This window comes from Inconstantimicrobium porci, from assembly GCF_009696465.1.
Classification (GTDB): Bacteria; Bacillota; Clostridia; order Clostridiales; family Clostridiaceae; genus Inconstantimicrobium; species Inconstantimicrobium porci.
In genome coordinates this window covers 230,685-346,027 of record NZ_VULX01000001.1, presented here as the reverse complement: position 1 = coordinate 346,027, position 115,343 = coordinate 230,685, and the positions used below count along the sequence as shown (strand labels likewise).

Below are 115,343 nucleotides of genomic sequence, written 5' to 3'. Positions count from 1 at the left end.
AATTAGGATTAGATTTAGTAGATACTTTTAATACTTCCATTAATTTTTCCCCCTAGCATATTTTTAGATATCGTTTACATTAGAATGACTATACCTATCATTAATCCAACATATATTATATTCTACATTATTATTTAAATTCCTTTAAATTAAAAAATACATTTTGCAAATTATTGCAAAATGTATTTTTTAAAATTATTTGGCGTATTCAACGGCACGAGTTTCTCTTATAATGTTAACCTTTATCTGTCCAGGATATTCTAATTGCTGCTCTATAGTCTTAACCATATCTCTAGCCATTTCTACAGCACCTGCATCATCAACATGATCAGGTTTTACCATTATTCTTATTTCTCTACCCGCTTGAATTGCATAAGATTTATCTACACCATCATAAGAATTAGCTATTTCCTCAAGTTTTTCTAATCTCTTAATATAAGCTTCAAGAGTTTCTCTTCTTGCACCAGGTCTTGCCGCTGATATTGCATCAGCTGCTTGAACAAGTACAGCTTCTAAAGAGATCATTTCGACATCACCGTGATGTGCTGCAATAGCATTAACTATTACAGCTGATTCTCTATATTTCTTAGCTAAATCCCCACCAATTATAGCATGAGGACCTTCATATTCCTGATCTACAACTTTGCCTATATCATGTAGTAAGCCTGCTCTTTTAGCCGTATTTACATCTAAACCCAATTCTGAAGCCATTAATCCAGCTAAATATGAAACTTCTATTGAATGTTTTAAAACATTTTGACCATAACTTGTTCTATACTTTAATCTTCCTAATAATTTTATAAGTTCAGGATGTAAACCATGTACTCCAGTTTCAAAAGTAGCTTGTTCTCCTTCTTCCTTAATGTCATCATCTACTTCTTTTTTTGCTCTTTCAACCATTTCTTCTATACGTGCTGGATGTATTCTACCATCAACAATTAGTTTTTCAAGTGCAATTTTTGCGATTTCTCGACGTATTGGATCAAAGCTTGATAGAATTACTGCTTCAGGTGTATCGTCAATTATTAAATCTACACCAGTCAGTGTTTCTAAAGTACGAATATTTCTACCTTCTCTACCGATAATTCTTCCCTTCATCTCGTCATTTGGAAGATTTACTACATGCACTGTTGTTTCTGATACATGATCAGCAGCACATCTTTGAATTGCAGTTGTGATTATTTCTCTAGAACGTTTATCAGCTTCTTCTTTTGCTTTTGTTTCAACCTCTTTAATCATAACGGCTACATCATGCTTGATTTCTTTATTTACCTCATCAAGAAGTAATTGTTTAGCTTCTTCACATGACATGTTAGATATTCTTTCTAGTTCAGCTTTTTGATTATCGTAAAGTTCCTGAACCTGATTTTTAATTTTTTCAACTTCGTCCATCTTCTCGTTGATTTCAGTATCTTTTCGTTCAAGAATATCACTTTTTTTGTCTATTGATTCTTCTCTTTGAATTAATCTTCTTTCTAACCTTTGGACTTCGTTTCTTCTTTCTCTTAGTTCTCGATCACAATCACTTCGTAATTTGTGAACTTCTTCTTTTGCTTCTAAAATTGATTCTTTTTTTAAAGACTCTGATTCTTTTCTTGCTGCTTCAAGTGTTGATTTTGCTTGATTTTCTAAATCATTTATTTTCTTTTTTGAAGCATTTTTTATTATTATAACTTCAGCTACTGCAATCATGATAAATGCAATAATTGCAATTATATAATAAATTGGATTCATTAATTACACCTCCTCACATCAATTTAGGCCGTATATCATCTAGTAAATAGAAAGCTCGGAAAGGTGCTAATTTATTTTACTGTTCTTTGAATATGTTAAACCAGTATTTGTTATTATTTTATATTAAAAATAATATATTGTCAATGCCTTTAAAAACCATTGATAATATTTTATTTAGGAGTAAATACTCAGCTAGTTCCTCATTTAAAACTTATGCTTTGAGAGTGAGCATGTGAAGAGCTTTTACAGACCCGTTATAAGAGTTAGGTGAGGTTTATGGAATCAATAGGTGCTTCTGTCTTAAAAAGCATAATAAAAGCCACCCGCTAGCGGGTGGCTTTTCACTTAAAAGATTGTATATTATTACTTTTCTTCTTTAATATTTTTTGCATCATCTTTTTTTGTTGATTCTTTTGTTTCAACATCATTGTTAACTGCAGATGATACTGGTGGAAGATCATTTTTAACTCTGATCTTGTTTTCAATATCTAGAGCTAAATCAGGATTATCTTTTAAGTACTGTTTCGCGTTTTCTCTACCCTGTCCAAGTCTTATATCTCCACAGTAGAACCAAGCTCCACTCTTTTGAACTATTTCTTCTTTAACTCCGACATCAATTATATTACCAACTCTTGATATCCCTTCGTTATACATAATATCAAATTCAGCCTGCTTAAATGGTGGAGCAACTTTATTCTTAGTAATCTTTACTCTTGTTCTGTTACCAATTATCTGATCGCCCTGTTTTATTGAGTCGATTCTTCTAACATCAAGTCTTACTGATGAATAGAACTTTAATGCTCTACCACCTGGAGTAGTTTCAGGATTACCAAACATAATACCAACCTTTTCTCTTAATTGATTGATAAATACAACGATACATTTTGATTTATTTATAGTACCTGTAAGTTTTCTTAATGCCTGAGACATTAATCTTGCTTGAAGACCTACATGACTGTCTCCCATTTCACCTTCTATTTCGGCTTTTGGAACTAATGCTGCAACTGAATCGACTACAACAACATCTATTGCTCCGGATCTAACTAAAGCTTCAGTTATTTCAAGTGCTTGTTCTCCAGTGTCAGGCTGTGATACGATAAGATTTTCTATATCAACACCAAGATTTTTTGCATATGCAGGATCTAATGCATGTTCTGCATCGATAAATGCAACAGCTCCTCCTATCTTTTGAGCTTCTGCTGATATATGTAATGCAACAGTAGTTTTACCTGAAGATTCAGGCCCATATATTTCTATAATTCTTCCTCTTGGAACTCCACCAATTCCTAATGCGATATCTAAGTCTAGACATCCAGTAGAAATTGCATCAACATTTAATACGCTATGTTCTCCAAGCTTCATTACAGAGCCTTTTCCAAATTGTTTTTCTATCTGCCCCATGGCAGCATCTATTGCTTTTAGCTTTTCAGCATCTATACTCATAAAAACACTCCCTTTCGATTTATAAAAGACAGAACATTTGTTCTTGCAAATTATTATAATTATTTTTTAGTAAATTGTCAACTAATTTAAAAGTCCCACTATATAATAATGGAACTTTTATTATAAGTATTGACTATATAAATTATTTTAATCATTATTCATTAGTATTTATAACATGTTTATTCTTAACAAAATACTCGATTCCAGATACTAATGTTGCTAATGCTGCAACATATACCAAGATTGTAGTTCCATATGTAAAGAAGCCATTCAAAGCAGAATTACTATATACATAATTTTTTAATGGAGCATATGTTGATATATTTAATTTAAATAATAATGAAATAACAGCTATAATCTGAAAAACAGTCTTAATTTTTCCCCACCAGCTTGCAGCAAGTACCAAACCGTCTGAGGCAGCTAGTGTTCTAAGACCTGATACTGCAAATTCTCTTGCAGTTATTATTATTACAACCCATGCTGGTACCAGATTGTATTGAGCAAGTAAAATTAACGCTGAAACAACAAGTAATTTATCAGCTAGCGGATCCATGAACTTTCCAAAGTTAGTAACTTGATTTCTGCTTCTTGCAATATAGCCATCTAATTTATCTGTTATTGATGCAAGTATGAAAATTAATGTTGCTATAAAAGTTCCATACGGTATATTAGCACAAGAGATAAATACAACGAACACTGGAACTAGTATGATTCTAATTACTGTTAATTTGTTAGCTAGGTTCATTAAAAACAACTCCTATTAAATCATATTCTCTTCGATCGGTAATTTGGACTTTAATAAAATCTCCAACATTTAATTTATCGGCATTCTTTATTAGTATTGTTCCATCTACATCTGGAGCCATTCCAAAACTTCTACCAATATATTCTCTTCCATTATACCCTTCAATAAGTACATTGTAAATATTACCTACTTTTAAATTGTTTATTTCTTCTGCAACTTCGTGCTGAACCTGCATTATTTCATTTCTTCTTCTTTCTTTTACTTCCTCTTCAACTTGGTTATCCATCTTTGCAGCTGGAGTTCCCTCTTCTTGTGAGTAAGTAAATACACCAAGATTATCAAGTTTTATTTCTTCAACAAAGTTCTTTAATTCAATAAAATTCTCTTCTGTTTCACCAGGGAATCCAACTATTAAAGAAGTTCTTAAAACAATCTCTGGAATTTCTTTTCTAAGAAGCTTTATTTTATCCATAATATCCTGCTTTGTTGTTTTTCTAGCCATTTTTCTTAATATAGAATTGCTTATATGCTGTATAGGAAGATCTACATATTTACATATCTTATCGTTGTTTTTCATTTCTTCAATCATTTCAGAATATATTTCTTCTGGATAGCAGTATAAAACTCTTATCCACTCGATACCTTCTATTTCTGCTATATCATGCATTAACTCATGAAGTTTCTTTTCGCCATATATATCAGTTCCATATCTTGTTGTATCCTGGGCTATTAAGATAACTTCTTTAATTCCTTGATCAGCTAATTCTTTAGCTTCCTTAACAATGCTTTCTTTAGTTCTGCTTCTATACTTTCCTCTTATCTTAGGGATAATGCAGTAAGTACAGCAGTTATTGCATCCTTCTGCTATTCTTAAGTATGCAGTAGCTTTACCTGTACTAATTATTCTATTTCCTTGATTTATATTTTCATCGCTATAATCAACCTTAGCTATTTTCTTATGATCTTTTATAAATTGTTCAATGTATATATTCATTTTAAAATAGTCATTAACACCTAGAATTATGTCTAGTTCAGGCATAAGTTCAAGAAGTTCGCTGCCATAACGCTGAGTTAAGCATCCTGTAGCTATAAGCAGTTTACAGTTATGTTTTTTCTTATATTCAGCCATTTCTAATATAGTGTTTATAGATTCTTCTTTTGCTTTTTCAATGAATCCGCAAGTATTAACGATTATTATATCAGCTTCTATCGGATCATTTGTTATTTCATAATTTTCAGACATAGATCCAAGCATTATTTCTGAATCAATTCTATTTTTGTCACACCCAAGACTTACAAGTCCTACTTTGTATTTTTTCAAGTTTTATTCCTCCTGATGTTTTAATTCATATATATTTTAAAACTGTTTAAATACTTTAACAAGTTTTTTTATTATAAATATGAATTTTATTGATTTTCTATATCATTGTTTGATATTAATACCTGTCTTGGCTTATTGCCTTCACGTGGTCCAATTATCTTCATATTTTCTAATTGTTCTATTATTCTTGCTGCTCTGTTAAAGCCAATTTTTAACTTTCTCTGTAGGAATGAAGTTGATACTTGATTTGACTCAACTACTATTCGTATAGCTTCATCAAGCAGTTCATCTCTTTCATCCTCTTCAGTTGAAGATTCGGTACTTACTTCGTTATTAATGTGTTCTAGAATATCTTCCTTATACTCTACAGATTCATCATTGTCCTTAATAAAATTAACTACTTTTTCAACTTCGCTTTCTGATATAAAGCAACCCTGAATTCTTAAAGGTTTTGATACTCCTGATGGATAATAAAGCATATCACCTTTACCAAGAAGTTTTTCAGCACCACTTGAATCAAGTATTGTTCTTGAATCTATCTGTGAAGAAACTGCAAAAGATATTCTTGAAGGTATATTAGCTTTTATTACACCTGTAATAACATCAACAGATGGACGCTGAGTAGCAATTACTAGATGCATACCCGCAGCTCTTGCCATTTGTGCAAGTCTGCATATATAATCTTCAACATCCTTAGGACATGCCATCATTAAATCAGCAAGCTCGTCTACAATGATAACTATAGATGGGAGTTTCTCATCTATTATCCCCTTATTAATAAGTTCATTATAACTTTCGATATTTCTTACTCCTGTATCTGCAAATAGTTTATATCTTCTAGTCATTTCATTAACAGCCCAATTTAGTGCAGCTGCAGCTTTCTTTGGATCTGTTACTACTGGTATAAGAAGCTGTGGTATGCCGTTATATACATTAAGCTCAACTACCTTAGGATCAATCATTAGAAGTTTTACATCTTCAGGAGAGTACTTATAAAGCAAACTTACGATAAGTGTGTTTATACATACACTCTTTCCTGACCCTGTAGCTCCAGCTATCAGAATGTGAGGCATTTTGCTTAAGTCTCCTACAACACATTTACCTGAAATATCTTTACCTAGTGCAAAGGCTAATTTCTTATTAGACTTAATAAACTCATCTGAATCTATTACTTCCCTTATACATACAGGAGAGAGTTCTCTATTTGGAACTTCTATACCAACAGCAGACTTTCCCGGGATAGGAGCTTCTATTCTTACACCATTTGCCGCCAAGCTTAAAGCTATATCATCTGCAAGATTTACTATTTTGCTTACCTTTACTCCTGCACTAGGCTGAAGTTCATACCTTGTTACAGAAGGACCTTTAGTAACCTGCAGTATGCTTGCATCTACACCAAAAGAATTTAATGTTTCTTCAAGCTTATTTGCATTGCTAAGCAGTTCTTTTTTATCTTCTTTATTCATGATGGATTTATTGTTATTATTTAGGAATTCAACCAAAGGATAAGTATATTCTTTCTGACTGCCATTTTCTAAAATTCTATCATTTAATTCTTTATTAATTGATTCCTTTACATCATTATCAAGTTTATCCTCTGAACTGTTATTTTTTTTAGTCTCTTCATAAGTATCAATCTTTGGAGTACTTTCAACTCTGATATTATCAACTGCAGCTTCATCTTTCATTGAATCAAGGATTCTTATCTTACTACTTATGCCTTTGACAGCTTCATTATTATCCCTTATCTCTGGAGCTACATGAGACTTTTCTATCGTGTTAGCTTTAGAATTCTTAGAAGCTTTTTTATTTCTTGGCTTAACATTAAGGCTGTCTAGAGTAATATTGAATTCTAAGATAAGACATATGACATATGCAAAGAAATTGACTATATATGTCCCTACACTACCGATAAACTTTACTAACGGAAAAGTTACAAGTAATCCTATAATACCAGCATGCATATTACTGTTTGCATCTATTATTGCTTCAATGCTCATAAGTAGGCTGCCATCCTTTGGATTATAATAAGTATAGAAATTCATAGCCTGTACAAGTATTAATGTGTTAACTACAATTACAGTTGTTAAAATGAAATTTCTATTCAGGATTATCCTGCCTTTATTCTTAATATATATAATAGATAGATACATAATATATATTGGAATGAGAAACGCTCCTAGTCCAAATAGAGATATTAGCAATTTCTGAGCTATATATGAAAAGTATCCAACAGCATTAGTATATAAACCCAACATTATTATAATTGAACATGCAATTCCGATTATTCCATTAATGTCAGAAGTATTGTTTGCTTTTTTATTGTTTTTTGTATTCTTTGTGTTTTTTCTTTTAGCCAACGGTACATCTCCCCCTTTCAAACTCTCATACAATTATAAAATAAATTGAGAATAAAATAAAGCATAAAGGAATTATAGAATAACTATAATTCCTTTTCTGCAATAAGTTCTTTTAACTTTTTTAAAGCATCCTTAATTCCGCCCACTTCATTAATTAATCCTATATTAACTGCTTCTTTACCTATCAGAATAGTTCCCATATCATTTAAAAGATCATCTGTTCTCATCATTAAGTTTTCAAGAGTTGCATTATCTATCTTAGATGTCCTTGTGATAAATGAATTAATTCGCTGCTGCATCTTTTGAAAATAATTAAATGTCTGTGGTACTCCTATTACAAGCCCATTCATTCTTATAGGATGAATAATCATAGTAGCTGATGGAGATATAAAAGAATAATTTGAAGCTGTAGCAAGTGGAACGCCAATTGAATGTCCGCCTCCAATAACTAGAGAAACAGTAGGTTTGCTTAAACTTGTAATAAGTTCTGCCATTGCAAGACCAGCTTCAACATCTCCTCCAACAGTATTTAATATAAACAAAACTCCTTTAACTTCTGGATTTTCTTCTATATCTACAAGCTGTGGAATCATATGTTCATATTTTGTTGTTTTAGTTTGTGGTGATAGTATTGCGTGTCCTTCAATCTGTCCTATTATACTTAAAACTTGAATACTTTTATCTCTTTTAAGTTCATTTGTGTTACCAAGTTCTTTAATATCACTTACCTCTTTTGTTACTCTAACATCTTTATTTTCTTCCATAAAAAAACCTCCCTTTTATGATAGTTTAATCATAGAAGAAAGGTTTTATACTATAAAAAGATATCATGAAGAATTTGAATTGCTTCATTTACATTATCTTCTTTTATTAAGCACCAGATAGTTGTATGTGAATCTGCAGTTTGCAACACATCTATATTTTTTTCTTCAAGTGCATCTACTATCTTGGCAACAATACCTGGAATACCACGTATCATTGAACCGATTATTGATATCTTGCAACACTTTTCAATCATAGTATAATTCATATTCATAGATGTTAATATGTTAAGAATGTTATCTTTATCTTTTTCATCTATTGTGAATATCTTTTCGTTAGGGAATATATTGATTAAATCAAGGCTTATATTATTATCACCAAGAATCTTTAATATATGTTTATAGTTTTCTTTAGTATTATCACGTAACCTTATACTTATCTGAACTCTTCCAGCTACATGTGTAATTCCTGTAATCAGCTTTTTAGAATCTCTGTATCCCATGCTATTGATTATTGTTCCTTCGGAATCAGTCATTGTATTCTTTATTACAAGAGGTATATTACCCTTCATGGCAGTTTCAACTGCTCTTGGGTGAATTACCTTTGCTCCTTGTTCAGCAAACTGAAATGTTTCATTATAGCTCATTGCTGGAATACGCTCAGCTGAATGTACTATTCTTGGATCTGCAGTCATAATACCATCTACATCAGTATAAATTTGTATTTCCTTTGCTTTAAGCATTACACCTAGTATTGCTGCAGAAGTATCACTTCCGCCTCTTCCAAGTGTAGTTAAGATACCATCTTTATTTATTCCTTGAAAACCTGCAACTACAGGCACTATATCTTTTGCAAGTATTGACTCAATTAAGTCAGGCTTTGTATCAGTTAATTCTGCTGAATTATAATTATCATCGGTAATTATACCAGCCTGCCCTCCTGTAAGAGGGACGCTCTTTATTCCTGCATTATTAAGTTCATTACACATTACTACTGTGCTTATAAACTCTCCACAGCATAAAAGCAAATCTACTGCCTGTCTATTATCTGCTTTAAAATTATCATCTACTAAAGACAATAATGTATCGGTAGCATATGGCGCACCTTTTCTACCCATAGCACTTACAACAACAACCGGTTTAAAGCCATCAGCTAATGCTTTCTTTACTTTGCTTACAACCTGCTTACGTCTGCTATTTGAAGATACAGAAGTACCTCCAAATTTTTGTATTAATATATTCAAAGCAATGTCACTCCTTTACAGCTTAGATTTAGTAATCACATCGTCGTCTGCATCTAACAATACTGTTTTGGTTCCTATCTTTTTTACTGTAGACCATGGTATTTCAAGAAATTCATTTTTGTTAAAAAAACTAATTTTTCCTGAACCCAGGTTTACAATTAAAAACTTCAAATATCCATTTTCATCAATAATTATATCATTATTGATGATTGTATTATATTTTTCGCCATCATTTACATTAATTATTTCGCACTTTGTTATATCGCTTAATAATCTTATATTATCATCCATAATCAAACCCTCCCTAAGATAAGATTATGTAATGATATCAATATATATTCTTACTTCTTATTTCAAATAAAAAGAAAAGGCAATATTACTTGCCCTTTATTTCTTAGTTATCAGTGTTTTTATCAGATTCTGCTATAGCATCTTTTCTTGATAAATTAATTCTGCCCTGGTTATCTATTTCAGTAACCTTAACAAGTATCTGGTCTCCGACTGAAACGATATCTTCAACTTTGTTTACTCTGTTTATATCTAGTTTAGATATATGAACTAAACCTTCTTTGTTAGGTAAAATTTCAACAAAAGCACCAAAAGTTGCTATCTTGGTTACTTTACCTAAATAAACTTCTCCAACTTGAACTTCTTTAGTAAGTCCTTCTATTATTCCTACTGCAGTATCAACTGCCTTATGATCTGGTGATGATACAAAAACTCTTCCATCTTCTTTTATATCAATCTTAACACCAGTATCAGCAATAATCTTATTAATTACCTTACCACCTGCACCGATAACATCTCTGATTTTATCAGGGTTAATTGTTATAGTAGATGTCTTAGGAGCATACATTGACACTTCGCTTCTTGGAGCTGGTATGCAGTCATGTATCTTTTCAAGGATTTCCATTCTAGCCTTCTTTGCACCATAAATTGCGTCATGTATGCATTGTTTTGATAAACCAGCTATCTTAGTATCTACCTGAATTGATGTGATACCTTTTTCAGTACCTGCAACCTTAAAGTCCATATCTCCGAAGAAATCTTCTATTCCCTGGATATCAGTAATAACTTCTTCTTTAGATAAATCTTCTGATGTAATAAGTCCCATTGCTATACCAGCAGCAGGTCTCTTTATTGGAACACCAGCATCTAATAGTGCTAAAGTTGATCCACATACAGATGCCTGTGATGTAGAACCATTTGAACTTAAAACTTCTGATACAAGTCTTATTGTGTATGGAAATTCTTCTTCTGATGGTATTAATGGTTCAAGAGCTCTTTCAGTTAATGCACCATGACCGATTTCTCTTCTTCCTGGTCCTCTTAGTGGCTTAACTTCACCAACACTATATCCAGGGAAATTGTAATGATGAATATATCTCTTAGATTCTTCTTCACCAATTCCATCAAGAATTTGTATATCTCCAATTGAACCTAAAGTAGCAACAGTCATTACCTGAGTTAATCCTCTAGAGAATAAACCTGTACCATGGGTTCTAGGTAATACATCAACTTCACATGAAATAGGTCTTATTTCATCAAATCTTCTTCCATCAGGTCTTCTATGATTATTTAAAAGCATATCTCTAACGATTTCTTTTTGAATCTTATAAACAATTTCATTTATATCTGATGCTGAATCAGGATAAGTTTCTAAAAACTTATCATTGATAGCAGTTTTTATTTCATCCATCTTAGCATTTCTTTCATCTCTGTCAGTGATGTACATTGCATCTTTAATGTTGTCGAAAGAAAAATCATTAATTTCGCGCTTTAAGTTTTCATCAGCTTCGTGAATTAATGGTTCTTTCTTTTCCTTACCAAAGCTCCTCATAGCTTCTTCTTGGAATGCAACGATTTTCTGACATTCATTGAATCCGAAATCTATAGCGTTAATCATAGTATCTTCAGGGATTTCATTACCGCCTGCTTCTACCATCATTACTCTTTCTTTAGTTGCGCATACTGTAAGTGATAAGTCACTTACCTTTCTTTCTTCTGTTGTAGGATTTAAAATATACTTACCATCAATTAATCCAACCTGAACAGCTGCAACTGGTGTAGTAAATGGTATTGATGATAAACATAATGCAGTTGAAGCAGCATTTATTGCTAAAATTTCAGGAAGGTTATCATTTTCTACAGAAACTACTGTACAAACGATTTGAACGTCATTTCTATATCCCTTTGGGAATAATGGTCTTAAAGGTCTGTCTATTGCTCTTCCGTGAAGAATAGCTTTATCAGTAGGCTTACCTTCTCTTTTTAGGAAACCTCCAGGTATTTTTCCAACAGAATATAATCTTTCTTCATATTCAACACTTAATGGAAAGAAGTCGATTCCATCTCTTGGCTGGTCAGAAGCATTAGCGTTAGTTAAAATAACTGTATCTCCATAACTCATTAAAATAGCTGAATCTGATAACATTCCTATTCTACCAGATTCTACTTTCATAGTTCTTCCAGCAACTTCTATTTGATGTGTATGTGTCATTTAATATCCTCCTTTCAGGATTTTAATAATTTAAAATAATAGAGCGGGTTAACCCGCTCTAAATAGAAATTAGCCTCTGATGCCTAATTCTTTCTTTATACTTCTATATCTTTCTATATCTTGTTCATATAGATAATTTAATAAGCCTTTTCTCTGTCCAACCATTATGAAAAGACCTCTTCTTGAATGATGATCTTTCTTGTGAGTCTTTAAATGCTCAGTTAAAGATTTAATTCTTTCTGATAGTAATGCAATTTGAACTTCTGGAGAACCAGTATCTCCTTCATGTCTTGCATATTTTTCGATTATTTCTTGTTTTCTTGCCTTATCCATAAGTAAAACACCTCCGCGTAATTATCCCCTAATGCCAAGAAGTAAGTTGGCAGTTCTTAAATCATAGCCTTAGGTTCTCGACAGTTATTATAGCATAAACATAAATACTTGTAAATGAGTTTTATATGTTAAAAGGCTGAGATTTTGCAAAATTTTTATCTTTTTTTAATTGAGCCTTTAATGCATCTAAAGAATCGAACTTTTTTTCATCTCTAATTTTTTTTATAAAGAACAAAGTAATATGTTTATCATATAAATTGCCTGAAAAATCAAGAATGTAAGTTTCAATAGTAAGTTTATTTCCAGATACAGTAGGATTATTTCCTACTGAAGTAATTGCTCTATATAATTTTTCGTTATATTCCACATTAGTATAATATACACCTATCGCAGGAATTACAAAATCCTTATCATATTTTAAATTTGCTGTAGGGAAATCAATTTGTCTACCGATTTGCCTTCCCTGTACAACGATTCCTTCTAAGCTATATTTTCTGTTCAACATTATATTAGCTTCTTCTAAATTTCCGCTAGATATAAGGTTCCTAATCTTTGTACTGCTTACTATCTGATTATTAACTTTACATGGAGGCATAACTTTTAACATAAAATTATACTTTGTGCTTAGCTTTTCTAATAAGTCAATAGTACCCATATTCTTATATCCAAATCGATAATTAAAACCAACTATAATTCCTTCGATATTATATTCACTGATAAGATTTAAAATAAAATCTTCAGGACTAGTCTTCATTAATGTTTCATCAAAATTAACCAGTTTAATGATATCAACTGACTTTTTCTGAAGTGTTTTAACTTTATTTGTATTAGTCATTAATAATTTAGGTGCTATATCTTTATTTATTAGTTTTAGAGGATGATTTTTGAAGGAATAAAGCATACAATAACAGTTATTTTCTATTGAAAGCTTAACTGCTTCATCAATTAGACTCATATGCCCAATATGAAGTCCATCAAAATTACCAAGTACAACATATATACCTTTATTTTTATTATAAATATTATAGTTCATAACATATCCTTCTATTTTATAATAATAACTTATCCATTTTAAAAGCTCCGTTTTTATAAAGTCCAATACCTATAAAATCACTAGATTCATTGTATACTCTATAGAAAACATCTTCTTTAAGTTTTTCTTTAGTAATTTTGGGGTTATTAACTTTTACTCCATTCATCAGAAGCTTTGAAAAATAATTATCAACATAAATTGCTGGAAATACGTTGAGTGCTTCATCCATAGAAATTATATAATCATTTATATTTTCCGAAGTCAAATCGTTCATGCATATTCCATCTTTAATATTAAACTTACCATTAGCAGTTCTTTTAAGATCTGTCATTGTTGCACCAATACCTAAGTCTTCACCGATATCATAACATAAACTTCTTATATAAGTACCTTTTGAACAATTAACTTTCATAGTAACATAAGGTATATCTATGTTAATATCAGAAATAGAGTATATCTTTATGTCTCTTGCAGGTCTTTCAATTTCTATGCCCTGTCTTGCTAATTCATATAATCTGACACCATTCTTTTTAAGTGCTGAATACATAGGAGGAACCTGTTTAATATCACCTACAAATTTATTAATTGAATTCATTATCATTTGTTCAGTGATATTAGAATAATCATATTCCTTTAAAACACTGCCTTCAAGGTCATATGTATCAGTTACTACTCCTAATTTAAAACGAACTTCGTATTCTTTATTGTTAGTCATAATAAAGTCAATTATTTTAGTTGCTTTACCAACACATATTGGCAGAACACCTTCAGCTTCAGGATCAAGTGTTCCTGTATGTCCTACCTTTTTTATGCCAGTAATCTTTTTAATGTATGAAACACATTTAAATGAAGAAATTCCTTTAGGTTTTATTAAGTTAATTATGCCATTCATCTATTAATCCAACTCTTTCGCAAATTCATTTAATATTTTATCTTTTACCTCAGAGAGAGTACAATCATTAAATGTAATTCCTGAGGCTTTGATATGGCCGCCACCGCCAAACTTTTCAGCAATATTTCTGACATCAAATTCATTTTTAGATCTAAGACTTACCTTTACTCCGCAATCTGTTTCTTTTAGAAGAACAGAAACTTCTGTATTTTCAACCTGTAAGCCATAAGATACTAAATCGCCTGTATCCATATTGTCTATATTTAATTCATTAAGCATTTGTTTTGTTACATATAAAAGAATTAATTTACCATTAAAAAGAAGTTTGCAATCATCAAGTACTCTACCAATTAGTTTCAGTTTTGAAAATGGTTTATTATCAAATAAAGCACTATGAATTTTTGTATGATTTATATTATAATTTAGCAGATTAGATACAACCCTATGTGTGCTGCTTGTTGTATTTGAATGTCTGAAAGAACCTGTATCAGTTAAAATACCAGTATATAAACATTTAGCTATTGATGTATCAAGTTCAATATCAAGTTCATTTAGAAGAGAATAAATGATTTCGGATGTTGCAGATGATGAAGAATCAACATAATTAAAACGACCATACATATCATTTGTTATATGATGATCAACGTTTATTATCATACCTGTAAAGTCAGATATATCGCATGATAATCTTTCTTCATTTCCACAGTCAAGTGCAATTAATATATCAGAATTATTCTTAGGTTTTGTATTGTGTCCAGCTATCTCCATAGATAAAGGAAGGAAACCTAAATTATCAGGAGTTAAATCCCTGCTAATAATATAAGCTTCCTTACCTAATTTTCTTAATCCTTGAACAAGAGCCATAACACTACCACAAGCATCACCATCTGGTGAAACGTGATAAGTTACACCAAATGAATGATTAGCTTTTATAATGTCTGCAATTTCGGATAAAGAATTCATATTATTTATTTATTTTCTCCAATAAAGAATCAATGTGCATTCCATGTTCTATGGAATTATCAAGTTCAAAAATTATTTCTGGAGCATACCTAAGATTAACTCTATGACCAACTTCTCTTCTAATAAATCCACAAGCATTCTTTAATGCTTCAAATGATGCATTTTTTTCTTCATCACTATTAGCAAAAATACTTATATATACCTTTGCATATCTTAAATCTTTAGTTACATTTACATCAACAACACTAATCATTGCTGTTAAACGTGGATCTTTAATTTCAGTTCTAATTATATCGCTTATTTCCTTCTTGACTTCTTCATTAATTCTACCAGCTCTATATTTTGCCATAGACTATCACCTTCTTTGTCTAAAGTTCTTTTCTTACTATTTCCTGCATAGTGTATGATTCAATCACATCACCAATTTTTATATCATTAAATTTCTCAATAGTAAGTCCGCATTCATATCCTGCATTTACTTCTTTAACATCATCTTTAAATCTCTTTAATGATGATAACTTACCTTCAAGAATAACAATACCATCTCTTATTACACGGATATCATTATTTCTGTTTATCTTACCGTCTAGTACATAACAACCAGCAATTGTACCAACGCTTGATATCTTATAAGTTTCTCTAACTTCTGCTTTACCAACTATAACTTCTTTATATTCTGGTTCAAGCATACCAATCATAGCAGATTTTATATCTTCTATAGCTTCGTAGATTACTCTGTAAGTCTTAATGTCTACGCCTTCTTTATCAGCTGCAGATACTGCTTTACTGTCAGGTCTAACATTAAATCCTATGATAACTGCATTAGATGCTGTAGCTAAAGTAACATCAGTTTCTGTAATAGCTCCAACAGCTCCATGGATTACTCTTACCTTTACATCATCTGTAGAAAGCTTTTCTAATGAAGATTTTATAGCTTCAACTGAACCTTGAACATCAGCTTTAACTATAATAGTTAATTCTTTTACAGTACCTTCTCTTATCTGATTATAGAAGTCTTCAAGTGAAACTCTATGTGAAGAATTTAAGTTATCTTCTCTAACCTTTTGTTTTCTAGCTTCAGCCATTTGCCTAGCTGTCTTTTCATCCTTAACAACATGGAATCTATCTCCAGCTTCAGGAACTTCTGATAATCCCAAAATTTCTACTGGTATAGATGGACCAGCATTTTTGATTTTTTTATGAGAATCGCTAAACATAGCTCTTATTCTTCCATAAGTACTTCCAACAATTATAGAATCTCCAGAATGAAGAGTACCATTCTGCACTAATAATGTTGCAACTGCTCCTCTGCCTTTATCAAGTTGAGCTTCTACAACTGTACCATTAGCTTTTCTGCTAGGATTAGCTTTTAATTCTAGCATTTCAGCAGTAAGTAAAACCATTTCTAGTAAGTTATCTATACCTTCATGTGTTTTTGCTGAAACAGGAACACATATAGTATCTCCACCCCAGTCTTCAGCAACAAGGCCATATTCAGTTAATTCCTGCTTAACTCTGTCTATGTTAGCACCTGGTCTATCAATTTTGTTGATAGCAACTATTACAGGAACATTAGCAGCCTTACAGTGGTTGATAGCTTCTACTGTCTGTGGCATTATACCATCATCAGCAGCAACAACAAGTATAACTATATCTGTTATCTGTGCTCCACGAGCTCTCATTGCTGTAAAAGCTTCATGTCCTGGTGTATCAAGGAATGTAATCTTTTCATCGTTTAATCTTACAGTGTAAGCACCGATATGCTGTGTTATACCACCGGCTTCTGAGCTTGTTACTCTTGATTTTCTTATAGCATCAAGTAAAGATGTCTTACCATGGTCAACGTGCCCCATTACTGTTATAATAGGAGGTCTCTTAACCTTGTTAGCATCATCATCCTCTTCATGTTCCTGAGCTTCTTCTGCTAACCTATCATCTAAGTCTTCTTCTTTTTTAACTAGTTCAACATTGTATTTTTGTGCTACCTTTTCAGCAATTTCAAAATTGATTTCTTGATTGATAGCAGCCATAACACCACTTAACATTAAGTTCTTAATTACGTCAGCTATTGGCTGATGCAATTTAGACGCCAAATCACTTACAGTTATAGTTTCATCAACTTCTATAATATCACTAACTTCATCACTATTTAATGAAATATTATCTTTATTAGCTTTATTTGATTTGTTGTCTGTATTTTTCTTCTTCTTATTCTTTTTAGCTAAGTTTACAACTTCTTCTTCAGCAATCTTTTCATATTCATCAACAATGTTTTCACATTCTTTTTCATTATCATCTTTTGATGAATCCTGTAGTAATTCCTTTATAAGTTCGGCATCCTCATCTTCAATAACACTCATATGATTTTTAACTACAACATCAAATTCATCCTTTAATAGTGCTATTAACTTTTTGCTTGATATGCCTAATTCCTTTGCTAACTCATATACTCTAATTTTAGACAATCTATTCACCCCCGATTGTTTTTTGCGACATAACAGAATTGAAATTTTCCTGTAGCTTCTTTGCCATATTGTTATCTGTTATCGCCATAACGTTTATTTCAGCTCTTCCAAGTGCTGTACCAAGTTCTTCTTTCGAATAATACTGAATATAAGGTATATTGTTTTTATCACATAAAAACATGAAATTTTTTTTGCTTTTTATAGATATATCATTAGAGAAAATCACCAAATAGATTCTTTTCTTATACTTAAAAGCTTCTTCACATTTGTTATACCCTTCCACGACATTACCTGTCTTTTTAACCAGACCTAAAAAAGCTAAAAACTTATTCTGCATCCAGTACCTCATCTCTCAGCTTATTATATATTTCATCACTAATAGCTGTATTTAAACTTTTATTAAGTTTTTTTGTTTTGAATGACTTTTCCAAGCATTCTTTGTTTCTGCATATATATGCACCTCTACCAGACTGCTTACCAGTAGTATCAACTACTACATTACCATCAGGAGTTTTAACTATTCTGATAAGCTCCTTTTTTGGTTTCATTTCCAAACAGCCAGTGCACATTCTCATAGGTATCTTCTTTTTTTTCAAAATCATCACACCTCTGCTTTAAAAATTTATTCACTTAAAGTTTCTTCAGTTGATGGTTCTTCACTTACTTGAGATTTGCTTTTGATATCAATTTTCCAGCCTGTTAGCTTTGCTGCAAGTCTAACATTCTGACCTTCCTTACCTATAGCAAGTGATAATTGATTATCATCAACTACTACTTTTGCAGATTTATTTTCTTCATTTACTTCAACATCAAGAACTTTAGCAGGGCTTAAAGAATTAGCTATGAACTCTTCTGAAACCTTACTCCATTTAATAATGTCTATCTTTTCATTTTTAAGTTCATTTACTATGTTTTGAACTCTACTGCCTTTTGCACCTACACATGCACCCATAGCATCAACATTTTCATCATTTGAGTATACAGCTATCTTTGTTCTTGAACCTGCTTCTCTAGCTATGTTCTTTATTTCAACTATACCGTCAAATATTTCTGGAACTTCTAATTCAAATAATCTTTTAACAAGACCAGGGTGTGTTCTTGATACTACAACCTGAGCGCCCTTGTTTCCGTTTTTAACTTCAACTATATATAACTTATACTTTTCATTAAAGTTATATTCATCAGTGCACATCTGTTCAGATGGAGTGATAATACCTTCAAGCTTTCCCAAATCAACATAAACGTTACCTTTTTCTTTTCTAGTAACAGTTCCTGTGATTATATCATATTCTTTTTCGACGTATTCATTGTATACGATATTTCTTTCAGCTTCTTTAATTCTTTGAACAACTACCTGTTTGGCAAGCTGTGCAGCAACTCTTCCAAAATTCTTTGGTGTTACTTCAATATCAGCTATATCGCCTATCTGGTATTTAGAATTTAATTCTTTTGCTTCTTCGATGCTAATTTCTACAACATCATCAAATACAGTTTCTACAACTTCTTTCTGTGCAAACACATGAAATTCACCAGTTTCTCTATTCATATAGACTTTTACATTCTGAGCCTGGTTTCCTGTATTTGAATAATTCTTTTTATAAGCTGCAACTAGTGCGTCATCGATAGTGTTAAATATCAGATCTTCACTAATACCTTTTTCTTTTACTATTTCTTTTAATGCACTTATAAATTCCTCATTCATTATGATACCCCTCCTTATGTCTATAAATCCCCTTCTAAGTTAATAGACTTTATTTTTTCTCTTGATAGTTCAATATCTTCACCATCAACATTTAATGTAACAGCATCATCAGAAAAATCTTTTAATATTCCTTTAAGATGCTTTTTGTTATCTATAGCTTTAGATAATTTTACTTTTACATCGCTTCCAGTATATTTTTTCATATGTTCATCAGTAAACAGCTGTCTGAATATTCCTGGAGATGATACTTCAAGATGATATGAATCTTTTATAGGATCTTTTTCATCAAGTAAATCACTAACTAATCTACTTACTTTCTCACAATCAGTTAATGTGATACCTTCTGGTTTATCTATATATATTCTAAGATAGTAATCATTGTGGTCTTTAACGTATTCAATGTAATATAATTCATATCCTAACTGTATAACTATAGGTTCAACCATTTTTGTTATATCAGAAACTAAGTTGTCTTTTAACATATTCAGAATCTACCTCCTCATTTATTTATATTATTAGTATAACCAAACAATTTAATGAGTAATAATTTTAACATATTAAAAATTACTCAAACAAATAGAAAGAGCGGGCTTATATTCCCACTCCTCACCTTAACTATTAGTAACACTTTATAATCTTATATTAACATAGTAATATTATTAATACAAGAAGAATTTGTCTAATAGCATCATATTAGTCAACTTTTACATGTTTTCTACTTCTTTAATTAATTCGTCAACTAATTCACTTTCTTTGACCTTTTTTATTATTTCGCCTTTTTTAAATATTAATCCTACGCCATTTCCGCCGGCTATACCTATATCTGCCTCTTTAGCTTCTCCTGGTCCATTTACAACGCATCCCATAACTGCAATTGTAATATTTTTTTTGCAGTCTGCAAGTCTCTTTTCAACTTCTTTTGCAATATTAATTAAATTAATCTGTGTTCTGCCGCATGTAGGGCATGAAATAAATTGTATACTATCTTCTTTATAACCAAAAGACTTAAGAAGTTCTTTTCCTACCTTTATCTCTTCTATAGGATCATCTGTAAGTGAAACTCTTATTGTATCGCCTATACCCTCTGCTAATAAAGTTCCAATACCAATACTTGATTTGATTGTTCCTCTAAATGCAGTTCCTGCTTCAGTAACTCCTAAATGAAGAGGATACTTTATTGTTTCAGAAGCCAATCTGTAAGCTTCAATCATTCTTACTACATTGGCTGATTTAATTGAAACAACTATATCATGAAAATCAAATTTTTCTAATATACGAACGTGTCTTAACGCACTTTCAACTAATGCTTCAGGTGTTGGAGAACCAAATTTTTCAAGAATATCTTTTTCTAATGAACCTGAATTAACACCAATTCTTATAGGAATATTTTTTGCTTTAGCTGCATCAACAACACATTTTATTCTTTCTTCTGAACCAATATTGCCAGGATTTATTCTTACAGCTGAAATTCCGTTTTTAATACATTCAAGTGCTAATTTATAGTCAAAATGAATATCAGCAACTACTGGAATAGGTGAACCTTTCACAATTTCCTTTATTGCTTTAGCTGCTTCCATATCAGGAACAGCACACCTTATAATATCACAGCCAGCATCAGCAAGCTGCTTAATCTGGTTTAATGTTTTTTCCACATCTCTTGTATCTGTATTTGTCATAGATTGTAATGTAACTTTTGAACCTCCGCCAACTGCAACATTACCTACCATTACTTTTCTCGTATGTTTTCTATTCATCTAATCACCTACTATAACTTAATTGGAAATAAAATATCTTTAATCATAACAAACACCATAAAGGCCATTAATATCATGAAACCTATAGTATTAATAAGTTCAACAGCTTTTTCAGGAAGTTTCTTACGTGAAATAAGTTCAAATAAAATCATTAATATCCATCCTCCGTCTAATGCAGGAAATGGAAGTAAATTCATTATTGCAAGCTGAATTGTTATAAATCCAGTAAAGTATATAAGATTCCATATACCTGATTTTACAACTTCATTTGATACTCTGACAATTGTAACAGGACCACCAATATCTGTTTTAACATTACCTTTGCCTGTAAGCAGCCTTCCAAGAGTATGATATGTCTCCACTATTGAAGAAATACTCTTATTAAAACTATGCTTTATACTTGTAAGCACTGAAGGATTTCTATTTGTGTTAAAAGCTATTCCTATAAGATATTGTTTATCTTTAAGAACAGGAGTTACTATAGTACTATATTTTTTATCATTTCTTACATAACCAATATTTATTTGAGAGGATTTATTTGCTGAAATATTCATTATTATATCATCAGTAGTAAACACCTTCTTATTGTTTACTGATACGATTTTATCTCCACTCTTTAAACCTGCACTATATGCAGGCATATTCTCCTGAACACTATTAATACTAGTTTTGCTGAATCCAAAATTAAATGAAATAATAGAAAATAAAAATATACCAAACAAATAACTCATTAGTGGACCTGCAGCTACAATTAATAATCTCTGAATCGGTTTTTTTCTTGGGAGTGAATTTTCATTATTAATATCTTCACTCATTTGTACGCTACCACCAAAAGGTAGTATCTTTATGTTATAATCTGTGCCATTGTGCTTAATGCCACATAATCTTGAACCAAATCCAAAGGAAAATTGTTCAACATCTACTTTGTTTATCTTAGCCAAAACAAAATGGCCTAATTCATGTACAAAAATCAACAAACTAAACATAAGTATTATCAATAAAATATTTACTACATTCAACTGAATGCCTCCTTTAATAAGAATTTCATTATGTTGTTTAATTATTCTATTGTATAATATTGAGAATTTATTTGCAACCATACAAACAATCACTATTATGTATATTTACTTAACATAAAAATATACAAAAAATCTCGCTTAAAATAAGCGAGACTTAATATTAAAGCATAACAATAAATTTTAAATAAATAAATATTACTACAGCTGAATATAGTATACTATCAAATCTATCTAGTATTCCGCCATGACCTGGAATTAAATTGCTATAGTCTTTTACATCAGAATGTCTCTTAATCGATGATGCCACTAAATCACCAAATTGAGAGAAGACTCCACATACAGCACCAATTATAAAGTAATGTATCAATGCAACATCAGTTACATTAAACTTATTTATCAGTACAAGACCGTAAATACCACAAGCAATACTTGCTCCAATAAGTCCTCCGACAGAACCTTCTATAGTCTTCTTTGCACTTACTTCAGGATTTAGTTTATGTTTTCCGAATAATCTTCCTGTATAATATGCCGTAGTATCACATAACCATGATGATATAAATATTAACCATACGAGAAAATTACCATCTTTCATATTATTAACTAAGTATATAAAACTGAAGAACACTCCAACATATATAAAACCTAAAATAGTAACTGAAACATCAATATATGTTATGTCGTGCTTTAAAACTGGAATGCACATCATAAAGAATGTAGCCAAAATCAGTATATAAGCTAATATTTCAAAATTATTATTGCTTAAATAAAATAATAACAATAATGCATAACCAAATATATCGAGTGTTTTTACCTTTGAAATTTTTGCAACTTTATAAAATTCATATAAACCTGCAACTGAAAGAACTATTGTAAAACCTTTAAGATATAGTCCTCCTAAAAAAACAAAGATAATGAAAGGTGCAAGCATTGCAGCTCCTATATATCGTTTATTAATTTTCATCCTATATTCCTCGATTTTCTACTTTTTTATTCCGCCAAATCTTCTATCACGATGCTGATAATCATAAATTGCCATCTCTAAATCTTTTTCTGTAAAATCAGGCCAATTAATATCAGAATACCAGAATTCAGAATAGGCGCATTGCCATAACAGAAAATTACTTAATCTCTGTTCTCCGCTTGGTCTTATTATAATATCAGGATCGGGCATTTCTGCAGTATACAAATAGTTATTAAACAAATCTTTATCTATATCATCTATGTTCATACCTTTTTCTGATATATCTTTATATAGTCTCTTAACTGCATAAATAATTTCATCTCTACCACCATAGTTGATAGCTAGAGTTAAAACAAGACCAGTATTATTTTTAGTCTTTTCATATGCATCTATTAATTCCTTCTGACATATTTCAGGCAGTTTGCTTATATCACCAATATGATTAATAACAACATTATTACTATTTAGTTCATCAAATTCACTTTTTAAATATTGTGCTAACAACTTCATTAGTGAATTAATTTCATCTTTAGGTCTTTTCCAATTTTCTGTCGAGAACATATAAAGTGTTAAGTATTTAACTCCAAGCGAGTTACACTTCTTAACAACAGTTCTTACAGTTTCTACACCTGCTTTATGTCCCATTACTCTAGGAAGTTTTCTTGCCTGTGCCCATCTTCCATTACCGTCCATTATTATAGCAATGTGCTTTGGAATTTTTTCAAAATCTAATGTTATATCCTCATTTTCTGTTTTATTGGAAGAAAATAAATTTAGCATATACAAAACCTCCCTAATAATAAAAAAATGATATAACTAAATAGTCATTATTTCCTTTTCTTTATCAGCTAATGCAGTGTCAATCTGCTTGATATAATTATCAGTTATCTTCTGCATGTTATCTTCACCTTTTTTAATTTCATCTTCTGATAAATCTGATTCTTTCTTTAGAGCTTTAATTTTATCATTAGCATCTCTTCTGATTGATCTTATAGCTATTTTAGCATCTTCACCTGTTTTCTTTACAGTTTTAACTAATTTCTTTCTAGTTTCTTCAGTTAATTCAGGAACTACAAGTCTTATAATAGTACCATCATTAGAAGGATTTATTCCCAAATCTGATTTTAATATAGCTCTTTCGATTTCCTGTAACATTGGTTTTTCCCAAGGTGATATAACGATCATTCTTGGTTCTGGTGCAGATACATTTGCAACCTGGCTTATAGGACAAGGACTTCCGTAATAATCAACCTGAATTCTATCAAGCATACTTGGGTTAGCTCTTCCAGCCTTCATAGTAGAAAGATCTGAATGTAAAACTTTAAGTGTTTTTGTCATCTTTTCTTCTGCTGTTTTAATAATGTCTTTAATCATAAAAATCCTCCTTTTATTTGCTTGAAACTAATGTTCCAATTTTTTCTCCTTTAATGGCTCTTAATATGTTTCCTGGTTCATCTAAACCAAAAACTAATATTGGAATATTATTATCCATACATAAAGATGTAGCAGTAGAATCCATTACCTGTAACCCTTTTTCTAATACTTCTAAATGAGTTAAAGTGTCAAACTTCTTAGCATCGTCAAACTTATGTGGATCCTTATCATATACACCATCAACTTTTTTAGCTAATAAGATTACATCTGCTTCGATTTCAGCTGCTCTTAATGCTGCAGTTGTATCAGTTGAGAAATATGGGTTACCAGTTCCAGCAGCAAAAATTACTACTCTGCCTTTTTCCAGGTGTCTCATTGCTCTTCTTCTAATGAATGGTTCTGCTATTTCCTTCATTTCTATAGCTGTTTGTACTCTAGTCTTAACACCTAAAGATTCAAGCGAATCCTGTAATGCTAATGCATTAATACATGTAGCAAGCATACCCATATAATCAGCAGTAGTTCTATCCATACCTTCACCACTTCTGCCTCTCCATATGTTACCGCCACCAACAACAGCTCCTACTTCAACTCCAAGATCAACAAGCTGTTTTACTTCTTGAGCAATTCTCTTAGCTACGTTAAAATCTATACCAAATCCATTTTCACCTGCTAATGCTTCTCCAGATAATTTTAGTATAACTCTATTATATTTACAAGATTCCATTTTTAATTTCCTCCCTACATTTTATGTATTATTTTATTTAGAGCACCGTCCTATACTCTAAAAAAAGAGAACACGTAGTGTCCTCTTAATATATTACTTTCCTTTAACCTGATTTGCAACTTCAGTAGCAAAGTCAACTTCTTCTTTTTCTATTCCTTCGCCTCTTTCGAATCTTACGAATCTATTAACAACAATTGGAGAACCAAGTTCTTTTGACTTTTCATCTACGAATTTAGCAATGTTCTTGTCGCTATCTTTAACCCATGGCTGATCCATTAAGCATACTTCTTTATAGTATTTCTTAATTCTTCCTGCAACCATTTTTTCAACTATATTTTCAGGTTTTCCTTCATTTAGAGCTTGAACTCTGAATATTTCTTTTTCTTTTTCTAATGATGTTGCATCAACTTCATTTTCATTTAGGAATAATGGGTTTGCAGCAGCAACCTGCATTGCAAGGTCCTTAGCAACTTCTTCCACTATTTCGTTTACTTTGTCAGAAGAAACTTCTACAAGAACACCAATTCTTCCACCACCATGGATGTAGCTGTGAACCATTCCATTTTCTACTGAGAATTTCTTGAATCTTCTAATGTTCATGTTTTCTCCAAGCTTAGCGATTAAAGCAGTTAAAGCTTCTTTAACTGTTTGAGTTTCATTGAACATTTCTCCTTCGAATTCTTCAACTGTAGTAGCACTTGTCTTAGCAACCATTTCAGCTATCTTATCAGCAAAATTCATGAAATCTTCGTTAGCAGCAACGAAATCAGTCTCACAGTTTAATTCTAAGATTGCACCTGTCTTCTTATCTTCAGATACATAAGTCTTAACAATACCTTCAGCAGCAACTCTGCCAGCTTTTTTAGCAGCTGCAGCTAATCCCTTTTCTCTTAATATCTCTATGGCTTTTTCCATATCACCATTTGATTCTGTTAAAGCCTTTTTACAAGCCATCATTCCGGCTCCAGTTCTTTCTCTTAATTCTTTAACTAATTGTGCAGTTACCATTGATAATTCCTCCTTAAATTGTTTTATAAAAGGTAAATGAAAATTACTTCATTTACCTTAAATGAAAACTATTCAGCTAATTGTTCGCCTTGTCTTCCTTCAATAATAGCATCAGCCATTTTAGCAGTTATTAATTTTACAGCTCTAATAGCATCATCATTTCCTGGAATAACATAATCAACGTCATCTGGATCACAGTTAGTATCTACGATAGCTACTACTGGTATTCCTAAAATCTTAGCTTCAAGAATAGTATTTCTTTCTTTTCTTGGATCAACAATGAATATAGCTCCTATGTTATTAGCATCAAGATTCTTAATACCGCCAAGGTTCTTTTCAAGCTTTTCCATATCATTCTTAAGCTTTATTACTTCTTTCTTTGGAAGAACTTCGAAAGTTCCATCTTCTTCCATCTTGTGTAATTCAGCAAGCTTCTTTATTCTACCTTTGATAGTCTTGAAGTTTGTAAGCATACCACCTAACCATCTGTTGTTAACGAAGTGCATGTTTGATCTTACAGCTTCTTCTTGGATAGCTTCTTGAGCTTGTTTCTTAGTTCCTACAAAAAGTATATCCTTACCTTCTGCTGATACTTCTTTGATGAAGTCATATGCTTCTTCAACTTTTTTTACTGTTTTTTGAAGATCTATTATATATATTCCGTTTCTTTCTGTGAATATATATGGAGCCATCTTAGGGTTCCATCTTCTTGTTTGATGTCCAAAATGAACACCTGCTTCTAATAATTGTTTCATTGAAATTACTGACATTTTGTACCCTCCTAATTTTGGTTAGTCCTCCACTATCCATAAATCTTATTGAATACCAAGCCGTTGTACTTGCTATGGCACCTATCAATAAGCAAGATAATGTGTGTATTTTATTACCTTAAAAAGCATATCACAATATTTATAAGTAATCAACATATTTTATTTTATTTTTTTTAATTCATCTATAAGTTTTTCATTTAGTATTTTGATGTGAGTTCCCTTCATTCCAAGACTTCTGGATTCAATAACTCCCGCACTTTCAAACTTTCTTAAAGCATTAACAATAACTGAACGTGTTATTCCAACTTTATCAGCAACCTTTGAGGCAACAAGAAGTCCTTCATTCTTACCATCTAGTTCCTCAAAAACATGCTCAATTGCTTCAAGTTCTGAATAAGATAAAGTGCCTATTGCTAGCTGAACAACTTCTTTCTTTCTGATATCTTCTTCTAGTTCATCTTTTTTTGCTCTTAATATTTCCATCCCTACAATTGTAGCTGAATATTCTGAAAGAACTAAATCGTCATCATCAAATAATGTGCCGAACCTTGCAAGAATCAATGTTCCTAATCTTTCCCCATTACCCAATATAGGTACTATTGTAGAAACCTTTCCGTTTCTATCGCATATGCCCATGTTTTCAAAAACACAATCACCTTCGCTCTTAATGTTAGCTTTTGTTTCTGAAATATCTAATAATTGATTATTATAGCTTGTGGGAAAATATTTATCCTGAGTAACCTGTTTTTTCATAATTTTACACTCAAAACCTTGTGAAAAGTTAAACCCGATTACTTTCCCTTTTCTGCTGGCTATATATACATTACAAACAAGAATATCACTTAAAAGTTTACATATATCATCAAACGCAAGTTTTTCACTTCCTGTTTTCTGTAATATCTTATTTAGTCTTCGAGTCTTATCTAATAAAGTTGACATGCTTTTCCTCCCGACACATTTAATGTGATAGTATTATTTACTGAATTTTTAAAATATTCTTAAAACAATACTATCATATAAAATGAGCTTTTTCAATTAAATAGTATATCGTTCGACATTTACTCTTGAACATCTTTCTGCTCTTTTACTTCCCTATGTTTACATTCGCTGTTAGTGCATTCAACATAATTTCCTAAAGATTTTGAATATTTCTTCACCATATAAGAACCACATTCTGGACATTTATCTTTAACAGGTTCATTCCAGCTTACAAAATCACACTTAGGATAGTTTGAACAGCCAAAGAACTTTTTACCCCTCTTACTTCTTTTCACAACAACCTTTCCACCACATTTTGGACATGGGGCTTCAGCTTCAATTACTATTGCCTTTGTATTCTGACAGTCTGGGTATCCTGGACATGCAAGGAAATCACCAAATCTTCCATGTTTAATTACCATCATTCTGCCGCATTTATCACAAGGTACATCGGATACTTTATCTTCTATAATTATCTTGCTCATCTCTTTTTCAGCTATATCGATGTCTTTCTTTAATGGGGTGAAGAAATCATGAACTATTTTAGTCCATTCTTCTTTTCCTTCTTCTTCGATAGAATCAAGTTTTCCTTCCATTGATGCTGTAAAATCTATATCAACAATCTGTTTGAAGAATTTGCTGACTATATCATTTACTATGTTTCCAAGTTCAGTAACAAGAAGATTCTTTCTATCTCTTTCAATATATCTTCTATCTAGCAGTGTAGATATTGTAGGAACATAAGTGCTTGGTCTTCCTATGCCCTTTTCTTCTAGAAGTTTTACAAAAGATGCTTCAGTGTATCTTGCAGGTGGCTGTGTAAAATGCTGTTTTGGTTCAATATCAATGCATTTTAATACTTCATTTTCATTTATAACTGGAAGTAATCCATGCTGTTCTTCTCCATCTGCTACATATTCATACACCTTCATGAAACCTTCAAATTTTATAGTAGATCCACTAGCTTTTAATTTGTAATCACCATTTGTAATCTCAATTGAATTTGTATTTAAAATACAATTGCTCATCTGGCATGCTACAAATCTATTCCAGATAAGAGTATATAATTTAAGTTGGTCTCTGCTTAATGTTTCCTTTGCTACTTCTGGTGTAATGTCGATATAAGTTGGTCTAATTGCTTCATGAGCATCCTGAATATTTTTCTTTCCTTTGAATACTCTAGCATTCTGAACAGCATAATCATCACCATATTTACCCCTAATGAATTCTAAAACACTTGAAGAAGCTTCATCAGAAATTCTGACAGAATCAGTTCTCATATATGTTATAAGACCTACTATACCATGTCCTTTAATATCAATACCTTCATATAACTGTTGTGCCAGTGACATTGTCTTTTTAGTTGTGAAATTTAACTTTTTGCTGGCTTCCTGTTGCAATGTAGAAGTTGTAAAAGGTGGCAATGGGCTCTTAGATTTTTCAGCTGTCTTAGTCTTAGTTACTATAAAATCGTTGTTTCTTAGTGCTTCTACAATTTCATTAGTAGTTTTTTCATCGTTTATCACTACTTTTTTACCTTTGTAAGCAGTAAGTTTTGTTGTGATTTTTTTATTGCTTTTACTTAATATACAATCAATTGTCCAATATTCCTCTGGAACAAACTTTTTTATTTCCTCTTCCCTATCGCATATAAGCTTCAATGCAGCAGATTGTACTCTACCAGCACTAAGTCCCCATTTTATGTTTCTCCATAATAATGGACTAATTTCATATCCAACTAATCTATCAAGAATTCTTCTTGCCTGTTGAGCATTCACTAAATTTTTGTTCACTGTACGTGGATTTTTAATGGAATTCTTTACTGCATTTTTAGTTACTTCATTAAATTCAATTCTGCATTTATCATCTTCATCAATTTTAAGAATATTTGCTAAATGCCATGAAATTGCTTCTCCTTCACGATCGGGGTCGGTAGCCAGATAAACTTTATCGCTTTTTTTGGCTAATTTCTTCAACTTATCAAGTAGATCTCCCTTACCTCTAATTGTTATATACTTAGGATTAAAATTATCTTCAACATCAACACCAAGCTGACTTTTTGGAAGGTCTCTTACATGTCCCATTGAAGCTTCTACAATATAATTCTTGCCTAGGTACTTTCCTATTGTTTTAGCTTTTGCAGGAGATTCTACTATAACTAATTTTTTGCCTGTTTTCTTTGCTGTTTTTGCTTCCATATTATTCCCTCAAAATATTAAAATATTTCGAAGCTTTCACCCCCTAATATTATTAATCTATTTTAGCGTAATAATTACCACTTAATAAAACTATTTCATTTTCAATTTGCAATTCAAATAATAACTCATAAATTATTGATATGTCAATATCGCTATTTCTTATTATTTGGTTTATGCTAAGAGGTCCTCTATCAAGGAGTTGCAAAATTCTTTTTTTTACACTACTAGTATATTCATTTTTTACTTTTTTACGTTTGATTTTTAATTTTTCTATTATGTCATTAAAATTGCATATAGGAACTGCTCCATCATAAATCAATCGATTAGTTCCTGTACTCTTTGGAGAAAATATAGATCCAGGGAAAGCATATATATCTTTTCCCTGATTAAGTGCGTAATCTACAGTAATAGATGTGCCACTTTTTTCACCGCCTTCAACTACAATTAATTTATCGCATAAACCAGATATAATCCTGTTTCTTCTTGGAAAATTATAAGGTTTAGGTTGTTGATTAGGAAGAAATTCGCTGATAATACACCCTTTTTTCTCAATTTCTTTAAACACTTCTTTATTATTTGGGGGATAGCATACAGATAAACCATTCCCCAGAACACTTATTGTAATGCCATCATACTTTAGAGTATTTTTATGTACAAGTGAGTCAATACCTCTTGCACCACCACTTATTGTATTAACATACCCATTGCTAAGCTTCTGACATAGAACTTCTGTTATTCTTCTACCATAATCTGTGCAATCTCTTGAACCTATTATTGATATATTATCATTGCCATTAGTAAGAACATTAATATTTCCTTTATAAAATAAAAAAGCTGGAGGATCATCAATATACCTTAAAACCTTTGGATAATCATCGTCATATATACTTGTAAATTTAATGTTTTCATTCTGCATAATATCGTATAGTTTAGCTACTTCATCATCTTTAATTTTTCTAATCTTATTTATTATTTTCAAATCATATATATTATCAGTTAAGTTTTTATCTACTGCTATATTTCTATACATACTTATCCTTGTTCTATTGTTCACTGCACAGATTGCTACCTGTAATTTTTTATATAATTCTATATTCACTTATATTACCTCTCCATCGATAAATCTTCTATAGTTTACAGCTTCAATCACATGCTTTTTTTCAACGTTTTCACATTGATCAAGATCTGCTATAGTTCTTGCTACACGAAGTATTTTATCTATACCTCTTGTACTAAGATTATATTTTGAATAGATTGTATCCGTAAAATCTGCAAGCGAACTATCTTTTAATATATCATTTATAATTTGTTTATGGGTCATCTCCGAATTGCTATTAATATTATTATTTTTATATCGTGACTTCTGCATATATAATGCCCCTTCAACTTTCTTTTTCATTTGTGCAGAAGTTATATTGTTATCTTTCTTAAGCTCATCAAATTTTATATTAGGAACAAATATAAACATATCTATTCTATCAAGTACAGCTTTTGAAATCCTGTTTATATAATTATGACGCTGTCTTTCTGTACATGTACACATATCAGATTCACTACCATTCATATATTTACCACATGGACACAAATTCATAGCTGCAAGTAGAATAAAATCAGCTGGATACGTTATGCTCCCTTTAACTCTTGATATAGTGATGTTCTTATTCTCTAATGGTTCTCTTAATGCATCAAGACGTTCCCTTCCAAACTCAGGAAGTTCATCTAGAAAAAGCACACCATCATGTGCTAGTGTAACTTCTCCTGGTATAAGCTCACTTCCTCCTCCAATTAGTCTACTCAGCGTAGTTGTATGATGAGGGCTCCTAAATGGTCTACTGTATATAACTGGATTATCAGAATTAAGCAGTCCAGAAGAACTATATATTCTTGTTACGTCTATATATTCTTTCTCACTGAGATCAGATAGTATTGTGGGGATTCTCTTAGCAAGCATGCTTTTACCACATCCAGGAGGACCATATAATATCAGATTATGATTTCCAGCAGCACATATTTCTAAAGCACGTTTTGCCTGTTCCTGACCGAATACATCACCATAATCGACAACTTCATTCTTTCTGATATTTATAACTTTTCCGAAGGTTTCTGCTGGCTTCATATCCTGATTAATTAAGAATTCACATACTTGTTTTAATGTATAAAATGGATATATATCTGCATTATCAACAAGAGTACCTTCTTTACAATTTTGCTGTGGTATAATAAATGAATTTATATCATTATTTACACCGTTGATTACTACAGGAAGAACACCCTTAACTTTTCTCAATGTCCCATCTAGAGACAGTTCACCGAGAAAAATATATTTTTCAATATTATCTGATTTTATCTGGCCACTCTCTAAAAGTATTCCAATTGCTATTGGCAAATCTATAAGTGAACCGACTTTCTTAATATCTGCAGGAGCTAGATTAACAACAATTCTCCCTAAAGGGAATATAAATCCAGAATTAATTATAGCAGCTCTTACTCTTTCTTTAGATTCTTTAACTGTAGTACTTGCCAGACCTACAATTGTGAAGTTAGGCAATCCTGTACTTATATTAACTTCAACATTTATTTTCACACCCTCACAGCCTCTAAGAGTTGAACTCATTATAACAGTTGACATTATAACACCTCCTAATAGGATTATTGACCATATTATGAATAATATAACATAAAAAGATGCATAATATTAATGGTGATTTATGTGAAAAAATATAACAAAGATATAGGTAATTACGGTGAAATAATCGCAAAAAATTTTCTAATAAGGCACCATTATAAGATACTATGTTGTAATTATAGATGCCCATTTGGAGAAATTGATATAATCTGTCTAAAAGACAATATCATAAGTTTTGTAGAGGTAAAATCAAGATGTTATTTAAAATTTGGCAATCCTTTTGATGCTATTACAAACAGCAAAAAGAACAGAATCAGAAATATATGTAGATGGTATATATCAAAGAACATGATTAAAAATTATAATTTTAGATTTGACGTCATCTCTATAATATTTTTAGACGATAATACTTACGATATTAAGTTTCTTGAAAATGCATTTTAATCAAACAGCCCTGCTTATATAAATTTCTAAGCAGGGCTGTTTTTTACTTCAATATATTTCGTAAAAATGATAATCTATGTATTTTACATGGTCCAAACTTTTTAATAGCATTAACGTGTTTAGATGTACCATATCCTACATTATCAACAAAATCGTAATTTGGATACTTTTCATCATATTCCTTCATTATATTATCTCTGAATACTTTAGCAATAATTGAAGCACATGCAATAGATGCACTTTTTGTATCACCTTTTATAACAGCTTCGTTGTAAATATCTAAATTACGTACAAGATATCCATCTGATAACACAACACTAGGAGTAACTTTTTTAAGTGTTTTAACCGAATTAAGGAAAACAAGATTATTGCAAACACCTATGCCTTTTTCATCTATTTCATTATGATCACATAACGAAATAGAATAATCTATTGCATTTCTCTTGATTATTTCGGCAAGTTCCTCACGCTTATGATCAGTTAACTTCTTAGAATCGTTAATTTCTAAAATAATATTTTCTAACGAATCAAGATCTAATACTACTGCTGCAGCCACTATTGGACCGGCCAAAGGACCTCTTCCTACTTCATCAACACCAGCTAGATACTCTCCTGGCTTTACACGCTGCTTATCAAATTCATATAACAATTTGACACGTTCAACTTCTTTATTGTACTTTTCCAGAGATTTTTCATACTTTATTCCGATAGAAATAACATTTTTCCTTTTGTCGGACTTAAGTACTTCAATTAATTCTTTAGCAGTCTCTATATTATCCTTATTAACTTCAAAATCAGATAATGCTTTTTTTATATCAGCAAATTTATGACTGCTTATGCTATTTCTTAAATCTTCTACAATATTATTCATATATATCTCCTATTCTGGCAGTTCAAGAGTAATATTTCCTATTTTCCCACCTCTGAATTCATCTAATAGAATTACTGAAATTCTATTGTAGTCAATTCTTCCACCAGACATTAAACAGCCTCTTTTTCTTGCAATATTATCAAGTGTTTCAAGTGGATCTTCGCTTATTTCATCAATTTTATATCTGCTTTTTAATAACTCTGGAGATACGCTAGAAAGTCTTTCTACAAGCTTATATGCAAGCTCTTCTGTATCCATTATTTCATCTTTTATAGCTCCTGTGAATGCTAAATTTAAAGCTACATCTTCATCCTCAAATTTAGGCCATAATATTCCCGGAGTATCTAAAAGTTCAATACCAATAGATGTCTTTATCCATTGTTTAGTTCTTGTTACACCTGGTCTGTCACCAGTTTTGGCTATATTATTTCTAGCCATCTTATTTATAAATGTAGATTTTCCTACGTTAGGGATACCAACAACCATAACTCTTGTTACTATATTAACTAATCCCTTAGCTTTTAGCCTCTCATGCTTTTCTTTAAGAAGATCAAGTAAAATTGGTTTAATAGAGTTAATACCAATACCATTAAGACTATTAATTTCAAGTACTCTTACATTTGACTTTGTAAGATGATTAATCCATTTTTTTGTGCTGGCTTTATCACTTAAATCAGACTTATTAAGCAGTATTAATCTAGGTTTATTTCCACAAAGACTATCAATTTCAGGATTAGCGCTAGACTTTGGTATTCTGGCATCTCTTATTTCAATTACAGCATCTACTAATGACAAGTTTTCCTTTATAGCTCTTTTCGTTTTAACCATATGTCCTGGGAACCAATTTATTGCCATAAAACCACTTCCTTTTTTAAATAATTTTATAAAAAAAGGGACTATTAAAGTCCCTTTAATGTTGCTATCTCATTAATTCTTTAACTTTAGCAGCCTTACCTACTCTGTCTCTTAAGTAGAATAATTTAGCTCTTCTAACTTTACCTTTTCTAACTACTTCTAATTTATCGATTATTGGTGAGTTAACTGGGAAAGTTCTTTCAACTCCTGTACCGTAAGCAACTCTTCTTACAGTAAATGTTTCTCTTATACCACCGTTTTGTCTCTTGATAACAGTTCCTTCAAACATCTGAACTCTTTCTCTATTACCTTCTTTAATCTTTACGAATACTTTAACAGTATCTCCAACGTTAAATTGTGGTAAATCAGTTCTGATTTGTTCTTGTTCAATTGCTCTTAATATTTCGTTCATGTGTATTCCCTCCTAAATCTTATTGATGTTCATAACAAATACATGAAAGCGGAACATCACCTTAAATAACACAGATTATATTCTAACATAAAATATATCAATATGCAAACAATCTTTTAATCTTTCAGAAGCTTTCTATCTTCCTTAGTAAGCTCATATTTTTCAAATAAATCTGGTCTTTTCTGCTTTGTAATCATAAGAGACTGTTTCTTTCTCCAAAGCCTTATCTTTTCATGATTTCCAGAAAGCAGAATTGCTGGTACAGCTTTATCGTTATAAACAGGAGGCCTTGTATACTGAGGATATTCTAAAAGACCATTGGAGAAAGATTCTTCTTCAAAGCTTTCATTTTTATTTAATACTCCAGGAATAAGTCTGCAAACGCTGTCTATTATTGGTATTGCAGCCATCTCACCACCTGTCAGTATGAAATCACCAATTGAATATTCCTCATCAATATATTCATAAGCTCTTTCATCAATACCTTCATAGTGACCACATATGAATATTAATTCTTGCTCCTTCGCTAATTTTTTAGCACATTGATGATTGAATTTCTTGCCTCTAGGCCCTAAGAAAATAACTTTACCTTTATTATTCTTTTTTACATGCGTAATAGTATCTATTATAGGCTGAGGAGCCATAACCATACCAGCACCACCACCATAAGGATAATCATCAACTTTTTTATGCTTATCTAAAGTATAATCTCTTATATTTATAGCCGTTATCTCTAATATACCTTTTTCCTTTGCTCTACCTATAATACTGTGATTGAAAATATCAAACATACCTGGAAAAAGTGTTAAAATATCAATCTTCATCCTGCCACTCTCCTGACGGTCTTATTGTAATAACACCCTCATCAACATTAATATCTGTAACAATTTCTTTCAAAACAGGAATTAATATTTCCTTTTTACCTTTAACCCAGTATACATCATTATTTTTTGTCTGTATAACATCAAAGACCTTGCCATACTCAAACTCATCAGTATCTATTACTCTACATCCTATAATGTCAGATATAAAATAAGTATCATCAGGAAGTTCAACAACATCCTTACGTTCTATTTCAATATATTTATTTCTAATCTTTGCAGTCTCTTCTATTGAATCAATACCTTCTAGCTTCAATATAACTCTATCTTTCTGATACTTACGATTTTCGATTATGTAGTTCTTGCCACCAATGCTGACTTCATTTAAATCATCAAATCTCTTCATATCATCAGTTAAAGGAAGTACTTTTACTTCTCCTCTAACTCCATGAGTATTAACTATTTTTCCGATATTGAATATCTCTTTTTTCATGCTCAGACCACCTTTCATAAAATATGTAGAAAAAGAGCTAGGAAAAACCTAACTCTTTTTAAATGATTTCTACTACAACTCTTTTGTTTTCCTTTAAGGCAGCAGCTTTGACAACTGTTCTAATAGCGTTAGCTATTCTACCCTGTTTGCCAATCACTTTACCCATATCATCTGGTGATACATTTAATTTTTCGATTAAAGTATCACCTTCAGTTTCTTCTGTTACATTAACAGATGATGGATTATCAACAAGTGCCCTTGCTATAATTTCAACTAATTCCTTCATAGCCTTCTGCACCTAGAAACCTAGAGCAGAAATCACCTCCCAAGTAAAATTACTTGTTTATACCTGCTTTAACGAATAACTTCTTAACAACTTCAGTTGGTTGAGCTCCGTTAGAAAGCCATTTTTCAGCCTTTTCAGCATCAATCTTAACTTCAGCTTCTGGCTTTGCAATTGGATTGTAATATCCTAATTCATCGATGAATCTACCATCTCTTGGACTTCTTGAGTCCGCAACTATTACTCTGTAGAAAGGAGCTTTCTTAGCACCCATTCTTCTTAGTCTTATCTTAACTGCCATATTAATTCACCTCCTTTTTAGAATTAAAAAATTTATTTCATAAATGGCAATTTGCCAAATAATCCTTTTTTAGCATTCTTCTGAAGACCTTTAATCATCTTCATATTTTTTCTCATCCCTTCAAAGCCTTTAACAAGTCTGTTTACTTCTTGAATTGAAGTTCCAGAACCTTTTGCTATTCTCTTCTTTCTTGATGTAGAAGAATAAACAAGTGAAGGATTTTTTCTTTCCTTTGCTGTCATAGAATAAATTATTGACTTAGTTTTTTCAAGCTGTTTTTCACCTTCATCAAAATCTATGCCTTGAAGCTCCTTACTATTAGCACCAGGAATCATTTCCATTAATTTGCTAAGTGGTCCAAGCTTTTTCATTTGTTCCATTGCTGACAAATAATCATCAAAGTTCAAATCGTTGTTAAACATCTTGTCTGTAAGGTGCTTAGCTTCTTTTTCATCAATTGACTGCTGAGCTTTTTCAATAAGTGATAAAACATCACCCATTCCGAGTATTCTTGATGCCATTCTATCTGGATGGAACACTTCAAGATCACTCATTTTTTCACCCATACCAATAAACTTTATAGGCTTATTAGTAACCTGTCTTATTGATAATGCAGCTCCACCTCTTGTATCACCATCAAGTTTTGTTAAAACAACACCTGTAATATTAAGTTCCTTATCAAAAGTTTCAGCTACATTCACAGCATCCTGACCAGTCATAGAATCTACTACAAGAAGAATTTCAGAAGGATTAACTTCTTCCTTTATATCTTTAAGTTCTTCCATTAACGCTTCATCTATCTGAAGTCTACCAGCTGTATCTATGATTACAAAATTGAATCCATTTTCCTTTGCATGTTTAACACCAGCTTTAGCAATATTTACAGCACTTATCTTATTCCCCATTGTAAAAACAGGAATATCAATTTGCTTACCAACCACTTCAAGTTGTTTTATTGCAGCGGGCCTATATATATCACATGCAACTAATAATGGCTTTTTATTTTTCTTTCTCATACTTAGCGCAAGTTTACCACTCATTGTAGTTTTACCAGCACCTTGAAGTCCAGCCATCATTACAACAGTTACTCCACTATCAGAAAAATTAATCTTGCTTTCTGTTGTTCCCATTAAGTTTGTTAATTCTTCATTAACTATCTTTATTACCTGCTGACCAGGAGTAAGACTTTCAAGCACATTAGCACCTAAAGACTTTTCTTTCACATTATTAATGAATGATTTTACAACTTTATAGTTAACATCTGCTTCAAGAAGCGCAAGCTTAACTTCTCTCATGGCTTCTTTTAAGTCTTTTTCGTTAATTTTACCTTTACCTTTTAACTTTTTAAAAGTTTCCTGCAACTTGGTAGATAAGTTCTCAAAAGCCATGATAAACCTCCTATTAATCAGATATTTATAATTTCTTCAATACTCTTATTTATTTGTTCAATTAGTTCATTACTTAAATTATCTGTATTATTCTTTTTCAAGTTTTTAATGAAGTTTTCTTTCAGGCTTTCTCTTTTGAAATATTTTTCTTTCAACCTGAGCTTATCTTCATGACTTCTTAGTTGTTTATAACACCGCTTTATAGAGTCATGAATTGCCTGTCTGCTAGTATGATTTAATTCTGCAATTTCAGCCAGAGATAAATCGTCATTAAAATACATATTCATTATATTTAATTGTTTTTCAGTAAGCAATGGTGCATAAAAATCCATCAACTCTGAAATTTCAAATCTATCTTCCAAATAAATCACCAACTCACAGATAGTATAATATCAGATAATAATATAAGTGTCAAGTATTTTTACTTAACACTTATATTATTTAAAATAAGGCTTCCACATATGACTGAGCATCAAATTCCTGAAGGTCATCAATACCTTCTCCAACGCCTATATAACGTACCGGAATATTTAATGTATCCTTTATAGAAATTACTACTCCGCCTTTAGCTGTACCATCCAGTTTTGTTAATATAATACCATCTATTTTACATGCTTCCATAAACTGTTTAGCTTGAACAACTGCATTCTGTCCTGTTGTTCCATCAAGCACCAACAGAGTTTCGATTTCAGAATCATCGTATTCTCTTTTAATTACTCTGTCTATCTTTGATAGCTCATTCATCAGATTCTTTTTATTATGGAGTCTTCCTGCAGTGTCACATATCAAAAGATCTGCATTTCTAGATTTTGATGCCTGAACAGCATCAAATACTACTGCTGCTGGATCTGATCCCTCCTGATGCTTTATTAAATCTACACCTGCTCTGTTGCTCCATATTTCAAGCTGATCTATTGCAGCAGCTCTGAATGTATCTGCAGCAGCTAAGATTACTTTCTTTCCATCATTCTTGTTTTTTGAAGCTAGCTTACCAATTGATGTTGTCTTCCCAACACCGTTAACACCAATAATTAACATTACCTTTTTCTTATCATTACTTTCAGTTGTTCCATTTAATAGAATTTCTTTTATCACTTCTTTAAGACAAGGCTTAACATCAGCCGGATCTTTAATCTTATCATCCTTTATTTTCTTCTTAAGGTTGTCAATAATTTTCATTGTTGTATCCATGCCTATATCTGAAGTTATTAAGATTTCCTCAAGTTCTTCATACATATCCTCATCAATGGTTACAGATAAATTTAATACCTCAGTTATTTTGTCAGTAAATGTTTCTTTTGTCTTACTAAGACCACTTTTTAATTTGTCAAATAATCCTCCAAACATACAATCCTCCTACTAATAATTATTATTTATTTAAATCTACTGATACTACTTTAGAAATACCTTTTTCCTGCATAGTTACACCATACATTATATCAGCTGCTTCCATAGTACCTTTTCTGTGTGTTATTACAATAAATTGTACATTATCAGAAAATTGCTTTAAGAAATCAGCATATCTATCAACATTTGCATCATCAAGAGCTGCCTCTATTTCATCCAGTATACAGAAAGGTGTAGGCTTCATCTTTAAGATTGCAAAAACAAGAGCTATAGCTGAAAGAACTTTTTCACCACCTGACATAAGGTTAATATTTTGTACTTTTTTACCTGGAGGTTCAACATTTATTTCTATACTTGAAGTTAAAGCATCATCACTGGCAAGTTTTAATTCTGCACTTCCGCCCTTAAATAATTCTCTAAATGTTTCATTGAAGTACTTATTTAAAATTTTAAAATTCTCAACAAAGATTTCCTTCATCTTTTCTGTAAGCTGTTCTATTACTGCAGTAAGTTCGTCCTTAGTTTTAGTAAGGTCTTCTCTCTGTTCAGACATAAAAGTATATTTCTCCATTAAGTCTTTATATTCTTCAATTGCAGCAACATTTACAGTACCTAAAACATGAATTTTCTTTTTCAAACTACTAATTATAGCAACAACTTTTTCGATGTCCACTGTTCTGTCAATAGTTTCAACTGCTTCAGCATATGTCATTTCATAGTCTTCGTTAAGCTGTACAAGAAGTGCTTTATTTTCTTGCTCTTTTCTAGCTTTATTTATATCTATTTTATGAATTTTCTCCTGGAGATTTTTCATTTCAAGGAACTTGGATTCCATTAAAGAGTTTTTATACTTATACTGCTCCTTAATTTTTTCCCTTTCAACTTCTCTACTGCTAAGCTTAAGTTCCATATCTTTTATGTCTTTAGATGCTGTTTCTATTTTCTTATTATTTTCTTCTATTTTTTCTTTCCATAAAGTTTTATTGTTAATATTTTTCTTCATTTCTTCATCAAATGTTATAATATTGTTTTTACTTTTTTCTATTTCATTAGTTAATCTAGTTAACTCTGCACTATAGCTGTTTACAAGTTCTTGAGCAGATGCTTTTTTTATCTTTTCATTTGTAAAACTTTCATTTAATTCATTAAGTTCATTGTAAAGACTTGTTCTCTTATCTTCTAAAATGGCAATAAGTTTATCATTATCTTCCGAACTCTTCTTTATATTTTTAAGTTCTTCTATTCTCTGTTCTTTAGCAGCTATCATATTTGAAATTTGTGCATTTGTTTCTTCAGTTTTCTTTGAACTTAAATTAAGTTCATTCTGAAGCTTAGCAGCTTCTCTACTTAAATTTGATATTTCATTATCTAGTCTACTAATATCTATAAGATTTACATTGATTTCTTCTTTACATTCAATAAAAGCTTCATCTTTTTCCTGTATTTCTTTTTTCAATTTAGATATTTCCTCAGACATAGATTTCAGCTTAATATCTATTTCTACTTCTTTTTTTTCAAGTTCTTCAATTTCTCGTTTTCTTGTAATAATGCTTGTATGTTTATTATATATAGAACCTCCTGTTAGTGCTCCACCTGGATTGACAATCTGTCCATCAATAGTAACTATCTTAAATGAATAGTTTAAAACCTTAGCAATCTTCAGTGCACATTCCATATTTGCAGAAACAAGAACCCTGCCTAATGTATAATCAATAGCATTATTGTATTTTTTATCTTTTTTTACAAGATCACTGGCAATACCAATAAATCCATCCATATTTAACACAGAAGATGCAATTTCAGCCCTTCTTCCCTTAATAATATTTAAAGGCAGAAAAGTAGCTCTTCCAAGTTTTTCGTTTTTTAACAGTGCAATAAGCTTCTGAGCAGTAACATCATTATCAGTGATAATATTCGATATTGCTCCGCCAAGAGCTATTTCGATTGCAAGTTCATATTTCTTTTCAACATTGATTACTTCTCCTAAAACCGCACAAGAATCGCTTTTAATATTGATATTATTATTATTTATATATTCAAAAAGATTTTTAACTGATTTATTATAACCTTCATATTGTTTTTCTAACCTTGATAAAACATCTTTATTCGCCTGAACACTGTTCTTCTCATTAGATAATCTTCTAAACTTTTCTTCGTTTCTTGTGATAGAAGAATTAATGACAGCCATATTTTTTTTAAGTTCTTTGACTTTATCCTCCAGTGTATCATTCTGCTTCTTCAACTCTTCTGATTGTTCTTTAAGTTTTAATTTTGTTGAATAATTAATACTAATTAAATTTTTAGAATTCTCTTCATTTAAACCTAGCTGCTGAGCAGAAGATTTTAAATTCTTTATTTGTTCTTCTTTTAAATTAATATCATTATTCTTATCTGAATATTCCTTTAATAATTCAATCTGCTTTTTCTTAGCTGAAGACTGTTCACTTTCACAACTGTTCACAGACTGGTTAATAATCTTAATCCTCTCATTGATTTCATTTACCTTTAATTCTATATGCTCAATATCAGCTTTCTTTATATTATAATCATTCTCAGATTTAATTTTTAGTTCATTAAGCTTTTGAATATCTTTAGCTGCTGTTTCTTTATCATACCTGCTTTTATTAATAATATCATCTATATTATTAAGTCTTTCATTTAAAACATTAATTTCAGCTTCTAGTGCAGATTTTTCTTCCTTGCACTTATAAAAATCTCTTCTCTGCTCTAAATCAGTAGAATCTAGTTCTTCAATCTTCTTGTTTATTTCTTCAATTGCATTTTTAGAATTCTCATATTCAGTTCTACAAGAAACTTCAGAATCAGTTAAAGATTTAAGTTCACTGTTTATTTTATTTATATCATCATTGAACTTTTCTATATTATTAATTAATAATGTTATTTCATTGCTCTTAAGTTCTTTCGATAATTTTATAAATTGATCAGCTTTCTCACTTTCTATCCTTAATGGTTCTATTCTATCTTCATATGTTGATAAAATATCATCAATTCTCACTAAGTTCTGATTTGTTGAATCAAGTTTTTTCTCTGATTCTTCCTTACGAGCCTTATATTTCACGATACCTGAAGCTTCTTCTAAAAGAGCTCTTCTATCTTCAGGCTTTCCATTAAGAATCGCATCTATCTTACCCTGCCCGATTAATGAGTAACCTTCTTTACCGATACCTGTATCCATGAACAGGCCTACTATATCTTTCAATCTACACTGTCTATTATTTATTAAGTATTCACTCTCACCTGAACGATAGATACGTCTTGTAACTACAACTTCACTATATTCTATAGGAAGTCCTCCATCACTATTGTCCAAGAATAACGATACCTGGGCAAGCCCAACAGGCTTTCTAAACTGAGTTCCAGCAAAAATAACATCATCCATTTTGCCTCCACGAAGAGTTCGTGCACTCTGTTCGCCAAGCACCCATCTTACAGCGTCCGATATATTACTTTTTCCACTTCCATTGGGTCCAACTACTGCTGTAATACCTTTTCTAAAATCAAGTTTAGTTTTATCAGCAAAAGACTTGAACCCCCTAATTTCTATTGACTTTAAAAACATTCACACCAATCCTAACTATATTATAAAAAAATGGTTGGTAATAATCCTGCAATTATCATTATTGCAAGTATAATCACTAATACCCTAATCATCTTTTCTCTTGTTTTCTTTTTCATCAAATCACTCCTGTTCTTTTCTTATTTTATAGTAAAAAATATAAAAGTTCAACAAGGATATATTGATTGAACAAAGCTATAATTGTTATAAAAATGCAGTGCGTTTTTATATATCTCAATACGCACTGCACTTAATTAACATTTTATATATTCAGTTTTATCAGCAGTCTTAACTGCAATAGTATTAGCTTTCATACTATTATCTATAGTGACAGACTTAAGACGCTTTCCCAATTTGTTCTTAACTTTACTAAAATATTTTTTCTTATCAGAATACAATTTCGATATTGTACGATTATTAACAGTCAACTCTATATCACCGTCATTTTCTGCTGCTATCCTCATGATACCATCATTTAATATTGAAGAATCAACAAGTTCTCTAAATGCAGGATGAAACGGCCCTGCTATGACATCTCCGTCAGTATTAATGTTTTCTGTAGGCTGAAGACCAATTCTTATAACATCAACATTATTATCACAATACATCTTATATATTATTTTTGAAATATGTATTGCTTCTTCTAATGTATATGGCTTATAAATACCCATTTCAAACATCTTTGCCATAGGTGTATCACGAATTACAAGGGCAGGATAAATTCTGCATATTTCCGGCTTCATTTCGATAGATTTTCTTACTGTATCTATATCCTTATCAAAAGTGTCTGCAGGAAGGCCTAACATTATCTGGTGCCCTAATGTGATACCATAACTTTTTATAAGTTCAGAAGCTTTTCTTACATCTTCTTCAGAATGGCCTCTGCCTGACATTTTAAGCACATCTTTATCCAAAGACTGTACTCCTAGCTCTATTATATCAACATCAAATCTTTTGAGATTTGAAAGAATGCCATCATCAATATAGTCAGGTCTTGTAGACATTCTAATCTTATCAATAAAACCTTTGTCTTTATATTCTTTAGCTACTGTAAGCAGTTCATTCTGCTTACTTACAGGAATTCCTGTAAATGTGCCCCCAAAGAATGATACTTCAATTGTACTTCCTAATCTTTTTATTGTTTCAAGATAACTATCAATTGTTTCTCTTACAAAAGATGCATCAACATTATCCTCACTAGCTGTAATCTTATCTTGATTACAGAATACACACTTATGAGGACAGCCTTCCTGAGGCACAAATATCGGTATAATATAATAATTTTTACTCATGATACTCATTTATAGCAATAAGCGCATTTTTAGCAGCGTTCTGCTCAGCTTCTTTCTTGCTATAACCTTCTCCTTGTCCTTTAATATTTCCATCCACTAAAACATTAGTATAGAACTTTCTTCTATGTGGTGGTCCTTCAAACTTTACAAGTTCGTATTCAATTTCAACTTCGCCATTTTTTTGAAGTATTTCCTGTAGTTTTGTCTTAAAATCTAAAACAATCATATTGTTTAATGCTTTTTCTATTATTTCAGAAAATTTATCAAGAATAAAATCGTTAGCTACCTTTATTCCCTTGTCTAAGTATATCGCTGCTATAACAGCTTCTACACTGTCAGCCTGAATAGAAGTTCTTTCTCTTCCACCAGTAAGTTCTTCTCCTTTGCTAAGTCTTATAAGCTCACCAAATCCTAATTTCTTAGAAACTTCTAAAAGAGAATTTTCACATACAATTAAAGATCTGTTACGAGTAAGCTCACCTTCACTCTTATCTTTATAATGATTGTATAAATATTGCGTAATGCTAAGCTGAAGCACAGCATCCCCTAAAAATTCTAGTCTTTCATTATATTCTACATTTTTAAATTGGTTTGCATAAGAGCTGTGCGTAAGTGCTGTTTCAAGCAGGTCCTTGTTATCAAAGACTATGCCTATCCTCTCTTCTGCCTTTTTAATATTTACTTTATACAAAACCTTCAACTCCTTAAGGTTTATTCTTCAATTTGCCATAAAGTAAATTCAAGAATAAACTTAATTCTAAAATAAAATCCCGCCCTAAGCGGGATATAACTCTATTCGCCTTTATGTTCCTTTATATATTCTACTACATCGCCAACAGTAACAAATTTTTCAGCATCTTCATCAGCTATTTCCATATCAAGTTCATCTTCTAAAGCCATAATAAGTTCAACTATATCTAATGAATCTGCATTTAAATCATCTATGAATGCTGTTTCCATTGTAATTTCATCTTCATTTACACTTAGTTTATCAGCTATGATAGCTCTAATTTTCTCAAACATTTTATGTCACCTCCAAAAATCACTAATTTAATTAGATAATATTATATATTTACAATATAGTCAATATAGGTCATATATTATTAATCACAATTTTCAAATTCTTCTTTAATTTTTTGTATTGTATTATTTTCTTTAAGAGTAACTGCCTGTCTGATAGCATTTTTAAATGCCTTCATATCAGAACTTCCATGTGCTTTAACGCATATGCCATCAACACCAAGGAAAGGTGCACCACCATATTCCTTATAATCAAATCTCTTTTTCATACCTTTAACTGCAGGTTTAATCATTAAACCTCCAATCATTCCTCGCTTTGTAGACATAATCTCTTCTTTCAAAGTTGATAGCAACGTAGATGCAACACCTTCATACATCTTTAAAACAGTGTTTCCTACAAATCCATCACAGACTAAAACCTGTACATCTCCATTTGGAATATCTCTTGGCTCAACATTCCCACAGAAATTTGCTTCATTTTCTTTTAGAAGTACATATGCAGTTTTAGTAAGTTCATTACCTTTAGCTTCTTCTTCACCAATATTTATCAAACCAACTTTAGGATTTTTTTCGTTTAAGATAGTTTCGCAGTATACTTTTCCCATCTTACCAAATTGTAAAAGATAATTAGGTTTACAATCTACGTTAGCTCCAGAATCAATAACCATAAATGGTCCATTCTTTCCTGGCATGATAGGTCCAAGTGCTGGTCTTTCGATTCCCTTTATTCTACCTACAATAAGCGTACATCCGGCTAAAAATGCTCCTGTACTGCCTGCCGAAATTACAGCATCATATTCTTTGTTCTTAACCAGGTTTAGTGCAACAACTAATGAAGAGTCTTTTTTTCTTCTAAGAGCTTTCACAGGATGCTCATTAGTAGATATAACTTCAGTAGTATTTAAAACTTTTATCCTTGATTTATCAAAATCATATTTACTAAGTTCTTCATTTATTTTATCTTCAGGTCCTGTTAAGCAAATCTCAAGATCATTATATATTTTTAGGGCTTCAACGCTACCTGCTACTGGGGCCATAGGTGCGTTATCTCCTCCCATTCCATCAATTACTATTCTCATATTTTTACTCCCTTTTATTTTTATATATAAAAATAAAAGAAAGTCATAAGACTTTCTTTTATTCTGCAGAAGCAACTACTTCTTTACCGTTATAATATCCACAGTTCTTGCATACTCTGTGCGCAAGTTTTTCTTCATGACATTGTGGGCATTCTACTATTCCAGGCATGCTAACCTTAGAATTCTGAGCTCTTCTAGCATCTCTTCTAGCTTTACTACTTTTTCTTGCTTGTGGCATTGTTACACCTCCTTAATTTCCAAATAGATCTTTCAACTTCAACATTCTGATATCAATATCATCCTTGTTACAGTCACAAGTACTTCTATTTAGATTAGTTCCACAGTGTTGACAAAGACCTTTACAGTTTTCACTGCAAAGCTTCTTAATTGGTAATGCTGACAATATACTATCGACAACAATTTCAGTGATATCTATTTTACCACCATCAAGAGGAATGATTTCTTCATCCTCTATAGATCTATTATTTGTAAACTTCTCATGCATATCAATATCAACTAAATGCATGTAAGTTTCAAGGCATCTTGAACATGTCAATTTAAGGTTAGCCTTAACATTAACATTTAAAGAAATAATATCATCTACTATAGATGCAGTTCCATTAACCTTAACAGGTCCCTCAAAAATAATATTATCACCATCAAAGACAACATCTTCAAGATTTTCGATTAAAAACTCAATATGTTTTTCATGTTTTGTTTTATTAATAATATCTGTAAAATCTAAAATCATAAACTTATGCTTAATATTATTAAGCACTCCACACTCCTTGACATATTATTTCTTATAACAACAATAACAATTATATAAAGTCACAATTTAAAAGTCAAGATTTTTTTATTTTGACAATATCTCTAAAGTTTCCTCGGCTATCATTAACTCTTCATTAGTAGGTATTGCGAATATTTTAACTTTTGAATCATCAGCACTTACCTCTGCTAAAACTCCTCTTACTTTATCCTTTACAAGATCAATCTTAATCCCAAGACATTCAAGTCCTTCACAGATTCCTTCTCTTGTTTCATAAGCATTTTCTCCTATTCCAGCAGTAAATACAAGACAATCAAGTCCACCCATTATGGCAAAATATGCTCCAATATATTTTTTAATTGAATAATAATATACATCTAAGGAAAGCTGTGCTTGATGATTTCCTTCTGCCGCAGCAGCTCTTATATCTCTAAAATCACTACTAATTCCACTTAATCCTAAGATTCCAGATTTTTTGTTAAGAAGTTCATTAACTTCTTCTGCAGTATAACCAAGTTCTTCAATTAAATAAGTTACAATTGCGGGATCAAGGTTTCCTGATCTTGTGCCCATTATTATACCTTCAAGTGGTGTGAATCCCATAGATGTATCTACTGATTTACCATTCTTTATAGCACTTACACTGCCACCATTACCAAGATGACAAGTAATAATCTTTAAGTCTTTAATATTCTTATGCATGCATTCAGCTGCAATTTTTGATACATACTTATGTGATGTTCCGTGGAAACCATATCTTCTTATATGATCTTTTTGATATAGCTCGTAAGGTATTCCATAAAGAAATGCTTTTTCTGGCATTGTCTGATGAAATGCTGTGTCAAATACTGCAACCATAGGTGTATTAGGCATAAACTGCTTACAAGCTTTTATTCCTATAATATTGGGTGGATTGTGAAGCGGTGCGAGTTTTACACACTCATTAAGATATTTCATAACATCATCATCAATAAGCACAGAATTTGAATACCTTTCTCCTCCATGAACAACTCTATGTCCTACTGCTCCAATTTCATCCATTGACTTTATAACACCATGCTCCTTATCAATAAGCGCTTCAAGAACTATTTTCATAGCATCGTCATGATTCTTCATAACCGGACTAGCTACATACTTTTCTCGTCCTTCGACTTTTTGTGTTAAAGCGCCATCTATACCTATTCTTTCGGCTAAACCTACAGCAAGGGCTTGTTTGCTTTCCATATTAATAAGCTGATACTTTAGTGAAGAACTTCCACAATTAATAACCAATATATTCATTGTCAATACCTCCTATATTCTTTTTTTATTATTGCTTGTACTGATGTAATTGCCACAACATTAACTATATCTTCTATACTACACCCCCTTGATAAATCGTTAATCGGTTTTGCAAATCCCTGGCAGATAGGACCTATTGCTTCTGCATTTGCAAATCTTTGAACTAATTTATAGCCAATATTTCCTGACTGCAAGTCTGGAAATACAAGAACATTTGCTTTTCCTGCTACTTTACTTCCTGGTGCTTTTAAGTCTGCCACATTTTGAACTATAGCAGCATCAAGCTGTAATTCTCCCTCTATATCAAGATCAGGTCTTAATTCATGTGCTTTTTCAGTGGCACTTCTAACCTTATCAACAAATTCATGATCTGCGCTACCCTTTGTTGAGAATGAAAGCATTGCAACCTTTGGATCTAAATTACATAATTCCTTAGCTGTATCTGCTGTAGCAATAGCTATTGCAGCAAGCTGATCTGAATTTGGATTTGGATTAACAGCACAGTCTGAAAATAAAAGCATTCCCTCTTCACCATACTTGCTTCCTGGAACCTGCATAATAAAGAAGCTTGAAACAACTGATACTCCAGGTGCTGTCTTAATTATCTGAAGCCCTGGTCTTAATAAATCTCCCGTTGTATGTATAGCTCCTGAAACCATACCTTCTGCATCATCTAGTTTAACCATCATAGTTCCAAAATATAATGGATCCTTTACAATTATTTCAGCCTTTTCTCTAGTCATTCCCTTCTTTTTTCTCAATTCATAAAATTCATCTATATACTTATTTAAGTTATCAGATTCTATGGGATTTATTATATCAATACCAGTAAGGTCTACCCCTAATTCCTGTGACTTTGACTTTATTTTCTGTTTATCTCCAATCATTATAATTGTTGCTATTCCTTCATCATGAATCTTCTTAGCAGCAATTATATTTCTTTCTTCTTCTCCTTCAGGCAAAACAATTCTTTGCTTATTCTGCTTCGCAACTTCATAGATTTTATCCATTATCTTCATTATAAAGTTCTCCTTTCATTCCTTACAGCAAATAAAACGCTTACATAATATACTATACTACTTGCATTGCTATCAGTTCAAGATAAAAAATCAAAAAGAGGTTTCAGTATTTTTGCAAAAAACATAACTATTTTAATTATATATATTAATTTATTTAAATATCATTAAAATTTGATATAATAATAGCTATATTATAAAAAGTTTAATAAATAGATTCTAAAAAGAGACTCAAATCATGATACTATAGAATCAGATATTATAAAGGAGATAACAATGAAAATTACAGGTATTATTACAGAGTATAATCCATTTCACAATGGACATCTGTTTCATCTAAATAGTATAAAAAATCAACTGGAATCTGATGCCGTTGTCTGCGTAATGAGTGGTAATTTCGTACAGAGGGGTTTACCCGCAGTACTTGATAAATGGTCAAGAGCAAAGATGGCTTTATTAAACGGCGTTGACCTTGTAATTGAACTGCCTTCAGTTTATGCAGTATCATCAGCAGAATTTTTCAGCTTTGGAGCTGTATCTATTCTTAATTCTACAGGCGTAATTGACAACATTTGTTTTGGAAGCGAAAGTGGAAATATAAACACTTTAAATTCAATTGCCCACATACTTGTTAATGAAAGCTCCGAATTTAAAGAACAACTAAGAGCCAACCTTAAAGAAGGATTATCATTTCCTAAAGCAAGAGAGAAAGCTTTATACGATTTATTAAAAAACGATAAAAATGCAGAAGATATAATAAGCTACATAACATCACCAAACAATATACTTGGCATTGAGTACTGCAAGAGCTTGAAAGTTATAAATAGCAGCATTAAGCCATGCACAATAAAAAGAACAGGATCAGGCTATAATGACAGTAAAGCATTAACAAGTCTTGCAAGTGCAACTTCTATAAGGAATTTGATTAAAGAAGACAGATATGAAAAATGCATATCTTTGATGCCAGAAGCATCTTACAATGTGTTAGAACAGTCTTTATCAGCTGGCATACAAATACCTGATGTAGAGGATATGTTTAAGTATATAAAATATAAGCTTCTTTCAGATAGCAGCCTTATTAGCAGGATTCCTGATATATCAGAAGGACTGGACTATAAGATATTAAACGAGATAAGAAAAGCTTCCTCATATAATGAACTGCTTTTTAATATCAAGAGTAAGCGTTATACACTGACAAGAGTTTCAAGAATACTCTGCCAGATTTATCTTGGTTTTGAGAATTACGATATTATGTCTTTAAGAAAGACATCACCAAAATATATACGAGTTTTAGGTTTCAATGAAACAGGGCAGAAGATACTTAAGATGATTAAGGAAAAGTCTAACTGCACTCTAATAACTAAAATGCCTAAAAATGATATTGATCCAATGCTGCAGATTGATATAAACTCTACCAATTTATATTCACTTCTTACAAACAGCATCAAATATGGTTCAGATTATTTAAAAAAACCTGTTATTGTAAAATAATAATAATATTTTTACAACTAAAAAAATATAAATACTATATATTAAATTCCAAGGGGGCTGATTCATGTATAGTATTATTTTTTTGTCTGCATTAATAATTCTACTATTAATAATCTTATTTAAACAATTAAAAATCACTAAAAATGCAGTAATCACAACGTTGTTATCATTGATAATATTATATTTCATAATAACTCCGCAAAGCTGTATGAAATATGCAATAGAAGGCGCCAAGTTATTTCTAAGTGCTATTTTCCCGACAATATTTCCATTCATGGTTATCTGTAATATTTTAATTGCTTATGGCGGCATAGAGATATATTCAAAAATATTAGGTCCTGTATTATGCAGACCCTTAGGGATTTCAAAAAACTCAACATTTGCAATTGTAGCAAGTGTATTCTGTGGCTATCCTATAGGTGCAAAATATAGTTCAGAATTATATGAAAAAGGTTATATTGATAAGGATGAATTTCAGAGGCTACTAAACATAGCATCAAATTCTGGTCCAATCTTTACTATAGGTGCACTTGGTGCCACAATGCTTGGAAACAAATATTTAGGTATGATCATAATGTTAAGCTGCTATGTATCAGCATTTATTATAGGGGTACTAACAAGAAAAGAGATATTAGACAAGTCACAAGTTCCTAATACAGATGATAATAAATATAGAACATTTGGTAATATTTTAAAAGATGCAGTTACAGATGGAATAACCGGTATTCTGCTTATAGGAGGATATGTAATAATATTTTCAATAATTATGAGTATAATAAAATATAACGTATTAACAAACATGATAGTATCTAATCTTTCAGTTCACTTCAAAAACACTGAAAATATATATGGAACTATTATAGGTATGCTGGATTTAACAAATGGTTGTAACATAATCAGCGCATCAACTATGTCTTTGCCTATAAAAGTTTGTATAATAAGCTTCTTATGTTCCTTTGGAAGCTTATCAGTAGTTGCACAGGTAAACGCATTTTTATACAAATACAACATCAACCTAAAAAAATATATTATATTAAAACTTCTTCAAGGTGTTCTAGCTGCTATTATATCATTAACTTTATTTCTTATATTACCAATAAAAGCTGCTACATTTAGCTCCTCTTCATACATAATAACATATATAAGTATGGAGACTATTGCATTTATTTTAATAGCAGCTTTAGTGATAATATACAATTTATTTCATGTCTCTTAATTCTTTAACATTAGATCTTATTGTGCTGGATGTTTTGTTCATGTCTTCAGTAAACTTTGAAGCCATCTCTTCCACATCCAGTTTTATTTTTTCTAATGCTGTGTTTGTTGTTTCATTGATTTCTCTTTCAAGTTGAGACAACACTTCATCAGCATAATCTCTAGCACCAAGTCTCATTTCTTTTGCTTCCCTTTGAGCAAGTGAAAGAATATCTTGTGCTTTCAGCTGTGCTTCCTTTACAATATCATGATTTTCTATCTGCTTTTTCATCAAATCCATTGTCTGAGCCCTGATGTTCTCATTTTCTTTTTTAGCTTCAGATAAAATTCTATCTTTCTCACTCATTACCCACTGAGCCTTTTTAAATTCATCAGGAAGGTAATTTGTAATTTGTTCAATGATTTCAATAATTTCTTTTTTATCAACAATAACTTTGCCTGTTATAGGAACTTTAGCGGCATCTTCTATTATATCTTGAAGATATTCTAAAAGTTCAATTATATTAGCCTTATCAGCACTACACATGCTTAACATCTCCCTCCTGTATTTTTTCTACAACTATAGACTTTATGCTCTCGGGCACAAGTCCATCAATACATCCCCCAAATTTAGCCACCTGCTTTACAGCAGATGAACTTAGAAATGAATATTCTGCATTAGTCATCATGAAAAATGTTTCTATTTCAGAATTAAGATTTTTATTCATTAATGCCATCTGAAACTCATATTCAAAATCAGACATCGCTCTCAAACCTTTTAAGATTACATTTGAGTGTTTCTCTTTCATAAAATCTACAAGCAATCCTCTAAAACACTCTACTTCTACATTATCTAGATACATAGTTGCTTTCTTAATAAGATTTACTCGTTCAGCGTAATCAAACAAACCATTTTTATCAACATTAACAAGAACAGCTACTATAAGCTTGTCAAAAATCTTAGCGCCTCTTTCAATTATATCCAAATGTCCTTTTGTAATGGGATCAAAACTACCTGGATAAACAGCTATTTTCATTTTAATCCTCCTTTAATTTATAAAAACAGACAGTAGTAAGGCCGTACTTTCTCTTATCAGTAAGAACTATATTTTCAGTTCCATAGTAAATATCTTCTCTACTATCAATTTTAGTTACTATTATACCATCTTTTTTCAAAAGTTTCTTTTCATCTACAATTTCAACTGCTCTTGGAATAAGATTTTTCATATATGGCGGGTCAACAAAGATTATATCAAAAACTTTTCCTAATTTCCATACATATTCCAAAGCTGCATAAGCATCCATATTTAATGGTGTGCAGAAATCATCGAATTTTAGGTTTTCAACATTCTGTTTTAATATAGGGAAAGTCACTGGACTCTTATCAACAAGATAACATTCTTTAGCTCCTCTACTTGCAGCCTCAAGAGCCAAACTTCCTGTACCTGAAAACACATCAATAACAGTAGCATCAGGTACATACATCTGTATAATATTAAACATAGCTTCCTTTACTCTGTCTAAAGTAGGTCTTGTTTCATTTGTTGCTGGTGATAAAATCTTTCTTCCTCTTGCTTTTCCTGCAATTATTCTCATACTATATTTCCTCCTGATAGTTGTAATTTAATTAAAGCATATGAATCTGCTACTCTTTACCAAGCTTTTCTCCAGACTCATACATAATTTTTTTATTTCTTCAGCTTCACTACTTAAAAGCACTCCGGCTTCCTTAAATGCAGCTTTTAATATATCAATATCCTCTATAAAATCTGCCAGAAGCAGTCCACTATCTCCATGCTGCCTAAAGCCAAACATTTCACCGGTACCTCTAAGTTTGAAGTCCTGTTCAGATATATAAAAACCATCTGTACTTTCAGTCATTATTTCCATACGTCTTTGTGTAGTCTTTGATTTAATATTAGCTATAAGAAAACAGTATGACTGATATTTACCTCTGCCGACTCTTCCTCTAAGCTGATGTAACTGTGCAAGACCGAATCTTTCTGAATTTTCAATAACCATACATGATGCATTAGGAACATTAACTCCAACTTCGATAACTGTAGTAGAAATAAGCACATCAATTTCCTTATTTTTAAACCTTGTAATTATTTCATCTTTTTCTTTAGGCTTTAACTTTCCATGCATTATTTCAACTTTAAAATTGCTTAATATTCCCTGAGACAATTCATTATATAAACTTTCCACAGAATTAAGCTTTTTATCAGTATCTTCTTCAATTAACGGACAAACTATGTAAGCCTGTCTTCCACCCTGAAGTTCACTGTGCACTTTTTTATAAGCATCATCTCGAGACTGCTCTCTAAAATACTCAGTTATTATTCGCTTTCTTCCTGGCGGCAATTCATCTATTATTGATATATCAAGATCTGAATAAAGATACAACGCCAGCGTTCTTGGAATCGGAGTTGCTGTCATAACAAGAACATCAGCCTTATTATTACTGCTTGTTATCCTGTTACGCTGCTGCACACCAAACCTATGCTGTTCATCTGTAACAGCCATACCAAGCTTTCCAAATACAACATCCTCCTGAATAACCGCATGTGTACCCACTACAATTACAGGCATATCTAGCCTAATTTTTTCTTTGATGCGTTTTTTTTCTTTTGCACTGGTACTACCAGTAAGAAGTTCAATATCCACATCAAATGGAGACAAAATTTTCTTGACTTCTTCGTAATGCTGCATCGCAAGTATTTCAGTCGGTGCCATCATAACAGATTGATAACCATTTTTATAAACATTAAACATGGCAATAATCGCAACAATGGTTTTACCGCTTCCAACATCACCCTGAACAAGTCGGTTCATAGGCACATGCTTTTTCTCATCAATTAATATTTCCCTTACAACTTTACTTTGTGCCTTTGTAAGTGTAAACGGCAGCTTTTCCTTAAGCAGAGCTAGTTCATCACTAATCTTAAATGCTATTCCAGAATTATTATGCTTAAATTTATCTTTTAATATAAGAAGCTTCATTGAATAATTAAATAGTTCCTGAAACTTCAATCTCTGTATTGATCTCTGAAGAGATACTTTTGAGCTTGGAAAATGTATTTCCTTAATGGCATCTTCAAGACTGCACAAATTATACTTTTTAAGAATTTTAGCAGGAAGATTTTCTTCAATAGAAATCTCATTAAATACATTATTTATAATTTTTGATATAGACTTACTTGTCAAATCTCCCTTTAAAGGGTAAATAGGCACGATATTTCTGGTAACACATTCTTTATTAACAATCTGAGGATTAATAACTTCAATTCTGTTTCCTATCCTTTTAAACTTTCCCAAAAGATTATATGTTTCATTATCCTTAAATGACTTGACAACATATGGACTATTAAACCATTTTCCTACAACTGTAACATCATTATATGTAAAAATAATCTGCGATAATAACTTTCTGGTATTAGTTCTATAAGTTTTGCCAATACCACAGACTCTACAGGTAAGAATTATTTTTTCATTTTCATCGATACTTTCAATGCTCATATTATCTTCAATATAATCATAATCCCTTGGAAAATATAAAAGCAAATCTAGCGCATTAAATATACCGCATTTATTTAGTTTTTCTTCAAACTTGGGTCCCACACCCTTTATAAATTTAACATCATCATATAGATTCATAATTTTTCTCCATTAATTTAAAGAAAAAAGCGACTAAGTCGCTTTTTTTACTCTACTGACAATATGAAATAGTATAATGGTTGTTTTCCAGCATAACACTGAACATCTAAATCCTCATACTTTTCTTCTATAGTCTTAGTGAATTCATTAACTTCATTTTCATCACAGTCTTCACCATAGAATATAGTGATAAGTTCACTGTCTTCGTCAACCATATCTTCTATAAGCTGTAATGCAACACTAAATTTATCTTTTCCTACATGTTTAATCTTGTTTTCTTCTAGCCCTAAGATATCATCAGCTTTTATTTCTATGCCATTTATTTCTGTATCTCTTACAGCGTAAGTTACTGATGACGATTTAACCATTTCAATAGAACTATTTAGGTTTTCTAAATTTTCATCGATTCCAGCTTCAGGATTAAACATTGTTACACATGTTACTCCCTGAGGAATTGACTTAGTTGGAATTACATGCACATCTTTATCTGAAATTTCAGCAGCCTGATTTGCAGCCATAATAATGTTTTTATTATTAGGTAATATAAATATATGTTTAGCATTTAATTTTTCTATACATTTCACTATATCTTCTGTACTAGGATTCATAGTCTGACCACCTTCAATTACGTAATCAACACCTAAATCTTCAAAGATATTCTTTATACCTTCACCCATTGCAACTGAAATAAATGAGTATTCTTTTTCTTCCATAGCTGGAGCTGTTTCTTCTTCACCATTTTCAGTAAGAAGTTCTCTATGCTCTTCTCTCATGTTATCAATCTTGATTTTAGAAAGTTCTCCAAGTTTAACTGCTTTAGAAAGAACTGCTCCAGGATCGTTTGTATGGATATGAACCTTTATTACATCAATTTCTTCATCTCCAACTACAATCATAGAATCACCTAAGTCTTGTATTTCAGCTTTAAACTGAAGTGCTCTAGATGCATCACCAAGAATTATAAATTCTGTACAATATCCAAATTTAATTTCGTGGCTTTCAACTGAATTAGCAGCTGAAACAGTATCACCATTTGAAGCAAAGTCCTTAATTGAAGCATTAATACCGTCTTTTAATGCTTCATGCATACCTTGAAAGATAATTAGAAGTCCCATACCACCTGAATCTACAACTTTAGCCTGCTTTAATGCTGGTAACATATCTGGTGTCTTATCAAGCATTATCTTGCTTTGCTTACATACATAATCAAGAAGCTCAACCATATCTACATTACTATTTTTTTCAATTATTTCAAGCGCAGCATCTGAAGCAGCTCTAATAATTGTCAGAATGGTACCTTCAGTTGGTCTCATTACAGCCTTATATGCTGAATTACATCCTTCCTTAAGTGCAGATGCAAAATCTGATACATCTGCAGTATCCTTTCCTGATAATCCTTTAGAAATACCTCTGAAAATTTGTGACAAAATAACTCCAGAGTTTCCTCTCGCTCCCATCAAAGCACCCTTAGCTAATGTTTTTGATACTTCAGCGATAGATTCATCTTTTTTCTTTTCAACTTCTTTAGCCGCTGACTTAAAAGTCATTGACATATTTGTTCCTGTATCACCATCTGGCACTGGGAATACATTCAATGCGTTAACGAAATCGCTCTTTTCTTCTAATTTATTACTTCCATGTATGACCATGTTGTAAAAATCTACGCCATTAATTTTAGTACAATTCATTTATTTTTGCCTCCTAAACTCTTACAGCTTGCACGTTAACAGTAATGGAAGATACCTTTAACCCTGTATAGTTTTCTACATTATATCTTACTTTTTGGATTATATTATTTGCAATTACTGATATTTTTGTTCCGTACTCTATCATTACATATAAATCTATATTTAACTTATTGTTATCTATTGATATTTTAACGCCCTTGCTTAGGTTTTCAATCTTCATAAGTTCCCATAGACCTTCTGTTGCATTTTTAGAAACCATTCCTACAACTCCATAACATTCCATTGTTGATAAACCAACAATCTTTCCTAGTACTTCTTCTGAATAAGTTATTTGGCCATGTTCATTTTCAAATCCAACCATATCGAAGTCCTCCTTGATAATTATATATATTAATATATTATAATATTACTATTCATTATTCAAGTTTATTATCAAAACTTATACCTGAAATAGAAAATATACCTTACTAAATCTAAAAAATATACTTGCATATATTTATATATTTATGATAAAATATTATCTGTCCTATTGAAGAGTTTATCTCTCAGACAAGGAGGTGTTTTCAATGTCAAGAAAGTGCGAAATATGCAATAAAGGTGTTATTTCAGGAGTACAATTCAGCCACTCTCACCGTCAATCAAAGAGAAAGTGGGCTCCAAACATAAAAAGAATAAAGGCAATCGTTAACGGTACACCAAAAACTGTTCACGTTTGTACAAGATGCTTACGTTCAGGTAAGATTGAAAGAGCTCTATAAAAAATGCAGTGTTACTGCATTTTTTACTTATATAGAATATTTCTATTTTAAGTATAAAAAGTCATGCACGATTAACTTCATGCATGACTTTTTTTATTGCACAATCTATGTACACTAGTTTTTCTTGCGCAAAAACAACTTTATAATGTTTGATAAAAACTTTGGGACTTTAATTGCAACAATTCTCATAATTAATCACCTCGTAAACCTATAATAAAATTTTTTCTATTATAATTATATTCAGCAATCTCTTATAAATTCCAAATAATTTTAATCTCTAGAATAAAAAACTATTAGAATCCCGCTATCGAAATTCACCTCTACAGGTTTATCTAAAAATTCATTTGAAATAGTAATTCCATCACCCATCTTTAAATCATAATTATTAAGTGTATATTTAGCATTTACTATGGATAAATTTCTAACACAATCACTAAATGACTGCAGCGAAAAATACTTATAGTCAGATTTGTTTAATACTGTAGATTTGTTTATCATAAAAATCTTGTTATTTTCATCAATAATGTTGCACTTTACACCCTTTTCCAATGCAAATTTAAGAAGACCTATATTTGCAAAGAGATGATCTAATCTATTTCCAGTAGCACCCAAAAATAGAATTTTATCGGCACCGCACTCAATTGCCTTCTCTATTGCAATCGCACTGTCAGTTTCATCTTTATGGCTTGGAAACTTAATTTTCTCTATATTCTTGAAATAATCTAGTATATTTTTATCAACTGAATCAAAATCGCCCATTATTATGTCAGGTATTATATTATACTTATAAAATACTTCTAATCCTTTATCAGCAGCTATTGAGATATCACTTCTTTTTACAGCATCGATAAAAGTTTTCTTTCCTGGTTTTGCTCCCCCTGCAACTACAACACATTTCATGTTAGAAAACACCCTTCATAGCAGCAATGTTTTCTTCAATTTTATCGTCTTTAAAAACAGCTGATCCTGCCACAAGAACATTTGCGCCTGCTTCAATGATTTCAGCTGCATTATCTATGCCTACTCCTCCATCTACTTGAATTAATAAATCCTTATTACGTTCTTCTGCCATTTCTTTTAGTTCACTTAATTTATCAATCGTGTAAGGAATAAACTTCTGCCCACCAAACCCTGGATTTACAGACATTATTAATACCATATCTACTATGTTTATAAGATTTTTTAATACGCTTACTGGAGTTCCAGGATTAAGTGCTATACCTGCCTTTACTCCATTTGATTTAATATAATTTATAGTTCTGTCTATATGCTTATCTGCTTCATAATGGATAGTAATTAGATCTGCCCCTGCAGCTATAAAATCATCTATAAATCTGTCTGGTTCCTCAATCATTAAGTGCACATCTAAAACTTTATCTGTAACGCCCTTTACTGCTTTAAGAATAGGACATCCAAAAGATATATTAGGAACAAACTGTCCGTCCATTACATCTATATGGATGAATTCTGCTCCCGCTTTATCTACTCTTCTTATCTGTTCTTCAAGCTTTCTAAAATCTGCTGATAATATTGACGGTGATAACTTTACCATTTTTTATTTCCCCCATCCTGAATTTCGTTAAATGTCTTAATATAAAATTCATATCTGCTTTTATTTATTTTTCCATCTTCAACAGCTTCTTTCACTGCACATCCTGGTTCTTTATAATGATTGCAACCCCTGAACTTACACATGCCAATATAATCATCAAATTCCGGAAAAGCATTTTTAAGTTCATCCTTGTTAATAAAATTCATATCAAGTGTAGAAAAACCAGGTGTATCTACAAGATATCCTTCATTAATTTCTATTATTTCACTATGTCTTGTGGTATGCTTACCTCTGCCAATCTTCTCACTTACATTACCTGTTTCCATATGAATAGAGCCAATAAAATCATTGATAAGAGTAGACTTACCTACACCTGATGGCCCACATAACACTGTAATGTTATCTTTTAATCCTGAGTTTAGATCATCAAGCCCTTCTTTCTTTTTAGCATTAATAAAGAATACATCATAACCTATATCATTAATTTTATCTTTGATTTCCTTCTTTTCTTCTTCTGTACATAAATCAACTTTATTCAAGCAGACTTTAGCTTTAATGTTATTATACTCACAAAGCACAAGAAATCTATTAAGAAGATCAAAATTTATGTCCGGATGTTTTATTGCAAACACCACATATGCCTGAGTAACATTGGCTACTGTCGGCCTTATAAGTTGTGAACTTCTTTCATGAATTTTTACTATAAAACCTTTATTATTTTTATCAAGGTCAATATCCACTTCGTCACCAACCATAGGTTTCATAGAATCATATCTAAACTTTCCTCTTGCTTTACATTCAATTACTCCATCTTCAGTTCTGACATAGTAAAAACCTCCTATGCCCTTCAATATAATACCTTTCATATATCCTCCAATTTATTTACTTCAATTATATAATAACCAGAGTAGTACAAATAATTCAAGTAAAACAAAGACTTTTCTAACAAAAAAGTGCTGAACTAAGTTCAGCACTTTTTTATTTACTAGTTAGGTTTATCAGGACCTTCTGGATTAGGTGTAGACTTTGGATCTGATAAATGAATAGTTATTGAATCTCCTTTTTTAGCATTAGTTATACTAACTCTATCAACTGTCTGACTAGGATCACCTTTATCATTTTCTACTCCACCAATCATTAAACCATGACCTCTAAGCCAAGCTTCAGCTTGTTCTCTAGTTTTTCCAATTATATCGCCTGTAGAAATTGTTTTTTCTACATATTTATAATAATGTACAGTAACAGTTTCTCCCTGCTTTATTGTACTTCCAGCTGGCTTATCCTGTTCGTAAATCTTACCATCTAAGTTCTTATCATCAGTTTCTTTTCCCTGTACTGCATTCATCTGTAACTTTGCAGCATTAATACTATTCTGAGCATTCTGAATTGTCATGTTTATTACACTAGGTACTGTTGAATTAATTATTTCAGGTCCTTTGCTAATTATTAAATTAACATTTGAGCCTTTAGCAACCTTACTTCCAGCTGAAACTGACTGCTCAATAACCATTCCTTTATTAACCTTGTCGCTAAATTCATATGATACATTAGATTTTAAACCTGCATCATCCAATTTAGACTTAGCTGTCTTTTCATCATATCGACTTAAATCTGGCACTTCAACCTTTTCCGCACCACTACTTACAAAAACTTTAACTGTAGAATCTTTAGAAACATCTTTACCTTCTTCAGGATAAGTCTTGATTACTTTACCTTCTTCTACATCGTTGTTTGCTTCAAGTACTTCACTATAAACAAGCCCTAAATCTTCTAGCTGTTTTTTTGCATCTTCTTTTGACTTGCCTGCTAAAGAAGGCACCTTAATCTGTGATACTGATTGATTTTTATTTGATAAAACATTGGCAAGAGTAATTCCAAGTAGAGATGCTCCACCTACTACAGCTATTATTGCGATAACAAGAATAGCAATATATTTTTTCTTTTGCTTTTTCTTCTGTTCATCACTTAATTCTTCATCATAATCATCGTCATTATCTCTATAATCATCATCTGGATCAAATTCTTCATCATTTTCATCTTTTGATGGAATATTAACTGGTGACATAACTCTTGTAAAGCCATTGTCTTCCTCCTTTTGCTTTAAATTCACATTAGGGTCTTGTAAAATTTTCTGTAAATCCACAATTACTTCTTTTGCGTTCTGATATCTCTTAACCGGTTCCTTTTCCATGCACTTTAATATAAAATCATTTAAGCCAATAGGAATTGTAGAATTTATATTTTTAGGTGCTACTGGCTGTTCCTGAAGATGTTTTACAGCAATGCTAACAGGACTGTCTCCATCAAATGGAACACGTCCAGTGACCATTTCATACATTACTACACCAAGAGAATATATATCTGTTCTACAATCAACATAAGAACCCTTTGCCTGTTCTGGTGAAAAATAATGCGCAGACCCCATTACACTTGTAGTAAATGCAATAGTAGCATTATCTACCGATTTAGCTATTCCAAAGTCAGTCACCTTAACTACCCCATCACCTGTAACCATAATATTCTGGGGCTTAATATCTCTATGAATAACATTATTTTTATGTGCACAATCAAGTGCATTAGCTACTTTTAAACCAATATTTATCGCAGTCTGATAAGAAACCTTGCCATTTTCTTTTATTATCTGCTTTAATGTTTTACCATCAATATATTCCATAACTATATAATTAACGCTATCCTGACTATCAACATCTAATATATTGACAATGTTAGGATTTATCAAATTAGCTATAGCTGTCGCTTCACGCTTAAACTTCTGAACTATATCTGCATTGTTGTTGAATTCTTCCTTAAGCACTTTTACAGCGACAAATCTATTAAGTTTATTACATTTTGCCTTATAAACATAAGACATTCCGCCTTCTCCAACTTTTTCAATAATTTCATATCTATCCCCAAGAGTCTTGCCTATCATTCTATCTCTCTCCTCCATATATCAATGCTGTAATATTATCTCTTCCTCCTCTTTGCTTTGCAAGTGAAATCAATTTTTCTGCACTTTCATTTAATGTTAATGAATTTTTAACTGTTTCTAATATTTCATCATTATTAAGTTCATTTGTAAGTCCATCACTACATAAAATCAAAGTATCAAAATCGTCTTTATCTAATTTAAAAATATCTACATTTACACTAGATGCAGTACCCATTGCACGAGTAATTACATTTTTATGAGGATGATTTTTTGCTTCAATTTCTGTTATAGATCCACTATCAAGTAGTTCTTGAACAAGAGAATGATCTTTAGTTATTTTCTTTATTATATCTCCTTTAATAGCCAAACAACTGCTATCACCTACGTTTGCAATTTGTATATAATTTTTTGTTACAAAGCAGGCGGTAATTGTGGTACCCATACCATTTAACAATTCATTTTTTAAAGAATCAACATATATTTTATAATTTGCTTCACATATAGCATCTTTAAGTATATCCTGGTGATCTGATTCATTATCATAGTTATCCTTCAGATAATCAATCACATCATCTACAGCTTGTTTACTGGCTACTTCACCAGCATTATGTCCTCCCATACCGTCAGCAATTACATAGATACTGAATAATTCATTCTCATAATAATCTGCATAATCTTCATTTACTTTTCTGACATTACCAGCATCAGTACAAATTCCTACCATATTGCACCCCTCTCACTAATGTTTCTCGATATAATTTCTCCTAAGCTGCCCACACGCAGCATCTATGTCCGAACCCATTTCTCTTCTTACTGTAACTTCTATTCCATAATTTCGTAATACTTTTTCAAATCTTTCAATATTATTTTTTCGAGACTTTTTAAAGTTATTTTCTTTTATTTCATTTATTGGAATAAGATTAACATGACAAAGTCTTCCTTTTAATAAATCTGCGAGTTCATGTGCATCTTTTTCACTGTCATTTACACCATTAACAAGTGAATATTCAAATGTCATTCTTCTCTTTGTCTTCTCCACATAATAATCGCAAGCTTTTAATATCTCAGCTATTGAATATTTATTAGCTATCGGCATAATAGACTTTCTTTTTTCATCAGTAGTAGCATGTAATGATATAGCAAGTGTAATCTGCATTTCATTATCGGCCATCTCGTAAATTTTAGGAACTATACCACACGTTGATAATGTAATATGTCTCTGGCCTATATTAAGTCCATTATCACTATTAACAAGCTCTAAAAACTTCATTACATTGTCATAATTATCAAATGGCTCACCACTCCCCATCAAAACAATATTAGAAATTCTCTCACCTATTAATTTCTGTGATACAAGCACTTCTGATAATATCTCTCCTGCAGTTAGATTTCTAATTCTTCCACCAAGTGTTGAGGCGCAGAATTTACATCCCATCCTGCATCCTACCTGAGTAGATACACAGATTGAATTGCCATATTTATATTTCATTATAACACATTCAATTACATTTCCATCACTCATTTCTAATAAGTTTTTAACTGTGCCATCTTTCTCGGATTCACGTTTTGCAACTACCTTGGGAATGTTTATATTAAAATTAACTTTTAATTTTTCTTTAAGGCTTCCCGGAATATTCCTCATATCATCAAAATTCCAAACATTTTTGTAAATCCAATCATATATCTGCTTTGCTCTGAATTTAGCCTCATTATTTTCTTTCATCCAATTTTGTAAATCTTCCAAAGTATAATCTAGTAAATTATTCACTTTAGCACCTGCCCTTCTTTCTAAGCTTCGCTAAAAAGAATCCATCCATATCTTTATTAGGAAGTATTGTAACAGTATTATTATCGTTATAAATAATATTATCTAACTGCCCTATAAAAATTTTTTCTATCTCAGCATCCTTATGGCATTCTAAGAACCAGTCTATATTCTTTTCATTTTCATCTTTATTAATTGTACATGTAGAATATACCATTATGCCGTCATTTTTTAAATATCTCCATGCATTTTCCATTATATCTCTCTGGATAGTACATAATTCATTAAGACTTTTTTTTGTTTTATTCCATTTTATTTCTGGTTTCTTTCTTATTATGCCAAGACCTGAGCAAGGTACATCAACAAGCACTCTATCTGCAGAATTGATAAAATTATTATTTATAACAGCTGCATCATTGACAACAGCTTCAACATCAGTTATCCCGAGCCTTGAACAGTTATCATTTATTAACTTAATCTTATGTTCATATATATCACAGGCAGTTATTTTCCCTGTATTATTCATAAGTTCACCAATATGAGTTGCTTTACCGCCAGGTGCTGAACAAAGATCAATTACATTCATATTTTCAGCAAGATCTAAAAGCTGTGCTGTAAGCATTGCACTTTCATCCTGTACTGTAATATAGCCGCCTTTAAATAAGTCATTATGTTCAATACTACTTCCTTTATTGATTTTTATAGCTTCTGGACATATAGTTCCATCTTCAACATCATAGCCATTTTCCTCAAGCTTTTCTAAAATATCATCATAACTGCATTTTAGTGTATTTACCCTTACTGTTATATTAGGTGTTTCATTAAGGTTTTTTAAGATACTTTTAGTTTTTTCCATACCATACTGTTCAATAAATAATTCAATCATCCAGTTAGGGAAGGAGTATTTCACTGCAAGCAGCTTTTTGCCATTTAAACAACTCAAATAATTTTTATCTTTGTTTCTTAAGATATTACGAAGAACACCATTAACAAATCTTGATGATGATTTTGATACTGTTTTTGCAAGATTAACAGCTTCATTAACTGCTGCATAATCTGGAACTTTAGTAAGAAATAAAATCTGGTATACTGTAGATCTTAAAATATTTAGAATTGTCTTATCTACTAATCTTATGTCCTTTACATAATTTTTTATTATAAAATCAATTTTCTTTTTATATCTTATAGTTCCATACACTATTTCAGTAACAAGTGATCTATCTCTGGTATCTAAAGAACTATTATTCAGTCGTTTATTAATTTCTATATTAGAATAGCTTTCTTTGTAAAACACGCTATTTAATATTTCAACTATAATTTTTCTAGAATTCATATTTTATCTCCAAACCGTTTGTTTTTTAGTCATTTGAACTTCTATCCTTAATAGCAATTAATCTTATAATCTGAGACACCGCCATAAATGCTGCTGCTAAATATGTAAGTGCTGCTGCATCAAGGACTTTCTCAGCTTTCTTAAGTTCATCATCATATAGAGTTCCGCTGGATTTCAGCATTCTCAATGCTCTTGTAGATGCATTATATTCTACTGGCAAAGTTATAAGCTGAAAAACAACAGCTCCTGAAAATAAAATTATACCAATATCTGCAAGTAGAGAGTTTGCCATAAATATACCAATAAAGAATATTATCCATGCAAAATTGGAACTGAAATTCACAACAGGCACAAGAGAATTTCTTATTCTTAATGGTGAATATGACTCCTTATGCTGTATTGCGTGACCAACTTCATGTGAAGCTACCCCTAGAGATGCTACAGACGTACCATAAAAAACATCTCTCGATAATCTTAATACTCTTCTTCTTGGATCGTAATGATCTGTAAGCCTTCCATTAACAAGCTCTACAGGAACATCATATAATCCAGCGCTATCAAGTAGTCTTCTTGCAGTCTGACTTCCTGAATATCCATTAATACTCTGAACTTCGCTAAACTTTGCGAAAGTTGAATTAACCTTCATCTGAGCATATGCAGCTATAATCATAGCAGGAACAAGTATAATATATGTAGGATCAAAATAAAACATTATATCACCTCATTATTTAAATATTGTGCCTCTTTCTATATCATGGCCATTTAAGAATTGAGAAACTTCTAATGGCTTTCCATTTGGAAGCTGAAGTTTTTCAATGATTAAAGTTCCGTCGCCTGTAGCAACATATATACCTTTTTTATCAGCCTTTAATATAGTCCCAGGTTTTTGTGTACACTTATCTCCATTAAATGAACTTTTGAACACCTTCATTTTATCACCATTATAATCAGTGTATGCTATTGGCCATGGATTCATACCTCTTATAAGATCATGAATCTGCTTTGAAGATTTATTCCAGTCAATATGTGCCATTTCCTTATTAAGCATTGATGCATGAGTACTTAACTTATCATCCTGTTTTTTTCTTTCTATTTCATTTTTGGAAACCTTATCTATTGTTTCGATTAAAAGATCAGCGCCTCTATCCTTTAATATATCAAATAGTTCGCCTGCTGTGCAGTCATCACTAATCTCTACTTCATCTTTTAATAACATATCCCCAGTATCAACACCCACGTCCATAAACATAGTAGTATTACCTGAAACTTTCTCTCCATTAATAACTGCCCATTGTATAGGAGCAGCTCCTCTATATTTAGGAAGAAGTGATCCATGAAGATTAATACACCCATATCTAGGTATGTCAAGAATTTCTTTAGACAAAATTTGTCCAAATGCCACCACTATTATAAAATCAAGATCAAGACTCTTTAATTTTTCTATAGCTTCTACATCATTTCTAATTTTTACAGGCTGTATTACATCTATGTTATTTTCAACTGCAACTTCTTTTACTGGTGATATTGAAACCTTTTTGCCCCTTCCTTTTGCCTTATCAGGCTGAGTAACAACAAGCTTAACACCATATTTTTCAATAATTTTTTTTAATGACGGAACTGCAAAGTCTGGAGTTCCCATAAATGCTATATTCATATCTATCATCCTCCGTATATCAAAAAAAGCATTAAGTAATTATTCCTGTATCACTTTATCAATAAAAAGTACACCATCAAGATGATCATTTTCATGACAAACAGCTCTTGCTAATAATCCATGAGCTTCAAGAACAAATTCTTCACCTTTTTCGTTAATAGCTTTAACTTTAACATATTCAGGTCTTTCAACCAAACCCTGTACTTCAGGAACACTCAAACAACCTTCTTGGTCTTTAACTGAACCAGAAGTTTCAAGTATTTCAGGATTAATAAAAACTCTTAATCCTTCACCATCAAAAACATCTATGACGAATATTCTTTTAAGTATTCCAACCTGTGGCGCTGCAAGTCCAACGCCATCAGCTTTATACATAGTCTCTCCCATGTCTTTTATTAATGTAAGTATTCTATCTGTTATTGTATCAACTTCTCTACAATGTTTTCTTAATATTAAGTCTTCTTCAGTTCTTATTGTTCTAAGCGCCATATTTTTCCTCCTTACAGTAAGTTGCTAGGATTTACATCCAAACTTACCTTTACACCATTATATTCTTGTTTTATTATATCATAAACATAATTCTTTATATCATTATTTATTTTATCATTAGTTGTTCCTTTAATAATAATCTGCCATCTGTACATATCTTTTATCTTACGTACACCACATGCACTAGGTCCTAGAATTTCTAATTTATCATATTCTTTTAAAATTTCCTTTATTCCCTTGCAAATATCACGCGATGCATTTTGAACTATATTATCATTTTCTCCTATAATACTTATTTCTAATATATCGGAAAAAGGCGGATACCCCATTAAATTTCTAACTTTAATTTCTTCTTTAAAAAATCCTTCATAATCATAGGATGAAGCAAATTGAATACTACTGTGTTCAGGTTCATAAGTCTGCAGAATAACTTCCCCTTTTTCTTTTCCTCTGCCTGCTCTTCCTGCAACTTGTGTAATAATCTGAAATCCCTTTTCAGATGCAGTGTAGTCAGGTAGATTAATAGTAACATCGGCTGCTACAATGCCTACCAATGAAACATTTGGGAAATCAAGACCTTTTGAGATCATCTGAGTTCCTACTAAAATATCTGCTTCACCATTCTTAAATGCATTATATATTTTTTCATGTGAATTTTTTGTTCTTGTTGTATCAACATCCATCCTAAGCACTTTTGCACTAGGAAAAGTTTTTCGTATACTCTGCTCTATCTGCTCAGTACCAGCACCAAAAAACTTTACATATCTGCTTCCACACTTTGGACATATTCTAGGTGCTTCTTTAGTCTTACCACAGTAATGACATACAAGATATCCATTCTTATGATATGTCATTGATATATCACATGAATCACATGTAAAAACATATCCGCAGTTACGACATGATACAAAGGTAGAATAACCGCGTCTATTAAGGAATATAATTGACTGCTGTTTTCTTTCTAATCTATCTTTTATTGCATCATATAACTTTCTGCTAAATATGCTTCTGTTACCTTCTTTAAGTTCCTGCCTCATATCAACAATTGATATAGGAGGCATTGCCGAACCATCAACTCTTTCATTAAGTTCAATAAGCTTTATTTCATTCTTAAGTGATCTGTAAAAGGTTTTTATTGATGGAGTAGCTGTACCATATATAACTTTACATCCATACTGTCTGCTTTTAAATTCGGCAACGTCTCTTGTGTTATATTTAGGACTTTGCTCTGATTTATAAGTATCTTCATGCTCTTCATCTATAATAATATATTTAAGATCTTGAAAAGGCAGAAATATCGCTGATCTAGCACCTATTGCAAGCTTTACATTTCCATTCTTAACTCTCTGCCATTCATCGAATCTCTCACCTTCAGATAACTTTGAATGAAACACTGCTACATTTCTACCGAATCTTCCTTTGAATCTTTCTATCATCTGAGGCGTAAGCGAAATTTCAGGCACAAGAAATAAGGTGCTTTTATCTTCCCTTAGTGCATCTTCTACAAGATTCATATATATCTCAGTCTTGCCACTTCCTGTTACACCCTTTATGAGAAAAAGCTTATTATTGCTGTAAAGTATCTGACTGACTGCTCTTTTCTGATTGACTGTCAGTTCAACCTTTTTGTAACACTTAAATTCTTCATCATTATATCTTGTAACTACAGTATCATGGACAGCAAGTATTTCCTTTTGAATCATCTTATTAATCTTATATATTGAAATATTTAGATTTTTATTCAATTCTGTCTTTGTAAACTGGCCGTTATGCTTTTTAATTAATTCTATTTCATCTTTATATTTTTCATAGTCTTCTGAATTGTTAAAGCTACTGTTAACAGAAATTACTTTTTTAACTTTATTTGAACTACCCTTTATAGTACCTGGAGGTGTAAAAAGTTTTAGCGCTTCAATATATCTGCATAAATATTTCTCCTTGATAAAGAGAGCAATCTCTAATTCTTTTTCACCAAATAAAGGTTCAGACGAAATGGATACTATGTTTTTTGCCAGCTTTGGATTAAAATCAATGGTTTCTGTAAATCCTATAACAAAAGCAACAATTTTTTTATTTCCCTGGCCAAAAGGCACCATAGCTTTACTGCCTATGGTTATACTATCCATCATCTCTTCTGGGACTTTATAAGTAAATTTCCTGTCAAGCGCCACAGATTCACTATTTATAATAACTTCGGCATACTTTTTTAACATTGCATCACCTTTTATTGCATATAGACAAAAAAGCGCATCAGCGCCTTTTTATCAAATCAAATATTTTTTTTGCTACATTTCTTTTAGACATCTTTTCAAGATTATATTCGTTGCCATTCTTATCTATAATGGTAACTTTATTATCTTCAGATTTAAAACCAGTGTCCTTTCTAGTTATATCATTGGCTACAATAAAATCGAGATTTTTCTTCTTGATTTTATTCTTTGAATTTTCAATAAGATTATTGCTTTCTGCTGCAAATCCAACTAAAATCTGATTCTTCTTTCTTTGTCCAAGTATGCTAAGGATATCATTATCCCTTTTAAACTCAAGTATAAGATTAGAATCAGATTTTTTAATTTTATCAGATGAATATTCTTTTATTTTATAATCAGCTACAGCTGCAGCCTTAATTACTATATCTGCATCATCATATTTTTCAAGTACTGCATTCATCATTTCTTCATTGGTATTTACATTAACCATTTCAACGCCATATATAGGTTTTAAATTTGTAGGACCTGAAATCAGAGTAACATCTGCTCCTCTATCCCTTGCTTCCTGTGCTATTGCATATCCCATCTTACCTGATGAATTATTAGAAATAAATCTAACAGGATCAATAGGTGAAATTGTCGGCCCTGCTGTAACTATAACGCTACTGCCTTTAAAATCTTTATTTTTATTGAGTTTAGATAATATAACTTCTGTTATAACTTTAGTCTCTTCAAGCTTTCCTATACCTGTATCACCACAAGCCAGTCTACCGCTTTGAGGCATTATAAAAGAATAATTATATTTGCTCAATTTTTCCATATTGTCCTGTACAATAGGATTATTGAACATATACGTGTTCATTGCAGGTGCAAAAATCACTTCGCTTGATGCAGCCATGATAGTTGTTGACAAAAGATCATCAGCAATACCATTTGCCACCTTTCCAATAATATTTGCAGTTGCTGGCACAACGGCTATGACGTCAGCCCAGTGTGCAAGAGCTATATGTTCAATTTCAAAATGCTGAATTTTCTCAAACATATCAACTGCAACAGGATTCTGGCTAATTGACTGGAATGTGAGCGGAGATACAAAGCTTGATGCATTCTTTGTCATTACTACTTTAACTTCTACGTTTTTCTTTCTTAAAGAACTAATTACATCAAGTGCTTTGTAAGCTGCTATTCCGCCTGTAACTCCAATAAGGACTTTACTATTTTGTGCTGTCACTTGTTCTTTCATAAGTTACTGCACCTTCATTTACTTCATTAATTGCTAAAGTTAATGGTTTATGCGAATCTACAGAAGTGTACACTTCGTCACCCTGTATTATTTGTCTTGCTCTTTTAGATGTCACTATAACTAGTGAATATCTATTATCTACCTTTTGTAATAATTGTATAACTGATGGATTAATCATAGAATTGTTCATGAATTAAGCCCTCCTTTGAATCTAAAATATGTTCTTTTATTCTATCAACTCTACATGTTTCAGCTAGCAGTATACCTTCAATTTTATTAACTGCCGCTTCTACAGTGTCATTAATAACTGCATAATTATACTTTGAAACATAGTTAATCTCTTGATAAGCAGATTTAAATCTAGTCATAAGAGATTCTTCAGTTTCGCTTCCTCTACCAATTATTCTTGATTTTAATTCTTCCATTGAAGGAGGAAGGACGAAAATAAATACTCCGTCTTCCATGCATTCTTTAACTTTTAAAGCCCCTTGGATATCTATCTCAAGAATTACATTCTTACCTGCCTCTAAAAGTTCATTCACACCTGCTTTGGGAGTTCCATAATAGTTACCATATACTTCGGCATATTCAAGAAAATCTCCATTTTTTATTCCTTCCTTGAATTGATCCTTAGTAAAGAAATGATAATTTATGCCATCTACTTCACCTTTTCTCGGGCTTCTAGTAGTGGCAGATACTGATATATATAAATCATTTCTTTTTTCTAACAAAGCTTTGCAGATAGTACCTTTTCCAGCACCTGATGGTCCTGAAATAACTATCAAAATACCTTTAGATTTACTCATTATTCATCTACCTCTTCTATAAGATCGTCTTTAGTTGTAAGTCTATGAGCTACTGTTTCAGGCTGTACAGCTGACAAAATAATATGATCACTGTCTGTAATAATTACAGCTCTTGTTCTTCTTCCATAAGTAGCATCAATTAGCATACCTCTGTCTCTTGCTTCCTGTATAATTCTCTTAATTGGTGCTGACTCTGGACTAACAATTGCTACTAATCTATTAGCTGAAACAATATTTCCAAAACCAATATTAATCAATTTAATTCCCATTTTTTCTCCTCCTGCTTATTCAATGTTCTGTATTTGTTCTCTAATTTTTTCAATTACATTCTTTATATCAATAACTAAATTTGTTATCTCAATATCGATTGATTTTGAAGCAATTGTATTAGCCTCTCTGTTCATTTCTTGAACTATAAAGTCCATTTTTCTTCCAATAGGCTCATTTAGATCAAGTGTTAAGTGCATTTGATTCAAATGGCTGTAGAACCTTGTTATTTCTTCGTCAATATCAACTTTATCAGCGAAAATTGCAACTTCAGTGGCAATCCTGTTTTCATCTATATTCACATCGCTAACAAGTTCTTTAATTTTTTCATACAATCTTTCTTCGTATTTCTTTGAAGATAATTTTGCATCTTCCTCTATCTGCTGTATTTTCTGTTTGATTACACTGCACTTTAGTTTTATATCTTCCTTAAGTTTATCCCCTTCAACAGTTCTCATAGATAAATTCATATCTATAGCCTCATTAAGTACTGGCTTAAGTTCCTTCCATATTTCATTTAAATCTTCTTCATTTTCTTCTGAAACTATAACATCTGGATAATCTGCTATCATTGAAACAGTAATATCATCCTTTATGTTATATCTTGATTTGATCTGATTTAAAATTTCCATATACTCGTCGCTCTTTGCAACGTTCAACTTTAAAGAACTGTTATTTTCAATGTAATTTTTGTAGTTTACAGCAACATCAATTTTTCCCCTGTTTATCTTATTCGCAATTTCTTTTCGAATGTTATTTTCTAAAGAAACAAGATTCTTAGGAAGGCGAACATTAACGTCAAGGTATCTGTGGTTTATGCTTTTGACTTCTACTGAAAAAATAAGCTTCTTACCATTTTCACCTGAAGCTCTCCCAAATCCAGTCATACTTTTAGCCATTTTTCTGCCCCCTCATATATGCAATACATAAATATTAAATTTTTTTGTATTAAAAGTCAACGTTTTGTTAACAGAATATTAACATTTTGCTTTCAAGTTTTAAATAGTACGATCCTACTCACACCTGTTTTCTGATTTCTTTTTCGGATTGTCCAATTATTTTTATTCCTTTTTTTATATCCTCATTACTTAGTCTTGCGAATCCAAGTCTCATACATGTACTCCCACCACTTCCTGGGAAAAATATATCCCCTGGCATAAATATTACATTGTTTTCGTAGCAGCATTTTAGTAACTTCCTGGCATCTATATCACCTAGATCAATAAATACATGTAGGCCTCCTTCACCATAAATATACTTATACTGCAGATTATTTTTTATTTCACGAATTGCAAATTCATATTTTTCTCTATAATATTTACGTACTTTTTTAACATACTTTTCAAAACTGCCATTATTAAGATATTCACATAAAAGGGCCTGATCAAGTGTTGAACAGTGTATTGTTCGTGATCTTTTAACACTTTCAAGCATACTAATTAATTTTTTATCAGCTAGTATCCATCCAACTCTTAAACCTGGAAAAAGTATCTTGGACAGGCTCCCGAGATATACAACACCATTTCCAAGCCCCGATAATGACATTATTGGAGGCATATGAGAACTAGAATAAAGAAGCTCCTCATTAAAGCCATCTTCTACTATAGGTATATTGTGCTTTTTACACAAATTATAGACCTTCTGTCTTTTTTCTCCTTTCATAACTATGCCTGTAGGGTTATGATATGAAGGAATAATATATAACATTTTTGGATTATATTCAATTATAGCCTTTTCAAGCTTTTCTACATCAATTCCGTCATACTGCATAGGAATATCCACTATATGTACTCCTCTGGCCTTCATTATTTTTATGGCAGTATTATGCGTTGGCGATTCGCAAAGCACCACATCTCCTTTATCTGTAAGAACACTTATTATCATATCAAAACTTTCAGTAAAACCATTAGTTATTAGTATATCCTTGTTTTGAATGATAACGCCCTTTTTCTCCATATACTTAAGCAGATAGTCTATAAGCGGTTTATAGCCTTTTGCATATCCATAATTAAGTATTTTACTGCCTTCATTAGCACAGATAGTCTGAAAGTCTCTTTTAATTTCATCTAAATCAAAAAGTTTTTCCTCTGGAGCAATGCTTTTAAATGAAATCATACCTTTTTTCCAAGGTACTTCTGTTTTCATTATATCAAGTTCATTACACTTCCTTCCGTATTCGTTGAATCTTTCATCCCATTTTAATACAAAATCATTATCTGTCTGTTGCTGGCTTTCAATGACAAATGTCCCTTTGCCTTTAACACTTTGAATTATTCCTCTACTTTCAAGATTTTCATAAGCTGTTACCACAGAATTTCTGCTCACTTTAAGCACAGAACTTACTTCCCTTGTAGATGGAAGTTTGCTGCCTTTCTGTAGCATTCCATCATTGATCTGAATCATGATGTATTTTTCTATCTGCTCATATATTGGAGTGTCTTTATCTATTTTAAACGATGAAAAAATCAATTCTATCTCTCCTCAAAATATTATTATGCCTGTACTATATTTTATCATATAAAAAAAGTGAGGAAAAGCTTCCTCACTTTTACAGATACATCACTATTTCAGTTCAAAGGATTCACAATCTGTACATTCAATAACTGTTGGATTTGCTTCATGTGTTCCTATCTTTATCTGTGATAGTGTACAGTAATCTTCTGAAGGATAATTATATTTGCAGTTTTCAATACTGCATTTTATACTCTTATTTACCTCCATTTAGAATCACCTCCTATTAACCTCTATAGTAATTTATCCATTATAACTTTCTTTTATTCAATATATTTTTTAGTTATTCTTGAATCCGCAAGTATTGGTGAAATTTCAATTCTAAGAAGAGAATCCTCATTAAGTCCTTCCATGTCTACAATTGTAATATTCATATTAGGCTTACTAACTATTCTAATTCCCCTGCCACTCTTAGCATCAAAAATTTCCGGTCTGAACTTTAAACTGTTATATGCTGCTCTTACTACATTAAAGAAGAATCCCTTATCAATATCCTTGCTGAATCCGAAGTGTTCTATATTACCAAATCCCAGGATACCGATTTTGATATTTCTTTTTGCTTTATATGTGCATCCATATCCCACATGTTCTCCCTTGCTTACCTCATAAACATTAACAGGTTTTGCAAAGTAATTATAAGTTCTTCTTATTCCTTTATTAAATCCGTCATATCCATACAGTATATTTCCTGCCCTTACTGCATTTGTAAAATAAGAGGCAGATCTTATCTCATCATTAATAAATCCTGATGAATTAAGACAATGTATCATATTAACTTCATCTTTAAAAGGCTCAGTACACTTCTTGAAATCCTCTATCTGCTTTAATGTATAATTAACATTTTTAGTATTGTGAAGATGGGTATATATACCATCAACTATTATATTGGGGTATTTTTCTTTAATTTCAGAAATAATACCAGCAAGCTCGCTGCATTTCACGCCCATTCTATTCATACCTGTATCAACATAGATATGTATCTTCATAGTCTTATCTTTAGGAAATTCGTTAATTACTGCTTTGTTATCTATAGTAAAGATAATATTGTTAAGATTTGTATTAAAATCATCTTTAGATACAAGTGGAGATAACAGGAGTATCTCTTTATCAGTATTTATAAGCGCAGCTTCATTAATATCAGAAACTGCAAAATAGTCCACCTTATCATTAAGTCTAGTAGTTATTTCCTCAACACCAAGTCCATATGCATTTCCTTTAACTACAGCAATTATCTTTTTGTCATCAGCCATTTCTTTTATTATTTTTAAATTGTTATAAAGTTTATCGAGATAAATTTCACACCAAAAATTCTTCATGAAGTATAATTCCTTTCACATTCTTTTTTTATCCATAAAAAAAAGGATATATAACTTAAATTATATATCCTTTAAAGATAAAATTAAAGATTAATCTCTACGTAATGTCAATGGACACTTATTATTATTCTCACAGATGACTATTTTATTCTATAATATTGATTTTATAGGTCTATAGCTTTAATATTTAATGTATGGTTTATGAAATAATTAATTATTTATTACACAACATAAACATATATCAAAAACAAGATACGGAGTGATTATTATGGATTTTATTAAAGTAAGCACATGCTGCCCTATAACAAAGGTAGCTGATGTTGGTACAAATCTAAGCAACATAAAAAAGTGTATAGATATTGCTATTAGCGAAGAATCAAAATGTATAGTCTTCCCTGAACTAAGCATTACATCATATACTTGCGCAGACTTGTTTTTACACAACCCATTATTACATAAAGCTGAGAAAGCAATAGAGGACTTATGCCATTACTCAAAGAACAAAGACATTCTTATTACAGTTGGTGCACCTCTACTTAATAATAACAGCCTATATAACTGCGCTTATATTATTTTTGAAGGAAAGGTTCTAGGTATAGTTCCAAAGAGTTATATTCCAAATTATACAGAATTCTATGAAAAAAGATGGTTCACTGAAGGAATTAATATAATAGGCCAGACTGTTTCATTATCATTCCAAAGCGATATTCCATTTGGAACTGATCTTATCTTTGAAGATAACGATTTTAAATATGGCGTAGAAATATGTGAAGATTTATGGGTCACTATACCTCCTAGTTCATTCCTTGCAGTAAATGGTGCCAACGTAATAGGTAATCCTTCAGCTTCAAACGAGCTGGCAAGCAAATCACAGTACAGAAAAGCTCTTGTAAGCAACCAAAGCGCTCGTACAATGAGTGCATATATCTACTCATCAGCAGGAGTACATGAATCAAGCACCGATGTATTATTCAGTGGTCACCTGTTAATCAGTGAAAATGGTACTATGCTGAATGAAAACACTCGTTTTGAGAGAGACAATGAAGTTCTTACTTCTGTAGTAGACTTATTTAAACTTAACAGCGAAAGACTTAGAAATATCAGTTTTAGAGATTCTAACAGATTATTTAATAAACAGTTCAGAACAATCAGATTCAAATATAAAGATACATCAATAAAAGAATTTAACAGGTTCGTGGATCCTCATCCATTTGTTCCTTCTAACACTAAGGAAAGAGAAGAAAGATGCAAAGAAATTTTTGCAATTCAGGCTTCAGCACTAGCAAAGAGATTTGAACATACAGGCGCTAAAAAAGCAGTTATTGGTATTTCAGGAGGTCTTGATTCTACTCTAGCTTTATTAGTTGTAATTAAGACGTTCGATATGCTTGGTATCCCAAGAAAAAACATTGTAACAATTACTATGCCTGGTTTCGGCACAACTGACAGAACATATAATAATGCTTTGACTTTATGCAGGGAATTACAATGCGATCTTAGAGAAATCAACATTGTTGAAGCATGCTTAAAACATTTTGAAGATATAGGACATGATAAAAACATTCATGATGTTACTTATGAAAATGTTCAAGCAAGAGAAAGAACTCAAATATTAATGGATATCGCCAACAAAGAAGGTGGTCTGCTTATAGGTACTGGAGATTTATCTGAGCTTGCACTTGGATGGTGTACTTATAACGGTGACCATATGAGCATGTATGCAGTAAACTGTTCAATTCCTAAGACACTTGTCAGATATCTTGTAAGATATGTGGCAGAAAATGAAGCGGATAAACTTACATCTGAAACTTTAATAGATATTTTAGAGACTCCTGTAAGTCCTGAACTTCTACCAAAGGATAAGGATGGAAACATCGCACAAAAAACTGAAGACATCGTAGGACCATATGAACTACATGATTTCTTTTTATATCATTTTATGCGTCATGGTTCATCTAAGGAAAGAATTCTTAAGCTTGCACTTACTGCATTTAAAGATTCATACACTGAAGAGGAAATCAATAAATGGTTAGATAAATTCATCTGGAGATTCTTCTCTCAACAGTTTAAGAGATCAGCAATTCCTGATGGTCCAAAGGTTGGTACAATAAGCTTATCTCCTAGAGGGGATTTAAGAATGCCAAGTGATGCTTCATGTGCATCGTGGCTTAATTAGTAAATAACCACCCGCTCAGCGGGTGGCTTTTATTACGCCCTCTAAGGGCATGGTGCCAGCAATGCCTAAAGGCACCTATTGATTCCGCCAACCGCAACCAACTCTCTAGCGACCCTTAAAAGGGTCTTCGTATTCTTTTGTTGTCATTGAATCTGACATTTTGTCTTCATCTTCTTGTTCTCTAATATACTTAGCTATTGTGTTCTTGTTCAAACCAACCGTACTAACATAGTATCCTTTTGCCCAAAAGTGTCGGCTACCATGCTTATACTTCAAATTGGCATGTCTATCATAAATCATCAATGAACTTTTACCTTTCAAGTATCCCATAAAACTTGCCACACTTAATTTCGGTGGTATTGATACCAGCATATGTATGTGGTCTATACATGCATGTGCTTCTATTATTTCTACGTTTTTATATAGACACAGCTGCCTTAATATCTGACCAACATCTTGTCTTATAGTTCCGTAAATTGCCTTTCTTCTGTATTTTGGTATAAACACAATGTGATATTTACAATTCCATCGTGTATGTGATAAACTATTCTCGTCCATAGGACATCCTCCTTTTGCTATATAAATTTGGTGGCGAAACCTAACTTTATTTTAGCAAAAGGAGGATTTTTTTCATCATGCCCACCGCTAAAGCTCTTCGATGCTCACACGCAAAGCGTGTGGTTTTAAAAGGAGCAACCAGCTGGGTGGTTGCTCCTAAATAACAAAAAAAGACTGCTTATTTAAATAGGCAGTCTTTTTTAACATATGTAAAATATTATCAACAATAATTGATGATAAATTAATGATCAATCTCTGAGTTATATTATTCTGAATCAACTACTTATAAATATCCACAATTAGTCCCTGTATTTCATCTATTGTAGATGCTATATCTATATTGTCTTTCTCTTGATTAAGCAGTGCCTCAGTAAGCCCCTCCATCTTCTGGTCAACTATATCTACAGTTATAAAATATTGTGTCTGCCAGAAGCTTATATCTTTTTTTATTAGATACATATTTTCAAGAACTGATCTTAAATACTCTTTTATTAACTTCTTATATGCAAAAACATCAGCATAGCACTTTGTAATAACCAGCCTATTACCTTTCTTGTTTATATCATCAATCATCTGCTTAAGCTGTTCCTGCGATTTCTGCTGTCTTGCCTGGCTGAAACTCTGAGAGAAACCCTTTTTAGCATCAGTTACTTTCGATTCTCTAGTAACAGAAGTATTTCTTCTTATTCTTCCTATCTCCAAAACGCTCACATCCTTTATAGTGAATTATATCAAATTTTATGATTAAAAAAAACATCTTATAATATTGTTATAGTATAAATTTTAAATTCCACTAATAAAATATTATATATATAATTTAAGGAATGTAGATTTAAATATGGACACGAATTTTAACGAAACTTTTTTAGATAAAAATTCAGCATCATATAATTATTATATTGGCATCCCCAATATGGAGACTAATAACGTATCTGATATCGAAAATTCTATAAAAATGTATAAGAAGTTAAACTTAGATTATTTATCGATTAATATTTTTAACTTTTACTTGCATTCTTTTATCTCAAGAGATATGAACAGAGATCTTATAGAATTAATAAATAAATTTATATCAGGTTTATCAAGGAAATACAAAATTACTTTTATATTCTCTTATTCTATCTCCGCAAATCCCATTGCATATTTTGACTGCTGGAATTCACAATTCATATATAAAGGTGATGTAAAATCAATAAAGCAATTGTCAGAATATCTACTTACAGATAGATCATCATTTATAACTGTAAAAAAACCTCACCGTGGTATATTATCACTACTACAGACAAAAATACTACAGAAGAAATTATGCAGTGTTGAAATATGCAATTTAAATAGTGACTGCAACATTACAGATTTTGAGAACATTTATTATAATCTTTTGGATAAAGGCTGGGTTATCGGGGCTATAAGCAGCTATAACTCTCTTAATTCAAAAGGATGGTATACAGGCATTATCAGCAGACACTGTTATTCAGAAATAATTCTTGATTCAATCAGAAATAAATCCACCTATTCTACAAGCGTACCAGATTTAAAACTTTATTTTTCTATTAACTTCACTCCTATGGGTAAAACACTAGAGCTTGATAATCATCCTTCAATACTATCATTTTATATTTTTACAGAGTCAGAACATAAAATAATTAGCTCAATAGAAATAATTAGTAATCAGCAGAAAATTATAAAAAGAATAAACATGATATATTTAAACAGAATTCACTATATTTTTAAATATAGAATGACAGAAAATAATACATGGTTTGTCATAAGAGTTATTGGAAAAGATGGTGTTCTTGCAATAAGCTCACCTATTTTTATAAACAGAAAAAGCATTGACTAAATTGTCAATGCTTTAAAAATTACTTTGATTGGTTATTTTTAAATTGTTTTGCTCTATTTGGTTTAGCTTTTGATTTTATTACAATCTTCTTTTCCTTGTCTTTTTTCTTAGGACTGAATTTCATTAAATCAATAAACCATAATGCTAAAATAACAAAAATAACAGTAGTTAGAATCTGTAATATAAAATAAGACTTACCTGTGGCAATTGTTACACCAAATGGTATAAATAATATCACCATACCTATTGTGAAAATAATCCACTTGTTAGGTCTAAATTTACTTAACACATATATATTTAATAAACCATATGATATCAAAGTTCCAACTGCTATAAGTGTCAATAATAATATTTTTAATAATAACTGCATATATTCCCCTCCTACAATAATAATATTAATTTATATAAAAAATATTTTCAATAGCAGTAGACAAATTAGTTATCTCAAATTTTTTTTTAGTAATATATTAATTATAATTGATTAAAATCATATTTTTTTAGAAATTTAGTAGAAATACGCTTTTAAATTTGATAAAATATAATTAAATAATAATAAAGCAGAGAGGTGATCTTTTGTCAGCTATACAAAATCCACAACTGGATGAATTAGATTTACAAATACTAGACATTTTAATAAAAGATTGTAGAACTCCTTATTTGGAAATAGCAAGAATATGCCACGTAAGCGGTGGAACTATACATGTAAGAATGAAAAAAATGGAAGACTTAGGTATAATTAAGGGAAGCAGAATAATGCTTAACCTTCCTAAACTAGGATATGACGTATGCTGTTTTGTAGGAATTCACGTTGATAAAACGTCTTCGTTCACATCAGTATGCGATGATCTTTCAAAAATCAATGAAGTTGTAGAGCTACACCTAGTTACTGGGGAATATTCTTTATTTGCAAAATTAGTATGCAAAAACATATCTGATCTTCAGAATGTGTTAATGAATAAAGTTAATACTATAACTGGTATAGAAAGAACCGATACATTAATTTCTTTATCACAACCTATTGATAGAAATATCAGACTGTAACTTAACTATTCTTTAACCTTAAAAATGTATAGAAGTCTTTATTTCGGATAAAATACTCTTGTATAAATTTTTAAGGAGTGTGTTATTTATGAAAGTATTAGATACTATTGCACTTATCCTCGTAATTATTGGAGCTGTAAACTGGGGATTGATTGGATTCTTCCAATATGATCTTGTAGCCGCTTTATTTGGCTTCATGAGTGGAATAAGCCGTATAGTTTATGCGTTAGTTGGAATTGCAGGCTTGTATTCTATATCATTTTTTGCAAAAGGTAAAGTAATGGATTAATAAAAAATCCCTTCTTTATTTTGAAGAAGGGATTTTTCAAGTTAAACTTAGCACTTATAGGAGATAAGGATGTTTTTATATTTAATAAACAATGATGTAACAATTATTAAATTTTTTTTATTTTTTGTAATATACTCATTTTTAGGTTGGTGTTTCGAAGTAGCCTATGCATTTACCGAAAAGGGACACTTTATAAACCGAGGCTTTTTATATGGCCCATTCTGTCCTATATATGGACTAGGTATCACAATTATCGTTGTATGCTTGGCTCCATTTAAGAATAATTTATTACTTTTATTTTTAATGTCTACCATTCTAACTTCCGCTCTAGAATATGTAACTGGATATATGCTCGAACGTTTCTTTAATGCAAAATGGTGGGATTACACCAATAACAGATTTAATATAAAAGGACGTATTTGTTTATCATTCTCTATTGTATGGGGAATAGCTTCAGTCCTTGTTCTATTATTGATACACCCTATAATAGAATTTCTAATATATGCTTTTAGTAACAAGGTATTATTTTATCTTTATTTAATAACAATAATTTATTTTATTTTTGATTTTTCCTTTACAATAATATCACTTATAAAACTTACAGTAATTCTTTCACGTATCCAGAATTTATTTGATGAAATAATAACTAAATCAAAAGAAACTATTCAAATAACAAGAACAAAGGCAGCTGATAAATTTTCTATTCTTTATAATAAATATGGAGATGAATTCAATACTCTAAATACAAATCATCTTAGATTTTTCAGTGCTTTTCCAAACTTAAGATCATATAAATTTGAGGATGCTATAAAATTAATAAAAAACAAAATTAAAGAATTAAAATAAAAAGGCTATACCATCATAATGATATAGCCTTTTTAATTACTTTATTTTTTTTATAATATCAAACAATTCAATAGCAGCTTTTTTAGGACCCTGTTTTTCCTTACCTGTTATAGCAAGACATGTCTTTATTTCTCCAACTCTAACATTGTTTTTGAAATAAGTATCAAAGTATTTATCAATAATCTTATCAGTTTCCTTCTGCTTTTGAGCCGGTCCAAATGGATTTGCAAAATATGAAGTAACAAGTCCCTTTTCTGTTGTAGTACCTTTTGCTACTCTTGCTCCAGCCTTAAATACTTTCTTAGCTTCTTCAACATTATCAAAGAATGAAATAGAATGTTCTCCTTCTTTAACATCTGTATAGTTATTAGCATAAAGTAAAAGATCTATTTTGTATCCCTGTCTTATTTCCTTATAAGTAGCAACTGGCATTACTAATCTTGCATTTATCTTATCAGGATTCATGAAAATACTTCTATCAATCTCTTTAAATGCATATCCCTGATCAAGGTCATCAAGTCTTACAAACGCACCAATTTCTGTACCATATCCATAGATCTGTCCATTCTTTTCTTTCATTACACCCATATCATCAAAGATTATTGTCATATCACTGATATACTCTTCGCTTAAAGCTCTAAATGCTTCAAGACTTTCTGACTTACCAGCACCGCTGTCGCCCATTATTACAATATTGGCCTGCTTTCCATCTTTTAATACTATATTAACCATTGAACCATGAGTTGGAAGGTATCCCCTCTTAATCATTATAAGATTATGAAGAGTTAAACACATCTTCTTCATGTATCCAAAATAATCTATTTCTTGATTATGGTTAACATAACCAACCATTATATCATTCTGCTTGTCTTCATAGAATACTGTCTTAAGTTCTTCTGAATGATCTGTACCACCAAATATATAGACTATATCAGGTTTTCTGCCCCTATATTCTTCAACTTTTGCAAGCTCAAATAAGTTACATAATGTAATTCCATGCTCCATAAAATCTCTATGGAAATATATAAAGCCAAGTAGTTCACCTATCATTGCAGGATAACAGAACCAGTGATCCCTATTAATGTGAGCGTTATCTAGTGGATTTTCCTTAACTTCCTGGAACATACCATCTCTAGTATTCTTCTTAGGATAAGTTATAAATGGTGTTTCAAGAGAAATTGTATCTATAAATGGTATCTGCTCAAGCATTTCATAACCATTTGGCACTGGCCAGATTACATCACTAAGCATCATGCAAGCATTAGTACCCGCTGGAACTTGTCTATAAACATTAGGCATATACCCTGTGATATTTTTCTCTATTTTTCTATACAGAGATAATACAAGTCTTGAGAAATTAGAATTTGCTTCTGTAAAACTTACAGCTGCTATTCCCTCCTGGATTCTATTATTGTGAACTATAGAGTATCTTTCAAGACGTCTCCAGAATGAATACAATGCTTCAACAAAATCTATAAAAGAATCTTTATTATCTACAAGTAATAAATATTCCGAATTCAAGTCCGCCATTTCTTCAACACTCATCGTTGTAAGAAGTAAGAATGTATTAGTAAGCTTCTTTACAAGTACAGTTTTATCGCTACATTTTAGCTTTTCTAAAATAAACTTATATGCATTAGAATTTCTTCTTTCTGCTGTAGATAAAAATGCTTCTAACACTCTCTTAAATCCATCACTATCTAATAAGGTCTGATAATCACTACAATATTTTGCAGTAAAGTTAATTGTAACCTTATCATTACTTATGGAAAATTCTTTAATCATAAAAAAACAGCCCCCTACATGAATTTAAATTTTTTTAATATTTCAAAAAACGCTTATAATATGTATCACATATTACATTATACCATGTTTTTTGCAATTTTTAAAACAATAATTTTGCAATTTCTTATATTTTATTTATTCAAGCTAGTTGCAACAATATCGTGAACAGTTTCAGCTAATTGCTTTTCTTCTTCTCTAGAAAGATTTTCTGTAGATATTGGCTTATGAAAAGTAACTGTAACATTAGCTTTTCTTAACTTTCCATCATATTCATATGCCATATTAGTACCATCAACTGTAACTGGTACAATTGGAACCTTAGCCTTTGTAGCTAATTTAAAACTTCCATTCTTAAATTCTTTAATCACGCCATCTTTAGCTCTAGTACCTTCAGGAAATATTAACATAGAATAACCTTGTTTAAGGTTCTTAACGCCATTCTGAATCATTTTTACAGCATCTCTTATATTATCTCTGTCTACACTTACACAATGAATCTGCTTCATCCAGTATCCAAGCATAGGCACTTTAAATACTTCCTTTTTCGAAATGAATCCTGCAATCGCGCCTGCTTCAATTAAAACAGGAGTATCAAAATTACTCTGATGGTTAGAAATAAAAACAACAGCTCCATCAGGTATGTTTTCCTGTCCTATTGCCGTAACCTTTACCCCAAATATTTTATTTGTTCCTACAGCCCATTTTACAAGCGCTTTGTTCTTATACTGTTCTGCTGCTTCACTACCTTTAAACTTACTTATCCATTTCAATTTTAAGACTCTAAATGCTTGAAAAAGCAGATAGAAGAAATAAATCACAATTAAATAAATCTTGCGCAAAAATTCCACTCTCCTATTCTATTTATTTAAACTTATATAACACAATCTAATAATATAGATATATTATAATTTTTTCAAGTTTAGGTTATATAATATATAAATTTGATTTTTTTATACAGCAATTGGACATACTAATAGCTGGGAGATGATTATACGAGAAGAAAATTATTTTATTTTATAATTATAACAGCAGTTTTAATTAACTGTTGTTTGTTAAACTGCAATAATACTTACAAAGAAATCCCAAAAAACATCTTAATAATACACTATATAGATGTAGGTCAGGGAGATTCAGAACTAATTCAGTTCAATAACAAGAATATATTAATTGATTCTGGCCCTAAAGATAGTAGAAAGCATCTAAAGCATTATTTAGAGTCCTTGGGAATAAAACACTTTGATTATGTAATTGCTACTCACCCTCACGAGGATCATATAGGCAATATGGATTATATCATTAACAACTATAAGGTAAACAAGTTCCTTAGCCCTAAATCAATAGCAAATACACCATCTTTTATAAGCATGATAAATTCACTGAAGAACAAAAAACTAAAAATCAATGTACTATACAATGGATATGATAAAATAAATATAGATAATAAAATCACTGTACAGGTATTATCGCCTGAAAAAGTTAAGTATGACAATATAAATAACTACTCTGCTGTAATTAAATTAACATACGGAAAAACATCTTTTTTATTTACAGGAGACTCCGAAAAGCAAATTGAAGATAATCTTCTTCAAAAGAATTGCAATATAAAAGCAGATGTTTTGAAAGTAGCCCACCATGGAAGTAGCACCTCAACATCTGAAAATTATTTAAAAAAAGTTAATCCACGCATAGCAATAATCTCTGTAGGTCTTAATAACACATACAAACATCCTTCAACCAAAATAATAAACATGTTGAATAAATTTAATATTAAAACTTTTCGAACTGATAAAAACGGAACGATAATCCTACAGTCTGATGGCAATACAATCAAGAAAGTTTTATAAAAAAATATAGCCTGTATTAATACATGTATTAATACAGGCTATACTGTAACCTCAATATTGCCATCGATTTCTGATATATATTTATTCCAGTTAACATAAATATGGAACAAGTTAACTACATCCTGTTCATTATATTGAAGTATCTTTTCTATTTTTTCTTTTGGCATTCTCACAATATATTCTTTATCTTTCAGAACCTTATGAAATGTTTTCGCAAGATTTGATCCTGCAATAAGTTCTCCTTCCCTATCGATATCAAAAACTTTTTCTAATGCTTTTAATCCTATTCCATGTTTAACAATTTTCTCATATTCCTTTTGAAGGTCAATATGCTTATAATTATCAAGAATTTTATATTCTATTTTATATTTTTCGAACAAATAATTAATTACAGTGAAATCATTATTGCCTGAAAAAGTAACTATGGTATCTTTATTATATTTACTCTGCATTTCTTTAAAATACTGTTCTGCAAGTAGAAGGATATCTTCTACTTCATCTTTATTTTCTATCATATACTGAGTTACAAACAACTTAGATTTTTGCTCATCAAAAAAACATGATCCGAAAACTCCAACGCATTTAGGCTTCTTATATACATAATGTTCAAGGTCAAAAAAGATTGCATTTTTATACTGGTTAATATTATTATCAATTTTTAAAATATCTTTATCTATAACTTTTTCAACTATTATTTCATTTTCCTTAATTATCAAGTCATCACTTCCTTTCACACTCAAATTCATTATATCATTTTAATGACGTTATTTAAAATATAAATAGGTATTATGAATAAATAACATAATACCTATTTATATAATTTCTCTCTATTTTTAATGTCAGTTATTATACTATTTATACTATCTAAATCTGTATTTTTACGCTTCAATTCGTAAATCAGTTTCCTAGCATCTTTCTGAGAAACGACACTACTTTCGACTATATTTCCATTAAGCTTTCTAATATTAAGCAGCCTTTTTACGTATTGCTGCTGGCTGTTTAATATTGAATCATCTCTTTTTAAATTATTAGCACTAATATAGCTTACAATATTAAAAAGCTTCGGCAAATTAAGAACATCTTCTAAATTGTGCTGGACTATCTCATCAATATATTTACTGGCATTATACTTAATATATTCAAAATACTTATCTCTGCATTCTTTACCATCAATATTATCCTTACGTGATATCCCAATAAGCATTTCAAAATTCTTTAGAGACTTTCCTTTGCTCCCTAATACCTTAACATAAGGACAAAGCATTCTGTAAAAATCATAATGCTTTGTATAACTTAGTTTGTTAATATTATATTTTTCAAACCTTGCATTTAAAAAAGGTATATCAAGTGCCATACCATTGAATGTACATATGTTATCCCTGTTAAAAGAACTATATACCTCTCTTAGAAGCTTTTCTTCATCATATGCATTAAAATACACAGACGCTTCAAATACTCCATCATTAAATTTACCAATTGAAATCGAAAAAATCTTATCTATATCCTTATTAAAGCCAGTACATTCTATATCAAAGAAAACTACATCATTAAGTTTATACTTATTAATAATGTCTAATGAAAGGATGTTCCTTTCATTTCTCCTATAGACAGAATTATCTTTGTACACGTCTATCCACTCCAAACCATTATAAAAAGTTGTTGTTAAAATATAATAAGGCTAGCTATTCTATATAAAAAAACATAAATTGCATGACATGGATATGAAAGTATCTTTCCACCAACAAGAACGAATGCTATCAATATAATAAACTGATAGTTATATATTTTTTCAGCCCATTTATAAAATACTTTTGGGTTTACATCTTCTAATATTGCAAAACCATCAAGGCCTGGTATCGGAATAAGATTAAAAATAAACAAATTCACATTTATAACAGCTATATAATGAACTACGCAGGATATAACTACAAACAAAGTAGACGAACCCATTACAAAACTAAATCTTAATAAGAACACTTCTATGATGGTAAAAATTAATGCAATTAAAAGATTTGCAAGCGGACCTGCTAATGACACTTTTAAATCATCTTTATAATAATTTTTGAATGCTCTCTTGTTAACTTCAACAGGCTTTGCCCATCCAAATTTAACAAATAAAATCATCACAAATCCAATAGGATCAATATGTGCCAAAGGATTTAATGTAAGCCTGCCCTGAAATCTTGGTGTCTTATCTCCAAGTTTATCAGCAACTAATGCATGTGCATACTCATGAAAAGTAAAAGCTATTAAAATAGCAGGAATAGTATATAAAATATTTAAGATTTCATACTGTAGCTGCATAAACTCTCCTCCTAATAATAAATAATATAGTTATAATTATATCATACCTTAGATACTTTATCTATGATTGTTTGGAAATATGAAATTTGCTGTTTTTTCACTCAAACGATAAAAACATTAACAATATGAGAATAATTTCGAATAGTTTTTTTCATTTTATCACAAGCAATATTTATTTATTCAAGATTTAATTGTATAATATATATGTACTGATTTTCAGTTTGCCCTCTTATTTTTTCATTTTATATATAAATGAAAAAGGCTACTGCATAAATACAGTAGCCCTCTTTTTTTAATTAGATACCAGCTTCATTTAAATGTTTCTTTAATATGTTAGCTGATGCCTGTAATCTTTCTTGTTCTTCTGGTAATAAGTGAGAATCAACAATCTTAGTTGCTCCTGCTCTATTTATTACTGTTGGAATAGCTAGGTAAACATCATCTATTCCGTATTGGCCTGTGAATAATGTTGATGTAGATAATATAGCATCTTCATCTCTTAAGATAGCTGTACAAATTCTAGTAACTGCTAAAGCAACTGCGTAATTTGTATAACCCTTCTTTTCGATCATCTTGTATGCAGCATCTACAACGTTCTTTGGAATTGTTGTCTTGAATGACATATCTGTGCTTCCAGCAATCTTTTCACTGTATTCTTCAGCGCTCATACCAGCTATGTTAGTTAAGCTCCAAGCAGCTATTTCAGAATCTCCGTGTTCTCCGATGATATAGCTATGTACGTTTCTAGCATCGATATCGAAGTGCTTTCCTAATTCATACTTTAATCTTGATGTATCAAGAACTGTACCTGAACCGATAACTCTTTCAGATGGGAATCCTGATAATTTGTATGTAATGTAAGTTAAAACATCAACTGGGTTAGATACAACTAAAATAATTGCATTTGGGTTGTACTTAACAACTTCTGGTACTATTGATTTGAATACGCTTAAATTCTTTGATATTAAGTCTAATCTAGTTTCGCCTGGTTTTTGTCCAAGTCCAGCAGTGATAACAACTATATCTGAATCTTTAGTATCTACATAATCTCCTGCAGTAACATCACATGATTTAACGAATGCAGCACCATGTGCTATATCCATTGCTTCACCTTCAGCTTTGTCCTTGTTGATATCAACAATAACTATTTCTGAAGCGATTCCGCTCATAAATAATGCGTAAGCTGTAGTTGAACCAACGAATCCAGCTCCAATGACAGAAATCTTATTTCCTTTTTCTTTTCTCATTTGAGTACCTCCTAAATATTCTTTGTTATGTTTTGTTTGTTAAATTTGTTAAATTTATAATATAATCATTGCAAAAATCATTTTGCAATGAATTATAATAGCTATTTATATTATTTTATTATCACCTTTGTTTTATACTTAATGAAAATGTGAATATTTTAACTTTTAAAGCAATAAATATTTTTCAACATTTTTCAACATTATTCATATTAGTTTATTTTAACGTACTTGTCAATGTTTTTAGTCTTTTATTTTCAAAACCACTTTATGCAAAGATTGTGAAGAAGTAATTTTATTAAAACATTTGTATCAATACGTTTAAACATATATAATAAAAATAGTATATTTTTTATTGGAGGCAGAACACAAGTATGAAACTATTATTTTTTGACACAGAAACTACTGGCATAAAACCAGGAAATATATGTCAGCTTAGCTATATAACTGTAGATACTTCAACAAAGCCACAAACTACAACAGGTCATAATTTCTTTTTTACAGTAGAAGATGTTGAACCATCTGCTGAAGCAGTACATGGTTTTTCAGTTGAAAAGCTATATGAACTTAGTAATGGTATGTACTTTGATGATCTTGTTGACGAATTCTATAACGATTTTAGAGAAGCAGATTTTGTTATAGGTCACAATGTATCATTTGATATAAAATTTTTAAAACACGAATTAGAACCAATGGGCGAAATCTATGAACCAAAACATATATTCTGTACAATGAATTATTTTAAAGATATATGTAAGTTACTAAGACCAAACGGAGATTATAAAAATCCAAAGCTTGCAGAACTTGTTAACTTTCTGAATATTACTGATGAAGAAATAGCAGAAACTGCAAATAAATTATTCGAAGGTAGCGGAAACTATCATGATGCAAGATTTGATACAGCAGCTACTTATCTTGCAGTTGTCAAAGGAATACGCAAAAAATATATACCTGCCGGATACTTCAGTCATCAGTCTTAAGAAAAGAACGGGGCTGTCGCATTAGCAGTTAAAAACAGCTGGCGGTAAGCTCCTTTTTATATACATTTTCTGAAATTCTATGTGAAAAAATGCACCTATTTAAAAATAAACGCACTTTAATAGACTATATCAAAAATATAGTTTTTTTATTATTTTATGCTGTTTGTTTTAAATCAAATAAATGTTGACCCGTATGTTCTGACTGAATTTTATTATGCAGTTTATTCACATTATAAGCCAATGCAAGAAGTATACTTTCTGCAAGTACATTTTCTTTTCCACGACATAAAAATCTTCTAAAGCCTATATCTTGCTTTATTGCGCCGAAGGAACCTTCTACCTGAATGCTTCTGTTTAGTCTAAGTTTACAACCTTCTTCGCTAATGATTCTCTCAAAATCTTCTTTTCGATAATGATTGAATTGCTTTGATGTTTCGAGTCTTTTTGTTCTATCTTCCAATGGAGTTTTACAATTATGTCCTTTTATACAGCCAGCTTTAAATTTGCAGTTATTACAATTTTCACAAGTATAAATTGTTTTGGTACTTACATAACCAGTTTTAGATTTTCTTTTTTTATATCATTTGCGTAAAGCCTTCTATTATTTTTACAGACATAATAATCCCCATCGTAATTGTATTCCATATTCTCTATTCGGCTTATATCATTCTGATATTTACGAGTTTTAGATATCTCATAATTTGCTGGTTTTATAAAAGATAACTGACCGTTATTTTCTATGAAAGAATAATTTTCTTCACTTTCATAACCAGAATCTGCAACAATTTTTAGATACTTAAAATTCAAATTTTCTTGCATGCTTTTTAAGAATGGAATCAATGTTGTTGTATCTGTAGGTTGTGGTCCAATAGTAAGCCATGCAATATACCCAGAATCAACCCCATGTTGTAAATTATAAGCTGGCTTAAGCTGACCATTCTTCATGGCATCTTCTTTCATTCTCATAAAAGTGGCATCTTCATCTGTTTTTGAAAAACTATTGCGATTACCACATATATGTATTTTCTGTGTGTATTCTTTTAACTTCCCAAGATACTGTTCGAGTTGTTTAATAGAACGCTGCAAAGCAGTCTTTCTTTTGCCACATCCGTGTACGAATTCTATATTCTCAGCCTTTTTTATTCTGTAAAGCTTCTTTCTTAGCTTTTTTAGATCTTTAATTTTTATAGTATTTCTGTAACCAACTCTAACACCATAAAGTTCACTACATTCCGCAACAAAATTTTCAATTTTGGTAAATAGCTTCTGCATATTTTTAGTAACAGCTCTCTTCCAAACAAATGTGAATTTATTGGAACTAGCCTCTATTTTTGTTCCATCTATAAATATTGACTCACCTGAAATTTCACCAATTTCATAAAGGAAATTAGTTGTTTGAGCAAGTATCTGTTCAGCACAAGGTGCAAAATGAAGAGTCCTAAATCTTACAATAGTTGAATGATCTGGTGCTTTTGAACCTTCTAGTAAAAACATAAAATTGATGTCTCTATGGCAGGCACTTTCAATATCTCTGGATGAATAAAGTCCATTCATATATCCATATAAAATGATTTTTAGTAACTTTCGTGGCGAAGCTTGATTTTCCTTAACTATGGAATAAGTCATATATAAATCTAATAAATCCTATTCTCTTTGAGTTTAGGATTTATTTTTTTTGCACGAAAAAAGAGCCGCTACACAACTAATTTCTAATTAGTTGTGAGACAGCCCCAAACTCCTTTGGAGTTTCATCCTTTTCTCTAATCTCTTAGATATTATCTCTAATCTACTCTGCAAATTCTAGATTATATTAATGTTTGGAATATTATATTAATGCGACAGCCCCGTTCTTTATGCAATAAGATTATCCATTTATATATAGAAATAAGCAGACTTTTTAACAGTCTGCTTATTTCATACTAAATTATAAATTATTTTCCGTATCTATTTGCTGCTTCTATCCTTTCCCTTGATGTTGGATGATCTGCATACCACAGCTTTATAAAACCATTAACGTCAGCTGTCCCCATATTCTTCTCCATAAGCTTGCACTGCAACACAGCTGCACAAGTCTTATTACCTGTGACACTTATTGCAAATTCATCTGCTTTTCTCTCCATATACCTGCTACAAGCATTATCTATGGGCATCCATAAAAATTGAATGCATACCATTGCAATAAAAAACAACGGAATCAGTTTATCACTCTTATAATCCTTATTCAGCTTTTTCTTAACATTTATGTGTTTAATAATTAAATCCACTGCAAATAACGTTGTAAACAATTCTAAGGTGCTCAGAGCCATACCTATAACTACATGATTCATCTTATAGTGTCCTATCTCATGAGCCGCTACAGAAAGAATTTCATCAGTACTTAATTGTTTAAGAGTGTTATCATAAATTACAATTCTCTTATTTTTTCCTATTCCAGTCATATATGCATTAAGGAAATTAGTATCTTTGCTCTTATCTACTTTCAGTACATTAACATTGCCTACACCTGCCTTTTGACATAACATGTTAATCTTAACTGTAAGATTCTTATCCTCTATCTTTGAAAAATTATTAAACATAGGATCAATTACTACTGGTCCTATATATGATTCAGTTAAATTCAAGCAAAGCATCATTATGCTTATTAATAAAATATATAACTTAGATTTTTTATATACAGTATAAATAATCATAAAAATTACTACTGAAACTGCTAACGAAAATGTAAAATATATCAAATTCTTACTCAACCAATTGTTTATAGTATTTGATGAAGATTCAAATAATTTGTTTCTATAAAAGCCTGAGAAGAAATATAGCGGCAGATACATAACAAATTCATAAAACGAATATATTAAGAATATTTTTATCATTTGAAAAATCGAATTCTCTTTTTTGATTATTAACTGTGGAACTTTAAAATATAAAAATGAAAACGGAATAATAAAATATAATATTGTTTTTACTGCAATATAAAATACACTAAACTTATAATTAGCAGTAGCTGGCTTTGAAGGCTCAGGTACTTTTACATTACCTTTATCGATTTTTATTTCAATTTCTCTTGTGCTTTTTATATTAGGACTTTCTTTTTTTTCAATTATTCCTGTACCTATTATTAGCACCATACATATCCATAAAAGCATTACAAGACTTTTAAGAATAAACTTTTTCATAAACTCCCCTAAAAAAAATTGCTATAGTAAATAATATTAAATTTACTATAGCAATATGATTAAATCATATATTATTTCGCACCGTACTGCTCATAATATGCATCTATTTTATTCTTCATATCATCATCAATATAAACTTTACCGTTTATTTCTCTATTATAAAGATATTCTATTACTTCTTCCATAGTTACGATAGCGCATGTCTTAAATCCAAATTTTTCTCTTATTTCTACAAGTGCTGATTTTTCTCCTCTTCCTCTTTCCATTCTATTTACTGAGATTATAAGGCCTTTTACATCTACATCAGCCTGAGATTTTAAAATAGGCATTGTTTCATAAATTGAAGTACCAGCTGTAGTAACATCTTCGACTATAAGCACTTTGTCTCCATCCTTAAGCTTACTACCAAGAAGTATTCCTTTATCACCATGATCCTTTACTTCTTTTCTGTTTGAGCAGTACTCAACATCAATTCCGTAGTTTCTGTCTAGCGCTATTGCTGTAGTAACTCCTAGTGGAATTCCTTTATAAGCAGGTCCAAATACCACATTAAAATCTTCATCAAAGTTATCCTTAATGGCCTTTGCATAAAAATCTCCCAACCTAGAAAGCTGTTTTCCTGTCTTATAGTTTCCTGTGTTAATAAAGAATGGTGTCTTTCTTCCACTCTTTGTCACAAAATCTCCAAATGTTAAAACTCCGCTTTCTATCATAAAATCTATAAATTCTTTTTTATACTGCTGCATGTTCTTTTCCTCCTAAAATATATTATCTCTGTGCTGCGCCGATTATTTCTTTAACATCTTTGACACCATTTTTCTTTAAAAACTCTTCTGTTTCCATGACTATATTCTTTCCTGCAAGAGGATTCATGAAGTTTGCTGTTCCAATCTGTACTGCAGTTGCTCCTGCCATCATAAACTCAATAACATCTTCACCACATGTTATTCCACCAAGTCCTACAACAGGCACATTAACTTCCTTACAGACCTGATAAACCATTCTTAAGGCTATAGGTTTTACAGCAGGACCTGAAAGCCCGGCAAATGTATTTTCAAACACCGGCTTTCTATTTCTTACATCTATAGCCATACCCTGCACTGTATTTATTAGTGACAGTGAATCCGCTCCTGCTTCTACACACTTATATGCCATATCTACTATATTTTCAGCATTTGGTGACAGCTTAACCATTAGCGATTTCTTACTTATAGCTTTTATCTTAGATACAACTTCTTTTGCCACATCAGATTTTATACCAAAAGCCATACCTCCTGATTTTACATTAGGACATGAGATATTAAGCTCTATCATCTGCACATCAGTTTCATTAATCAGCATTACTGCTTTCTCATAATCTTCTATGCTTGCTCCTCCGATATTAGCTATTACATTTGTTCCTAATGTTTTCATATAAGGAAGCTCATTTTCAATAAATTTTCTTACTCCTGGATTCTGAAGACCTACTGAATTCATCATGCCAGATGGTGTTTCAAATACTCTAATGCCAGAATTTCCTTCTTTAGGTTCAATGGTAAGACCTTTAGAGCAGATACCTCCAAGCATTCCCACATCATAAAACTCACTGTATTCATGTCCAAATCCAAAAGTACCAGAAGCGGCAATTATAGGATTCTTAAAATCCACACCATTTATACTTACGCTCATCATATCTTTATTCTCCATAATTAAAACTCCACCTCATATCCATCAAATACTGGCCCGTCTTTACAAGTTCTTTTATTGCCTCCTTTAGTCTTGCATGTACATACAAGACATGCTCCAACACCGCATGCCATATGTTTTTCCATTGAGATAAGAACCTTCGTTCCTGATTCTTTACACATATTTACTACTTTCTGCATCATTATTTCAGGACCGCAGCAAAGTACGATATCAAATTCTTCAGGATTTAGTAAATCTGTAACAAAGCCTTTATGTCCATGAGATCCTGTATTAGTAGCACATGAGTATTCATCACTGTATGTCTTGATTTCCTCTTCAAGATAAACATCATCTCTAAATCCAAAGAAGCTGTGTATATAGCATGAATTATCTGCATTCTTTAAGTCTTCTGCAGTTTTAATCATTGGTGCAGTACCTATTCCACCACCAACAACTGCTATTTTTTTATTTTCTTTTATAATATTCTCTACATCAAAGCCATTGCCAAGTGGTCCAAAAACTTTTATTGTATCACCCTTTTTCATGTTAGCAAACTCTTTTGTACCTTTCCCTATTAATGCATAACAAAATGTAACTGTATCATTTTCTGTCTTACATACTGATATTGGTCTTCCTAGTACAGCTGTTTTAGGAAGAATCATATAAAACTGTCCTGGTTTAACACTGTTCTTTTCTTCAATTACTAACTTATATATCCCATTGGTTACTTCTGAATTTTCCAAAACTTTAGTTTCATAATAATTAATACTCATTTTTCGACCCCTTACTTTAAGTTTCTAACAGCTTCTCTTATTTCATCTCTCATTTTAATTGCTTCTGCTCTCGCACATTTATCAAATTCTTTTTCATTATTGTGCTTTTTGTATGCAAGAAGAATTCCCCTTGATGAATTTACAACTCCTCCATTGCCATTATTAAGATACATTGCAACATCCTCTGCTTTACCGCCTTGCGCTCCATATCCAGGTATTAAGAAAAACATTTTATTAAATCTTTTTCTAAGTTCTTTACCTTCTTCAATATGAGTACATCCTATTACTCCTCCTAATGGGTGATAACCACAGCTGCTGACAAAATCCTTGCCAAGCTCCATAAGTTTATCACCTACCACATGATAAACTTTCTTGTGTTCTGTAGTATCAAGATATTCTATATCTTCAGCTCCCTTATTTGATGTTCTTATAAGAGTAAATATACCTTTTTCTCCTGTAGCTACATATGGAATATATGGTTCAATGCTGTCCATACCCATATATGGACTTAGAGTAATGAAGTCCGCTTCAAAATCTCCTGTAAAATGAGCCTTTGCATACATCTTGGCAGTTGCTGCTATATCACCTCTTTTTATATCAGCAATTATGATGGCATCTTTTTCTCTTAAGTATTTAAGTGTTCTCTTATATGCAAGGAGTCCTTCTATACCTAAAGCTTCATAATATGCTATCTGTACTTTAAAACATGCTGCAACATCTAAAGTTGCATCTATAATTCTTTTATTAAATTCCACTATTGCATCTTCACTGCTTCTGCCTTCTTTAAGAAACTCTGGTATATAATCAAGTGAAGTATCCAGACCTACACATACGACTCCATTTTTTTCTACTCTGTCAAACAGTTTATCTATTATATATTTATTCATCATTCTTCCTCCATTGCCTTATATATTACTCTGCCGTTTTTTATTGTCATGATTACTTTTCCGCAAAGCTCCTTTCCAAGGAAAGGTGTATTACAGCTCTTTGATGCTAAGTCTTTTTCGCTTACTGTATATTTATAGTCTAAATCTGCAATTACTATATCTCCATCATATCCAGGCACGATTCTTCCCTTATTAAGTTTCAGAAGCTCGGCTGGTTTTTCACTCATCAGTGAAGATAATTTATTTATAGAGACATCATGCATCTTAACAAGTGCTGTATAACATACTGAGAAAGCTGTTTCAAGTCCTATCATTCCTGGTGCACCATTTGCTTTGTCTTCCTTTGAATGAGGTGCATGATCAGTGCCGATTGTATCTACATAACCTTTTTTTATTGCATCTATTAAGAATTCAACATCTTCCTTTTCCCTTATTGGAGGATTGACTCTATAATTACATACATCGGAAGTAAGTGCTATATGATGCGGAGTTACCTCTGCTGTTACGTGAGCTTTTTTATTCTTTGCATCAATAATGTACTGCATTGCTTCTTTAGTGCTTACATGTGCCATATGAAGCTTTGCACCTGTAATACCTGCAAGAGTCACATCACGAAGCGTCATCATGTTTTCAGCAGTTCTCATATCTGTATCAGAAAATTCTTTGCTTTCTGCATGAGACAGTACAAGCCATCCGTTTTTCTTTGCTTTGTACATTGCATCCATCATAACCTTGGAATCTGCAACTCCTCTTCCATCATCAGAAATGACTCTTATTTCATCTTTATCAAATTCATCCAGATGAGATGTAGTTTTGCCCTCCATATCCTTTGATACAGTAACGCATTGAATTATATCTATAAGATTACATTTTTCTGCTTTTTCTTTTACATAATTAAGCACTTCTCTGCTTGAGCAGACAGGCTTTGTATTTGCCATCAAATCTACTGCAGTATATCCGCCTCTTGCTGCTGCCATCGAACCTGTTTCTATATCTTCCTTATATGTAAAGCCTGGATCTCTGAAATGTGCATGTGTATCTATAAATGACGGCATTACAGTTTTACCATCTGCATCGATAGTCTCACAGTTCACGCTTAAGTTATTGCCTATGCTATATATTTTTCCTTCTTTTATATATAAATCACCATAAAAGTCCATGTAGCTGTCTATTATATGAGCATTCTTTATTAATAAATCCATATCCGCTTCCCCCTACTTAATCCTTTGTTCGTGATCACAGTATATACATCTATACATATCTTCTTTATTTTTAATCTTAGTAAATTTCTGATGTATATATTTTTCAGTAGTAGTTATACACTTTGGATTGTTACATTTATAATTGTTATCCATCTTTACATCACCCCCAAAAGTTTAGCCATAAGTGCCATTCTTACATACATGCCGTATTCAGCCTGCTTGAAATACTTTGCACGGTTGTCGCTGTCCACTTCTGGATCTATTTCATTGACTCTAGGAAGCGGATGAAGAATAACCATATCTTTTTTAGCATTCTTCAGCTTTTCGTTATTTAATACATAAACATCCTTAAGTCTGTTATACTCATCAATATCATCAAATCTTTCTTTCTGGATTCTTGTCATATAAAGTATATCTAAATCTGGTATAGCATTTTCTAAATCTTCCTCACTGCGATACTCAATATTGTTCTTATCCAAATAATCTTCAATTAAATAATGTGGAATTTTTAATTCTTTAGGAGAGATGAATACTAATTTATTGTTCTTATAGCGTGACATAGCTTTTATTAATGAATGGACTGTTCTACCAAACTTTAAGTCGCCACATAACCCAATAGTCAAGTTATTAAATGAACCCTTTTCACACTTGATAGTTAAAAGATCTGTAAGTGTCTGAGTTGGGTGCTGATGACCTCCATCACCTGCATTAATAACAGGTACTGTGGCATACATTGATGCTACTTTTGCTGCACCCTCAAGAGGATGTCTTAGTGCAATGATATCAGCATAATTACTCACTACTCTTACTGTATCTGCTAAACTTTCGCCTTTTGATACAGAACTTGAATTGGGTTCAGAAAAACCAACAACGTTTCCTCCAAGTCTCATCATAGCAGTTTCAAAACTTAATCTTGTCCTTGTTGAGGGTTCATAAAATAATGTGGCAAGTATTTTGCCATCACAGATATGCTTATATTCTTTAGGATTTTCGATAATTAGATTTGCTAGTTTGAAAATATCCTCAAGTTCCTCAGTTGTAAAATCCATTGGATCTATCAGACTTCTGTTTTTTAACATTTATACCACTCCTTCTTAACATCTCAGTGTTAAACTTAAAGAAATTTATAAAAAAAGCGTTCCTTAAAGGAACGCATATATTTACGCATAATAAGCATTATAATATATAACTTCCTTATTGGCCTCTCGTGCCAAATTAAAGGTAATTTATTATTGTTAGAATACCATCTTTATTCGTCATTGTCAACACATATTTATAGCTGTTTTTTACGTATCTTGAATGCTCCATTAAAGATAAATAATATAACTGATGTAAATACAGGTAATATGGGAGCTGATAAAACTGTCCCTATAAAATCTCCACTTAAATAAAACATCTTAAATGAGACATTGTATGCTAATAAAATTAAAATAACAGCATAACATACTGTCTGCAACAGCCCGCTAAAGTATTTTACGCTACACATGCTGCATATTGAAGAAAAATACTTTTTCTGTCTATACTGACAGTTCCACAGCATTGTATAAAGCCTCCACAGCTCAGTGCTTGTATATTTAAATACTTTCTTAAAATCATTCATATTATCCTCTATGAATTGTGCACAGTTATCATTATCATTATTATAATAAAGAATCACTGCTTTAGCATATAGACAGTATACTCTGTAATTTTCATTACTGCACTTATCAATTGCCCTGTTAACATGAACAAGTGCCTTACTATAATTCTTAGCAGTAACTGCCTTGTCCATTTTGTCTATATTTATGAGTAAGTTATCATCATCTATCTTATCTAATATTCTTGTTTCAACATCAAAATTTCCAAATATACCTAACACTTTTCTTCCTCCATTTCAAATTAAATAAATTATATCATAAATTTGTGTTGAAATAAAAAGAATTGCAAGACTTTATGGTATTAAAAAATGATATTTTTAAATGCAATTTCCTATACATTAAAAAAGAGACTAACAATAATGTTAAATCTCTTTTTAAATACTAGATAAATTTATTTGCCTGATATTTCAACGTCTCTAAGTTTTATAGCTTTAGGCACAGTAAATGCACCAAAATTCTGCATTTCCTTAGATAGTGTTATATTATTCTGAACATCTTTTATATTAGCTGCTAATGAACCTCCTGTGAGCTTTATTACTTTATCGCCTTTCTTTAGTAAAGCCAGTCTAATCTCTCCAGCAAAATCACCAGTAAGAGCATCCATTTGAAAGTCAGAGAATCTTAATATTTCAAGTTCTCCGTCTAAAAACAAATCCTTTACTTGTATATTTCCACCCCGCACATATCCGCCATCATACTCTCCTATAGGTTCTAAGCCAAGATACTGGGCAAACTTAAATGATCCAGCAATATTTTTAAGCACACCATCTTTTAACAATTCACGTTCTTTAAGTTCAATACCTTCATCACTGAATGGAGTACTAGCTTTAAGAGTAATATTGAGTTTATCTCCCTTAATATCCTCACCCTGTACTTTGTCACCAAGTTTAAAATCAGAGTATTTCTGATAAATCATAGATGTATCAGCCTTTACAAAATAATATTTAAAGAATTCTATAACATTATTATCTGTTAAAATAACATTATATTTTCCTGTATCAGGAGCCTCTTCTGCTTCATCCCTATAACCTGTATTAGTTATACCCTCCTTTACAAGAAGAGACAATTCCTCTTCATTCAAATCCTCATAGCTAAAACTGTTATATGTTTCAACATCATTTTTATCAACCCATTGTGTAATAAATTCACCTTGAGTTTTGTAAAGTCTATAAGACACGTCTGTACCACTAGATGACACTATTCTTTTATCTATTCTTGTTAAGAATATTTCTGCTGAGTTTATAAGTCCTTTTTCAAAATTATCATACTTATATAACGCATCTTTGATTTTAAGGATTATTTCCTCCATAGATTTTTCTGACAAAGAACTCTTCTTTATTACTTTCTCCCTTTTAACTCCTTTTGGAACTGCATATCTTTTGTTTTTAACAAATCCTGCACTAAAATATGCATCTTTTATGGCATCATTAAGTTCATCATCACTCATAGTGTCATAAACTGCCACCTCAGAGTTCCCTGTATATTCTACTCCCTCTTCATCAAAATCTCTAAGTACATTAACTGAATAAAGATTTACATGCTTTTTTCTGCTCATGTCCACCTTTTTCTTAATTAGATAAAGTTCTAATGTTTCTTCTTCCATAGAAGATACTATATACTTATTTATATTATTTTTTGCAAGTGCTTCTAATATATTTTCAATCATCACAATATGCCCCCAGTCTTATCCTAATCTTGCCCTACACTTAATATAAGGCCCACCATCTGATACTTTTACAAATTCCTTGTATCCCTTGCCACAGTAGCCGCCTCCTGCAAGCTTAAAATCACCAGAAATCATGGTTATTGACTTTAAAAGATCAGGAACATAACCAGTCATAATTACTGGTGAAAAAATCTTTCCTGTAAACTTACCATCTTTAATCTCACGTCCTATATTCATCATACATTGAATTCCCCAGTTCTTTGGATCTTCCATTCCGCTGAATGTCATATCAAGCATTACTCCATATTTTATTGAGGCAATCATATCATCAACTTTATCAGTTCCAGGTTTTATAAATGTATTTGTCATTCTTGTATAGGCTTTTCTGTCGTAAGCTTGTCTTCTGCCATTACCTGTTGGCTTTTTCTTTAATTCAAGAGAAGTTAAACTGTCGCTCATACCTGATTTTAAAATGCCGTTTTCAATTATTATTGTTTCTCCAGCTTCTGTTCCCTCATCATCAAAAAAGAATGATCCATTATTCTTGGCAGCTGCAGCTCCATCAACCATTGTTACTATTTCTGAAGCTACTGGCTTACCAATATAATACTTAGATTTTGCTCTATCCTTAACATACATATCCATTTCGACACCATGTCCAAAAGCTTCATGTGCAATAAGCCCTGTTATGTCTGGTGTACATATTACATCATATTCCCCTGGTGTTATTCTTTTTGCTTCAAGAAGTTTTACTCCTTCACCAACAACATATTTTGCACAATCCTTCATTTCATCAAGCAATTCAGCACCTTTTAATCCAGAGAATCCTTTATACATCTGTTTATTTCCATTTTCATCAGCAGTTACACAGAAAATCGAACTTTCGCTCCACATAAAACTCTGTGCGAGATCCTTGTTTGGTGATAAAAATATTTTATTAACATTAACATATTGAAAATTAATTCCTACATTAACAACTTTGTCACTTATTGATAGAGCCTCATCCTTAATCTTAATCATATCATTTATTATATTATTATCTCCTACATCTTTAGGATCTTTTTCTACCTTTGCACATTTAGCAAACTGCATTTTTTTTCGTTCAAAAGTTCATAACTTCTTAAAGAATCTGTATCCTTAAGTATCTTAGTATACTTTGATGTATTCCTGATTTCATTAACAATATCATTGAAGTTTTCTTCATTTATATTATTAAAAGCATATTCAAAATAACTGTTACTAGAATATACTCTAACAACAAAGCCTCTTTCAATAAACATTGCACTGCTGATACTTATATTACTTTTAGATACTGTGTATCTTTTTCCTTTTGAATCAGTTGCCAGAACTGAAGCATATTCATACTGCAAATTTAATGTTTTAATTAATTTTACTAACAAAGGCTTAGTTTCAGATAAATATCTACTTAATTCCATTGATTTAGCCCCCTTTTTTATGGATATATTTACATATTGCTCCTTTGCACCTATACTTTCAAGCATATAAAAAACAGGCAGCAATACTGCTACCTGTTCTAACATATATTATTCTTCTAAAAGTCTCTTTATATTTTTTGTTGCATCCATAAATGGTGACATACTTGTATCATGATTTAATGCATCTATTACTTCAGCCATAAATTCTGACATATCAACTTTTTTAAACCATTCTGCATTACATACCTCTTTAGGAATGTATGTTAAGTTTGTTGAGTATACTCTGTTTAATAAACCTTCTTTATAACATTTTTCGAATTTTTCAATACCTTCTGTAAAGAAAGCAAATGTTGTAGCTGCATAAATTCTGTTAGCACCACGCTTTTTAAGTTCTTTAGCTATATCAAGTATTGATTCTCCAGAAGCAAGCATATCATCAACAATTAGTATATCCTGGCCTTTAACATCTCTTCCTATATATTCGTGCTGAACTATAGGGTTTTTTCCTTCAACCACTTTTGAATGATCTCTTCTCTTATAAAATAAACCTATGTCTAATCCAAGCATTGTAGAGTAATAGATTGCTCTATCCATAGCTCCTGTATCAGGGCTTATTACAAGCATTTTGCTTTTATCTATATCTAAATTATCTTCATCTTTAACAAATGCTTTGATTATTTCATATGTAGGATATATATTTTCAAATGATTTTAGTGGAATTGCATTCTGAACATTAGGATCATGTACATCGAAAGTTATAAATTCTTCAACTCCAAGTCTTTCAAGCTCCTGTAATGCTAAAGCACAATCTAAAGATTCTCTTCCTTTTCTTCTATGTTGTCTTGATGCATATAGTAATGGCATTATTACAGATACTCTGTTAGCCTTACCGCTTATTGCTGATACAACTCTCTTTATATCCTGAAAATGTTCATCTGGTGACATATGATTTGTGAATCCAAACATATTATAAGTACAACTGTAGTTTCCAACATCACATAATATGTAAATATCTTTTCCTCTTACACTTTCACGTAACTTGACTTTTCCCTCACCATTAGAAAATCTAATTGCATCTGCCTTTATTAAGTAAGATTCTTTATCACTTTCTTCACCATTATCTTTCCTTAATTTCTTAACATAATCATCAATTTCTATTCCTATGTTTTTGCAGCTTTCAAGTGCAATTATTCCAAGCTCTCCATGGGGCTGAATATTATTAATCTTAGTATACATTAAAACCAGTACTCCTTTTTTTAATATAGTTGAATTTATCCATTACGTAATTTATCTTATCATGTATTCTTTATCCAAACAATATATAGTATACTATTTTGTTATTGTACACAAAATTTATAATACTATTTATTTCCTTTTAATTCCTCTATTTCCTGTTGCAATTTTTGTATCTGCTGAACTAATTCATTAATGGTAACTTCAGGCTGAGTAGTACTTGAGCCACCTTGCTCAACTCCTCCATCTTGGAAATTGCTAGCTGTATAAGCGTTAGATTGATCAAAAGGATTCTGAGAATTTCTATACATTGGATTATAAAATCTTCCTGGGCCACTTTGAAAATACTGCTGCTGTGCATTCATAGTAAGAATAACCTGGCCAGCAAGTTCTAGCCAGTTTCCAAGAGCATTCTGTACATTAAATGGCAGACTAGATCCAGTTATCTGTCCAACAAGTGATGCTATGATAACAAAATAATTAGGATTTATATCTTGGAATCCACCTGGTATATCAGCACCATTAAGATATGCAATGTACCATGGAGGATAACAATCACTCCAATTTCGCTCATTGATGTTCATGTTATTAATAAAATCATCATCCATGGCAGATCCTCAAAAAATTAATATTCATAATATTATATTCATTTATGATAATAATGTTATTAGTTTAATTCTAAAAAATAAAGCCTCAGCCCTTAAACGGCCCGCTGCTTTATCTTATTATATCAGTATTAACAATTATTTAAACTTACCTAGTAGCGCTGCAAATGGATTATCTTCTGCTTCCTGCTGTTCGGCCTCTTTCTTCAACTTCTTCATGTAGTTATTAACTACTCTTTTGTCTACCTTAGAATTATTCTTGAATCTCTTTTCAAACATTGAAGCTTTTTCTCTGAAGTTACAGTTAGTATTTGTACATACATATATCTTTCCTTCACCCTGGCCTCTTATTTCAAGCTTTCTCTTACATTCAGGACATCTTGCATTAGTAGTTCTTGAAATACTTTCTCTATAACCGCATTCTCTGTCCTGGCATACATACATCTTTCCATGCTTGCCATTAACCTCAAGCATATACTTACCACACTGAGGACACTTCTTACCTGTCTGATTATCATGATGGAATTTTTCTGTGCCGTTTTTAACATCCTTAACTAGTTTTGTGGCATAAACTTTCATATCATCAACAAACTTTTTATTGTTTGCTTTTCCTTTAGCTATAGAATCAAGTTCACTTTCCCACTTTGCTGTAAGAAGCGGTGACTTAAGATCCTGTGGTACAAGTTCAATTAGCTGAGCACCCTTTGAAGTAGGATATATGTCCTTGCCTTTCTTTTCAATAACAAATGAGTTAAACAGCTTTTCTATAATATCCGCTCTAGTAGCAACAGTTCCAAGACCGCCTGTTTCCCCTAAAGTCTTTGCTGCATCTTTTCCTACACTAACATATTTCTGTGGATTTTCCATTGCTGAAAGAAGTGTTGCTTCATTAAATCTTGCTGGAGGAGTAGTCTGTTTCTTATTCTTTTCAACTGATACAGACTGTACTATATCTCCTTTAATAAACACTGGTAACTCCTGAACATCTTCATCTTTCATGCTGCTCTTTTCATAAACCTGTTTCCAGCCTTTCTTCTTTGTAACATTTCCTTTGGCTGTAAACTTTTCTCCTTCTACTTCCATAGTAACTATTGTCTGTTCATATTCATACGGTGGAAGAAGTACACTTAGGAACCTCTTAACTACAAGATCATAAATATGCTTTTCATCATTATTAAGATTTGCAAGGCTTCCTTTTTCTTCTGTTGGTATTATCGCATGGTGATCAGATACCTTAGAATTATCAACAAAATTCTTATTTCCCTTTATAGTAGTCTTTAATATACTTTCAGCTGCAACTCTATATTCACCAAATGCAACTGCTCTAAGTCTTTCTGGTATAGTTGCTACTACATCAGTAGTGATAAATCTTGAATCTGTTCTAGGGTAAGTTAAAAGCTTATGATTTTCATAAAGTCTCTGCATTATGTTTAGAGTTTCTTTTGCAGAATATCCCCATAGCTTATTAGCATCCCTCTGCAGCTCTGTTAAATCATAAAGGTTAGGTGCATACTTTTTCTTGTCTGTGTTCTTAACTTCTACTATCTTACCATTTCTACCCTTGCACTTATTCACTATGCTCTCTGCAGTTTCTTCTTTGAATGTTGATGTATTACCTGTTGAACTTATCCATGAGAAACTAACACCTTTTGCTTTTGCACTTATTGTGTAGTAATCTTCTGGTTTAAAATTTTTTATTTCATTTTCTCTATTTACTATCATTGCTAAAGTAGGAGACTGAACTCTTCCTGCAGATAGCTGTGCATTATATTTGCATGTTAATGCCCTTGTAACATTAAGCCCTACAAGCCAATCTGCTTCTGCCCTACATACTGCAGCTCTATAAAGATTATCGTATTGTTTAGCATCCTTAAGATTCTTAAATCCATCTAAAATTGCCTTATTAGTCTGTGATGATATCCAAAGTCTCTTAAGAGGTTTCTTAACACCAGCCTTCTCGATTATCCACCTTGCAACAAGCTCTCCTTCTCTTCCTGCATCTGTAGCTATTACTATTTCGCTTACATCATTTCTAAGAAGCTGTTTCTTAACTGCTGCAAACTGCTTACTTGTCTTCTTAAGTATTGTAAGTTTCATATATTTAGGCAGCATTGGAAGTGTCTCCATTCTCCATGTCTTATATACATCTCCATAACCCTCAGGATCCATAAGTCCAACAAGATGTCCTAGAGCCCATGTTACAACATATTTATTTCCTTCTATATAACTACCTTTATTATTACTACATTTAAGTACCTTAGCAAGATCTCTTCCTACTGACGGCTTTTCTGCTAAAACTAATGTCTTTCCCATTATTTAATTCCTTTCCTACTGCTTAATTAAAGCAGTTTTTAATTAACTTGATTAAGTAATAGTATAACACTATTTACTTATCTACATAAAATATTTTTATTATTTATAATATTTCCTCACAATTGTAACATATCAGATTTATAAAAATATCATAATATTATATTAGGCAATTATGGAGGCTTTTATGAATTTTGAGAATATTGACTGCATAGATTCCGGCACAGAATTCTGCCCATGCAAACTAGCAGAACAGAACGAGTGTATTTTATGCTCTCAGCTGAGAGGAAGACATTTTTGTGATTGTATAAACTGGAAAGGCACATGCATATATCAGGAATTTTATAATAATGGTTCAAAAGCTAAAGAGGGAAGAAAAACTATTGATTGTACTATAAATTCGATAGAACAGAAAGAAAAGAATTTAATTGCTTTATCAGCAATTGTTCCACATAAATTAGCTATCGATCTTTCTGCTCCTGGTAGTTATGTATTTTTAAGAACTGATGATAATATCTATATGGATTTTCCTATATCTGTTGCATATTCAGATACTGATTCTAATATGCTATCTTTATTTATTGAGGTAAGAGGAGTAAAGACAAAAAAACTATTAGATTTAACTAGTGGTGACACAATCGGCATAAGAGGTCCATACTGGAATGGAGTCTTTGGACTTAAAAATATAAATACATGCAAAGATTCTAACTGTATTATAATCGCTAGAGGTATAGGACAAGCGCCTATGATTCCTGTAATAAAAAAATTAATATCCAACAACAATTCAATACGATTAATAATTGATAAATCTCCTTTTAGTGATATCTATATAAATGAATATTTAAAAACTTTGAACATGACTTATGAAGAACTATCAGTAATAGATAAAGGTGAATTAACAGACAGTATTAAGCAGCTAATAACAGAAGAAAAGAAAGCAAAAGGTATCTCACTTATACATTCCGCAGGTGCTGATATATTAACATATAAGATTATAGAATTTATCGATACAGTAGATAAAGATATAAAGCTTTCCTGTTGTAATAATGCAAAAATGTGCTGTGGCGAAGGTATGTGCGGGAGCTGTACTGCACGATTTAAAGGGCACAAGGTAAAGCGTCTATGTAAGATTCAGACAGATCCGCGTAGTATTTTTGAAGGGAGGAGATTTATATGAAAATAACTATAGTAGGAGGCGGCTGGGCAGGATGTGCAGCAGCTATATCAGCAAAAAAGGCTGGTGCTGATGTTGATTTATTCGAAAAAACAGATTTGCTCTTAGGTCTAGGAAATGTAGGCGGAATAATGAGAAATAACGGAAGATATACAGCATCTGAAGAACTTATATGCCTTGGAGGCGGAGATCTTATAAAGATAACTGATGACTGTGCCCGACATAGAAACATCAACTTTCCAGGACATGAACATGCAAGCCTTTACGATGTTAATATTATCGAAGGAGTTGTTGAAAGATATTTAAAAGATATGGATATAAACGTCCATCTAATTTCCAGAATATCTGATATTGAAAAAGAGGATAATAAAATTAAAGGAATATACATTTCAACAGGTGAGTTCATCAAAAGTGATGTAATTATAGAAACTACTGGTTCAACAGGGCCTATGGGTAACTGCTTAAGGTATGGCAACGGTTGTTCAATGTGTATCCTTAGATGTCCAGCTTTCGGACCTAGAATAAGTATCAGCGAACGTGCAGGAATTGAAGATATCCAGGGCGAACGAAGTGGAGATATATTAGGTGCATTCAGTGGCTCATGCAAACTTGCCAAAGAAAGTTTAAGTAAAGAGATACGTGATAAACTTAACAAAGATGGTGTAGTAGTACTCCAGATACCAAAAGAAGATGTAAACTATGATAAGCTGAAAACTAAAGTCTGCCAACAGTATGCACTTAAAGAATTTGCTGAAAATATTATTCTGCTCGATACTGGTCATGCAAAACTTATGACTACTTACTACCCTCTGCAAAAACTCAGAAAAATACCTGGTATGGAAAATGCTAAATATGTAGATCCTTATGCCGGAAGCAAAGGCAATTCAATAAGATATCTTTCAGTAGCTCCAAGGGACAATACTTTAAAAGTCAAAGGTATTGATAATCTTTTCTGCGCTGGAGAAAAATCCGGACTCTTTGTAGGTCATACAGAAGCTATCTGCACAGGAACACTCGCTGGAAATAATGCCGTAAGATATTCACTTGGCATGCCTCTTTTAACTCTTCCAAGATCACTGGCAATAGGCGATTTAATTGCTTATGCAAACGAAAAAAGCGAAACAAGAGAAGGTAGAAGAGGCCGATATACTTTTGCTGGTTCACAATTCTTCAACAGAATGAAATCTCTCGGACTTTATACTATAGACAAAGATGAAATAAAGAAACGTGTAGATAAAATAAATCTTACAGATATTTTTAATATAAAACTTGTTTAAATTTTTATTAGCTTAAAAGTCAAAATATCCTTATACGAATATAAATCATATAAGGATATTGATGACTTTTTATTTATATTTTACGCACAATATTCATATATTTGAATAAGTATTATATCAAACTTTACTTTGCAATAATATCTAATTAAAGTAAAAGATTTGTGCATGTTAATTACATAATAAGTCTAAAAATTAGCATATTCTATAAGCTGATTTTTAGATCCTTGATTTTATAAGAAAGAAGGTATTTTAACATGGCAAATGAAAAAAATGCACAAAACAATCTCAATTCATATGTGTTAAAACAGCAAAACACACCACTTTTTAATGTTCTTAAAGAATATGCTAATCGAAAAATTATCCCTTTTCATGTTCCTGGCCATAAAAATGGACATGGTGTAGAAAAATCCTTTAAAGATTTCCTTGGTGAAAATCTATTTAAAATAGATGTAACATCTTTTGACCTAGTAGATTCTCTACATAACCCTACTAGCGCAATAAAGGAATCACAAAAACTTTTAGCTGATGCATATAATGCAGATCATTCTTTTTTTCTATACAGGGTACATCTACCGCAATACTTACCATGATACTTTCTACCCTACATGATGGTGACAAAATAGTCATCCCACGTAATGCTCATAAATCAATTATGTCTGCTATTATCTTAAGCGGTGCTATTCCAATTTACATTGATCCAGAAGTTAATGATATACTTGGTATTGCTCAAGGAGTTACTACAAAATCGGTAAAAAAAGCTCTTGAAAAAATCCAGGTACAAAAGCAGTACTGATAATTAATCCTACTTACTATGGAGTTACAAGTGATATACTCAGAATAGCAAAAATAGTTCACAGTTATCACATTCCCCTTCTTGTTGATGAAGCTCATGGTCCTCATCTTGCATTTTCAAATGACCTGCCAGTTTCAGCATTGGAGGCAGGAGCAGATATATGCTGCCAAAGTACACATAAAATACTTGGGGCTATGACTCAGTGTTCTGTACTTCATTTAAAGAGCAGATATATTAGTGCAAAGAAGGTTCAACAGGTACTGAATTTATTACAGACCACGTCCCCTTCTTATATATTAATGGCATCGTTAGACTGTGCAAGAAAGCAAATAGCTCTCCAAGGCAAAGAATTAATTGACCATAAGTGTGTTTATGATATAGATACTACAAAAATCACCATAAACTGTAGGAATTTAGGAATCACTGGCATAGAACTTGAAACAATATTGATACATGATTTTAATATCCAAATAGAGCTATCTGATTTCTACAATGTTCTCGCAGTATGTACTTTTGGAGGTTTAAAGGAAACTATTGATACTCTTATAACTGCGCTTAAAAAGATTTCAAAAAGATATTATGGTATAAAACCTCCTCTTAATGGTTTTAACTATATTCCAGCACATCCTGCAAAGAAAATGGAACCTAGACAAGCCTTCTTTCATAGTAAAAAATCACTTTCAATTATGAATAGTGTCGGAAAAATATCAGGAGAGTTTTTAATGGCTTATCCTCCAGGAATACCTATACTCTGCCCTGGAGAAACAATCACGAAAGAAATAATTGACTATGTATATGAAATGAAACAATGTGGATTAAAACTGCAGGGAACAGAAGACCCTGATGTAACAAATATAAATGTAATATTTTAAAATCAGGTCACAGATAACGATGAAACTCCCTAAAATAAGTTTCTCAAAATAATAAATTTCTTTTCTGTGACCTATTCCATAATACCTGTAACATCTGCTATGAATATATGTTTAAAGAAATATTTTTTATATTAATAGTTCTCTCTTTTAAAAGGTATTATTTAAGTTTATATCGAATATAGTTATAATAAATAATTTAAAAGTGAGGTAATTAATATGGATTTACTTCAATTTGTACCTACTGACCTAATGATTTTGATTCCTGCATTATATATCATTGGAATGTTTTTAAAAAGTACACCTAAAGTTAAAGATTGGACCATTCCATGGATACTTCTTGCACTAGGAATATTAGGCGCAGTTCTTCTAAGGAAAGATTTTTCTATAAATGAGATAATTGAAGGAATTATCTGCGCAGGAGCTTCTGTATTTACAAATCAACTTTTTAAACAGACTACAAAAGGTGTATCTTCTGCTTCATCAGAAGCAAAAAATAGAGACAATACGTAAGTATCATCTCCAAAAATAAGTAGGGGGGATTATATTGTTACTACTCTATACATTATAGTCTTCCCCTCATTGTTTTGTACCACAATTTTATAAACATTTTCCGCCATTTTATCTTTCTTTATCTTATAATTATCACCTTTTTTAACTGCAAAATTAAGATACTTTTTTTCATTGTCATTTATCTTCAAATCTTTGAATACTTCATTATAATCTACACTTATAAAATCATATTCATCTTTCACCATATTATAAAGCTGCTCAGTTGTCTCCCATCTTGATGGCGCATTTAATGTAACAATTATAATATTCCTGTTATTATGATATATAGATGTGACAAGACATTTTCCTGCCTGACCTGTATAACCAGTCTTGACGCCATTAGCATCCTGTATTCTCCATAAGATTTTATTTATATTATTATAATCTCTATTAAAATTATATTTATCTTTTTTGATTTCTTTAGTACATACAATTTCTCTAAATAAAGGATTTTCCATACCAACAGAGGTTATCAAAGCAAGATCGTATGCCGAACAGTAATGATTTTGAGAATCTAAACCATGAGGACTTTCAAAACTACAATCCATAACACCAATAACTTTTGCAAACTCTCTCATGGTAGACGCAAAATTTTCAACACTTCCACTTATACCCTCTGCTATTGTTATCGCCGCATCATTACCAGACCTTAACATAAGCCCAAACATAAGTTCTTTAAGTGTCAATTCCTCACCTGCCTTATATCCTACTTTAGAGCCACGTATACTGGCAGCATTTTTGCTAACAGTGAATTTTTCATCTAATCGTCCACTATTTAATGCTATAATTGTTGTTAAAATCTTTGTTGTACTTGCCATTGGTACAGGTTCATATGATTTTTTCTCAAAAAGTACCTGCTTACTATCACCATCTATTACAATTGCATTTCGTGCATTAACATATTTTTTAGATTTTGCACTACATTCTACTGTAAGTAGATTCATAAATAAAATTAAACATGCTGCTAAAAAACTGATACTTTTAATTAATACTTTTTTCATAATTTCACCTCATATAGTTTAATTATTTTACTTTTAGTCAATACTGTTTACAGGAGGAATTATATGAAGATTATATTAGCACTTTTTATTATTGTATTTTTTATTCCAATACCTATAAAGATACTTTTTTTTTATAAGGACAAAAATGCTGTTCTTAAAATTTACAGTAAAAATATCAATTTAAATAAATCAATGAATATAACAAAAGCATCAGAATCTGTTAATAAAAGTGCTGTGATGAATTCTACAAATAAAGGTAAATCTTTTTATTTTTTAATATTAAAAGATTATCTAAAAAGACTAAGCAGTACTAAATTTAAACCAAAACTAATTCTTGGTTTTTCATTTAAATATAGTACAAACGATGCAGCTGTAACTTCACTCATTTATCCATTAATAAATGAATTTCTTTCTTTAGTTTGTACAATACTTAAGATTCCATTCAAATTAAAGTTTAAAACTGTATCAATTACACCTGAGTATAAGAATAAAGTTGATATAGATTTAGTAATTAACTGCATATTTATCGTTAATATAGTAAAACTAACATATATGATTATTCTTTTATTAATAAGTTATTTAGGAGGATTAAAGCATGGAAAGTCATCCAATAGAAAATTTAATGAGGTCAACTTTGGAAAATCTTAAAGATATGATTGATTCCAACACAATAATAGGTGAGCCTATAGAAACTAAAGATGGTGGTTATATAGTACCTGTATCTAAGGTTTCATTCGGATTTGCATCAGGCGGCAGTGAATTCCATCCCAATGAACGTGATACTCACAATCCATTTGGTGGCGCATCAGGTGCAGGTATTACAGTAAAACCAGTAGCCTTTCTAGTACTAAAGAATGGAGTTTCAAGGCTTTTGCCAGTAGAAGCAGATACTTCAATTGATAGAATTATTGATACAATCCCACAAGTAATTGATATGATAAAAAGTGCTTTTTCTGATAAAAAAAATGCTTTTACTACCTGTGAACAAAAAGAAGAGTAATAAAAAAGGAATGATCGGCATTATTACAGCGATCACTCCTTTTTTTCTTTATCTGCTGCAGTTTCATCACTAACGTCATCGTTGGCTGCATCCTCAAATAAGTTTAATGCTGGCAGCTGCTTTATATCATGTAGATTAAACTGTCTTAAAAATTCAT

119 protein-coding genes and 2 pseudogenes (2 of these 121 cut by a window edge) are annotated in these 115,343 nt (G+C 31.3%); 17 read left to right on the top strand and 104 right to left on the bottom strand.

Annotation, left to right across the window (positions count from 1 at the left end; all coding sequences use genetic code 11):
* From FYJ33_RS01775 to FYJ33_RS01620, 32 genes are all read right to left on the bottom strand, one after another.
* Positions 1 to 40, bottom strand: partial view of a stage V sporulation protein S gene (locus FYJ33_RS01775; protein WP_154530047.1) — the 5' portion only. 221 nt of this gene lie to the left of the window's left edge; 40 of the gene's 261 nt are visible here — the first part of the coding sequence; its start codon is at positions 38 to 40; the stop codon falls past the left edge of the window.
* Positions 41 to 195: 155 nt separating this feature from the next.
* Entirely contained in the window at positions 196 to 1,734 is a 1,539-nt protein-coding gene (gene rny, locus FYJ33_RS01770; RefSeq protein WP_154530046.1) for a ribonuclease Y, read from the bottom strand.
* 363 nt (positions 1,735 to 2,097) lie between these two features.
* On the bottom strand, positions 2,098 to 3,177 hold the full coding sequence (gene recA, locus FYJ33_RS01765; protein ID WP_154530045.1) for a recombinase RecA: 1,080 nt from the start codon (positions 3,175 to 3,177) through the stop codon (positions 2,098 to 2,100).
* 154 nt (positions 3,178 to 3,331) lie between these two features.
* Positions 3,332 to 3,922: a CDP-diacylglycerol--glycerol-3-phosphate 3-phosphatidyltransferase gene (gene pgsA, locus FYJ33_RS01760; RefSeq protein WP_154530044.1), complete on the bottom strand. Its 591-nt coding sequence runs from the start codon at positions 3,920 to 3,922 to the stop codon at positions 3,332 to 3,334.
* Positions 3,909 to 5,243, bottom strand: coding sequence for a 30S ribosomal protein S12 methylthiotransferase RimO (gene rimO, locus FYJ33_RS01755; RefSeq protein WP_154530043.1), 1,335 nt, complete (start codon positions 5,241 to 5,243; stop codon positions 3,909 to 3,911). Before rimO ends, pgsA begins: the two co-directional genes overlap by 14 nt.
* Positions 5,244 to 5,329: 86 nt before the next feature.
* On the bottom strand, positions 5,330 to 7,603 hold the full coding sequence (locus tag FYJ33_RS01750) for an FtsK/SpoIIIE family DNA translocase (protein WP_235900739.1): 2,274 nt from the start codon (positions 7,601 to 7,603) through the stop codon (positions 5,330 to 5,332).
* Between the two features lie 83 nt (positions 7,604 to 7,686).
* Positions 7,687 to 8,367: a ClpP family protease gene (locus FYJ33_RS01745; RefSeq protein WP_154530042.1), complete on the bottom strand. Its 681-nt coding sequence runs from the start codon at positions 8,365 to 8,367 to the stop codon at positions 7,687 to 7,689.
* A 50-nt stretch (positions 8,368 to 8,417) separates the two neighbouring features.
* Positions 8,418 to 9,608 carry an aspartate kinase gene (gene dapG / locus FYJ33_RS01740; protein WP_154530041.1) on the bottom strand — a complete coding sequence of 397 codons (1,191 nt, stop codon included), beginning with the start codon at positions 9,606 to 9,608 and terminating at the stop codon, positions 8,418 to 8,420.
* A gap of 15 nt (positions 9,609 to 9,623) precedes the next feature.
* Complete coding sequence (locus FYJ33_RS01735; RefSeq protein ID WP_154530040.1) at positions 9,624 to 9,899, bottom strand: YlmC/YmxH family sporulation protein; 276 nt, start codon at positions 9,897 to 9,899, stop codon at positions 9,624 to 9,626.
* 103 nt (positions 9,900 to 10,002) lie between these two features.
* Positions 10,003 to 12,108 (bottom strand): polyribonucleotide nucleotidyltransferase, encoded by a 2,106-nt coding sequence (locus tag FYJ33_RS01730; protein WP_154530039.1) that lies wholly within the window; start codon positions 12,106 to 12,108, stop codon positions 10,003 to 10,005.
* 69 nt (positions 12,109 to 12,177) lie between these two features.
* The gene (gene rpsO / locus FYJ33_RS01725) at positions 12,178 to 12,441 is read right to left on the bottom strand and encodes a 30S ribosomal protein S15 (protein WP_154530038.1); all 264 of its coding nucleotides are present in this window, start codon (positions 12,439 to 12,441) and stop codon (positions 12,178 to 12,180) included.
* Between the two features lie 121 nt (positions 12,442 to 12,562).
* On the bottom strand, positions 12,563 to 13,474 hold the full coding sequence (locus tag FYJ33_RS01720) for a bifunctional riboflavin kinase/FAD synthetase (RefSeq protein WP_154530037.1): 912 nt from the start codon (positions 13,472 to 13,474) through the stop codon (positions 12,563 to 12,565).
* A 16-nt stretch (positions 13,475 to 13,490) separates the two neighbouring features.
* The gene (truB, locus tag FYJ33_RS01715) at positions 13,491 to 14,366 is read right to left on the bottom strand and encodes a tRNA pseudouridine(55) synthase TruB (RefSeq protein ID WP_154530036.1); all 876 of its coding nucleotides are present in this window, start codon (positions 14,364 to 14,366) and stop codon (positions 13,491 to 13,493) included.
* A gap of 3 nt (positions 14,367 to 14,369) precedes the next feature.
* Entirely contained in the window at positions 14,370 to 15,329 is a 960-nt protein-coding gene (locus FYJ33_RS01710) for a DHH family phosphoesterase (RefSeq protein ID WP_154530035.1), read from the bottom strand.
* Position 15,330: 1 nt separating this feature from the next.
* Positions 15,331 to 15,678, bottom strand: coding sequence for a 30S ribosome-binding factor RbfA (gene rbfA / locus FYJ33_RS01705; protein WP_154530034.1), 348 nt, complete (start codon positions 15,676 to 15,678; stop codon positions 15,331 to 15,333).
* A 19-nt stretch (positions 15,679 to 15,697) separates the two neighbouring features.
* Positions 15,698 to 17,794 (bottom strand): translation initiation factor IF-2, encoded by a 2,097-nt coding sequence (infB, locus tag FYJ33_RS01700; protein WP_154530033.1) that lies wholly within the window; start codon positions 17,792 to 17,794, stop codon positions 15,698 to 15,700.
* Position 17,795: 1 nt separating this feature from the next.
* The gene (locus tag FYJ33_RS01695) at positions 17,796 to 18,131 is read right to left on the bottom strand and encodes a ribosomal L7Ae/L30e/S12e/Gadd45 family protein (protein WP_154530032.1); all 336 of its coding nucleotides are present in this window, start codon (positions 18,129 to 18,131) and stop codon (positions 17,796 to 17,798) included.
* Positions 18,121 to 18,390 (bottom strand): RNase P modulator RnpM, encoded by a 270-nt coding sequence (rnpM, locus tag FYJ33_RS01690; protein WP_154530031.1) that lies wholly within the window; start codon positions 18,388 to 18,390, stop codon positions 18,121 to 18,123. Before rnpM ends, FYJ33_RS01695 begins: the two co-directional genes overlap by 11 nt.
* 26 nt (positions 18,391 to 18,416) lie before the next feature.
* Entirely contained in the window at positions 18,417 to 19,496 is a 1,080-nt protein-coding gene (gene nusA, locus FYJ33_RS01685; RefSeq protein WP_154530030.1) for a transcription termination factor NusA, read from the bottom strand.
* Between the two features lie 20 nt (positions 19,497 to 19,516).
* Complete coding sequence (gene rimP / locus FYJ33_RS01680; RefSeq protein ID WP_154530029.1) at positions 19,517 to 19,978, bottom strand: ribosome maturation factor RimP; 462 nt, start codon at positions 19,976 to 19,978, stop codon at positions 19,517 to 19,519.
* Positions 19,979 to 20,200: 222 nt separating this feature from the next.
* A complete protein-coding gene (gene ispG / locus FYJ33_RS01675) occupies positions 20,201 to 21,250 on the bottom strand; it encodes a flavodoxin-dependent (E)-4-hydroxy-3-methylbut-2-enyl-diphosphate synthase (RefSeq protein WP_154530028.1) in 1,050 nt (349 codons plus the stop codon).
* A gap of 11 nt (positions 21,251 to 21,261) precedes the next feature.
* Positions 21,262 to 22,269 (bottom strand): RIP metalloprotease RseP, encoded by a 1,008-nt coding sequence (gene rseP, locus FYJ33_RS01670; RefSeq protein ID WP_206046586.1) that lies wholly within the window; start codon positions 22,267 to 22,269, stop codon positions 21,262 to 21,264.
* A gap of 160 nt (positions 22,270 to 22,429) precedes the next feature.
* Positions 22,430 to 23,230: a phosphatidate cytidylyltransferase gene (locus FYJ33_RS01665; protein WP_154530026.1), complete on the bottom strand. Its 801-nt coding sequence runs from the start codon at positions 23,228 to 23,230 to the stop codon at positions 22,430 to 22,432.
* A gap of 18 nt (positions 23,231 to 23,248) precedes the next feature.
* Positions 23,249 to 24,010 carry an isoprenyl transferase gene (locus FYJ33_RS01660; protein WP_154530025.1) on the bottom strand — a complete coding sequence of 254 codons (762 nt, stop codon included), beginning with the start codon at positions 24,008 to 24,010 and terminating at the stop codon, positions 23,249 to 23,251.
* Between the two features lie 36 nt (positions 24,011 to 24,046).
* Positions 24,047 to 24,604, bottom strand: coding sequence for a ribosome recycling factor (gene frr / locus FYJ33_RS01655; protein WP_154530024.1), 558 nt, complete (start codon positions 24,602 to 24,604; stop codon positions 24,047 to 24,049).
* Between the two features lie 13 nt (positions 24,605 to 24,617).
* The gene (gene pyrH, locus FYJ33_RS01650) at positions 24,618 to 25,331 is read right to left on the bottom strand and encodes a UMP kinase (protein WP_154530023.1); all 714 of its coding nucleotides are present in this window, start codon (positions 25,329 to 25,331) and stop codon (positions 24,618 to 24,620) included.
* Positions 25,332 to 25,424: 93 nt separating this feature from the next.
* A complete protein-coding gene (tsf, locus tag FYJ33_RS01645; protein ID WP_154530022.1) occupies positions 25,425 to 26,339 on the bottom strand; it encodes a translation elongation factor Ts in 915 nt (304 codons plus the stop codon).
* A gap of 68 nt (positions 26,340 to 26,407) precedes the next feature.
* Complete coding sequence (gene rpsB / locus FYJ33_RS01640; protein WP_154530021.1) at positions 26,408 to 27,109, bottom strand: 30S ribosomal protein S2; 702 nt, start codon at positions 27,107 to 27,109, stop codon at positions 26,408 to 26,410.
* A 159-nt stretch (positions 27,110 to 27,268) separates the two neighbouring features.
* Complete coding sequence (codY, locus tag FYJ33_RS01635; protein ID WP_154530020.1) at positions 27,269 to 28,048, bottom strand: GTP-sensing pleiotropic transcriptional regulator CodY; 780 nt, start codon at positions 28,046 to 28,048, stop codon at positions 27,269 to 27,271.
* Positions 28,049 to 28,167: 119 nt separating this feature from the next.
* The gene (topA, locus tag FYJ33_RS01630; protein ID WP_154530019.1) at positions 28,168 to 30,285 is read right to left on the bottom strand and encodes a type I DNA topoisomerase; all 2,118 of its coding nucleotides are present in this window, start codon (positions 30,283 to 30,285) and stop codon (positions 28,168 to 28,170) included.
* A 52-nt stretch (positions 30,286 to 30,337) separates the two neighbouring features.
* Positions 30,338 to 31,384 carry a DNA-processing protein DprA gene (gene dprA / locus FYJ33_RS01625; protein ID WP_154530018.1) on the bottom strand — a complete coding sequence of 349 codons (1,047 nt, stop codon included), beginning with the start codon at positions 31,382 to 31,384 and terminating at the stop codon, positions 30,338 to 30,340.
* Positions 31,385 to 32,914 (bottom strand): YifB family Mg chelatase-like AAA ATPase, encoded by a 1,530-nt coding sequence (locus tag FYJ33_RS01620; RefSeq protein ID WP_154530017.1) that lies wholly within the window; start codon positions 32,912 to 32,914, stop codon positions 31,385 to 31,387.
* Positions 32,915 to 32,995: 81 nt separating this feature from the next.
* Here FYJ33_RS01620 and FYJ33_RS01615 point away from each other — a divergent pair, with 81 nt between their 5' ends.
* Positions 32,996 to 33,355, top strand: coding sequence for a YraN family protein (locus FYJ33_RS01615; RefSeq protein WP_277644449.1), 360 nt, complete (start codon positions 32,996 to 32,998; stop codon positions 33,353 to 33,355).
* Positions 33,356 to 33,398: 43 nt separating this feature from the next.
* Here the strand turns inward: FYJ33_RS01615 and FYJ33_RS01610 are convergent, their stop codons facing one another.
* The 19 genes from FYJ33_RS01610 to pta form a co-directional block, all read right to left on the bottom strand.
* Positions 33,399 to 34,226, bottom strand: a complete 828-nt coding sequence (locus FYJ33_RS01610) for a ribonuclease HII (RefSeq protein WP_154530015.1) — start codon at positions 34,224 to 34,226, stop codon at positions 33,399 to 33,401.
* A gap of 9 nt (positions 34,227 to 34,235) precedes the next feature.
* Complete coding sequence (ylqF, locus tag FYJ33_RS01605; RefSeq protein WP_154530014.1) at positions 34,236 to 35,081, bottom strand: ribosome biogenesis GTPase YlqF; 846 nt, start codon at positions 35,079 to 35,081, stop codon at positions 34,236 to 34,238.
* Positions 35,082 to 35,145: 64 nt separating this feature from the next.
* Entirely contained in the window at positions 35,146 to 35,493 is a 348-nt protein-coding gene (gene rplS, locus FYJ33_RS01600) for a 50S ribosomal protein L19 (RefSeq protein WP_154530013.1), read from the bottom strand.
* A 116-nt stretch (positions 35,494 to 35,609) separates the two neighbouring features.
* A complete protein-coding gene (gene trmD, locus FYJ33_RS01595; protein WP_154530012.1) occupies positions 35,610 to 36,317 on the bottom strand; it encodes a tRNA (guanosine(37)-N1)-methyltransferase TrmD in 708 nt (235 codons plus the stop codon).
* Complete coding sequence (gene rimM, locus FYJ33_RS01590; protein WP_154530011.1) at positions 36,307 to 36,807, bottom strand: ribosome maturation factor RimM; 501 nt, start codon at positions 36,805 to 36,807, stop codon at positions 36,307 to 36,309. The genes trmD and rimM overlap by 11 nt, the downstream gene beginning before the upstream one ends.
* A 58-nt stretch (positions 36,808 to 36,865) precedes the next feature.
* Positions 36,866 to 37,093, bottom strand: coding sequence for a KH domain-containing protein (locus tag FYJ33_RS01585; protein WP_154530010.1), 228 nt, complete (start codon positions 37,091 to 37,093; stop codon positions 36,866 to 36,868).
* A gap of 49 nt (positions 37,094 to 37,142) precedes the next feature.
* Complete coding sequence (gene rpsP, locus FYJ33_RS01580) at positions 37,143 to 37,391, bottom strand: 30S ribosomal protein S16 (protein ID WP_154530009.1); 249 nt, start codon at positions 37,389 to 37,391, stop codon at positions 37,143 to 37,145.
* 32 nt (positions 37,392 to 37,423) lie between these two features.
* Positions 37,424 to 38,779, bottom strand: a complete 1,356-nt coding sequence (gene ffh / locus FYJ33_RS01575) for a signal recognition particle protein (RefSeq protein ID WP_154530008.1) — start codon at positions 38,777 to 38,779, stop codon at positions 37,424 to 37,426.
* A gap of 17 nt (positions 38,780 to 38,796) precedes the next feature.
* Complete coding sequence (locus tag FYJ33_RS01570; protein WP_154530007.1) at positions 38,797 to 39,141, bottom strand: putative DNA-binding protein; 345 nt, start codon at positions 39,139 to 39,141, stop codon at positions 38,797 to 38,799.
* Between the two features lie 79 nt (positions 39,142 to 39,220).
* Positions 39,221 to 40,126 (bottom strand): signal recognition particle-docking protein FtsY, encoded by a 906-nt coding sequence (ftsY, locus tag FYJ33_RS01565; RefSeq protein WP_154530006.1) that lies wholly within the window; start codon positions 40,124 to 40,126, stop codon positions 39,221 to 39,223.
* 22 nt (positions 40,127 to 40,148) lie between these two features.
* Positions 40,149 to 43,706, bottom strand: a complete 3,558-nt coding sequence (gene smc / locus FYJ33_RS01560) for a chromosome segregation protein SMC (protein ID WP_154530005.1) — start codon at positions 43,704 to 43,706, stop codon at positions 40,149 to 40,151.
* A 251-nt stretch (positions 43,707 to 43,957) separates the two neighbouring features.
* The gene (locus tag FYJ33_RS01555; protein WP_154530004.1) at positions 43,958 to 44,995 is read right to left on the bottom strand and encodes an elongator complex protein 3; all 1,038 of its coding nucleotides are present in this window, start codon (positions 44,993 to 44,995) and stop codon (positions 43,958 to 43,960) included.
* A complete protein-coding gene (gene rnc / locus FYJ33_RS01550) occupies positions 44,988 to 45,686 on the bottom strand; it encodes a ribonuclease III (RefSeq protein ID WP_154530003.1) in 699 nt (232 codons plus the stop codon). The genes FYJ33_RS01555 and rnc overlap by 8 nt, the downstream gene beginning before the upstream one ends.
* Before the next feature lie 101 nt (positions 45,687 to 45,787).
* Positions 45,788 to 46,018, bottom strand: a complete 231-nt coding sequence (gene acpP, locus FYJ33_RS01545; protein ID WP_154530002.1) for an acyl carrier protein — start codon at positions 46,016 to 46,018, stop codon at positions 45,788 to 45,790.
* A gap of 80 nt (positions 46,019 to 46,098) precedes the next feature.
* Positions 46,099 to 47,094 (bottom strand): phosphate acyltransferase PlsX, encoded by a 996-nt coding sequence (gene plsX / locus FYJ33_RS01540; protein WP_154530001.1) that lies wholly within the window; start codon positions 47,092 to 47,094, stop codon positions 46,099 to 46,101.
* 58 nt (positions 47,095 to 47,152) lie between these two features.
* On the bottom strand, positions 47,153 to 47,332 hold the full coding sequence (gene rpmF, locus FYJ33_RS01535; RefSeq protein WP_154530000.1) for a 50S ribosomal protein L32: 180 nt from the start codon (positions 47,330 to 47,332) through the stop codon (positions 47,153 to 47,155).
* A gap of 12 nt (positions 47,333 to 47,344) precedes the next feature.
* Entirely contained in the window at positions 47,345 to 47,872 is a 528-nt protein-coding gene (locus FYJ33_RS16585; protein WP_154529999.1) for a YceD family protein, read from the bottom strand.
* A gap of 78 nt (positions 47,873 to 47,950) precedes the next feature.
* Positions 47,951 to 49,144 (bottom strand): acetate/propionate family kinase, encoded by a 1,194-nt coding sequence (locus tag FYJ33_RS01525; RefSeq protein ID WP_154529998.1) that lies wholly within the window; start codon positions 49,142 to 49,144, stop codon positions 47,951 to 47,953.
* Between the two features lie 2 nt (positions 49,145 to 49,146).
* Positions 49,147 to 50,163, bottom strand: a complete 1,017-nt coding sequence (gene pta / locus FYJ33_RS01520) for a phosphate acetyltransferase (protein WP_154529997.1) — start codon at positions 50,161 to 50,163, stop codon at positions 49,147 to 49,149.
* 273 nt (positions 50,164 to 50,436) lie between these two features.
* Between pta and FYJ33_RS01515 the strand changes: the two genes are divergently transcribed.
* Together FYJ33_RS01515 and ylbJ are read left to right on the top strand one after the other, a co-directional pair.
* Positions 50,437 to 51,651, top strand: a complete 1,215-nt coding sequence (locus FYJ33_RS01515; protein ID WP_154529996.1) for a nucleotidyltransferase — start codon at positions 50,437 to 50,439, stop codon at positions 51,649 to 51,651.
* Positions 51,652 to 51,715: 64 nt separating this feature from the next.
* Positions 51,716 to 52,867, top strand: a complete 1,152-nt coding sequence (ylbJ, locus tag FYJ33_RS01510; RefSeq protein WP_154529995.1) for a sporulation integral membrane protein YlbJ — start codon at positions 51,716 to 51,718, stop codon at positions 52,865 to 52,867.
* Here ylbJ and FYJ33_RS01505 read toward each other — a convergent pair.
* The 6 genes from FYJ33_RS01505 to FYJ33_RS01480 are packed head-to-tail and all read right to left on the bottom strand — an operon-like array spanning position 52,850 to position 58,551.
* Positions 52,850 to 53,392, bottom strand: a complete 543-nt coding sequence (locus FYJ33_RS01505) for an ATPase (protein WP_154529994.1) — start codon at positions 53,390 to 53,392, stop codon at positions 52,850 to 52,852. The two genes, ylbJ and FYJ33_RS01505, sit on opposite strands and share 18 nt — an antisense overlap.
* Positions 53,385 to 53,882 carry a pantetheine-phosphate adenylyltransferase gene (gene coaD, locus FYJ33_RS01500; RefSeq protein WP_154529993.1) on the bottom strand — a complete coding sequence of 166 codons (498 nt, stop codon included), beginning with the start codon at positions 53,880 to 53,882 and terminating at the stop codon, positions 53,385 to 53,387. The genes FYJ33_RS01505 and coaD overlap by 8 nt, the downstream gene beginning before the upstream one ends.
* Before the next feature lies 1 nt (position 53,883).
* Entirely contained in the window at positions 53,884 to 54,441 is a 558-nt protein-coding gene (rsmD, locus tag FYJ33_RS01495) for a 16S rRNA (guanine(966)-N(2))-methyltransferase RsmD (protein ID WP_154529992.1), read from the bottom strand.
* 27 nt (positions 54,442 to 54,468) lie between these two features.
* Entirely contained in the window at positions 54,469 to 56,502 is a 2,034-nt protein-coding gene (gene recG, locus FYJ33_RS01490) for an ATP-dependent DNA helicase RecG (protein WP_154529991.1), read from the bottom strand.
* 47 nt (positions 56,503 to 56,549) lie between these two features.
* Positions 56,550 to 58,190, bottom strand: a complete 1,641-nt coding sequence (locus FYJ33_RS01485; RefSeq protein ID WP_154529990.1) for a DAK2 domain-containing protein — start codon at positions 58,188 to 58,190, stop codon at positions 56,550 to 56,552.
* A 13-nt stretch (positions 58,191 to 58,203) separates the two neighbouring features.
* Positions 58,204 to 58,551 carry an Asp23/Gls24 family envelope stress response protein gene (locus tag FYJ33_RS01480; RefSeq protein WP_154529989.1) on the bottom strand — a complete coding sequence of 116 codons (348 nt, stop codon included), beginning with the start codon at positions 58,549 to 58,551 and terminating at the stop codon, positions 58,204 to 58,206.
* 205 nt (positions 58,552 to 58,756) lie between these two features.
* On the opposite strand from FYJ33_RS01480, the gene rpmB reads away from it, so the two are divergent.
* Positions 58,757 to 58,948, top strand: a complete 192-nt coding sequence (gene rpmB, locus FYJ33_RS01475) for a 50S ribosomal protein L28 (RefSeq protein WP_154529988.1) — start codon at positions 58,757 to 58,759, stop codon at positions 58,946 to 58,948.
* A gap of 114 nt (positions 58,949 to 59,062) precedes the next feature.
* Here rpmB and spoVM read toward each other — a convergent pair whose 3' ends face one another.
* From spoVM to FYJ33_RS01375, 20 genes are all read right to left on the bottom strand, one after another.
* Positions 59,063 to 59,137, bottom strand: a complete 75-nt coding sequence (gene spoVM / locus FYJ33_RS16940) for a stage V sporulation protein SpoVM (RefSeq protein ID WP_154530150.1) — start codon at positions 59,135 to 59,137, stop codon at positions 59,063 to 59,065.
* An 81-nt stretch (positions 59,138 to 59,218) separates the two neighbouring features.
* Entirely contained in the window at positions 59,219 to 59,848 is a 630-nt protein-coding gene (locus tag FYJ33_RS01465) for a thiamine diphosphokinase (protein ID WP_154529987.1), read from the bottom strand.
* Position 59,849: 1 nt separating this feature from the next.
* Positions 59,850 to 60,500 (bottom strand): ribulose-phosphate 3-epimerase, encoded by a 651-nt coding sequence (gene rpe, locus FYJ33_RS01460; RefSeq protein WP_154529986.1) that lies wholly within the window; start codon positions 60,498 to 60,500, stop codon positions 59,850 to 59,852.
* Positions 60,494 to 61,366: a ribosome small subunit-dependent GTPase A gene (gene rsgA / locus FYJ33_RS01455; RefSeq protein ID WP_154529985.1), complete on the bottom strand. Its 873-nt coding sequence runs from the start codon at positions 61,364 to 61,366 to the stop codon at positions 60,494 to 60,496. Before rsgA ends, rpe begins: the two co-directional genes overlap by 7 nt.
* A 119-nt stretch (positions 61,367 to 61,485) precedes the next feature.
* Positions 61,486 to 63,432: a Stk1 family PASTA domain-containing Ser/Thr kinase gene (pknB, locus tag FYJ33_RS01450; RefSeq protein WP_206046585.1), complete on the bottom strand. Its 1,947-nt coding sequence runs from the start codon at positions 63,430 to 63,432 to the stop codon at positions 61,486 to 61,488.
* A 1-nt stretch (position 63,433) separates the two neighbouring features.
* The gene (locus FYJ33_RS01445) at positions 63,434 to 64,156 is read right to left on the bottom strand and encodes a Stp1/IreP family PP2C-type Ser/Thr phosphatase (RefSeq protein WP_154529983.1); all 723 of its coding nucleotides are present in this window, start codon (positions 64,154 to 64,156) and stop codon (positions 63,434 to 63,436) included.
* A 15-nt stretch (positions 64,157 to 64,171) separates the two neighbouring features.
* Positions 64,172 to 65,200 carry a 23S rRNA (adenine(2503)-C(2))-methyltransferase RlmN gene (gene rlmN / locus FYJ33_RS01440; protein WP_277644461.1) on the bottom strand — a complete coding sequence of 343 codons (1,029 nt, stop codon included), beginning with the start codon at positions 65,198 to 65,200 and terminating at the stop codon, positions 64,172 to 64,174.
* A gap of 1 nt (position 65,201) precedes the next feature.
* Positions 65,202 to 66,530, bottom strand: a complete 1,329-nt coding sequence (gene rsmB, locus FYJ33_RS01435; RefSeq protein WP_154529982.1) for a 16S rRNA (cytosine(967)-C(5))-methyltransferase RsmB — start codon at positions 66,528 to 66,530, stop codon at positions 65,202 to 65,204.
* 25 nt (positions 66,531 to 66,555) lie between these two features.
* Positions 66,556 to 67,242: a zinc metallopeptidase gene (locus tag FYJ33_RS01430; protein ID WP_154529981.1), complete on the bottom strand. Its 687-nt coding sequence runs from the start codon at positions 67,240 to 67,242 to the stop codon at positions 66,556 to 66,558.
* A 12-nt stretch (positions 67,243 to 67,254) separates the two neighbouring features.
* On the bottom strand, positions 67,255 to 68,184 hold the full coding sequence (gene fmt / locus FYJ33_RS01425) for a methionyl-tRNA formyltransferase (RefSeq protein WP_154529980.1): 930 nt from the start codon (positions 68,182 to 68,184) through the stop codon (positions 67,255 to 67,257).
* Positions 68,185 to 68,223: 39 nt separating this feature from the next.
* On the bottom strand, positions 68,224 to 68,673 hold the full coding sequence (gene def, locus FYJ33_RS01420) for a peptide deformylase (protein ID WP_154529979.1): 450 nt from the start codon (positions 68,671 to 68,673) through the stop codon (positions 68,224 to 68,226).
* An 11-nt stretch (positions 68,674 to 68,684) separates the two neighbouring features.
* A complete protein-coding gene (gene priA, locus FYJ33_RS01415; protein ID WP_154529978.1) occupies positions 68,685 to 70,886 on the bottom strand; it encodes a primosomal protein N' in 2,202 nt (733 codons plus the stop codon).
* A 37-nt stretch (positions 70,887 to 70,923) separates the two neighbouring features.
* Complete coding sequence (gene coaBC, locus FYJ33_RS01410; protein WP_154529977.1) at positions 70,924 to 72,126, bottom strand: bifunctional phosphopantothenoylcysteine decarboxylase/phosphopantothenate--cysteine ligase CoaBC; 1,203 nt, start codon at positions 72,124 to 72,126, stop codon at positions 70,924 to 70,926.
* A complete protein-coding gene (rpoZ, locus tag FYJ33_RS01405; RefSeq protein ID WP_154529976.1) occupies positions 72,098 to 72,316 on the bottom strand; it encodes a DNA-directed RNA polymerase subunit omega in 219 nt (72 codons plus the stop codon). The genes coaBC and rpoZ overlap by 29 nt, the downstream gene beginning before the upstream one ends.
* Positions 72,297 to 72,932 (bottom strand): guanylate kinase, encoded by a 636-nt coding sequence (gene gmk / locus FYJ33_RS01400; protein WP_154529975.1) that lies wholly within the window; start codon positions 72,930 to 72,932, stop codon positions 72,297 to 72,299. Before gmk ends, rpoZ begins: the two co-directional genes overlap by 20 nt.
* Positions 72,932 to 73,201, bottom strand: a complete 270-nt coding sequence (gene remA, locus FYJ33_RS01395) for an extracellular matrix/biofilm regulator RemA (protein ID WP_154529974.1) — start codon at positions 73,199 to 73,201, stop codon at positions 72,932 to 72,934. Before remA ends, gmk begins: the two co-directional genes overlap by 1 nt.
* 15 nt (positions 73,202 to 73,216) lie before the next feature.
* Complete coding sequence (locus FYJ33_RS01390) at positions 73,217 to 74,098, bottom strand: YicC/YloC family endoribonuclease (RefSeq protein ID WP_154529973.1); 882 nt, start codon at positions 74,096 to 74,098, stop codon at positions 73,217 to 73,219.
* A 118-nt stretch (positions 74,099 to 74,216) separates the two neighbouring features.
* Positions 74,217 to 75,665 (bottom strand): MocR-like pyridoxine biosynthesis transcription factor PdxR, encoded by a 1,449-nt coding sequence (pdxR, locus tag FYJ33_RS01385; RefSeq protein ID WP_407928863.1) that lies wholly within the window; start codon positions 75,663 to 75,665, stop codon positions 74,217 to 74,219.
* A 96-nt stretch (positions 75,666 to 75,761) separates the two neighbouring features.
* A complete protein-coding gene (locus FYJ33_RS01380; RefSeq protein ID WP_154529971.1) occupies positions 75,762 to 75,920 on the bottom strand; it encodes a DUF1540 domain-containing protein in 159 nt (52 codons plus the stop codon).
* A gap of 53 nt (positions 75,921 to 75,973) precedes the next feature.
* The gene (locus tag FYJ33_RS01375; RefSeq protein ID WP_154529970.1) at positions 75,974 to 77,026 is read right to left on the bottom strand and encodes an alanine racemase; all 1,053 of its coding nucleotides are present in this window, start codon (positions 77,024 to 77,026) and stop codon (positions 75,974 to 75,976) included.
* A gap of 268 nt (positions 77,027 to 77,294) precedes the next feature.
* On the opposite strand from FYJ33_RS01375, the gene FYJ33_RS01370 reads away from it, so the two are divergent.
* The gene (locus FYJ33_RS01370) at positions 77,295 to 79,202 is read left to right on the top strand and encodes an NAD(+) synthase (protein WP_154529969.1); all 1,908 of its coding nucleotides are present in this window, start codon (positions 77,295 to 77,297) and stop codon (positions 79,200 to 79,202) included.
* Positions 79,203 to 79,307: 105 nt separating this feature from the next.
* Here FYJ33_RS01370 and tnpA read toward each other — a convergent pair whose 3' ends face one another.
* Positions 79,308 to 79,760 carry an IS200/IS605 family transposase gene (gene tnpA, locus FYJ33_RS01365; RefSeq protein ID WP_154529968.1) on the bottom strand — a complete coding sequence of 151 codons (453 nt, stop codon included), beginning with the start codon at positions 79,758 to 79,760 and terminating at the stop codon, positions 79,308 to 79,310.
* Positions 79,761 to 80,039: 279 nt separating this feature from the next.
* Positions 80,040 to 80,462 (bottom strand): YaaR family protein, encoded by a 423-nt coding sequence (locus FYJ33_RS01360; protein WP_154529967.1) that lies wholly within the window; start codon positions 80,460 to 80,462, stop codon positions 80,040 to 80,042.
* A 136-nt stretch (positions 80,463 to 80,598) separates the two neighbouring features.
* Between FYJ33_RS01360 and FYJ33_RS01355 the strand changes: the two genes are divergently transcribed.
* A complete protein-coding gene (locus tag FYJ33_RS01355; RefSeq protein WP_154529966.1) occupies positions 80,599 to 81,600 on the top strand; it encodes a hypothetical protein in 1,002 nt (333 codons plus the stop codon).
* A gap of 19 nt (positions 81,601 to 81,619) precedes the next feature.
* Here the strand turns inward: FYJ33_RS01355 and FYJ33_RS01350 are convergent, their stop codons facing one another.
* The gene (locus FYJ33_RS01350; protein WP_154529965.1) at positions 81,620 to 81,970 is read right to left on the bottom strand and encodes a hypothetical protein; all 351 of its coding nucleotides are present in this window, start codon (positions 81,968 to 81,970) and stop codon (positions 81,620 to 81,622) included.
* A 203-nt stretch (positions 81,971 to 82,173) separates the two neighbouring features.
* On the opposite strand from FYJ33_RS01350, the gene FYJ33_RS01345 reads away from it, so the two are divergent.
* The 3 genes from FYJ33_RS01345 (at position 82,174) to FYJ33_RS01335 (ending at position 83,776) form a co-directional block, all read left to right on the top strand.
* Complete coding sequence (locus FYJ33_RS01345) at positions 82,174 to 82,641, top strand: Lrp/AsnC ligand binding domain-containing protein (protein WP_154529964.1); 468 nt, start codon at positions 82,174 to 82,176, stop codon at positions 82,639 to 82,641.
* Positions 82,642 to 82,729: 88 nt separating this feature from the next.
* Complete coding sequence (locus FYJ33_RS01340) at positions 82,730 to 82,930, top strand: DUF378 domain-containing protein (RefSeq protein WP_154529963.1); 201 nt, start codon at positions 82,730 to 82,732, stop codon at positions 82,928 to 82,930.
* Between the two features lie 69 nt (positions 82,931 to 82,999).
* Positions 83,000 to 83,776 (top strand): putative ABC transporter permease, encoded by a 777-nt coding sequence (locus tag FYJ33_RS01335; protein WP_154529962.1) that lies wholly within the window; start codon positions 83,000 to 83,002, stop codon positions 83,774 to 83,776.
* A 36-nt stretch (positions 83,777 to 83,812) separates the two neighbouring features.
* Here FYJ33_RS01335 and FYJ33_RS01330 read toward each other — a convergent pair whose 3' ends face one another.
* The gene (locus FYJ33_RS01330) at positions 83,813 to 85,561 is read right to left on the bottom strand and encodes a phosphoenolpyruvate carboxykinase (ATP) (protein ID WP_154529961.1); all 1,749 of its coding nucleotides are present in this window, start codon (positions 85,559 to 85,561) and stop codon (positions 83,813 to 83,815) included.
* A 131-nt stretch (positions 85,562 to 85,692) separates the two neighbouring features.
* Entirely contained in the window at positions 85,693 to 86,331 is a 639-nt protein-coding gene (locus FYJ33_RS01325) for a lysophospholipid acyltransferase family protein (protein WP_206046584.1), read from the bottom strand.
* Positions 86,332 to 86,610: 279 nt separating this feature from the next.
* On the opposite strand from FYJ33_RS01325, the gene FYJ33_RS01320 reads away from it, so the two are divergent.
* Positions 86,611 to 87,405 carry a ComEC/Rec2 family competence protein gene (locus FYJ33_RS01320; protein WP_235900738.1) on the top strand — a complete coding sequence of 265 codons (795 nt, stop codon included), beginning with the start codon at positions 86,611 to 86,613 and terminating at the stop codon, positions 87,403 to 87,405.
* A 38-nt stretch (positions 87,406 to 87,443) separates the two neighbouring features.
* Here the strand turns inward: FYJ33_RS01320 and FYJ33_RS01315 are convergent, their stop codons facing one another.
* From FYJ33_RS01315 to FYJ33_RS01300, 4 genes are all read right to left on the bottom strand, one after another.
* Entirely contained in the window at positions 87,444 to 88,121 is a 678-nt protein-coding gene (locus FYJ33_RS01315; protein WP_154529958.1) for a ribonuclease H-like domain-containing protein, read from the bottom strand.
* 92 nt (positions 88,122 to 88,213) lie between these two features.
* Entirely contained in the window at positions 88,214 to 89,032 is an 819-nt protein-coding gene (locus FYJ33_RS01310; protein ID WP_206046583.1) for a ribonuclease H-like domain-containing protein, read from the bottom strand.
* 35 nt (positions 89,033 to 89,067) lie between these two features.
* On the bottom strand, positions 89,068 to 89,709 hold the full coding sequence (locus FYJ33_RS01305; protein ID WP_154529956.1) for a site-2 protease family protein: 642 nt from the start codon (positions 89,707 to 89,709) through the stop codon (positions 89,068 to 89,070).
* Between the two features lie 296 nt (positions 89,710 to 90,005).
* Complete coding sequence (locus FYJ33_RS01300) at positions 90,006 to 90,956, bottom strand: L-lactate dehydrogenase (RefSeq protein WP_154529955.1); 951 nt, start codon at positions 90,954 to 90,956, stop codon at positions 90,006 to 90,008.
* 371 nt (positions 90,957 to 91,327) lie between these two features.
* On the opposite strand from FYJ33_RS01300, the gene FYJ33_RS01295 reads away from it, so the two are divergent.
* On the top strand, positions 91,328 to 91,933 hold the full coding sequence (locus FYJ33_RS01295) for a 3'-5' exonuclease (RefSeq protein WP_154529954.1): 606 nt from the start codon (positions 91,328 to 91,330) through the stop codon (positions 91,931 to 91,933).
* A 154-nt stretch (positions 91,934 to 92,087) separates the two neighbouring features.
* Here the strand turns inward: FYJ33_RS01295 and FYJ33_RS01290 are convergent.
* The 16 genes and pseudogenes from FYJ33_RS01290 to FYJ33_RS01220 all read right to left on the bottom strand — a co-directional run.
* Positions 92,088 to 93,577 (bottom strand): annotated as a pseudogene (locus FYJ33_RS01290) (IS1182 family transposase); the annotation flags it as partial.
* Positions 93,578 to 93,864: 287 nt separating this feature from the next.
* Positions 93,865 to 95,106, bottom strand: coding sequence for a M48 family metallopeptidase (locus FYJ33_RS01285; RefSeq protein ID WP_154529953.1), 1,242 nt, complete (start codon positions 95,104 to 95,106; stop codon positions 93,865 to 93,867).
* 71 nt (positions 95,107 to 95,177) lie between these two features.
* Complete coding sequence (gene pyrE / locus FYJ33_RS01280; protein ID WP_154529952.1) at positions 95,178 to 95,852, bottom strand: orotate phosphoribosyltransferase; 675 nt, start codon at positions 95,850 to 95,852, stop codon at positions 95,178 to 95,180.
* Between the two features lie 22 nt (positions 95,853 to 95,874).
* Positions 95,875 to 96,777, bottom strand: coding sequence for a dihydroorotate dehydrogenase (locus FYJ33_RS01275; RefSeq protein ID WP_154530148.1), 903 nt, complete (start codon positions 96,775 to 96,777; stop codon positions 95,875 to 95,877).
* A 17-nt stretch (positions 96,778 to 96,794) separates the two neighbouring features.
* Entirely contained in the window at positions 96,795 to 97,544 is a 750-nt protein-coding gene (locus tag FYJ33_RS01270) for a dihydroorotate dehydrogenase electron transfer subunit (RefSeq protein ID WP_154529951.1), read from the bottom strand.
* A gap of 11 nt (positions 97,545 to 97,555) precedes the next feature.
* Positions 97,556 to 98,431 carry an orotidine-5'-phosphate decarboxylase gene (pyrF, locus tag FYJ33_RS01265; protein WP_154529950.1) on the bottom strand — a complete coding sequence of 292 codons (876 nt, stop codon included), beginning with the start codon at positions 98,429 to 98,431 and terminating at the stop codon, positions 97,556 to 97,558.
* Entirely contained in the window at positions 98,431 to 99,633 is a 1,203-nt protein-coding gene (locus FYJ33_RS01260; protein ID WP_154529949.1) for a dihydroorotase, read from the bottom strand. Before FYJ33_RS01260 ends, pyrF begins: the two co-directional genes overlap by 1 nt.
* Before the next feature lie 12 nt (positions 99,634 to 99,645).
* Positions 99,646 to 99,786, bottom strand: a complete 141-nt coding sequence (locus FYJ33_RS01255) for an aspartate carbamoyltransferase (RefSeq protein WP_154529948.1) — start codon at positions 99,784 to 99,786, stop codon at positions 99,646 to 99,648.
* 2 nt (positions 99,787 to 99,788) lie between these two features.
* On the bottom strand, positions 99,789 to 100,712 hold the full coding sequence (gene pyrB / locus FYJ33_RS01250; RefSeq protein ID WP_154529947.1) for an aspartate carbamoyltransferase: 924 nt from the start codon (positions 100,710 to 100,712) through the stop codon (positions 99,789 to 99,791).
* A 194-nt stretch (positions 100,713 to 100,906) separates the two neighbouring features.
* Complete coding sequence (locus tag FYJ33_RS01245) at positions 100,907 to 101,491, bottom strand: hypothetical protein (protein ID WP_154529946.1); 585 nt, start codon at positions 101,489 to 101,491, stop codon at positions 100,907 to 100,909.
* A 170-nt stretch (positions 101,492 to 101,661) separates the two neighbouring features.
* Entirely contained in the window at positions 101,662 to 102,936 is a 1,275-nt protein-coding gene (locus FYJ33_RS01240; RefSeq protein ID WP_154529945.1) for a metallopeptidase TldD-related protein, read from the bottom strand.
* An 18-nt stretch (positions 102,937 to 102,954) separates the two neighbouring features.
* The gene (locus FYJ33_RS01235) at positions 102,955 to 104,028 is read right to left on the bottom strand and encodes a TldD/PmbA family protein (RefSeq protein ID WP_328598636.1); all 1,074 of its coding nucleotides are present in this window, start codon (positions 104,026 to 104,028) and stop codon (positions 102,955 to 102,957) included.
* Entirely contained in the window at positions 104,001 to 104,372 is a 372-nt protein-coding gene (locus FYJ33_RS16775; RefSeq protein WP_328598635.1) for a hypothetical protein, read from the bottom strand. Before FYJ33_RS16775 ends, FYJ33_RS01235 begins: the two co-directional genes overlap by 28 nt.
* Positions 104,373 to 104,480: 108 nt before the next feature.
* On the bottom strand, positions 104,481 to 105,608 hold the full coding sequence (locus FYJ33_RS01230) for a ribose-phosphate pyrophosphokinase (RefSeq protein WP_154529944.1): 1,128 nt from the start codon (positions 105,606 to 105,608) through the stop codon (positions 104,481 to 104,483).
* Between the two features lie 125 nt (positions 105,609 to 105,733).
* Positions 105,734 to 106,213, bottom strand: a complete 480-nt coding sequence (locus FYJ33_RS01225; RefSeq protein WP_154529943.1) for a hypothetical protein — start codon at positions 106,211 to 106,213, stop codon at positions 105,734 to 105,736.
* A gap of 135 nt (positions 106,214 to 106,348) precedes the next feature.
* Entirely contained in the window at positions 106,349 to 108,523 is a 2,175-nt protein-coding gene (locus FYJ33_RS01220; protein ID WP_154529942.1) for a DNA topoisomerase III, read from the bottom strand.
* A gap of 184 nt (positions 108,524 to 108,707) precedes the next feature.
* Between FYJ33_RS01220 and FYJ33_RS01215 the strand changes: the two genes are divergently transcribed.
* From FYJ33_RS01215 to FYJ33_RS01200, 4 genes and pseudogenes are all read left to right on the top strand, one after another.
* On the top strand, positions 108,708 to 109,697 hold the full coding sequence (locus tag FYJ33_RS01215; RefSeq protein ID WP_154529941.1) for a sulfide/dihydroorotate dehydrogenase-like FAD/NAD-binding protein: 990 nt from the start codon (positions 108,708 to 108,710) through the stop codon (positions 109,695 to 109,697).
* On the top strand, positions 109,694 to 110,971 hold the full coding sequence (locus tag FYJ33_RS01210; RefSeq protein ID WP_154529940.1) for an FAD-dependent oxidoreductase: 1,278 nt from the start codon (positions 109,694 to 109,696) through the stop codon (positions 110,969 to 110,971). Before FYJ33_RS01215 ends, FYJ33_RS01210 begins: the two co-directional genes overlap by 4 nt.
* Positions 110,972 to 111,225: 254 nt before the next feature.
* A pseudogene (locus FYJ33_RS01205) lies at positions 111,226 to 112,636 on the top strand (aminotransferase class I/II-fold pyridoxal phosphate-dependent enzyme).
* Between the two features lie 216 nt (positions 112,637 to 112,852).
* Positions 112,853 to 113,146: a phage holin family protein gene (locus FYJ33_RS01200; RefSeq protein ID WP_154529939.1), complete on the top strand. Its 294-nt coding sequence runs from the start codon at positions 112,853 to 112,855 to the stop codon at positions 113,144 to 113,146.
* 29 nt (positions 113,147 to 113,175) lie between these two features.
* Here FYJ33_RS01200 and FYJ33_RS01195 read toward each other — a convergent pair whose 3' ends face one another.
* Positions 113,176 to 114,186 carry a D-alanyl-D-alanine carboxypeptidase family protein gene (locus tag FYJ33_RS01195; RefSeq protein WP_154529938.1) on the bottom strand — a complete coding sequence of 337 codons (1,011 nt, stop codon included), beginning with the start codon at positions 114,184 to 114,186 and terminating at the stop codon, positions 113,176 to 113,178.
* A 63-nt stretch (positions 114,187 to 114,249) separates the two neighbouring features.
* Between FYJ33_RS01195 and FYJ33_RS01190 the strand changes: the two genes are divergently transcribed.
* A complete protein-coding gene (locus tag FYJ33_RS01190) occupies positions 114,250 to 114,834 on the top strand; it encodes a DUF2953 domain-containing protein (RefSeq protein WP_154529937.1) in 585 nt (194 codons plus the stop codon).
* A complete protein-coding gene (gene ytfJ, locus FYJ33_RS01185) occupies positions 114,782 to 115,186 on the top strand; it encodes a GerW family sporulation protein (protein ID WP_154529936.1) in 405 nt (134 codons plus the stop codon). Before FYJ33_RS01190 ends, ytfJ begins: the two co-directional genes overlap by 53 nt.
* A 32-nt stretch (positions 115,187 to 115,218) precedes the next feature.
* Here ytfJ and scpB read toward each other — a convergent pair whose 3' ends face one another.
* Positions 115,219 to 115,343, bottom strand: the end of a protein-coding gene (gene scpB, locus FYJ33_RS01180; RefSeq protein ID WP_154529935.1) for an SMC-Scp complex subunit ScpB. It continues 490 nt past the right edge of the window; 125 of the gene's 615 nt are visible here — the last part of the coding sequence; its start codon lies beyond the right edge, outside the window; its stop codon occupies positions 115,219 to 115,221.

Bases quoted from the DNA above. Each gene is read 5' to 3' on its own strand.
- rny (WP_154530046.1), bottom strand. From the start codon at position 1,734: ATGAATCCAATTTATTATATAATTGCAATTATTGCATTTATCATGATT.
- recA (WP_154530045.1), bottom strand. From the start codon at position 3,177: ATGAGTATAGATGCTGAAAAGCTAAAAGCAATAGATGCTGCCATGGGG.
- pgsA (WP_154530044.1), bottom strand. From the start codon at position 3,922: ATGAACCTAGCTAACAAATTAACAGTAATTAGAATCATACTAGTTCCA.
- FYJ33_RS01745 (WP_154530042.1), bottom strand. From the start codon at position 8,367: ATGGAAGAAAATAAAGATGTTAGAGTAACAAAAGAGGTAAGTGATATT.
- FYJ33_RS01735 (WP_154530040.1), bottom strand. From the start codon at position 9,899: ATGGATGATAATATAAGATTATTAAGCGATATAACAAAGTGCGAAATA.
- FYJ33_RS01730 (WP_154530039.1), bottom strand. From the start codon at position 12,108: ATGACACATACACATCAAATAGAAGTTGCTGGAAGAACTATGAAAGTA.
- rpsO (WP_154530038.1), bottom strand. From the start codon at position 12,441: ATGGATAAGGCAAGAAAACAAGAAATAATCGAAAAATATGCAAGACAT.
- FYJ33_RS01720 (WP_154530037.1), bottom strand. From the start codon at position 13,474: ATGAACTATAATATTTATAATAAAAATAAAGGTATATATGTTGTACTT.
- truB (WP_154530036.1), bottom strand. From the start codon at position 14,366: ATGAATGGCATAATTAACTTAATAAAACCTAAAGGAATTTCTTCATTT.
- FYJ33_RS01710 (WP_154530035.1), bottom strand. From the start codon at position 15,329: ATGAATTCTTTATCCGAAATTGCAGACATTATAAAAGCTAATCATTCA.
- rbfA (WP_154530034.1), bottom strand. From the start codon at position 15,678: ATGGCAAAATATAGAGCTGGTAGAATTAATGAAGAAGTCAAGAAGGAA.
- FYJ33_RS01695 (WP_154530032.1), bottom strand. From the start codon at position 18,131: ATGCAGAATAAGTTTTTAGCTTTTTTAGGTCTGGTTAAAAAGACAGGT.
- nusA (WP_154530030.1), bottom strand. From the start codon at position 19,496: ATGAATGAGGAATTTATAAGTGCATTAAAAGAAATAGTAAAAGAAAAA.
- rimP (WP_154530029.1), bottom strand. From the start codon at position 19,978: ATGTTAAAAGACAACTTAGTTTCTGATATAACAAAAATGGTTGAACCT.
- ispG (WP_154530028.1), bottom strand. From the start codon at position 21,250: ATGAATAGAAAACATACGAGAAAAGTAATGGTAGGTAATGTTGCAGTT.
- FYJ33_RS01665 (WP_154530026.1), bottom strand. From the start codon at position 23,230: ATGAAAATTAATAAACGATATATAGGAGCTGCAATGCTTGCACCTTTC.
- FYJ33_RS01660 (WP_154530025.1), bottom strand. From the start codon at position 24,010: ATGCTAAATTTATTTTCTTCCAATAAAACAGAAAATGAGGATATAACA.
- frr (WP_154530024.1), bottom strand. From the start codon at position 24,604: ATGATTAAAGACATTATTAAAACAGCAGAAGAAAAGATGACAAAAACA.
- pyrH (WP_154530023.1), bottom strand. From the start codon at position 25,331: ATGGAATCTTGTAAATATAATAGAGTTATACTAAAATTATCTGGAGAA.
- tsf (WP_154530022.1), bottom strand. From the start codon at position 26,339: ATGGTAACTGCACAATTAGTTAAAGAATTAAGAGAAAGAACTGGAGCC.
- rpsB (WP_154530021.1), bottom strand. From the start codon at position 27,109: ATGTCAGTAATTTCAATGAAACAATTATTAGAAGCAGGTGTTCATTTT.
- codY (WP_154530020.1), bottom strand. From the start codon at position 28,048: ATGTCAACTTTATTAGATAAGACTCGAAGACTAAATAAGATATTACAG.
- topA (WP_154530019.1), bottom strand. From the start codon at position 30,285: ATGGAAGCAAAAACAGCAAAGAAAACAGGCAAAAAATTAGTTATAGTA.
- FYJ33_RS01620 (WP_154530017.1), bottom strand. From the start codon at position 32,914: ATGTCAACTGTTATAATGAGTTCAACTCTTAGAGGCTGTGAGGGTGTG.
- FYJ33_RS01610 (WP_154530015.1), bottom strand. From the start codon at position 34,226: ATGAATAATATTGTAGAAGATTTAAGAAATAGCATAAGCAGTCATAAA.
- ylqF (WP_154530014.1), bottom strand. From the start codon at position 35,081: ATGGCAATAAATTGGTTCCCAGGACATATGGTTAAAACGAAAAGAGCT.
- rplS (WP_154530013.1), bottom strand. From the start codon at position 35,493: ATGAACGAAATATTAAGAGCAATTGAACAAGAACAAATCAGAACTGAT.
- trmD (WP_154530012.1), bottom strand. From the start codon at position 36,317: ATGAAGATTGATATTTTAACACTTTTTCCAGGTATGTTTGATATTTTC.
- rimM (WP_154530011.1), bottom strand. From the start codon at position 36,807: ATGAAAAAAGAGATATTCAATATCGGAAAAATAGTTAATACTCATGGA.
- FYJ33_RS01585 (WP_154530010.1), bottom strand. From the start codon at position 37,093: ATGAAGGAATTAGTTGAAATTATAGCAAGGGCACTTGTTGATAATCCA.
- rpsP (WP_154530009.1), bottom strand. From the start codon at position 37,391: ATGGCAGTTAAGATAAGACTAAGAAGAATGGGTGCTAAGAAAGCTCCT.
- ffh (WP_154530008.1), bottom strand. From the start codon at position 38,779: ATGGCTTTTGAGAACTTATCTACCAAGTTGCAGGAAACTTTTAAAAAG.
- ftsY (WP_154530006.1), bottom strand. From the start codon at position 40,126: ATGTTTGGAGGATTATTTGACAAATTAAAAAGTGGTCTTAGTAAGACA.
- smc (WP_154530005.1), bottom strand. From the start codon at position 43,706: ATGTTTTTAAAGTCAATAGAAATTAGGGGGTTCAAGTCTTTTGCTGAT.
- FYJ33_RS01555 (WP_154530004.1), bottom strand. From the start codon at position 44,995: ATGAGTAAAAATTATTATATTATACCGATATTTGTGCCTCAGGAAGGC.
- acpP (WP_154530002.1), bottom strand. From the start codon at position 46,018: ATGTTTGAGAAAATTAGAGCTATCATAGCTGATAAACTAAGTGTAAAT.
- plsX (WP_154530001.1), bottom strand. From the start codon at position 47,094: ATGAGAATAGTAATTGATGGAATGGGAGGAGATAACGCACCTATGGCC.
- rpmF (WP_154530000.1), bottom strand. From the start codon at position 47,332: ATGCCACAAGCAAGAAAAAGTAGTAAAGCTAGAAGAGATGCTAGAAGA.
- FYJ33_RS01525 (WP_154529998.1), bottom strand. From the start codon at position 49,144: ATGAATATATTGGTTATTAATTGTGGAAGTTCTTCACTAAAGTATCAG.
- pta (WP_154529997.1), bottom strand. From the start codon at position 50,163: ATGAAGATAATGGATAAAATCTATGAAGTTGCGAAGCAGAATAAGCAA.
- FYJ33_RS01515 (WP_154529996.1), top strand. From the start codon at position 50,437: ATGAAAATTACAGGTATTATTACAGAGTATAATCCATTTCACAATGGA.
- ylbJ (WP_154529995.1), top strand. From the start codon at position 51,716: ATGTATAGTATTATTTTTTTGTCTGCATTAATAATTCTACTATTAATA.
- FYJ33_RS01505 (WP_154529994.1), bottom strand. From the start codon at position 53,392: ATGTGTAGTGCTGATAAGGCTAATATAATTGAACTTTTAGAATATCTT.
- coaD (WP_154529993.1), bottom strand. From the start codon at position 53,882: ATGAAAATAGCTGTTTATCCAGGTAGTTTTGATCCCATTACAAAAGGA.
- rsmD (WP_154529992.1), bottom strand. From the start codon at position 54,441: ATGAGAATAATTGCAGGAAAAGCAAGAGGAAGAAAGATTTTATCACCA.
- recG (WP_154529991.1), bottom strand. From the start codon at position 56,502: ATGAATCTATATGATGATGTTAAATTTATAAAGGGTGTGGGACCCAAG.
- FYJ33_RS01485 (WP_154529990.1), bottom strand. From the start codon at position 58,190: ATGAATTGTACTAAAATTAATGGCGTAGATTTTTACAACATGGTCATA.
- FYJ33_RS01480 (WP_154529989.1), bottom strand. From the start codon at position 58,551: ATGGTTGGATTTGAAAATGAACATGGCCAAATAACTTATTCAGAAGAA.
- rpmB (WP_154529988.1), top strand. From the start codon at position 58,757: ATGTCAAGAAAGTGCGAAATATGCAATAAAGGTGTTATTTCAGGAGTA.
- FYJ33_RS01465 (WP_154529987.1), bottom strand. From the start codon at position 59,848: ATGAAATGTGTTGTAGTTGCAGGGGGAGCAAAACCAGGAAAGAAAACT.
- rpe (WP_154529986.1), bottom strand. From the start codon at position 60,500: ATGGTAAAGTTATCACCGTCAATATTATCAGCAGATTTTAGAAAGCTT.
- rsgA (WP_154529985.1), bottom strand. From the start codon at position 61,366: ATGAAAGGTATTATATTGAAGGGCATAGGAGGTTTTTACTATGTCAGA.
- pknB (WP_206046585.1), bottom strand. From the start codon at position 63,432: ATGATAGGCAAGACTCTTGGGGATAGATATGAAATTATTGAAAAAGTT.
- FYJ33_RS01445 (WP_154529983.1), bottom strand. From the start codon at position 64,156: ATGGTAGGAATTTGTACTGATGCTGGTAATGTCAGAAAAGTAAATGAA.
- rsmB (WP_154529982.1), bottom strand. From the start codon at position 66,530: ATGAATTCTAGAAAAATTATAGTTGAAATATTAAATAGCGTGTTTTAC.
- FYJ33_RS01430 (WP_154529981.1), bottom strand. From the start codon at position 67,242: ATGTTTTATTTTGATCCTACATATATTATACTTGTTCCTGCTATGATT.
- fmt (WP_154529980.1), bottom strand. From the start codon at position 68,184: ATGAATATAGCATTTATGGGAACTCCAGACTTTGCAGTTCCGTCATTA.
- def (WP_154529979.1), bottom strand. From the start codon at position 68,673: ATGGCGCTTAGAACAATAAGAACTGAAGAAGACTTAATATTAAGAAAA.
- priA (WP_154529978.1), bottom strand. From the start codon at position 70,886: ATGTTAAAAAAGTATGCCGAAGTTATTATAAATAGTGAATCTGTGGCG.
- coaBC (WP_154529977.1), bottom strand. From the start codon at position 72,126: ATGAAAGAACAAGTGACAGCACAAAATAGTAAAGTCCTTATTGGAGTT.
- rpoZ (WP_154529976.1), bottom strand. From the start codon at position 72,316: ATGAACAATTCTATGATTAATCCATCAGTTATACAATTATTACAAAAG.
- gmk (WP_154529975.1), bottom strand. From the start codon at position 72,932: ATGAGTAAATCTAAAGGTATTTTGATAGTTATTTCAGGACCATCAGGT.
- remA (WP_154529974.1), bottom strand. From the start codon at position 73,201: ATGGGAATTAAATTGATTAATATTGGTTTTGGAAATATTGTTTCAGCT.
- FYJ33_RS01390 (WP_154529973.1), bottom strand. From the start codon at position 74,098: ATGGCTAAAAGTATGACTGGATTTGGGAGAGCTTCAGGTGAAAATGGT.
- FYJ33_RS01380 (WP_154529971.1), bottom strand. From the start codon at position 75,920: ATGGAGGTAAATAAGAGTATAAAATGCAGTATTGAAAACTGCAAATAT.
- FYJ33_RS01375 (WP_154529970.1), bottom strand. From the start codon at position 77,026: ATGAAGAATTTTTGGTGTGAAATTTATCTCGATAAACTTTATAACAAT.
- FYJ33_RS01370 (WP_154529969.1), top strand. From the start codon at position 77,295: ATGGATTTTATTAAAGTAAGCACATGCTGCCCTATAACAAAGGTAGCT.
- tnpA (WP_154529968.1), bottom strand. From the start codon at position 79,760: ATGGACGAGAATAGTTTATCACATACACGATGGAATTGTAAATATCAC.
- FYJ33_RS01355 (WP_154529966.1), top strand. From the start codon at position 80,599: ATGGACACGAATTTTAACGAAACTTTTTTAGATAAAAATTCAGCATCA.
- FYJ33_RS01350 (WP_154529965.1), bottom strand. From the start codon at position 81,970: ATGCAGTTATTATTAAAAATATTATTATTGACACTTATAGCAGTTGGA.
- FYJ33_RS01340 (WP_154529963.1), top strand. From the start codon at position 82,730: ATGAAAGTATTAGATACTATTGCACTTATCCTCGTAATTATTGGAGCT.
- FYJ33_RS01335 (WP_154529962.1), top strand. From the start codon at position 83,000: ATGTTTTTATATTTAATAAACAATGATGTAACAATTATTAAATTTTTT.
- FYJ33_RS01330 (WP_154529961.1), bottom strand. From the start codon at position 85,561: ATGATTAAAGAATTTTCCATAAGTAATGATAAGGTTACAATTAACTTT.
- FYJ33_RS01305 (WP_154529956.1), bottom strand. From the start codon at position 89,709: ATGCAGCTACAGTATGAAATCTTAAATATTTTATATACTATTCCTGCT.
- FYJ33_RS01300 (WP_154529955.1), bottom strand. From the start codon at position 90,956: ATGAGAAAAGAAAAAGGAAATAAGATTTCTGTCATTGGAGCTGGATTC.
- FYJ33_RS01295 (WP_154529954.1), top strand. From the start codon at position 91,328: ATGAAACTATTATTTTTTGACACAGAAACTACTGGCATAAAACCAGGA.
- FYJ33_RS01285 (WP_154529953.1), bottom strand. From the start codon at position 95,106: ATGAAAAAGTTTATTCTTAAAAGTCTTGTAATGCTTTTATGGATATGT.
- pyrE (WP_154529952.1), bottom strand. From the start codon at position 95,852: ATGCAGCAGTATAAAAAAGAATTTATAGATTTTATGATAGAAAGCGGA.
- FYJ33_RS01275 (WP_154530148.1), bottom strand. From the start codon at position 96,777: ATGATGAGCGTAAGTATAAATGGTGTGGATTTTAAGAATCCTATAATT.
- FYJ33_RS01270 (WP_154529951.1), bottom strand. From the start codon at position 97,544: ATGAGTATTAATTATTATGAAACTAAAGTTTTGGAAAATTCAGAAGTA.
- pyrF (WP_154529950.1), bottom strand. From the start codon at position 98,431: ATGAATAAATATATAATAGATAAACTGTTTGACAGAGTAGAAAAAAAT.
- FYJ33_RS01260 (WP_154529949.1), bottom strand. From the start codon at position 99,633: ATGGATTTATTAATAAAGAATGCTCATATAATAGACAGCTACATGGAC.
- FYJ33_RS01255 (WP_154529948.1), bottom strand. From the start codon at position 99,786: ATGGATAACAATTATAAATGTAACAATCCAAAGTGTATAACTACTACT.
- pyrB (WP_154529947.1), bottom strand. From the start codon at position 100,712: ATGTTAAAAAACAGAAGTCTGATAGATCCAATGGATTTTACAACTGAG.
- FYJ33_RS01240 (WP_154529945.1), bottom strand. From the start codon at position 102,936: ATGATTGAAAATATATTAGAAGCACTTGCAAAAAATAATATAAATAAG.
- FYJ33_RS01235 (WP_328598636.1), bottom strand. From the start codon at position 104,028: ATGCAGTTTGCTAAATGTGCAAAGGTAGAAAAAGATCCTAAAGATGTA.
- FYJ33_RS16775 (WP_328598635.1), bottom strand. From the start codon at position 104,372: ATGGAATTAAGTAGATATTTATCTGAAACTAAGCCTTTGTTAGTAAAA.
- FYJ33_RS01230 (WP_154529944.1), bottom strand. From the start codon at position 105,608: ATGTATACTAAGATTAATAATATTCAGCCCCATGGAGAGCTTGGAATA.
- FYJ33_RS01225 (WP_154529943.1), bottom strand. From the start codon at position 106,213: ATGGATGATGATTTTATTAATAACATGAACATCAATGAGCGAAATTGG.
- FYJ33_RS01220 (WP_154529942.1), bottom strand. From the start codon at position 108,523: ATGGGAAAGACATTAGTTTTAGCAGAAAAGCCGTCAGTAGGAAGAGAT.
- FYJ33_RS01215 (WP_154529941.1), top strand. From the start codon at position 108,708: ATGAATTTTGAGAATATTGACTGCATAGATTCCGGCACAGAATTCTGC.
- FYJ33_RS01210 (WP_154529940.1), top strand. From the start codon at position 109,694: ATGAAAATAACTATAGTAGGAGGCGGCTGGGCAGGATGTGCAGCAGCT.
- FYJ33_RS01200 (WP_154529939.1), top strand. From the start codon at position 112,853: ATGGATTTACTTCAATTTGTACCTACTGACCTAATGATTTTGATTCCT.
- FYJ33_RS01195 (WP_154529938.1), bottom strand. From the start codon at position 114,186: ATGAAAAAAGTATTAATTAAAAGTATCAGTTTTTTAGCAGCATGTTTA.
- FYJ33_RS01190 (WP_154529937.1), top strand. From the start codon at position 114,250: ATGAAGATTATATTAGCACTTTTTATTATTGTATTTTTTATTCCAATA.
- ytfJ (WP_154529936.1), top strand. From the start codon at position 114,782: ATGGAAAGTCATCCAATAGAAAATTTAATGAGGTCAACTTTGGAAAAT.